Origin of the sequence: Ralstonia edaphi, assembly GCF_958350185.1 — a bacterium.
Taxonomy (GTDB): Bacteria; Pseudomonadota; Gammaproteobacteria; order Burkholderiales; family Burkholderiaceae; genus Ralstonia; species Ralstonia edaphi.
In genome coordinates this window covers 1-112,587 of record NZ_CATWHI010000009.1, presented here as the reverse complement: position 1 = coordinate 112,587, position 112,587 = coordinate 1, and the positions used below count along the sequence as shown (strand labels likewise).

Below are 112,587 nucleotides of genomic sequence, written 5' to 3'. Positions count from 1 at the left end.
CCGGGTCGAGGGCGGCTACCGGTTCCGCTTTACGGAGACCGCTGCAACCGCGTTGGTGCGTATCGATTATCACGACCAAGACGGCCTCTTGCTGCAGACCGCCATCGGTGGCCGGCTGCAGCCTTTTGATGCCGCCCACCTGCGGCGCGCGCTGCTGCGCCAGCCCTTGCTTGCACTGCAGGTCATCGGCCGCATCCATTGGCAAGCCGCGCGCCTGTGGTTCAAGGGCGTGCCGTTCTTTGGCCGTGCCCCGCACGACAGATCTTCTCCGGAGAATTCCCGATGACAGCCTCGCGCTCCCTGACTTGGGTGCCGCCTCATGTTCCTGCGGCCGGCCGGCTGTTCGTCGCCCTGGCCGGTCGGTTGCGGCACGGCTTCCTTCACCTCGTTACGCCCGATGGCGATGTGCGAATCGGCGATGCCGCATCGCCCCTCGTGGCGGATCTGCGCATCACCGACTGGCGCGCCTGCGGACGCATCCTGCGCAGCGGCGACGTGGGCTTCGCCGAGGCGTATCGCGACGGATGGATCGACTCAGCCAACCTCCCGAACCTGCTGCGACTGGCCATCGTGAATGCCGCTACGCTGGATCAGGCGATCTTCGGGAATGCGTTGGCGCGTTCCGTCCTGCGCCTGCGCCACCTGATGCGCCGGAACAGCCGCAAAGGCAGCCGCCGCAATATCCATCTGCATTACGACCTGGGTAACGATTTCTATCGCCTCTGGCTGGACGAGGGCATGGCGTATTCGTCGGCCTGGTTCAACGGCAATCTTCGGCATGGCCTTGCTGAGGCGCAAGCCGCGAAGTACCGGCGCGTGTGCGACCTGCTGAGAGTGGAGCCCGGCATGGAGGTCCTGGAAATCGGCTGCGGATGGGGCGGTCTGATGGAGATGGCCTGTGCACGCGGCGCGCATGTGCACGGCATCACGCTCTCTGAAGAGCAGCGGCGCTACACGGCCGAGCGCCTGGCCGACGAGCCACGGGCCCGTGTGGATCTGCGCGACTATCGGGACCTGGATGGTGCGTACGACGCCATCGCGTCCATCGAGATGTTCGAGGCCGTGGGCGAGGCTTACTGGTCGACCTACTTCCAGACACTGGTGCGCTGCCTGCGGCATGGCGGGCGGGCGCTGGTGCAGAGCATCACCATCGACGAAGCGCACTTCGAGCGCTATCGCGCCGGCACCGATTTCATCCAGCAGTTCATCTTCCCCGGCGGCATGTTGCCGAGCCGCGAACGCTTCATCCGGCTGGCCGAACAGCACGGCTTTCGTGTGGTCGACCGGCTCGACTTCGGCCGCGACTACGCAGAAACACTGCGCCGCTGGAGCCAGCGTTTCGAAGCCCGGCTCGATACCGTGCGCGCACTCGGCTTCGACGAGCCCTTCATCCGCATCTGGCGCCTGTACTTCGCCTACTGCGAGGCCGGCTTTGACGAGGGCCGGATCGGTGTGTCGCAGTTTCTGCTGCAGCGGGGGTGACGATGTCGGCGATCGGCGTTGCACTGGTTGCGCTGGTGTTTCTGGTGGCGGTGTTCAGTGCCGTGTGGGCGTGGCAGCTGCGCAGCAAGAACGCCGGCATGGTCGACCCGGTGTGGGCGTTCTCGCTGGGCGTGGTGGCGTTGCTCTACGCGGCGCTGAGCACCGGTTCATTGCCGGCACGCTTGCTCGTCGGGGCCGGCGGAGCGGTGTGGGGTGCGCGCCTTGGCTGGCACCTGTGGCGTCGCAACGCCGGCAAGCCGGAAGACGCGCGCTACCGCAAGTTGCGTGAGGAGTGGGGGCCGGCCGCATCGCGAAACATGTTTGGTTTCTTCCAGTTGCAGGCGGCGGTGTCGATGTTCCTGTCGATCGCGTTTGCCGTGCCGAGCTACCGGCCGGATTCTCCCAGCGCTTTCGCCATGGCGGTTGCCGTGGCGCTGTGGCTGATTGCGGTGGCGGGCGAGGCCGTGGCAGACGGGCAGTTACGCCGCTTTGCTGCAGACCCGGCCAGCCGGGGCAAGACCTGCCGGGTGGGGCTGTGGCGCTACTCGCGGCATCCCAACTATTTCTTTGAATGCGTGCACTGGCTGGCCTACGTGCCGTTGGCGATCGGCACGCCGTGGGCATGGCTCACGCTGTTGCCGCCGGTGGCCATGGCCTGGCTGCTCGTAAAGGTCTCCGGCGTTCCCATGCTCGAAGCCCATATGCGTGCCACGCGCGACGACTATGCCGAATACGCCCGCACAACGAGCGTGTTGATTCCCTGGCCGCCGCGCCACTGACACCCGACGTACAGATCCAAGGAGCCCACATGACTGCACTGTCTACGCCCACCCTACCGCCGCAGGCTGCGGCCGACGCCAGTGACGGCTGGCTCATCCAGTGCTGCGAGCGCGGATGGCTGCCGGATGCGCTGGTGCGCGCCGGCATGCGCGCCCTCATGCGCCAACGCTTGCGAGACGAAGGTCTGAACGACGGCGAACTGCGTTCGCGGCGTTTCAATGCTCTGCTGGACGAGCTGCACAGCAGCCCCATCGCCATTGAGACAGATGCGGCCAACACGCAGCACTACGAATTGCCGCCCGCCTTTTTCGAGGCCCATCTGGGGCCGCAGTTGAAGTACTCCTGCGCCTTGTACCCGACCGGGAACGAAACGCTGGCCGAGGCCGAAGAGGCAATGTTTGCGTGCTACGCCGAGCGTGCCAGTCTGGCCGACGGGCAGTGCATTCTCGACTTGGGCTGCGGCTGGGGATCGTTGTCGCTGTGGATGGCCAAGCGCTATCCCAACGCACGCATCGTGGCGTTGTCGAATTCGCGGGGCCAGCGCAGCTGGATCGAGGCTCGCGCTGCCGAGCGCGGCCTGACGAACCTGACCGTGCACACCGGAAACATCGTCGATTTCGAGTTTGCCGAGATGCCAAAGGGCGGCCGCTTTGATCGCGTTGTCTCGATCGAAATGTTCGAGCACATGAAGAACTACGGCCTGCTGCTGGGCAAGATCGCGCGGTGGATGCGACCGGACGCGGTGCTGTTCGTGCACATCTTTGCGCACCGCACGCTGGCGTATCACTTTCAGGTGCAGGACGGCACCGACTGGATGTCGAAGTACTTCTTCACCGGCGGCACGATGCCATCGGAGGCGTTGCTGCTGGAGTTCCAGGACGACCTGCGCATGGCGCGGCATTGGTGGGTCAGCGGCACGCACTACGCGCGCACCGCCGACCATTGGCTCGCCAACCTGGACACGGCCCGTGATCGTTTGATGCCGGTGTTCGTCCAGACCTACGGCAAGGCGCAGGCGGCCGTGTGGTTTCAGCGCTGGCGCATGTTCTACCTGGCGGTGTCGACGTTGTTCGGCTATGCAAACGGCAACGAATGGGGCGTGGCGCATTACCGGTTCGTCAAACGGTAATGCGCGCGGCGGCAGTCAGGGCGCGATGCCGGTTCCGTCGCTGTGCTCGCCCATCCGCACCAGCAGCGGCATCCATATCGCCCAACCGACAGCCAGCGCGCCCAGCGTGGCAGCCATCTCCGGAATGTGTGCCGCCCCGAGCGCGGCGCCCGCACGAAACGAGAGCGGGCCGGCAACGGCCCCAAGCGCCATCGCCAGCCACCATCTGCCGCGCAGCCAACGAAAGAGGACATTCACTTGGATCGCGAACAGCACCCACAGCGCCAGCAGCCAGGGCGGTGCGAATCCGGCCCACAACGTGCCGTGCGGATAGGCGATGAGGCCGGCGCGTATCAGGACGGTTTCCCACGGCGCCGCCAGCATCACGACCGACAGTACCAGCCGCAATTCCCGCTGCGGCTGGCGGGCTTGCCGCAGGTGCAGCGCGAGCAATCCGGCGACGAAGACGATGCCGATCCACGCGGCGTCGCGCGCGGCACTCAACACACAGACAAACCAGCCGGCTTGTCCGGCGATTGCATAGAGGAGCGCACGATGAGAACGCATCGAAGAGGCCACCGGTGGCTCACGCTGTCAGGTTGGGCGCGTTGGCTCGCAGTCGTCACGCTGGCATTTGCCAGCGCGGCCTGCTCCGGCCCCCCGCCGAATCCCAACCCGCGGGCGGCTGTGCCGCTGAAGACCGTACCGGTCGACCTGCCGCGCTACATGGGTCGCTGGTATGTCATCGCCAACATTCCGTACTTCGGCGAGCGGGGCAACGTCGGCAGCTATGCCGAATGGTCGCTGCGGCCCGATGGCCGTATCGACGATGCCTACGTCTATCGGCCCGGCAGTTTCGACGCGCCGTTCAAACGCATGCAGTTCGTCGATTCGGTGGTGGACGGCAGTGGCGGCGGCGAATGGCGTGTGCGGTTGTTCTGGCCCATCTATGTGTCGCAGCTGACGCTGTATGTTGACCCCGAATACCGCGTGACGCTGCTCGGCTATCCGGACAAAAGCCTCGGCTGGGTGTTCTCGCGCGACCCCAACATGAGCGACGCCGACTATCGGGCAGCACTGAGCCGTTTCGACGCGATGGGTTACGACATTTCCCGTTTCCGGCGCGTACCGCAGTTCCCCAGCCAGATCGGGCAACCGGGCTTCCAGTCGCCGGGAGACGCCAACTAGCCGTGCGCGCATCAACGTGACTTGCCCAGAAGGTGTCGGCGCAAGGACGGCGCGCGCGTGCCGGGTGCCAGCCAGATATCGAAGAAGGCGCGCGCGAACGCGGGATCGTTCACCTCGGTCGTCAGTTGTCCATTCGCGTAGAAGCGCGCACCGCGTCCGGGCAGATACACGCCGCACAAAGTGTCGCCCGGTTTGACATCGGGGAAGGCGGGCGTCATGGCGCGCTGCCATTGCGCGAGCGTGTCGTCGGGCGGGACGGGGCTCTGGAGCCGCCGGATTTCGTCGATGGCGGTTTCGATAAGGCGGCTTCGCTCCACTGCGCGCCGGTATGTCACTTCCAGTGCAAAAGGCGCGTCATAGCTGGGCGGAAGTTCGGCGCTCCATAGCTGCGCATCGTAGAGGCAGAATCCAAAAAGACACAGCGCACCCTTTCCGGAGAGTTGCGGCGCGGGCACGGTGTCACGGCAATCGGCCCACGCTCCAACGCTGATGAGCGTGCACAGAACGAGGAGGGCGGTTCGAGCGGCGTGAGTGCATTTGGCGGGCATATCGCAAGGTGCGCGCACCGGTGAATTCAGCGATGAACAGACGGCTTGTTGGAGTCTACTGACGGCACGGTGGATCGGGGACTACGGGCACGAAGTTTTCTTGATGCATTTCCTGTTCAGCAGTTGCGCCGCTGTACAACAGCGGCATTGACCGGACGTAGGTGGGCATGTCGACTCAAAGCGTCTTCATTGGCGGAAAGGCGTCATGTGTTCTTCTGCATTGCGTTGACGCGCGGCACTACGCGGCGTCTTATGGCGCAAGCGCGGTATTTATTCGGGAGGACTCAGATGGCAGATACGTTGACACACGCGTCGCGACTCGTGAGGCGCGCGCGGCATGCGTTGAGCTCGTTGAGGGGGATCGGCGTTGCGCAGCATGCCGGCGGTGCGCGCACAGTCCGTGGACGCCTGCACTGGCTGGCCCCGGTGGTTGCATGCGCGGCATTCCTGGCGGCATGCGCACCGACGCGTCCACCCGAAGGCATCAGCGCCGTCACGCCGTTCGACCTACAGCGCTACCAGGGCCGCTGGTATGAGCTGGCCCGGCTGGATCACGGGTTCGAGCGCGGCTTGACCGATGTTTCCGCCACGTATCAGCCGCGGCCCGACGGCAGCGTCCGCGTGGTCAACCGCGGCTTCGACCCGGCCAAGGGCGAGTGGCGCGAGGCGGTTGGCAAAGCGGTGTTCATCGGCGACGACCATACCGGCTCGTTGAAGGTGTCGTTCTTCGGGCCGTTCTATGGCGGGTATCACGTGGCTGCGCTCGACGCCGACTACCGGTGGGCCCTCGTGGTCGGGCCGAACCGCAGTTACTGCTGGGTGTTGGCACGCGATAAACATCTGGGCGCGGCACAGCGCGAGGCCATCGCCGCGCGCGCCCGGTCCCTGGGAATCGATACCGCTGCGCTGATCTGGATCACGCATGAACGGCAGGATCCTGTCGGGCCGACATAAGGGTCCGCCACGCCGGGCAACCTGAGGGCTGGCGGTTTGCCGCCATCCCACCATCCACGCCGGCGTGGCGCGGCTCCTACGAGGCGGCGCTCGCTTCGCGATTGGCGGACTGTTCCGCCAGGCGGGTCAGCTTGGCATCCGTCGCCTTTTCCTCGTCCAATGTGCTGACGATCAGCGGCACCGCTTCATGGAAGCCGATCTCCTTCGCGAGGGCCGCGAGCGTGCCATACGAGGCGATCTCGTAGTGCTCCACCTTCTGGGCAGCGCCGATCAACCCGGCATCGAGAACCGGACCTTTCGGGATCTCTTCGATCAGCTCGTTCGCCTCTTCGATCAGGCCCTCCATGGCAGCGCACTTCATGCGCTTGAGCTTGATGGCGCAAGTCTCGACGATCTGATCGATTCTTTCGATCTGACCTTGTGTTTCTTCCAGATGGCTTTGGAATGCCTCCGAAAGCGCTTCGTTCTGGGCGGTGCGGGCGAGCTTGCCCAGCGCTTTGGCCAGTTGCTTCTCTGCGCTGTAGATGTCGGACAACGAGTGGACGAACAGGTCTTCAAGGGTCTTACGTGTCATTGGTATCTCCGGACGAGGCATCGTGGAAAGGGCGAAATCAGCGCTTGGCTTCCGCGCCCGGGGTCTCGGCGCGGGTCAGGAACGTCGTCGTGACGGACGCGAGATGCTCGGCCAGCCAGGCCGCCATGGCCTGCTCTTGCGGGAGGATGGCGTCGCAAACGCGCACGGTCTCGGCGTCGCCGCAATGCTCGGCGGCCGCGCGCAAGCTGGTGTAGGAGGCGATCTCCATATGCTCGAAGACGTAGCTCGCCATCGAGCCTTTGACGACTTCGTCCGAGACCACCATGCCGCTCAGCCCTTGGCCAAATGCCGCAATACGGGCGGTGATGTCTTTCACGACGGAGGTGCTTCCGCCGAGGCGCCGGATGCACGAATCGACAAGACGCTGCTGCTCCAGCGTCTCTTCAATATGGCGATCGATCCGCTCCTTCAGCTCCGGATAGTGTTCGAGCCGGCCGGATTGTGCGCGCAGCATCTGCTCCGCTTGCTGTTCCATCGCGTGCGCATCGCGCAGCCAGTCGAGTAGGTGCTCCTGGGCAGACGTAGTCATGTTCGCTCCTGATTGGGTGGAGCGAACGGCAACGCAACGAACGGGCCTGGGGGCTGAACGTCTTGCCCTTTCCGCCTGGCCGCCACGCGGCACAACCGTTGCTGAAAGCTGAGGGCGCAGGCGAAGGGCTTGAGCAAAACAACGGAGCAAGCAATGACCAACCAGAACCGCACTGAAGAGAACCGCAGCGAATCCCGCCGCGATGAGCGCCAGGAAAACCGCCGCGATGAAGATCGCCAAGAGGGTGGCTCGGCACAGAACCGCCGTGAAGAGCGCCAGGAGGAGCGCAGCGAGGAACGCCAGGAAAGCCGCCGGGAAGAGGACCGCGAGCGCCGTGAAGAAGACCGTGAGCGCCGCCAACAATAAGCGCGAGTACTGACGCGACCCGGCCCCGCCCCGCTACCGCGCCGGCGGGGCCTTTTCTTGTGCGAGGACGACATGACACGCCCGTTTTCTATCGACGATATCTCGCGCTATGAGCGCATCACAGACGTAGCGGCGTGCCGGGTGTCCGACCGCATTGCCTACTGTGTGGAATCCGTTCATGGCGACACGTACTGTTCGGCAATCTGGATCGCGGGCGATGAAGAAACTCCATGGCAATTGACCGCCGGGACAGCACTGGAGACGGCCCCGCAATGGGCGCCGGACGGAGGCAGCCTGGCGTTTCTTTCCGATCGGCATGGCGGCGCGCCGCAAATTTACAGCGTGCCCTTACGGGGCGGAGAGGCGCGGCAGGTCAGCCGTTTGCCGCATGGCGTACAGAGCTTCATGTGGTCGCCCGACGGCGCGTCGCTGTTGGCGGTTGCGCTGACGGAGGTGGCGCCGCCCGAAGCAACCCGCGGCAAACGCCGCGCGGAGGGCGTCCATGTCGTTACCGAAGTGCCGTACAAGCTTGATGGCGCCGGCTTTACGCTGAACCCCCGAGCGCACCTGTTCGTGGTGGAGGCGGCGACCGGCGAACACCGTCAAGTGACGCACGGCCGGTATGAAGTCCGGCACGCAGCGTGGAGCCCAGACGGGCAGACGGTGTATTACACGCGTACCCGCGAAGGAAGATTGACGCATCGCACCGACATCTGGGCCGTACGGCAAGACGGCAGCGACATGCGGCAACTGACGGAGCAGGTCGCGATCGTGCAGGACCCGCAGCCCTCCCCAGATGGTCGTTGCCTCGTGTTTGCAGGAAGCGAATCCGCTGGCGATTCCCAGACGCGCCTTTGGCGCGTTGACCTGCAAAGCGCGCAAGTCAACGCGTTGGGCGGTGAAGACTTGGAGATCGTCTCAGGAAAATCGTTGAGCTGGGCCGAAGGCTCGGACGCGGTCTATGTAATCGCAGCCCGCAACGGGCTGCAGGAGGTGGCGCGTATCGATGTTGTGTCGGGGGCGTACCAGACGCTGGTGGCGGGGCAGCGGCATGTCTCTGCGATGGCCATGACGCAGGACCGCCTGTACTTTTGCGCGACATCGATCGCAGAGCCCGAGCAGCTCTATGCATGCCTGCACAGCGGCGAACACGAGCAACAGGTGAGCGCGACCAATGGGTGGTGGTACGAGCGAACCCGCCCCGACGTGCGCTACGAGTCGTTTGTGGTGCAAACCGATGAAGGCCGGGAAGACACCGTCTGGGCTTGGGTGATCCGCCCACCCCAACCGTGTCCCGCCGGGCCGCTATTGCTGGACTTTCATGGCGGCCCCGCAAGCTATGTGCTGCTGGCCTATGCCTCGCATCCTTACTGGAACATTCTCTGGTCTCACGGCTGGACGATTGTGGCTGTCAACGCCGTGGGCTCCAGCAGCTTCGGACGCACCTTCTGCGACAGGCTGCGTGGTCGTTGGGGCGAGCTTGATCTTCCGCAGCACTTGGCCGTGGCGGATGCCTTGCATGAGCAGGGCGCGCACAACGGCGCCATCGCGGCGGCCGGCAAGTCCTATGGCGGCTATCTGTCGGCATCGGCAGCGTGTACCACCGACCGGCTGAAAGCGGTGGTGGTGTCGGCTCCTGTAGCTGACCTGCGCAGTCACTTTGGCACGTCTGACTCCGGCCCCTATGCGGACCCGTATGCGCTGGGCGGCAGTCCGTGGGAGGCCGTGCACACCTACGACACCTTGTCGCCCATCTACCATGCCCCGCGCGCCACGACACCGGTGCTGCTGTTGCAGGGGATGGACGACGAACGCTGCCCGCGTGGCCAATCCGAACAGCTCTTTGCGACGCTCGCACGCAGTGACGCGGCCCCGGCCGAGCTGGTCCTGTACCCGGGCGGCGGCCATCATTTCTTTGAATCGGGGCGACCCTCCTATCGCGAAGACGCTGCCGCGAGGGTGGTTGACTGGCTGACCCGCTGGCTCGGGCTTGGAGGGGCCATCGAGTAGGCGCCGCGTGGGCACGCGCAATGCGAGCAAGCCGGCAGCCTTGTAGCCCACGTGCCAACTCATGCCCAACGTCCCTCTGAGTCTCGTCGACTGGTATCGCTTTTTCTTTGGCGATGCATCCGCCGACTTCCTGCCCGAAGTGCTGCTGCGCACGTGCGTGACGTATGTCTTGCTCATCGTGGCAATGCGCCTGCTCGGCAGACGCGTTGCGGGACAATACACGCTGTTCGAAATATCCATTGCGGTGACGCTTGCAGCGGCCATCGGCGTGCCGCTCCAGACTGCAGAGCGCGGACTCCTGCCGCCGCTTGTGATTGCCGCCGTGGCGATCGTACTGCAGCGTGCACTCGCGCGCGCTGGCTCCACGCATCGGCGCTTCGATACGCTGCTCTCTACGGATGTGACGTTGCTCGCCTCCGACGGCCGCCTCGACCACGCCGAGCTTTCCCGCTCGGGCATGCCGCGCGAGAAGGTCTTCCAGGCGATGCGCATCAAGGGCTGGCAGCACCTCGGCCAGATCAGCCGGCTTTACATGGAGCCATCGGGTTCTTTCTCGTTTATTCCTGCCCGGCCCGCGCGCCCGGGGTTGTCTGTCCTCCCTGTCATTGACGAAACCCTGCGCGCCGAAGGTCGCATGCAAGGCTGGTCCGCCTGTATTGCATGCGGCAACACGATCGAGAAGGAAGATCTGCACGGACACCGATGCGACCGCTGCGGCTCACGAGACTGGACCTATGCCGTCACGGAAGTGGAGTGCTGATGGACTTTATCGAGCGCCTGCTGGTCGGCGATGCATCGTGGTCGTTCCTCATGGAGGTGGTGCCGCGCGCGGTGCTGGTCTATGTGCTGTTGCTCGTGTCCATGCGGTTGATGGGCAAGCGGATGGCGGCGCAACTGAGCATTACGGAACTGGCCGTCGTCCTGATGCTGGGCGCGGCGATCGCGGGTCCGATCCAGGTGCCGTCGCAAGGCGTGATGCCGGCGGCCGTGGTGCTCGTGGCGGTGGTGGTCTTGCAGCGGCTGACAGCCAAGGCGGGCCTGCGCTGGCGCCGCTTCGAGGTGCTGGAGCAGGGCGATGTCACCATCCTCGTGAAAGACGGCCGGATGCTCCTGGACGAGCTGAAGCGGTGCGAGATGTCGCGCGAGATGCTGGCGTCCCACCTGCGCGCTGCCGATGTCGGCCACCTGGGCCAGCTACGGCGTGCGTACCTGGAGGCGTCGGGGGCGATCAGCATTGTCTGGCGCAAACACGAACGCCCTGGGCTGACAGTCAGGGCGGACATGGAGCGTTCACTGCTCGATGTGTTGGGTGCAGATGGATATTTTGCTTGCTGGAGCTGCGGCTTCACGGTTGCTGCTCGCGCACGTCCGGCGCAGCCTTGCGAGATGTGCCACGTCACCCGATGGGAATCGGCCGTGCACCTGTCTCAGGAGCCGTTGCATTAGCGGCGATGGGGCACGGGCGATGGGGCACGAACAACACAAGCAGGCAGCCGCGCGAGATGCGTATCGGTCGATCAGTCCTCCACGGCCGTCGATCCGGCTGCCGTGCGTTCATGGCGGTCAACGCGGTTCAACGCTCGCAGCACGGAGCGCCCGGTATCGGTGAGCCGCGCACGGTGGCGGTGTCCTTCGGCAGAGCGTTCGAGCATGACCAATTGGCGCTCCAGCAATGCGTCCAATTCAGCGCGGTTCATGTCGACCTGCTCGGGCGACTGACTGACCAACATCAGCGTGGCAAATTCGTGTGCACTCAGCATCTTTGTCTCCTAGTAACAAACAACCGTAACCAGGGGGCACGGTGCCAAATGCAGGCGCGCAAGGGGCGCGCCCGCTTGCAAGGCAAACAGCGGCCGGTGATGCGCTCAGCCGGCGAGGACTTCGATACGCCGCGGCTTCGCCTCGTCGCGGCGTGGGATGGTCAGCTTGAGAACCCCGTCGCGCAACTGCGCATCGATGCGCGAAGCGTCAAAGTCGGGGCTCAGCACAAAGGTGCGCGAGAAATGCGGGTGCCGAACTTCGCCGTGCTGCAGACGCAGGCCCTGCGGCGTCGGCACCATCAAGTCGGCATCGACCGTGAGCGTGCCGTCCTGCACGCGCACATCGAGCTTGTCGCGCGGCACGCCCGGCAGGTCGGCAAACAGGGTAATGCCCTGGCGGTTTTCAAAGATGTCGACAGGCGGTGCCAGATGCGTCTGGCATGTGGCGGGTTGCTCCGCCGGCTGCTTTGCGACCGTGGCATGGCCCGGCTGGGCGTGGGTCGCCAATTGTGTGGTGTCGTTCATGATGTGCTCCTTCATGCTTGCGCAAGCTGTGGCTCAGCCTTGCACGGTGATCTGACGCGGCTTCGATGCCTCCGACTTGCCGACGCTGATCGTCAGGCAGCCGTTGACGTACCGTGCATTGACCTTCTCGGGGTCGACGTCCTGTGGCAGCTCGATCACGCGCCGGAACGCGCCGGTGAAACGCTCGTCGGCATACACGCGCGTATCGTCGGTCATCTCGAAATCCGGGCGCTTGCGTTCGCCGCTGATCGTCAGCAGCCCCTTGTCGATCGAGACGTCGATCTGCGCGGGGTCGAGCCCCGGCGCGAAGGCGACGATCTCGATGGAGTCATCGGTGCTGCCAATGTTGACGGGAGGAAAGGTGCCGATGCGCGTTGCGCGCAGGCTGGCGGGCACGCCCGCAAAGAGACTGGCCATCTGCCGGTGCAGGCGGTCGAACTCGCCCAGCAGATCGGTGCCAAAAAACAGATCGCTCATGGCTGGCTCCTGGTGGGGCCCGCTCGGAGACTGAACCGAACTACGCGCTCCAGTTCATCCGTCCGTGGCGGGCCACTGACAAACAAATCGAAACACGCAGCGCGAGAACCGCGACTGCTTGACGACACCTAAAATAGGGAGGCAAGCGGAAATTTCAAGAGGCCATTCGATACGTCATTCGGAGGTTTCATGGACCTTTTCAACGCAGTGCACGAACAGATGGATGCGGTACGCCTGCCGTTGGTCGCGGTCACCGTGACGGCGGCCCGCCGACCGAATACGCCGCTCGTGGCGATCCTGCATTGGCACGGATTCCGCCGCGCCAGTCCGCTCGTGTTACCGGGAATCGACATTCCGCCGCGCTCCGTGCCGGGCTCGGCCATTCAACTGACGCACGCCTGGCATTGCGTCGAAGCCGTTGACGAGGCGCTGCTCGATGCCGCCTGGCAGCTCGGCGCATGGGACCTGGAGCGTGTTGAGCGACGCGGTTGCAACGTGGTGGGTGCATCCGCAGGTGAGGCGCTCGCATGCCGTCAGGCATTCGGCGATTACGAAGGCGCTTCGGCGGACGAGGCACTCATCGACGGCGCGCCCGATCGCGCCGAGCTGATGCAGCTCGCCGCTGATGCAGGCTACCTGCGCTGGCTGTTCCGACCCGTCAAGGGCGGCGTGTGGCGGCAGCTTGATGAGCCGGACGACACGCTCGGCCCTGATGGCGGACGGGAACCGCCGTGTCCTGTGCTGCCGATACCGCCGACACCGCGCCAGCGGCCGGCACGCGGCCGTACGGTCTATCGCCTGGGAGCCGTCCGGCGCATCCTTTTGCCTTGAAACATTTTGTTACAAAGTCGCTGTTTTTTCGCCTCTTGAACTCGCGGCGGGGCGCTTCTATTTTGCATTCCGCCAAGTCTTTGGCACGGCTTGCCTGCCCTGCCGGGCGCCCTGCTTGAACGGCGTGCAAGTCGGATTCCCTTTTTTGGTGATCTATCGCTCAGGAGATGGAAATGAAGATTCGTCCCCTCTACGACCGGGTTATCGTCAAGCGAATCGAACAGCAACGGACGACGGCCTCGGGCATTGTGATTCCTGATTCCGCCGCAGAAAAACCCGAGCAGGGTGAAGTCATCGCGGTCGGCACGGGCCGCTTGCTTCAGGACGGCACGCAGCGCGAACTCCAATTGAAAGTCGGTGACCAGGTGCTGTTCGGCAAGTACGCCGGGCAGACCGTCAAGGTCGATGGCGAGGAACTGCTCGTCATGCGTGAAGAAGACGTCATGGGCGTCATCGAAACCCACGCCGAGGCGGTTGCCAAGGCCGCCTGAAGCCTCGAGCCGCTCGCGGACACCGCCGGATACCGCCGGACACGCAAGGAGGCCGGTTGTTCGCGACGTGTTGAGTCAACGACTTATCCGGAGCAACAAACATGAGTGCAAAAGACGTCAAGTTCCACGACAGCGCGCGCGTCCGTATCGTCAAGGGCGTGAATGTTCTTGCCGATGCCGTGAAGGTGACGCTCGGGCCCAAGGGCCGTAACGTGGTCATCGAGCGCAGCTTTGGCGCCCCGACCATCACCAAGGACGGCGTGTCTGTCGCCAAGGAAATCGAACTGAAGGACCGCTTCGAAAACATGGGCGCGCAGATGGTCAAGCAGGTCGCGTCCAAGACCGCGGACATTGCCGGTGACGGCACCACCACGGCCACCGTGCTGGCCCAGGCCATCGTGCAGGAAGGCATGAAGCATGTGGCCGCCGGCATGAACCCGATGGACCTCAAGCGCGGTATCGACAAGGCCGTGGCCGCCGTGCTCGATGAGCTTCGCAATCTGTCGAAGCCGATTTCGACCAACCGCGAGATCGCCCAGGTGGGCTCCATTTCGGCCAACTCGGACGAGGCCATCGGCAAGATCATCGCCGAGGCCATGGAGAAGGTCGGCAAGGAAGGCGTCATTACGGTCGAGGATGGCAAGTCGCTCGATAACGAGCTGGACGTGGTCGAAGGGATGCAGTTCGACCGCGGCTACGTCAGCCCGTACTTCATCAACGACCCGGACAAGCAGGCGGCCTATCTGGACGACGCGCTGATCCTGCTGCACGACAAGAAGATCTCGAACATCCGCGACCTCCTGCCGATCCTGGAAGCCGCATCGAAGGCCGGCAAGCCGCTGCTGATCGTGGCGGAAGATGTGGAGAGCGAAGCGCTGGCCACCCTCGTCGTCAATGCGATGCGCGGCATCCTGAAGGTCGCCGCCGTGAAGGCGCCCGGATTTGGCGACCGCCGCAAGGCCATGCTCGAAGACATTGCCGTGCTCACCGGCGCAACGGTCATCTCCGAAGAAACCGGCAAGCAGCTCCAGAAGGCCACGTTGGAAGACCTCGGCCGGGCCAAGCGTGTGGAGGTTCGCAAGGACGACACCATCATCATCGACGGGGCCGGCGACCAGGCCAGCATCGACGCCCGCGTCAAGTCCATCCGCGTGCAGATCGACGAAGCCACGAGCGACTACGACCGCGAGAAGCTGCAGGAGCGCGTGGCGAAGCTTGCCGGCGGCGTTGCCGTCATCAAGGTGGGCGCGGCAACCGAAGTCGAGATGAAAGAGAAGAAGGACCGTGTCGACGATGCGCTGCACGCCACCCGTGCGGCCGTCGAAGAGGGCATCGTGCCGGGTGGCGGCGTGGCCTTGCTGCGTGCCCGCTCTGCCGTGCTGAACCTCAAGGGCGCCAACAGCGACCAGGATGCCGGTATCCGGATCGTGCAGCACGCGCTGGAGGCTCCGCTGCGCGCCATCGTCGCCAACGCGGGTGAAGAGCCTTCCGTCGTGATTGCGAAGGTTGCCGAAGGCAAGGGCAACTACGGCTACAACGCGGCCACCGGCGAGTACGGCGACCTCGTGGAAGCGGGCGTCGTCGACCCGACCAAGGTCACGCGCACGGCGCTGCAGAATGCCGCGTCTGTCGCCGGGCTGATCCTGACCACGGATGCGACCATCGCGGACGCACCGAAGGAAGACAAGCCCGCGCAAATGCCGGCACCCGAGATGGACTACTGAACCACGCAGTTGCGCTGCCATCGACTGGCCGGTTCGCCGGCCAGTGCAACTGCATTTCGGCGCCGCACGGTTTTGCGGCGGTGCCGCCTTTTTCAGGTTCGATCGCCACGATGAAGCTACAACTCACCATTGACGCGAAGCACCTCGACGTTGAGATCGATGATGTCGTTGCCGGCCTGCTGGCTGCGCGCCTGGGTTTGCCGGAAGGTGCCGACCACCGCGACGCGCTCGCGCGGCACCTCAGCGAGGTCAGCGCTCCGTGGGTGTTGGACGATGAACACATGCGCAAACGCGTGCTGCGTCGCCTCATTCTGGAGATCGCAGATCCGACGCTGTTGATGCGCCATCTCATGATGGACTAGCGGTGCGTGCCGGGATGCTCAGCATTTCGTGCAGACGCCTCAACGATAAATATTTCACGGCACGATCACGATCGGCTCGTCCGGGTGGATGAGCCCGACATTGCGATGCGCGAACTGCGGGTTGATCTGCAGCAACTGCGCAAGCGCTGCCTCCACCTGCTTCTCGTCCGACATGGCCTGGCGCTGCGCATCGGAAACGTGCGCCTCGTGCAACAGCGGTGTGCGATACCGGTCGGCAATGCCGTTGAGCGTGTCGCCCGGCTGCACCACGTATTCGGAATGCGTGGGGGCAGGTTGCGGCGTGGCCGGTGTGCTCGGAGGCTGGCCGGACGGTGGACTGGTCGAGGGCGCAGTCGGGCCGGCCGATGACGAAGGCGATGCGGACGGCGACACCACCGCCGACGGCGAGACCGATGGCGACGGTGACACCGAAGGCGATGCCGATGCACTCGGTGATGCACTCGGCGACGGCGTGACAGCCGGTGTGCCGGGCGGGCGCTTGTTCTTGTCGTCCTGCATGAACAGCGGCTTGATCAGGTTGAATGCATACGCCGAGAGCGGCAGCAGGGCGATGGCGATCTTGTGCTTGCTCACAAACTCCGACGCATTCGGGAAGTGCGAGCTGAAGCGCGAGAGGCCGAGCGCGCCCGACGACAGCAGCATCGGCACGCCCTTGATGTAGTCGCCGCCCATCATCTGCGCGGCGCCGAGCAGCATGCCGCCGGTGGCGGCGAGCGTATCTGCCGAGATATCGAGCCCGCGCACCGTGCGGCTGCGCTGCTCGATGTCGATGTTGCGCCCGCGTCCGAGCAGCACGCCGGTGGTATACGCGATCGACGCCACTGTGCCGCCCGTAGGCAGTACGTACCAAATGGCCGAATCGTGCGCCAGCGTCCACGCCTTGGTCGCCATCGCATGCGCATACGAGGCGAGGCCCATGCTGTAACCCCCGATGGCGATCTGCCGGCCCCAATAGCCGAGCTTGGTGCGCGGGTGGCCCAGGTGCACCTGCTGCAGCCCGGTGCCGCTGAAGATGGCCTGGATCTGCTTGACCAGGTCGGCCGACACGGCCTGCGTAGCCTCGGTGGCCTGCGTGCGCGTGATTTCCCGATTGCCCAGGCGCTGGTAGATGTTGTGCACGCTCCAGTTGGCTTCGGCCACGAACGTGCGCAGGCGCGTCTCGATGTCGGCCAAGTCGGCCGGCACGGTCTTTTCCGACGTGTGGTCCGGCAGTGCCTTGACGAGCCGGTCGACCATCGTCTGCGTGGCTTCACTGAAGACGCGCGGATCGGCCCGCTCGATGGTCGCCATCGTCGCCTGATGCAGCACCTGCGCCGAGCGTCCGACCCGCAGCAGCAGCATGGAGGGGTTGCTCGCCAGCGAAACCGTGTTGGCCCCGGTGCCCGGTATGCCGATCAGCACCGCACCGGCACCCCCTGCCACGGAGGCACCCACGGTCATCACTTCGCGCGCACGCGTGCCGAGCTTGGGCTTGGCGCCTTCCACGCCCAGCGCATTGAGTTCCGCCGATGCCTGTTCCGGCTTGAGCAAGACCTTGCGCGCGGTCTGCGTGGTCTGGACACGCCCCGCGCTCTGCGGCTCGCCGGACGCGTCCACCGACAGGGCCTTCTCGTTTTCCACCATCTGCCTCCAGGTGGGCAGCGGTGTGGCCGGGTTTCGGGCCGACGCCGGCAGCGCCTTGGCGCCCGCGGGGCGCGCAGCCACGCCCATCTCGTCCGTCCATTGCTTGGCAAACTGACTGGCGAGTTCCTCCTTCGGACTCAGGCGCCCCTTGGCGTCCCACAGCGGTTTGGCAAAGGCGATCTCGGTGGCGCGGGCACGATTGACGAGTGCGGTCGTGTTGCCGTTGAAGACGCGGTCGACGATCGCGTTGACCTGGCTGTCCGAGAGGTTGTACTTCTGCCTGCCAAGCCGCGCGATCTCGGCCAGCAGCACCTGGTTCTGCGCGTCGTACTGGCTCTTGGACGGGCGCTCGAACACACGCGTGAGGGCATCGTCGCCATGCAGCCGGCTCTGGGTGGGCGCGCCGTCCTGCTCGAAGCGCAGCACCATGTCGGCGACGGCGGTGTTCAGCCGTTCGTTGGCGATGGCATCGGCACCATTGGTGGCGTACGACACGCCCATGTGCACCCAGGGCAGCGTGGGCCGTTCCAGCACCTGTTCGACGAGCTTGGCGTTGCCGCCGCCCGGCACCGGCTCGAGCACCGTATCCCAGCCATGGAAGCTGACCATCACGTGGGGCGCCGGCGCATCGGCGTGGGTGGCGCCCCACTTCTCCAGCATCGAGAACAGCCGCACGTGGTTGTCATACGCGTCATTGGTGCGTGCGGTGAAGTGGTTGTTGGTGCCGATCAGCGGCCGCGACGGCGCGAACTCCAGGCGGATGACCACGCCGGTCTGCGACGACAGGTCGAGCCATTTGTCGAGATGCGACTGGTGCAGATCGTCGAGGAACAGCTTCTTCTGGTCGGCGCCGCTGCCGGACTTGATCTGCGCGTTGGCATGGTCGATCGTCGCGTTGTTCACGTCGATCTGCTTGGCGGCGCGCACGAAGCTCGGGTCCTGGCGCTTGCCGACAGCGGCACGCAGCGAATACGGGTCGACCACGAGCGAAATCACCGGCATGGCGCCGCCCGTTTTCTTGATGAACGCAAGCGCCTTGGCGGGGTCGTCGCGCAGGCGATATGCCCGGCCCATCGGCGCTAACCGTGCCTGGAGAGGGAATTCCGAACGCAGGAATGTGTTGACCATGTGCCGGTCACCTGTGGCCGCTGCCGAGTACCGCTGTGCGATGCGTTTGCCCGCAAAGGGCACGCGGCGCGACACGGTGTTGGCGGCCACATCGCGGGCCACGCGCAGCTTGAGCTTGATCTTGCGCCAGAGCTGCGCATCGGCCATCACGACCTCGGGCGCGCGGTCCTTGACCGGTTTGAATTCCACATTGCTGGCATAGGGATCGGTCTTCTTTCCGGCCAGCAGTTCGACCTCGTCCAGCGGGCGGGTGAGGTTGCCCAGCTTGGGCGCGTCGGGCGGCAGCGCCACCGTGGTGGTGCTGGAAAGCACCGGCTGGTACACGCCGATCTTCAGTTCGGTGCCGCTGCGCTGCCATGCCTCGAATTGATCCGGGGGCAGGCGCGTGAGCAGGAAGTGGGTGTCCGCGCCAAAGCTGTCGTGACCGATGGCCAGCTCCTTGGCCGGGGTGCCGTTCTGCTGCGCGGCGGCCTTGTTCCAGGTGCCATACCAGGTGAGAGCGTTGCCCTCGGGCTCCAGGCGGCCGATTGGCGTATGGCGGCCCAACTGGCCTGCGTTGTCGGCTGTCTTGTAGACGTAGATGTAGTGCGTGCCGGCTTCGAGCCAGCCTTGCTTGACCAGGTCGCGCAGGTGGACGATGTTCGGTCCGCTGTAGTCGAGCGCGGGGACTTTGGTGTCGGGCAGCATGCGCACTTTGGCGTAGCCCAGAGCCGACGCTTCGAGCGGCGTGCCGGTGGTGACGGGTTCTTCCAGCTTGCGCTGCCGCCATTGCAGAAGCTGGGCGGCCCGCCCGCGCAGGAAGCCGCCGTTGGCCTGCCGGTTCAGTGTGGTGGTGGCCTGTGCGACTTCGCCGGGCTTGAAGGCCGGCATGCCGTATTCGGACCGTTTCCAGAGCGTGCGCGGCTTGAGGAAGCCGCCCAGTTCCTTCACCGTCTCGGGCTGCACCGAGCTGACCACGAAACGTACGCCGCGCGGCGCGCTGCGCAGCGTGCGTGCGCCGTGCGTCTGCTGCTTGGCAAAGGCGGCTTCGAGGCTGCGTTCGGGCACGGTGGCGCCGTCCATCGGCGCATCGACGTGGTATGTCCATGTGCCGTCGGTGCCGCGCTTGGCATGGCCCTTCGGGGCACCGCCTTTCTTGTCGATCACGTAGATGATGTCGCTGTCCTTCGCGGCTTCGGTGGCGTCTTTCACGCTCTTGTAGCGCTTGGCGTGCCCAAGCTGCTGGATGTCGGCCACGACCTTGGCGTCGATCTTGTCGGCCGCCGGTGACAGCACGTGCGAACCGTCATCGCCATTGATGCGCGATGGACCGCCCAGGGCCTGCAACCGCTCGTACGACACGGGGCTGATGTAGAAATCGACGCCCTTGCGTGCGGTGTGCATCGCAGAGTTGTCGCCGCGCACGGCGCGCTTGATGATCTTGGGGACCTTGCTGCCGGCCACGGCCTGGGGCGGCGCGAAGGTGCCGTCGTCGCGCAGCTGCGTGGTCGCGACGATGACGGGCGTGCCGTCTGGCTGGGTGCTGCCTTTGAGCGCGATCAAGACCGTATTGCTGCCAGCCTTGCCGGCCAGCACACGCAGCTTGGGCACCTCGGCGCCCGGCACATGCCGCAGCGTGCGCAGGTCTTTCACGTCGAGCCATTCGGCGGCCTGTGCGGCGGCTTTCTGGGCGTTCGACGCCGCTGCCGACGCCGGAGCCGGCATGTGCGGTGTGCCCGGCGCCGCGCCGTTCCAGCGCGAGGCGTAGTACTGCGCGTAGGTCTGGTCCGGCGCGGTGGACGGCCGCAGGCTGCCCATGGTCTGCGCCAGGCGCAAGTGGGCCTCGGGGTTGTTGGCATCCCACTGCGCATAGGCCTGTTCCAGCGGCTGCGGCATCTGCGCGCGGGCGCCGATGTCCACACCGGTTGCGGCCAGTATTTCGTCGCGTACGTTGAATGCGTTGCCCTGGGCACTGGCCTCGCCGGCGAGCAACGTCTGCACGAAGCTGTCCTCGCTGTGGCGTTGCAGGCCCTGCAGATCGAGCTCCGCCTTCACAGCGTGGTCGGCCTCATGGCTCAGCGTGTAGACGAGCGATCCAGCGTCGGCGGCGTTGGCGTCGAGCGTGATGGTCTTGCGCGCGGCATCCATCGCCGAGCCCTGGTTGCGGTGTCCGAGGCGCACCGTCCAGCCGGCGTCGTGCAGCAGGCGCAATTGGCGCGTGAGCGTGTCGGAGGCGCCAATCAGCGCGCGGGCGCTGGGCGGCAGCGGTGCGCCGCCAAACGACATCGTCACGCGGTCGGCCGGCGTGGTCTGGTAGGTGGCATCCTGCGGGCGGTATTGCGTGCCGGTGCCGCTGTAATCTGGGGCGCCGGCCGGGCGCGCCACCGGACCGCCGAGGTTGCGCGCCGGGTTGGTGGGGTCGATGCCGATCTCGGCAAAGCGCCGGCCGGTGGCTTTCTGCAGCGCGGCGCTGTAGTCAAACGGTAGGCCGTATTGGGCGGCGGCCTGCTGCGCCAGCACGGTGTCGTGCTGGGCCAAGGAGATCGCGTAGGCGCGGATGCTGCCAAAGCTCTGTTCCGCGCCCGGCGTGCGGCCGATGTCGGAGGCGCCAAACTGCGTGTTGCCGGCGGCAAACCTGTCGATGGCGCTGAGCAGCCGGTCAACCATCGCGGGGGTCGGTTCCGCCGCGGTGGACACGCCGCGCAGCTGTGCCTCGGTCATCGACGGCACGGTGTCGTGGAAGTGCTCCGGATGCTGCTGCTGGTAATGCCGCAGCGCCTCCACAACGCGGTCCACGGCAGCGCGATCGGTGGCATACACGACGATGTTGTCGGCGCGCGGGCCGGCAGCGTCGGGGCCGGCCGCCTTGGCTGCATAGACACCGGGGAAGCGGCCGGGCTGGTCCACCACGTCGCGCACCAGGAAGTCGAGCACGTCGAGCACATGCGGCGTCTTTGCGTTGACGTACACGCGCTCGGTGACGGCGTCGGGGTCGACGAGACCGTCCTCGCGCATGAAGTGATAGAACGTGGTGCGCGCGCGGCCTTCCGTCGGCATCGTGCTGTCAACGAAGGCGCCGTCGGCTTGCGACACGGTGTAGGCCCCTTCGGGGCGCTGCTCTGCCAGGGCGATCAGGCGCGGGAAATAGAACTCGCCCGGCATGGTGTCTTCCGGCCCCGTGACGCCGCCCGTGCGGGCGTACAGGCGGTACACGTCCTTGTTGCTCAACGCACCGTGGGCTGCGTCTGCCCCTTCTGCCTGCACGCGGGCCAGCAGCGCCTGCTGCGACTCGAGTGCCGATTCGGCGCCACGCGGCCCCAGCTCGGGCAGCACGCGTTGCGCCGGCGTGCTGCCCGGGGCGGGCGCCACGCCCGGCATGCGCACGCCCGATGCGGCCAGGTCGGCCATCGCGGCCTCGTAGGCGTGCCGCTGCGATGCGCCATGCTGGCGCGCCACGCCCATGCCGGCGCCCATGAGCCCGGCCGAGGTGAAGAACTGCACCCAGTCTTCGCCCGTGGCCTGGCCGTTCGATGTCGCCAGCGATTGCCCCTGGTGCAGCATGGCCGCGAGGTTGGTGTTGAGCGCGCCGGTGCCCATCAACCGATAGGCGAGGGCGCCGCCGCCCAGGAACTGCAGCCCCACCAGCCGGCGCAGGCGCGCGGGCAGCCGGGCGAGCACGTCCGCCCGGTTGAGCAGCGGGATGGCATCGTTCAGCCGCTGCAGGCGCGTCGTGCCCAGCGTGAGATCGGCGACGACACCCGGGTTGCGCGTGACGCCAAACACGGCATTCAGCCGTTGCGCCGCGTTGGCGGTTGCCGCAGGGGATCCATACAGCGCATGGCTGAGCACGGCATTGGTGAGGTTGTTCTGGAACGGGCGCAGCGCCCAGCGGTTGTCATTGAGCAGGCTGATGCGCGCGGCGTCTTCCGCGCTGGCGCCGCGCGTGATGCGCACCGCGTTGATCGCCTCCATGAGATCAGCGTTGTAGGCGCCCACGCGCGCTGCGGCCACGGCCGTGCGGTTGACGAGCCCACCGACGCCGGCCGCGCCGCCCAGCACGTTGGCCCCAAGGCCCACCCAGTTCCACGGGTCTTCACGACCCTTGGCGGTGGAGAGCGCATTGATCGAGTGCGCCGCGCCTGCCACGGCCGTCACCGCAAAATACGCATCGGCCAGGTTCGACAGCACTATGGCCCACAGCGCAGCGGTCTCGGGCTGCACGACGGTGGTGATGATGCCGGCCGCCACCGTCAGGCCGATCTCCAGGTCGGTCTTCAGGTGCTCCCAGTTGTACCAGTGGTCGTCGGGCTTGTAGCTCTTCCAGTAACCGTCGTCGGTCATCAGGTTGCCGTTGGCATCGACCACCCAGTGCGGCTGGGCGATGAGCAGGCCGCGATCCAGCCCGCTGTGCGATTCCCAGTCGCCATAGCCGTTACGCACGGTGGTATCGGCCGGGCCCACGTCGATATAGCGCCCGTCGGTGCCGATGCCCTCCATGATGGCCAGGCGCTTGGCGTCGCCCTTGGCCTCGCGGTTGTCCCACCACTGCATCGACAGCGAGGTGAGCGCCACGGGCGTGGCGCCGCTGGGCGTGTTCACGCCTTCGCCGTGCATGAGCTGGCTGGCCACCTGGGCCAGCGTGGTCTTGTGGCCCTTGTGGTCGTAGACGACTTCGTTGCCGCTGTACTCAGCGAACTGGCCGTCGGCCATGGCCTGCTGCTCGTCCAGAGAGCGCGCCGTGTAAGTCGGGTCCAGCCCGTATGCCTGGCCCACGGCGTTGTACACCTGGGCCTGGCTGGTGACGGTGTGCATGCCGTCCTGCCAGGGCAGCCCGACGGTGTTGCCGCTGGCCGTGACACCGGCGGTGCTGCCTGAGCTCACGCCTGCGGTGTCGGGCGTCCACTTCAGGTCGTTCTGCAGCCGTGGACTCGCGTTGGGCGCATTGGGAGCGGTGCCGACCGGCGCCGGCGGCTTGGGGGAATCCTTGTAGCCGGTCTCGCGCCGGATCTCCTTGCTGACCTCGTCGCCGATGTTGTCGCCGAGGATGTCCTGCGTGAGCTGCATCGGGACGTTGTCGTCCTTCACATCCTCCAGCCCGAAATCCTGCCCGGTGACCACGGCCATGCCACCGCCGCCGACGAAGTACGTCGTGTTCAGCCGCGAATCGACCGATTCGGTGCCCAGCCCGCCCTTGTCGATGGGCTTGAGCATCAGGCCTTCGATCTGCTTGCGCAGGTCGGTCATGTCCTGGTTGCGTGCACCGCCCGCGGCCGCGTAGATGCGCGACATGGCTTTCAGGTCGGTCACGTCCAGCTTGCCCTGGAACTGGCTGTGGTACAGCGCAGCGGCCAGGTCCGGCGCGACGCCGTTCATCTGGTCGGCTGCGGCGTTGGCCTGGTCTGACTTGTCCTTGCCGAAGACCTGCGCGCCGCTCTGCTGAAACAGCGACTGGGTTTGCGGGGCCTGGATCGTGTCGTCCAGCAGTTGCGCGTAGAAGATCGTGCCCTTGTAGACATCCAGCGACGTGCCCATGGCGGTAAGCCGGCCCTGGGGCGAATCCTTGCCGTCGTTGGCGGCCGTGCACATCATCGGCGCATGGTCGAGGATCGATTGCAGCGCGCGCTGCTGCAGGCCCGAGATGCTCGCGTCTCCCATGACCTGGTCGAACAGCGGGTCACCGGATTGCATGCCCGCGAGCAGGCCGGTGAGCCGCTTGGCCGCCGCCGCGTCGCCCTTGCCTGGGCCGCCGTTGGTTTGCAGGGCATGCGCGGTGATGTGCAGCACCTGTTGTGCGCCAAGCCCCGTCTGCCATTGCTGGAAGCTCGTCAGCAGTTGCTTGAACTCGGGCGAGTCCTTGCCGGTGCCGCGCGCCGCTTCCATCTCGGGCGCGATGCCGGCCATGGTGACGGCGTTCTGCGCTTTCCAGAGGGTGTCGACGTTGTCGGGGTTGAGCTGCCAATCGCCGTCTTCGGGCTTGCGGCCGGCGGCGACGTTCAGCGCCTGGTCCAGGTCGTTGTGATACGACTGCAGGGCGCGTGCGGCGGCGGCTTTGAGGTCGGCGTTGTCGGGCGCCTTGTCAGACTTGGCCTTAGCGTCCTGCCACGCCGCGTAATCGGTGCGGGCCTGCTTTACCGCGCCGTCGAGCGCCTTCTGGTCGGGCTTGATGTCCTGCTTCATGATGCCGGCCGTCACGCGCAGCACGTCCGGGTCCAGCACGTTCAGCTTGGCGAGGTCCTTGGCTCCGGCCTCGACGGGGTCCTTGGTCGGGTCCTGGTAGTAGTCCTCCAGATGCTGCTGCGCGGCCACCGTCAATGCGGATTGCGTCAGCATCGCCTCGTTCTGTTCGTTGCCGCCGAGCCAGGCTCGCGTGGCCGCAATCGCCTCGGGCAGTGTCATGCCGCTGGCCACGAGCTGGCCCAGATGGGCGGTGGTGTCGGGCTGGGCGCCGTCGCGCTGGGTGTCGGGCGTCTTGGCATCGGGCGTTGCCGCCAGGGTGCCCTTGCGCAGGGCGTTCACGCCGTCCTGCAGGTCCTGTTCGGTAAACAACTGGGCGCCGTCGACATCCTTGGTGGCCTGGTCGATGGGGTCGCTGGGGGGCTGCGCGGCCTTGTCGCCTGACTTGTCGCCGGTCTTGTCCTGCTGCCGCGCCACGGTCACGGCCTGGGCACGTGCCAGCACCGCTGCCTGGGCCCATGTCCGGTTGCTGATGTCGGCGTAGTCCTTGTCGTTGCGCGCGGCATCGAGCGCCTTCTGCAGGCCGGCCGCGTCGGCCGTGCCGCCGCCCAGCGCCTTGTTCAGCGCCGCCTGGGCCTTGGACAGGTGGGCCGCATCGTCCGGCCCGGTCTGCACCGGGGGCGGCGACGGCTTCAGGCCGGTGTGCTTCTGCAGCGTTTTCGACAGCGCACCGTTCGGGTCTTCATCGATGATCGCTTGGTACGGCGCCATCGACGCATTGTTGGCCTTGGCCAGCCCCAGCGTGTCGAACGGTGTGTTGGGCGGTGTGTAGCCGTTTTCCTTGTAGCGGTCCTGATCGGCCTGTGCGTTGGAGAGGAAGGCCCGCAGACTGCCCATGACGTGCGCTGCGCCGTCGCTCTTCGGGCCGCCCAGCGCGTTGACGATGCGGCTGATGGGGCCGTAGTAGTCGTCGCGCTTGTCCAGCGTCTGCATGCTGGGGGCGTAGACCTCGGGGTCGCCCGCCTTGATCTTGCTGTCGATCTTGCCCTGCAGGTTTTGCGTGTAGAGCGCCTGCGCCAGTTCCGGCGAGGCGCGCTGCACGTCTTCCAGCAGCGCCGCGATGTCGCGCAGGTCGCCGGGCGTGCCTACCTTGGTGATGTTGTCATGCGTGATGCCGGCGTTCAGCACCGCGGGGACCAGGTCCTTGTACAGCACCGTGTCCTTGTAGCGCGATAGCGCGTTGCCTTCGGCCACCAGCGTGTCGTGCGGGTTCTTGCCGCTGGCGTGGGTGATGTCCTGCAGCGCGCCCGACTGGAGGTCCTGCGTGCGTGCGTCGCCCATGACGCTTGCATACAGCGGGTCGGTGCTGGCCACGCCGCGCAGCTGCTGGGTGAGCGTCTGTGCAGCCTTGAGGTTGCCGTCTGCGCCGCCCGACGCGCGCGCGGCCTGGGCAGCGTCGACGATCTCGGCGGCGTGCAGGTCGTTCAGCACGTCGGCCGTCGACGGCACGCTTTGCGTACCTTGCGCGCCACTTGTGGCGCTGTTGCGTTGCGCGACAAGGCGCTCGGCAAGCAGGCGCCGCTCGGTCTGCAGCGGATCGGCACGCCACTGGCTGTCGGGCTGGCCGGCCGCGGCGTTCAGTTCATCGGAAAGGGCGGTGTGGTACGCCTGCTTGTCGCGCGCCAGCGTGGCGGCGTCGGCATTGGCGGCCTTGTCCTTCTGCCAGGTCTCGAAGGCGGTCTGGGTGGCCTTGACGGTGTCGTCCAGGTTGGCGGCCGGCTTGAGCTCGACGTGCAGCGTCTTCACCACGTTGTCGATGGTGGGCTTGGAGAAAATGCCGAGCCAGACCTCCTGCTTGGCGGCATTCGCAATGGGGTCGGCATCGGCCGGGACCTTGCCGTCTGCCACGGCTTTTTCGGCTGCGATGGTCAGGGCGGCTTCGCCCAGTAGCGTCTCGTTCTGCTCGCTGCCGCCAAGCTGGGCACGCGCTGCGTTGACGGCTTCGGCCTCGGTCATGCCGCCGTCGAGCCCCGCCTGAATGGCGGCCCGCGCGTCCTGCAGCGTCACGGCTTGCGTGGGCGGCGCCTGGTCGGTGGCGAGCGGCTTGTCGGACAGCGACTGCGTGGCGCTGTCCAGCGTGGTGTTGTCGAACACGTGCGTGAGGCCGACCTGGCTGGCGGCCTGCTCAAGCGCGTCGACCTTGGGTTGCGCCGTGGTGCGTGCCGGGCCGTTGTGCGCGGCCTGCAGCAGGATGGCAGCCCGCGCAAGCGCCTCTCGGCTGACCGCGGGCTGCGTCTGCTGGATTTTCTCGATGGCAGCCTTCAGCGCCGCCGTATCGTCGGGAGCCTTGCCCTGGAGCGCATTCTTCAGGGCCGTCTCGGCATCAGACACATCGCGCGCGCTGGGCGGCGGCGGTGGCTGGATGGGCTTGGGGGGCGTCGGGACGCCACCACCGCCGTCGATGGCTCTGAGCATAACGATTCTCCTGGGCAGACTACGAGCACTCGCCCATGATTGCCGCGCCTGCCAAGCACGCCTATTCGGAAAATTCGTAGAAAAGCGCGCGAGACGGGCCGCCGCCCACCGCGGACTACGGGATTCAGTGGCGGTTTCCTGGTTGTGCGCGTGGTTGTGGCGTTGCGCTTTCTCTGGGGGGGGGGCGGCTGATGGGTCCCCATGAGGCTGCGGCTCCCATGGTTTTGAGAGCTTCGCGCCACATCGTCATCTGGGCCTGCGCCTGAAGGACAACACCGGGCGGCTGCGGCGCGCGCACAACGCGTGTATCTGGTGAGGATCTGATTCGCGCACGGTTGGCTTGGATCAAAGAACCGATGGCCGTACCGGCGGCATAGTCGGCGCCGTGTCCCACGGTGTCCGTAAGGAGCCCCCCATGAATGCCCCCGACAATGTCCCCGGTGTCACCCGGCATAGCCTGCTTGAGGATGTGCTTGCCATCGTTACCGGCACGCTGTTCGTGTCGCTCGGCATCACGCTGTTCAAGCAGGGCGGTCTGCTGTCAGGCGGGACGGCCGGCGTGGCCTTTCTGATCCACTACGCCACATCGCTGCCCTTTGGCGTGGTGTTCTTCACCATCAATCTGCCGTTCTATTACTTGGCGGTGCGGCACATGGGATGGCGCTTCACGCTCAAGACGTTCTGTGCAGTGGCGCTGGTGTCGTGGCTGAGCGAGGTGCACGCGCATTTCGTACAGCTGGGGTCGCTCAATCCGCTGTATGCGGGCGTCATTGGCGGCACGTTGATGGGCGTGGGCTTCATCGTCCTGTTCCGGCACCAGGCCAGCCTGGGTGGCGTCAACATCGTCGCGCTGTATCTGCAGGACAAGTACGGCATTCGCGCCGGCAAGCTGCAGATGGTGGTGGATGTGGGCATCGTGTTGGCCTCGCTGGTCGTGGTCAGCCCGATGGCGCTGGCGGCGTCGCTGGTGGGGGCGGTGGCGCTGAACCTGAGCATTGCGTTGAACCATCGGCCCGGTCGCTACCTGGCCATGCAAACTGGTAGCACCGCCGTCGCTGGGCGTGTCGGCAGCAACGGCTCGCCGGGCTCCTCAATGGCTTAGCAAGGTGTCGGCAGCGCGCGTGGACGGAGATTGAACGCTCAAGCTGCCCGTCTCGGATGCAGCTTGACCAACGACCGATGCTGCCGGCTCGCTCGCCAATTCCGGTGTCGGGCCAAATTCAATCCGGCTCTTTGTCGATAGCCGCGCCCTGGCTGCGGAATGTGCTGGGGGCCACGCCGTTCCAGCGCTTGAACGCCTGCGAGAAGGTGGACAAGTCGGCGAAGCCGAGGCGCTCCGCGATCTCTCCCAGTGCCAGTTCACCCTCGATGAGCAGCGCCTTGGCCATCGCACAGCGCGATTCGGCCACCAACGCCCTGAAGGTGGTGCCTTCATCATGCAGCCGACGCTTGAGCGTGCGTTCGCTGGTGTTCATCAGGCGCGCCATGCTGCTTAGCGTGGAGAGCGTGGTGCCGGGCGCCGCGCTCAAGTAGTGGCGGATCATCGCCGTCGTGCCCACGCGCAAGCGCCGCGCTTCAATGAGACGGCTGCACATCTGCTCACACATCGAAGCCGTGAGGGGGTTGGCGTGTGGCAGCGGCCGGCTCAGGAATGATCGGTCGAACGCAAGACTGTTGACGTGCGCCGAGTATTCCGGCTCCGCAGCGAACAGCTTCCGGCGTACCGGAGAAGGCCCGCGCGCGGGCAGGGGGCTGGCCCTGAGCGTGAAACGGGACAGTGCAAAATCATCTCCCCCGATTTCCTGCAGCAAGACGGCAGCGGCGACCATGTCCCGCTCGACAACAAACCGCTTCACCTCATCGGCCAGTTCCGGCTCGCCAAAACTCAGCACGGCGAGATGGCCTTCTTCGTGATACGTGATCACGGTAAATGCGTAGGTGAGCGGCAGGAAACGCAACGCCAACGCCATGGCATCGCCCGCCGTGGCGCTGCTGATCAGGCCGTAACCCCACACCCCATACGCCGAAAAGTGGTAGCGCAGGCCAAGCTCCAACCCCAGCCCCGGCGGATGCTTCAACAGACGCAGCAGATTGCTGACCACGCGAAGCTCCTGCGTGGCTGTCACTTCCATATTCGGGTCGGACAGTTGGGCCAGCGACAGCTGCGTGCCGGCCAGCAGCTTTGCCGGCGAAAGCCCGCGCTCCTGGCCAAAGTCGACCAGCAAGCGCGCGCTGGCCGGGCTCCGAGTGAACTCCCAGAAACGCATACGGAGAAACCCTTGGGACGTGCTATTTGGCCCAAATACTAAAACAGTTGTCCCCGCGCGCCATTGGTGTTTTCCCATGACGGAAGCAACATCAACCGCATCCGATAGGTCGCCCCAGCAGTGTTGCGCCATCCGTTCCGAGGAAGCCGCAGATCTTCCCGAGCGCGGGGCGCCGGCCTTGCACGTCGGATCGCCAAGCGGCTGTCGGCTTACAGCACCTGGCTCAAAAAACAGTGTGGAGACAACAACATGGGCAACATCTTCGACTACGTCATTGTGGGCGGCGGGTCCGCCGGCAGCGTCGTGGCAGGACGACTCACCGAAGACCCGCAGGTGACGGTGTGCGTTCTGGAGGCCGGCGGGAGCGGGAGTGAACCCGTCATCAATGTCCCGACCGGCGCCGTGGCGATGCTGCCCACCAAGCTCAACAACTGGGCATTCGAGACCGTGCCCCAGCCCGGACTGGGTGGGCGCAGGGGATACCAACCGCGTGGCAGGGCACTGGGAGGCTCATCGGCAATCAACGCGATGGTCTACATACGCGGGCACCGCAATGACTACGACGACTGGGCCGCGCGCGGCAATGTCGGTTGGTCCTATGACGACGTGCTGCCGTATTTCCGGCTCAGCGAGCACAACGAGCGGCTCGACAACGCATGGCATGGCCGCGACGGCCCGCTCTGGGTCAGCGACCTGCGCTCAGACAACCCCTTTCAAGCGCGCTACCTGGAAGCCGCGCGCCAAGCGGGGCTGCCGCTGACGGATGACTTCAACGGGGCAGAACAGGAAGGCGTCGGCATTTACCAGGTGACGCAAAAGCACGGCGAGCGGTGGAGCGCAGCACGCGCCTACCTGCTGCCGCACATCGGGCGGCGCGACAACCTGAGCGTGAAAACGCATGCCCACGTCCAGCGCATCCTGTTCGAGGGCAACCGCGCCGTGGGCGTTGAAATGCTGCAAGGCGGCCAGCTTCATACGGTGCTGGCACGTCGCGAAGTGGTGATGGCCGCCGGCGCGTTTCAGACGCCCCAGTTGTTGATGCTCTCCGGCATCGGCCCCTCCCATGAACTGGATCGCCTCGGCATCCAGACGCGTGCGCACCTGCCGGGAGTGGGCCAGAACCTGCAAGACCATCCGGACTTCATCTTCGGCTACCGGGCGCGCAGCCTCGACACGATGGGCGTGTCGATCGGTGGCGGCCTGCGCATGCTGAAGGCAATCCGACGATTCCGCCGCGAACGGCGAGGCGCGCTCACGTCAAACTTTGCCGAAGGCGGCGGCTTTCTGAAGACACGCGCCGGGCTCGCGATGCCCGATGTCCAGCTCCATTTTGTTGTCGCGCTGGTGGACGATCATGCGCGGTCGTTTCATCTGGGCCATGGGCTGTCTTGCCATGTCTGCCTGCTCCGTCCGCGCAGCCACGGCTCCGTCACCCTGCAGAGCAACAACGCCCAGGAGGCACCGCTGATCGACCCCGCGTTCTTCCAGGACCCGCAGGATCTCGAAGACATGGTGGCGGGCTTCAAGCTGACGCGCAGGCTGATGCAGGCGCCAGCGCTGGCCGCGTGGATCACGAAGGATGTATTCACCGCCAATGTGAACACCGACGACGAGATTCGCGAGGTCCTGCGGCAGCGCACCGACACCGTCTATCACCCGGTCGGCACATGCCGGATGGGCAACGACGCTCACGCCGTCGTGGACCCTCAACTGCGCGTGCGCGGTCTGCAGGGCCTGCGCATCGTCGATGCCTCCGTCATGCCCACGCTCATCGGCGGCAACACCAATGCGCCGACGATCATGATTGCCGAGAAGGCGGTCGACATGATGCGGGGCCGCAGCCGGGTGCAGCCGGTGCTCCAGGAAGTTCGCTCCATGTCCACGCAATTGAAGGTCGATGCCTTGGAGGAAGCCCGCCATGTATTCAGCTAACCCGGGCCGCGCTTCCGACGCGGCCACTCCGCACGCAGCCATCATCATCGGATCGGGCTTTGCCGGCATTGGCATGGCCGTGGCGTTCAAGCGAGCCGGGCTGCACGACTTCGTCATCCTGGAACGGGCACATGACGTTGGCGGCGTCTGGCGCGACAACAGTTATCCGGGGGCCGCGTGTGACGTGCCCTCACACTTGTATTCCTTCTCTTTCGAGCCCAACCCGAACTGGTCTCGCACGTTCGCTCCCCAAGCGGAAATCCATGCGTACCTGCGGCATTGCGCGCGCAAATACGCCGTCGAGCCGCACATCAGGTTTGGCGCAGACGTCGCGCGTGCGCAGTATGACGAACAGCGTTCGGTCTGGCGGGTCACGCTACAGGACGGGACAACGCTCAGCGCGACGCTGCTCATCAGCGGCACCGGCCAGTTGAGCCGCCCCGCATTCCCGCGACTGCCGGGCATGGAAACCTTCAAGGGGCACACCTTCCACTCCGCGCACTGGGATCACGACTACGCGCTGCCGGGCAAGCGCGTGGCGGTGGTGGGAACGGGCGCTTCGGCCATCCAGTTCGTGCCGGCCATCGCCGATGCGGTGCAGCACCTCACGGTGTTCCAGCGCTCACCGGCCTACATCATGCCGCGCCCGGATCGTGCTTATCGGCCGTGGGAGAAGGCAGTGTTCCGCGCGCTGCCATGGGCGATGAAGCTGCATCGCGCAATGATCTACACGCGCTATGAGTCTCGCGCGCTGGCGTTCACGCGCTTCAAGGGGCTGATGCGGCTCGCGGTGGGCGTGCCGTTCCAACGGCTGCTCTCAAAGCAGGTTCCCGACGCCGCGCTGCGCGCCAAGCTCAAGCCCGACTACCCCATCGGTTGCAAGCGCATTCTGCTCTCAAGCGAATACCTCGCCGCCATGAGCAAGCCGAACGTTCACCTTGTGACCGAAGGCATCCGCAGGGTGACCCCAGGCGGCATCGAAACCGTTGACGGCACGCACCATCAGGTCGACGCCATCATCTGCGGCACAGGCTTTGCCGCCACCGAATTTCTCTCGCCCATGCGCATCACCGGGCGCGCGGGTCTGGACCTGAACGATGCGTGGCGGCGTGGTGCAGAGGCCTACCTTGGCTTGACCGTGCCGGGTTTCCCCAACTTCTTCATGCTGTACGGCCCGAATACGAATCTTGGGCACAACTCCATCGTTTACATGCTGGAGAGCCAGATCGCCCACGTCATCCGCTGCTGCAAGGCGATGGCCGCCACCCATACGGCCAGCATCGAAACGGATGCACGCCGCTATCGGCGTTTCAACGCACACATTCAGCAGCGCCTGGCCAAATCCGTCTGGAGCGGATGCAAGAGCTGGTACGTGGATGCGAGCGGGCACAACAGCACCAATTGGCCTGGCTTCACGTTGACCTACCGCCGGCTGACCCGGTTTTCGAGCCTGCAGGCATACCGCCTGACCAGAGCACTGCCAGGGCAGGTGGGGCCAACCGCCGGCGTTGTCGTGGCCGAACCGCAAGGGTGGTGGGAGGCGGCCAACGCATGGTTCCTGCGCAACTTCCTGCGCATCGGTTTTCGCTCGCTCATCGGGCCGCCTTTCGGTGTTGCCGTTCAGCGCAGCGTCGTGCGCGTGCTGTCTCCGCTCATGCCGGGCGTGAGCGGAGTGATCCGCTACCGGGACTTGGCCGGCAACGTGCCGGTGGACGTCGTTGCTCCCAAGCGCGGCGAGACCGACGGCGCCATGCTGTACCTGCATGGAGGTGCCTTCTGCCTCGGAGGCCCGGGCACGCACCGCAGCATCACGACGCGCCTGGCGGTCGAATCGGGCATGCCGGTGTTCGTTCCCGACTACCGGCTCGCGCCCGAGCACCGGTACCCTGCAGCGCTGCGCGATGCGCTGGCGTGCTACGACGCGCTGCGCAGCCAGGGCTATGCCGCAGAGAAGATCGTCGTCGCAGGCGATTCGGCCGGCGGGGCGCTGGCCCTGGCATTGGCGCTTTCACTCCGGGAGCGCGGCGATACCGCTTCCGCTGGCCTGCTGTTGATCTCACCCGTGACCGACGCCACGTTGAGCGGCGACACGCTCGTGTCTCAGCAGGACCACGATCCGATGATCCGCCGCGGTTGGCTCGAACAAGGACTGCGCTGGTATCAGGCACCCGCCTCAGCGGCCGAGCACATGCCGCTCAAGGTCGACTTACGTGGGCTGCCGCCCATGCTGATCCAAGTTGGCGAAGATGAAGTGCTGCGCTCGGATGCCACCCGGCTGGCCGACCACGCTGCGGCCTGCGGCGTGCCGTGCCGCATCGAGGTGCATGCTGCGCGCTGGCATGTGTTCCACCTTCAGTCGTTTTATCTGCGCTCCGCAGTCGACGCCCTCCGCACGCTTGCCGATTTTGCCCGCGAGCGGATAGCGAGCGGGGCAAGCGCTGTCCGGGCCGACGTGCCGCCGCTTGGATGACCGCACATGAGGCGTATTACACCCAAGCCGAGACATGGCGGTCCGATTTCCTGCGACCAGGCAAGCCAGACGCGCGACCGCATCGTGGCTTACGCGTTGAAGGCCTTCAACGAGGTCGGTGTGGCGAACGTCACAACAACCGGCCTCTGTGCGGGGCTTGATATGAGCCCGGGCCATTTTTACTACTACTTCCGCGGTAAGGAAGCCGTCGTGCAGCACCTCTTCGATCGCTTCGAGCGCGACATGCAGGCACAACTCCGTGGTCGTTTGGGCGGCGCCCTGTCCGGCGAACGCCTGTCCGAACGCCTATCCGAGCGCCTTCTGAACGTGCTCGATTGCGTGTGGGAATACCGTTTTCTTTACCGCGACATGAACAGGCTGATTGCATCAAGCCGGACGCTCGAGCAGGGGTTCAAGGAACTGGTCGACCAGAGCATGCGGGCCCTGAACGCCGTGCTCTGCCCAGACCGATCCGAGCATCAGAGCGGGCAGCACTTGATGCAACGGGAAACCGCTTGCCGCTGCGCGGCCATCGTCGCGACGTATTGGCTGTCATTCCAGTTCTTGCAGAACGCCAGGCAATTCAATGACCGGAACGTCATGGCGCGCTCGGTTCACGCGGCCCGCGACCAGATACTTGCATTGCTACAGCCGTTCCTGAGAGATCGCCAGACGATGCCTGCGGGGCAACGTTCATACATCGACATATTGGAGCAGCAATGACGCAACGAGCGAACGCAGAGTTCCCTTCTGGCCAGCGAGGAGAGCGGTGCCGGGGCTGGCTTTATGAACCCGAGGGGAATGGGCCGTTCCCCGTCATCGTCATGGCCCACGGCCTGGGCGGCGTCAAAGAGATGCGCCTGGATGCCTTTGCCGAACGCTTTTCCGACGCCGGCTATGCATGCCTGGTCTTCGACTACCGCAATTTCGGGGCGAGCGAGGGAGCCCCGCGGCAGTTGCTGGACATCGGCCAACAGCTGGAAGACTGGTCCAGTGCAATCGCTTTTGCACGGCTGCAGCCCAGCCTGATGCGCAGCAAGGTCGTCCTGTGGGGTACGTCCTTCGGCGGCGGCCATGTCATTGCCTCGGCCGCGCGCGACCAGAACGTGGCGGCGGCCATTGCCCAATGTCCTTTCACTGACGGCATCGCCTCGGCTCTTGCGATGGATCTGCGCAGCAGCTTCAAAGTGACGGCGATGGCCATGGTCGACATGCTGCGCGGCCTGGTCGGCATGACGCCTTTGATGGTGGCCACGTCAGGCCCACCACATTCCGCTGCGCTCATGACCGCGCCCGACGCCCATGGCGGCTATCTGGCCCTGGTGCCGAGCGGAGTGTCCTTCCGCAACCACGTCGCAGCACGCTTCGCGCTGAATATCCTGCGCTACCGTTCCGGCCGCCGGGCGGCAAAAGTGTCTTGCCCGATTCTGTTCTGCATCTGCGAGACCGACTCTGTCGCGCCCGCGGGGCCCAACCGACGCTATGCCAAGAAAGCGCCGTGCGGCGAAATCCGCCGGTATCGAGAAGGCCATTTCGACATCTACGTCGGCGAAGCCTTCGAACGGGTGGTGGCTGACCAGCTCGATTTTCTCAAGCGCCATGTCCCCGTGAAAGGACCAGCCATGTCGAAAAAGGAGACCACATGATGACTTACGATTTGAACGACAAGGTGGTGCTGATCACCGGTGCGGCGGGCGGCATCGGCGCCGCGACCGCACGCGAACTCTATGCCCTCGGTGCGAGTTTGGTGCTGACCGATATGCAGCAAACCGCGGTGGACAAACTTGCAGAAGAGTTCACCCCATCCCGGGTGCTACCTGTGGCGCTTGACGTCACCAACGCCGCGGCAACGAAGGCTGTCATCCAGCAGGCGATCCAGCGCTTCGGGCGCCTCGATGTGGTTTTTGCCAACGCTGGCATTTCGTGGCGTAGCGGTGCCTCAACCATTGCCAATTGCGACGAGGCCGAGTTCGAAAAAATCGTGGAAGTGGATTTGCTTGGCGTCTGGCGCACGGTTCGCGCGGCGCTGCCCGAGATCGTTCGCAACAAGGGCCAAGTCCTTGTCACGTCATCCGCATACGCTTTTGTCAATGGCATGGCGAATGCACCTTATGCCGCATCGAAGGCAGGGGTGGAAATGCTCACGCGCTGCCTGAGAGCGGAGTTCGCATATACCGGCGCAACGGCCAGCGTCGTTTACCCCGGTTGGACGGCGACAGCCATCGCCAAGGTTGCCTTCGGCGGAAACGCAACCGTGACAAAGATGAACGAGGTCGGATTTCCAGGGTGGCTGCGTCGTGCCATTCCTCCCGAGCAGGTAGCACGTGCAATCGCGAAAGGTTTGCAATATCGCCGGCCGCGCATCTATGCGCCGTGGCGGTGGGTTCCGTTCTCGCTCTTGCGCGGCGTCTTCGGTGTATTGACCGATGCCATGCTGAGCCGACACAAAGAAATGCACGCCCTGATCCAGGAACTCGAGGCGGAATCAAAGCACGGATAAACCATGCCGAAATATGATTTGACCGATCGAGTCGTGGCCATCACCGGCTCCACTGGGGGCTTGGGATCCGCACTCGCGGCGGCCCTGCGCGCCAAGGGCGCCCGCCTCGCATTGTTCGACCTGGACTTGGCCCAGGTCGAGGCGCAAGCAAAGACCTTGGGCGACGTCTCCCGAGCCCGCGGCTGGGCCACCAACGTGCGCAGCATGGAGAGCCTGGAGGCAGCCATGGCGGAAGCCGCGGCGCATTTCGGCCACATCGACGTGGTGATCGCCAACGCAGGCATCGACACCGTGGCGCCCATGGCTACGCTCAACCCGGAGGCATTCGAACGCGTCATCGACATCAACCTCAACGGCGTCTGGCGCACGTTCCGCGCCGGGTTGCCCTACGTGCAGAAGCGGCAGGGCTACCTCATGGGTATTTCGTCGATGGCTGCCTTCGTCCATTCGCCGCTCCAGGCGTCCTACACCGCCAGCAAGGCAGGCGTTTGGGCCCTGTGCGATAGCGTGCGGCTGGAGTTGCAGCATCTGGGAGTCAGCGTCGGCAGCGTGCACCCGACCTTTTTCCCCACACCGATGATGGACGACGTCGTGGCCGATCCGGCGGGCCGTGCCTTGTGGGGCGGCAATGACAAAGGCCTTTGGAAGATGGTTTCGCGCGAATCCGTCGTGCGCGACATTGTGGCCGGCATCGAACGGCGCGCGGACATGGTGATCGTGCCCAAGCGGAACACCATCGTCGCAAGAGCGCCCGGATTCTTCCGGCGCTTTATCGAGCGCGCGGGGTTCCGCGGCAAAGACATCCAGCAAGCCATCGAGCTGGCATCGTCGACCGGATGGAATTTGCCCGCCGAAGGTCATGGCCATCATTCCGGCAAATGACGACGTATCGCATGACTTCGAAGCGGGCTTGGTCAGGGCGCTGTGTCGCGGGTTTTGGCCATCGTCTTATCACTCGTGCCGGCGTTGAATACGTCAATAACGTTGGGACCACGAAGAGCGGGCTGGTGCGCATGCCGAACCTGACAGGCACCGTGCCGTCGCGGTGGGGCGTGCGCGGCAAAGAAGACCTGGGCGGCGGTCTGCATGCCGTCTTTACGCTTGAATCCGGCTTTGCGCCGGACTCTAGCGTCTCGAATCAGGGCGGACGGCTGTTCGGCCGGCAAGCAAACGTGGGGCTCAGCGGGCCGTGGGGGGAGGTGACGTTTGGTCGGCAGAACACCATGCTGTTCTGGGCGATTCTCGACTCGGACATCCTGGGGCCGAACGTCTATGGCGGTAACGCGTTGGACAGCTATCGCCCGAATGCGCGAGCCGACAATGCCATCGCTTACAAGGGCAAGTTCGGCGGGTTCACCGTGGGCGCCACGTATAGCTTTGGCCGCGACACAGTCAACGCAGGCACGAATCCAGCCGGCACGAACTGCGCCGGCGAACTGGCATCGGACGGCCGCGGGTGCCGCGAATGGTCTGCCTTGCTGATGTACGAAACCGGCAGCTGGGGCATCTCAACCGCGTACGACTCGCTCCGAGGCGGCCCCGGTGCAGCGGCCGGCCTCAGCAGTAGCAAACTCAAGGACGATCGTCTGCTCCTCGGAGCTTACGCCTTATTCGACAAGACAAAGGTGGGCATCGGCGCTTCGTTCCGCAACAACGAAGGTGGCGCGCCATCACACAGCCAGTTGTACTACGCAGGCGCCTCCTACGACATCACACCGGCATTCAACCTTGCAGGGCAGGTCTACTACTTGCACTTCAACAACAGCGCCAACAAGGCATGGCTGGGCGCCATCCGGGGCACCTACGCATTCTCGAAGCGGACGTCGGTGTATCTCACCGGCGGGTACATCGATAACAGCGGACAGTCGAATCTGTCGGTGAGCGCCGGTGGGAGTGGGGGGACGAGCAACCCGGCGCCTGGTGGCAATCAATTCGGCGTTATGGCGGGTGTTAAGCACGCGTTTTAACAGGTCCCTCAAGGCTTTTTTCTCTCTCAGAGTGCGCGCGAAAAACTCCGTTGTGTGAGGAATTGGACGTCCGTAGGCTTGCGGGAACCTATTGCTGACCTTCTGTGACACAAAGTCGGCTCTTTCCCAGCTTTTCCGCCCGAGTCAACTCGATTTGGGCGCTTTTACGGATCAGCCCATCCAGCAAGCCATCCCGGATCCCGCTACAATATCGTTGACACATCAATCGTTGATGTAGCATTTGTATTGTCGCTCCTCCGCCATGGCCGTTCACACCGCGCTTCCGCATTCCCATACCCAGGTTCTGCCGTTCAAGGAATCGCTCTTGGCGATGATCGGCATTTGCTTTGTCGTCGTTCTGGTTGCGTTCGACCAGACCGTGGTCGGTACTGCCTTGCCGACGGTGGTGGCCGAACTCAAAGGCTTTGAGCTGTACGCGTGGGTGGCGACGTCGTACCTGCTGACCTCGGTGGTGACGGTGCCGATCTTCGGGCGCCTGGGCGACTTTTACGGGCGCAAGCCGTTCGTGATTGCCTCCATCGTGGTGTTCACGCTGGCGTCGGTCATGTGCGGCATGGCAGGCAGCATGACGTTCCTCGTGTGGTCGCGGGGGCTGCAGGGCATTGGCGGCGGCATGCTGGTCGGCACGGCTTACGCGTGCATCCCCGATCTCTTTCCCGATGCGCGCGTGCGCTTGCGCTGGCAGGTGATGTTGAGCGCCTCATTTGGTATCGCCAACGCCATCGGCCCGACGCTGGGCGGGTGGATGACGCAGGCATTCGGATGGCGGTCGGTGTTTTACGTGAACATCCCATTCGGCGTGCTGGGGCTGTGGTTTGCCTGGCGCTTTCTGCCGCACCTGCGTCAGACCATGCACACCGGGCGTATCCGGCTGGATTGGCAGGGTGCGGTGCTGATCACCGTGGCGCTGGGGGCGTTGCAGTTGTTCGTCGAATGGCTGCCGCGACATGGGCTGACGCCGGCGTTGTTCGGCTGGCTGGTGCTGTCGGCGGCAGCGTTTGTGGCGCTGTGGTGGTGGGAGCAGCGTGCGGAACAGCCGCTGCTGCCGTTCGACATGCTGCGCAATCCGGCGCTGGCCGCGCTGTTCATGCTGGCCTTGCTGTCGGGTTTTTCGATGTTTGCGGTGCTGTTCTATGCGCCGTTGCTGTTCCAGGGCGGGTTTGGCATGTCGCCGCAGGAAGCCGGCCTGGTGATCACGCCGCTGGTGGTCTGCATCACGCTGGGCAGCATCATCAACGGGCGAATCGTCACGCGTATTCCGAAGCCCAACGCCATGCTGTATGCCGGTTTTGTGCTGCTGACCGTGGCGGTGGCGGGCATGTCGGTGTCGTCCCGGGGCATGCCGCATACGGTGCTGACGTTGCTGATGCTGCTGGCCGGTCTGGGGCTCGGTTTCGTGCTGCCCAATCTGACCGTGTTTGCTCAGCAGACGGCCGGCCGTGCGCATCTGGGCATTGCCACGGCGCTGCTGCAATCGCTGCGCATGGTGGGTGGCATGGTCGGCACGGCGCTGGTCGGCACGCTGGTGAGCGAGCGCTACGCCTCGGGCGTTGCCAATGCGCTCAGCGCGGACAGCGCGACGCAGTGGCTGCACCAGCTTGCCGATCCCGAAATTCTCATCGATCATGACGCGCAAGCCGCCTTGCTTTCGCAGTTGCATGCTGCCGGCCACGACGGTGCGGCGCTGCTCGAAGCTGCGCGCCATGTGCTGGTGAGTGCCATCCATATCGGCCTGATCGTGGCGACGGTGGTGGCGCTGATTGGCCTCTGGTATGTGCGGCGGGTACCGCCCGTGATGCTGCACCATGTCGAGCCCGTGCAACATACGGAATAGGCGAGACACGCCGGAGCGGTTAGGATGCGCGGTTTCCCAGCAATCTCAGCCCTGATCGATGACCTCTGAACGCGAACGCTTCGCCGTCATGCACCAGTTCGGCCGCACCTATCGTGCGTTCATGGCCGCCTTCGAGGCGCATGTGGGCCAGCCGATGCCGCGCTGGCGCATCCTGCTGGCGCTGCACGACAACACCGGCGGCGGCATGGCTCAGAAGCAACTGGCCGAGCGCCTGCAGATGGACCCTGGCGCGCTCACCCGCCAGCTCAAGGTGCTGGAGCAGCTCGGCTGGATCGAACGCGCAACCGATGCGCGCGACAACCGCCTGACCAACGTGTCGCTGTCAGATGCCGGCCTGGCTGTCGTGCTCGACTGCATGCCGCGCCGCATCGCCTTCATCAATGCCACGCTCGATGGGCTGCCGGACGACCTCGTCCACGCGTTGTCCGAAGCGCTCGCGCAAATCGAAACACGTCTGGCCGAAGTGCCGTCGCTGGCCACCGCGGCTTCCACCGCATCCGATAGCAAATCCGCAGATCAGCCCGCAGACCGTTAATGCGCGCTGAATGCGTTCCGGAGACAACCATGTCCATGGTGATCAACAGCGCGCTGTACCGCAACGGCAAGCGTGAGCGTGACTTGTCTGTCGAGGCCATCAGCGACGTGCTGCACACGCCGGGCTCCTTTGTCTGGCTTGGTTTGCATGAGCCCGACAACGCGATGCTCGACCGCGTGCAGGAGGAATTCGGCCTGCACGATCTCGCCATTGAAGACGCCCGCAACGCGCACCAGCGGCCCAAGCTGGAGCTGTACGGCGACGTGCTCTTCATCGTGCTAAACACCGCGCAGATAGAAAACGGCAACGTCGTCTTTGGCGAGACGCACCTGTTTGTCGGCCGGGACTTTCTCGTCTCGGTGCGGCATGGGCCGTCGGCGTCGTATTCGCCGGTGCGCGAGCGTTGCGAGCGCACGCCGCAATTGCTGGCCAAGGGCGCGCCGTTTGCGCTGTACGCGGTGATGGACTTCGTGGTCGACAACTATCAGCCCGTGCTGGAACGCCTGCAGGAAGAATTCGAGCAGATCGAAAGCCAGATCTTTGGCGACACGTTCGATCGCGCGGCCATCGAGCGGCTCTATACGCTCAAGCGCCAGCTTCTGCGCCTGCGCAACGCCGCGCTGCCTGTGGAAGACATCGCCGGTCAGCTCGTGCGCCTGCATGAAGACGTGGTGCCCAAGGAACTGCGCGCGTATTTCCGCGATATTGCCGACCACGCGCATCGCGCGGTGGGCGCACTGGACGTGATTCGCGAAATGCTGACCACGGCCATCTCCGTGAACGTGGCGCTGGTGTCTGTCACGCAGAACGACATCGTGAAGCGGCTGGCGGGGTGGGGCGCTATTCTGGCAATTCCGACCGTGGTGTTCAGCAACTACGGCATGAACTTCAAGGGCATGCCGGAGCTGGAGCATCCGGCGGGATATCCCATCGTGCTGGCGTGCACGGCCACCGCTTGCGTGTGGCTGTATCGCAAGCTGCGCAAATCGGGCTGGATCTAGGAGACAAGAGATGGCGCGTTGCTGCTGGGCGGGCGAAGACCCGCAGATGATCGAGTATCACGACACCGAGTGGGGCGTGCCCTCGCACGATGATCGCCACCTTTACGAGATGCTCATTCTCGAAGGGGCGCAGGCGGGGCTGTCATGGCAGACCATTCTTCGCAAGCGGGCGCGGTACCAGGAAGTGTTCGAGGGGTTTGATGCGGCACGCGTGGCGCGCTTCACGCCGGCGCGCATCGAAAAGCTCCTCGCTGATCCGGGCATCGTGCGCAATCGTGCCAAGGTAGAGGGCGCCGTCATCAATGCGCGGAAGGTGCTGGAGCTTCAGGAAGAAATGGGTTCGCTCGATGCATTCCTGTGGGCATTTGTCGGTGGAAAGACCATCGTCAACCGCTGGGACAGCTACCGCGATGCACCCGCCGCGACCGACGCGTCCAAGGCGATGAGCAAGGCGCTGATCAAGCGCGGTTTCAAGTTTGTCGGCCCGACCATCTGCTACGCCTTCATGCAGGCCACCGGCATGGTCGATGACCATGAGGCCGGATGTTTTCGCGCCGGGAAGGCTTAGCGCGTGAAGCCTCTTCTTGATTGAGCGAATGTCCGTTATTCTCGCCAGTCCCAACATTGACGGAGTCGTTCTTCATGTCGCTGAATTTTCTTGGCATTGCCGGTAGCCTGCGCCGCAAATCCACTAACCAGGGGCTGCTGCGCGCAGCATCCACCCGCCTGCCCGCCGGCGTGGAAATGGACTTGGCCGACCTGATGGATATTCCGTTCTACAACGCCGACATCACGGACAAGCCTGCCTCGGTGGTGAGCGTGCTCGAACAGATCGGCCGCGCCGATGCCCTGGTGCTGGCCTGCCCCGAGTACAACTACTCGCTGGCTCCGGCGCTGAAGAACATTCTGGACTGGGCCTCGCGCGAGCCCAACAACACGTTGCTGGCAGGCAAACCGGTCGCCATTCTTGGTGCGGGTGGTGGCATGGGCACGTCGCGCGCGCAATACCACCTCCGTCAGGTCTGCGTGTATCTGGATCTGCATCCGCTGAACAAGCCGGAAGTGTTCGCCAACGCGTTCGCCGGTGGCTTTAACGCCGATGGCGATCTGACGGACGAGCGCATTGCCGGCCTGATCACCGAACAGATGCAGGCGCTGGCCAACTGGACGTTGAAGCACAAGGCTTGATCGAAGCCTTGCGATAGCGATCTCACTCGCCGGCGTGCAGCGTACGGTTGCGCCCGGCGAGTGAACCGGCCACGAGCGAGGCCAGCGCAATCGCGCTGAACAGCCAGCCCATCGCGGCCCAGCTGCCGGTCAGATCGTGCAGCACGCCCATGAGATACGGCCCTGCAGCGGCCATGGTGTAGCCAATGCCCTGCGTCATGGCCGACAGGCTTGCCGCCACGCGCGCATCGGCCGATCGCAGTACGATCAACGACAGCGCCACGCTGAAATTGCCGCCCTGGCCGAGCCCCAGCAAGACCGCCCACCACCACAGCGTCGACAGCGGCGCGTACAGGCAGCCCATCAGGCCGGCCCAGCACATCAGCATCATCAGGACGACGGCGGGGCGTTGATCGCGCCCGAGCCGCGCCACAAACGGCCCGCCCAGCGCGGTGATGAGCTGCACGAGAATCGACACCGCCACCACCACGCCCGACTGCACGGCAGACAGCCCGCGGTCTTGCAGGATCACGGGCAGCCAGCCGAACACGCAATACGCCAGGGACGATTGCAGCCCCATATGGAGCGTCACCTGCCAGGCAATCGGCTTGTTCCACAGCGACACACGCTGCAGCCGCGTGGCCGCTCCCTTGCCGTGCGCATGCCGCATATGCGGCCACCAGCCGACAAAGGCCAGCAGAGCCGGCAGAGCCCAGAACGCCAGCGCCGGTTGCCATCCGCCCAGCCATGCCGAAAGCGGCGCGCTTGCCCCGGCCGCCACCGCCGCGCCAAAGCAGAGCGCCATGGTGTAGACGCCGGTCATCAGGTCTGCCTGCCGGCCGAAATCACGCTTGACGATGCCCGGCAGCAGAATGCCCGTTACGCCAATGCAGGCACCCGCCGCCAGCGTGCCGATGAAGAGCGGCGCAACGCCGCCCGCGCTGCGCAAGGCAATGCCTGCCGCCAACGCAATCAGCAAGCCGCCCACGGCGCGTTCTGCGCCAAATCGCCGAGCCAGCACCGCTGCGGCCGGCGCAAACAGGCCGAGGCACAGCACCGGCAACGTCGTCAGCAGGCCCGCCGTGGCGCCAGACAGCCCCGTGCCTGCCGTCACCTGCTTGAGCACGGGCGACAGGCTCGACAACGCCGGGCGCAGGTTCACACCCACCAGCACCAGCCCCACCACCAGCAGGATCAGCGCGCCGGATGAACGGGGTGCAGCGGTGTCACGTGCAGCAGGAGGTGGCGGCGAGTGCGGTGTGTGGGACATGGCAGAACAGGCTGGCGGGCAAGCTGCCGATTGTAGGGGGCGCGCCGGATTGGTGCATGGCCGTCGTCCAATCCCAATGATGCCGACCCCGGAATTACGTAGGGTTGAGTCGCGCAGCCAGTTCGCTCAGCACATCTGCGGAGGGTGCGCCGCGTTCGGCAGCCAACGCGAGCGCGCGCCGTGTGAGTGCGGTGTACAGCGCCGCGTGATCGGCGCCAAGGGCATCGAGCGCTTGCAGATGTTTGTCGATCACGCCGCCGTCTCCGCGCGAGACCGGACCTGCGAGCGCTCCAGCGAGGCCGCGTGCGCGCGCTGCGGCCAACGTGCCGTCCACCAGCGGCCACATGGCGGCGACAGCGGCATCCCGGTCGATGCCTGCGGCTTCCCACAGCGTGGCCGCTTCTTGCAGCGCGCACAGCAGGAAGCTGGCCGCGTAGTTGGCGCCGGCGTGATACAGGGCGCGTTGCCCGGCACGCACCTTCAGCGGCGTGCAGCCCAGCCGCAGCGCAAAGCTGGCGAGCGCCGCATCGTGCGGGGCGTCGGCGTCAATGGCGATGGAGGCGCCGCCCAGGCGTTCCGCGTCATCCGGCAAACCAGCAAACAGGAAGAGCGGGTGGAAGCTGGCGGTCTCCGTGCCGGCCTGGCGGGCGGCATCCAGCAGGTCGCGTTCGCCGGCGCCGCTGCAGTGGAGGACGAGCTGGCCCGGTCGCCAGCGCACGTTGCCGACCACGCCCGGGATGGCGTCATCCGGCACGGTCACGAACACCCAATCGGCGGCATCCGCCACGCCTTGCGCATCGACAGCCTTTGCACCCGTAGCTTGTGCGAGCCATGCAGCGGGCGCGGCCGACCGGTTTGCAACCGCCACGGTGCGCACGCCTGCATCGTGTGCCCGTGTGGCCAATGCCCGCGCCAGCCGCCCCGTGCCAATCCAGCCCACGGAAACGGGCGCTTCGATTGCAAAAGACGTCATAGCAAACCTCGAATTTTGATCGTCAGCATCTTATAGCGAAGCATCGTCCGTAGATGGAGATACGGCTATCGCACGATCTGCCACTGCGGCCGGTAAACTGCACGGCTTTACCGGCAGCGTTGGGCCGGGCGCAAGCGAGCGGTTTTCTTCAGGCGGACATGTCAGTGCAAGCAGGTGTTATGCAAAGCAAAAGTCGGGCAACACTCATCGGACTCATCGCCGTGCTGCTGTGGAGTTCGATCGTCGGGTTGATCCGGGGCGTGAGCCAGCATTTGGGGGCCGTGGGCGGCGCCGCCATGATTTATTCCGTCGCGTCGGTGTTGCTGGTATTCACCGTCGGCTTCAATGATTTGAGGACGTTTCCACGGCGCTACCTTGTGTGGGGCAGCCTGCTGTTCGTGTCGTATGAGCTCTGTCTCTCGCTGTCGATCGGCTATGCCAGCAGCGGGCGGCAAGCGATCGAGGTCGGGATGGTCAATTACCTGTGGCCGACGTTCACGATGCTGGCGGCCATCGCCTTCAACAAGCAGCGCGCGAATGCGCTGATCGTGCCGGGTGTCTTGGCTTCCATCCTCGGGATCTGCTTCGTGCTCGGCGGGGAGCAGGGGCTTGATATCGCCGGCATGGCCGGCAACGTCAAGGACAACCCGCTCAGTTACGGATTGGCCTTCACGGGCGCGGTGATCTGGGCGGCGTATTGCACCGTGACCAGCCGCATTGCCAACGGCAAGAATGGCGCAACGCTGTTTTTCATCCTGACGGCGCTGGCGCTTTGGATCAAGTTCTTCGCCACGGGCGGCGGGGCGATGCATTTCAGCGTGTCGGCAGTCATCTACCTTGCGTTGGCCGCATCGGCAATGGGGTTTGGCTACGCAGCGTGGAACGTCGGCATCCTGCATGGCAACGTCACTGTGCTGGCGGGCGCGTCGTATTTCATCCCCGTGTTTTCGGCGGCGCTGGCCGCGGCGCTGTTGCATGCGCCGCTGTCATTTGCGTTCTGGAAGGGCGCGTCGATGGTGGTTGCCGGATCGATCCTGTGTTGGCTGGCTACGCGCGGTGGCCGCGCAAAGACGTTGTCTTCGTCCCAGTCTTCCGCCTGACCTAACAAAGGGCGCACCGGTGGCTTTCAGTGCGTCCGGCGCTCCGCAATTAACTGCCAGGTATTCAAGAAAACCGCAGATAGAGCCAGCACGGGAACGGGGCGTGCTAGATGCCGTGTAAGCCGCAGCGCCACGACGGAACGGCGGCATACCAACACAGAAACAGGAGGCATCATGTTGAGCACCATCCTCATCATCGTTCTCATCTTGCTGCTGATCGGCGCATTGCCGTCGTGGCCGTACAGCCGGAGCTGGGGCTATGGGCCGACGGGCGGCCTTGGGCTGATCGTGGTGATCGTGGTCATTCTTGTGCTGCTGGGCTATATCTGACGCCCCGGGTTGACGTCGATGGGCGCATGGTTCTGAGCAACGCCTGACCGGTTGTCGAGGGTTGGCTGAGTATCGCTGCGGGGCAGATGTCTTGCAGACGCTTGACTGGGCATAATCCCAGCTGCGTTCCCGAAGGACACTTCCCATGACGACAGGTCGACACGCCGGCAGCCACGCGCCCGGCGGTCGCGCCCAGATCGCGCCGCTGGTGCTGGCCCTGCTGCTGGCCGGCTGCGCGGTCGGGCCCGATTACCACACGCCGCCCCTGAGCGGCACCGAAGCGCCACAAGGCTGGCATGCCACGCTGCCGCACCACGGCAGCCGCATGGCATTGGCGCGCTGGTGGGAGCAGTTTCACGATCCCGTGCTCACCCAACTGGTTGAGCAAGCCGATGCGACGAGCCCGACGATTGCGCAGGCCGTAGGTCGCGTGCGCGAGGCGCGGGCGAGCGTCTCGACCAGCCGCGCGGCGCTGTTCCCCCAATTGAAGGGTTCCGGCTCTGCCATGCGGCAGGGCGGGTTCGGCGGCAGCCAGTTTGCCGGCGGCGCGGGCGGGCTTTCCGGTGGCGCACTCAACCCGACGCTGGGGCTGGGCACGATCACCACGCTGGCGGCGCAGGCCGACGCCTCCTGGGAGATCGATCTCTTCGGCGGCAAACGCCGCAGCCAGGAAGGCGCCGATGCGCGGTTGACGGCCAGCGAGGCCGATTGGCACGACGCGCGCGTATCGCTCGCCGCGGAGGTCGCCAACACCTACTTGCAGCAGCGCGAGTGCGAGGCGCTCGTGAATATCGGCGCGGCAACGCTCTCGTCCCGACAGGAAACGCTGCAATTGACCGAACGAAAATTCCGTGCGGGTTTTGTCGCGCCGGCTGACTTTGCACAAGCGCAGGCGACCGTTGGTGATGCGGTGAATGCGCTGGAGGGCCAGCGTGCGCAATGCGCGCAGGGGATCGACAAGCTCGTCACCCTCACCGGCCTTGACCATGAGGCGCTGAACGGGCTGCTGTCCAAGGACAACGCGCAGATTCCGGCGCCGCCCGATGCCGGCGTGCCCGATGTGCCGGCGCAGGTGCTGTCGCAACGGCCGGATGTGTCGTCGGCCGAGCGCGCGGTGGCGGGAGCCAGCGCCGATATCGGTGTGGCGGTGGCAAGCCGCTTGCCGTCGATCACGCTGGCGGGTTCCATCGGCATCAATTCGTACCGCCTTGGCGGTCAATCGTTGACGAGCAAGTCGTGGTCGTTTGGGCCGTCGGTGTCGTTGCCGATCTTTGACGGCGGCTCGGGCGCGGCGCGTGTGGAAACGGCGCGTGCCCGTTACGACCAGGCGCTGGCCAGCTATCGCGGCAAGGTGCGCCAGGCCGTGCAGGAAGTGGAAGACGCGCTGGTGCGCCTCGATGCTTCGGACCGCCGCGTCGATGCTGCCGCGATGGCCGATGCGCAATACGCAAAGGTGCTGGAAGCGTCGAACGCGCGCTACCGGCTGGGCGCCGGCAGCCTGCTCCAATTGGAAGACGTGCGGCGTACGGCGTTGCAGGCTTCGCAATCGCTGGCGGCCATCAAGCTCGAACGCGCACAGGCCTGGGTGGCGCTGTACAAGGCCGTCGGCGGCGGCTGGCGCGACGATGGCGCCAATCCTCATCCCGAAAACAAGACCACTGCGCCGGCCGCACAGGGCGGGGCGCATACCGGAACCGCTTCATGACAGGACAACGAGTTTGGATGGGCGCGCTGGCGGTGTTGCTGGCCGGCGCGCTGGCGGCGTGCGGCAAATCTGCGCCCGAGAACAAGAAGAACGAGCAGACGCCTGCCAAGCCGGCGCTGGCTGTCAACGTTGCGCATCTCGCGCAGCGGGTGTGGCCGCGTGTCGCCACGGCCAGCGGTGCGGTGCAGCCGTGGCAGGAAGCCAGCATCGGCGCCGAGGTGAGCGGGTTGAAGCTGGCGGAAGTGCTCGTCAACGTGGGCGATGTGGTCAAGCAAGGCCAGCTGCTTGCCCGTCTGTCGGATGAAACCGTGCGGGCTGATGTGGCCGCGCAGCGTGCCAGCCTAGCCGAAGCCGAGGCGTCGGCCGCGCAAGCCGCCGGCGAGGCGCACCGCGCGCACGAACTCGACAAGAGCGGTGCGATCAGTCAACAGGATTTGATCCAGTACGACACGCAGGCCAAGACGGCGGCTGCCAAGCTGGCCGCCGCCCGGGCGCAGTTCGAGAGCCAGCAATTGCGCTTGCGCTACACGCGTGTGGTCGCGCCCGACGACGGCGTGATCAGCGCACGCACGGCCACCGTGGGCGCCGTGGTGTCGTCCGGCACCGAACTCTTCAAGCTCATCCGCAAGAATCGCCTGGAATGGCGCGCTGAAATGCACGGCGACGTCCTGCCGCGCATCCAGCCCGGCCAGGCCGCGCGCGTGCGCCGCATGGATGGCGGGGTGGTGAACGGCCGCGTGCGCCAGGTCGCTCCCACGGTCGATGCCAACACGCGCAATGGCCTCGTCTATGTCGATCTGCCGCCGGAAGCTGCAACGTCCGGCGTGAAGGCCGGCATGTATCTCTCGGGCGATGTGCTGCTGGGCGATGCGCCGGCCGCGACCTTGCCGGAGACCGCCGTCTTCTCGCGCGATGGTTACGACTACGTGATGGTGATCGGCCAGCAAGGCCGCGTGCGCCAGACCAAGGTCACGATTGGCCGCCGGCAGGACCGGCAAGTTGAAATCGTGCAGGGCATCGGCGCGAATGACGGCGTGGTCGCCGCGGGCGCTGCCTTCCTGAGCGATGGCGATGTGGTGCGTGTGGCGACCGCCGGTGCAGCGTCCGCACCCGCGGCGCCGGCAGCCGGAGCCAAGCCATGAACTTTTCCGCCTGGGCGATCCGCAAGCCGATCCCGTCGATCCTGCTGTTCATCCTGATCACGGTGGCGGGGTTGGTGTCGTTCAAGATGCTGTCGATCCAGAATTTTCCGGACATCGACTTTCCCGCGGTTTCCGTGACGGCCAGCCTGCCAGGCGCCACGCCCACGCAGATGGAAACCGAGGTCACGCGCAAGATCGAAGACAGCATTGCGAGCATCGGCGCGATCAAGCACATCACTTCCACCATCAACGACGGCAGCTCGACCACGATGGTCGAGTTCCAGCTCGAGAAGGATGTGCAGGAGGCCGTGAACGACGTGCGCGATGCGGTCAGCCGCATCCGCGCGCAGTTGCCGTCCGACGTGCAGGAACCGGTTATCTCGCGCGTGACGTTCGCCAGCCTCCCTGTGCTGACGTACGCCGTGGAAGCGCCTGACATGGATGCGGAGGATCTGTCCTGGTTCGTCGACAACACGGTCAACAAGCGGCTGCTGTCGGTGCATGGCGTGGCCAAGGTGACACGCCAGGGCGGTGTGGACCGCGAAGTGCGCGTGCAGCTTGACCCCGTGCGCCTGCAGGCGTTGAACGTGTCGGCGGCGGATATCAGCGCGCAAGTGCGCGGCATGCAGCAGGAAGCGCCGGGTGGGCGCGGCAACATCGGCGGGCAGGAGCAGGCCGTGCGCACGCTCGGCACGGTGAAGAGCGCGCGCGAACTGGCGCAGATGGACATCCCGTTGTCCGACGGCCGGCGCATTCGCCTGTCGGATGTGGCCGACGTGCGCGATACCGCGGCTGAGCCACGCCAGATGGCGCTGTTCGACGGCAAGGCTGTCGTGAGCTTCCAGGTGTTCCGCTCGCGCGGCGCAAGCGAAATCTCGGTGGCCAAGGGCGTGCGCGAAGCGCTGGCCGCGCTGCAGGCCGAGCGGCCCAACGTGCATGTGACCGAGGTCTACAACATGGTCAAGCCGGTGTCCGATGCGTACACCGCGTCGATGCACGCGCTATACGAGGGCGCCATCCTGGCGGTGATCGTCGTGTGGCTGTTCCTGCGCGATTGGCGGGCCACGTTCGTGTCGGCCGTGGCGTTGCCGTTGTCGATCATCCCGACCTTCGCGGCCATGCAGTTGCTCGACTTCACGCTCAACGGCATCACGCTGCTGGCGCTCACGCTGGTGGTCGGGATTCTCGTTGACGACGCCATCGTCGAGGTAGAGAACATCGTGCGCCACCTGCGCAATGGCAAGAAGCCGCTGGAGGCTGCCATGGAAGCGGCGCAGGAGATTGGCCTGGCCGTGGTGGCGACATCGCTCACGCTGGTGGCGGTGTTTCTGCCGACGGCCTTCATGGGCGGTATCTCGGGCAAGTTCTTCAAGCAGTTCGGATGGACGGCGTCGCTGGCGGTGCTGGCCTCGCTGCTGGTGGCGCGGCTGCTCACGCCCATGATGGCCGCGTACATGCTCAAGCCGCAGGACGAGCCCAACCGCGACAGCTGGATCATGACGCGCTATCTGCAGGCGGCACGCTGGTGTCTCGTCCACCCGTGGAAGACGGGCGGCATGGCGGCGGCGTTCTTCGTTGTGTCGGTCGCCATCATCGGGCTGATTCCCGCGACGTTCCTGCCGCCCGAAGACTGGGCGCAGCTGCAGATGACGGTGGAAAGCCCGCCCGGCAGCACCATCGCGCAGACGCGCGACAACACCGAGCGCGTGCGCAAGATCGTGATGCAGCACAAGGAAGTCCGTCACGTCTATACGGCCATCGGCTCGGGCGTGATGGCCGGCGTGCCGGGCTCCAGCGGCGGCGAGGTGCGCAACGGCACGCTCACGATCTCGCTGACTGACCGGCACGATCGGCACGTCAAGCAGCAGGACGTCCAGCGCCAGTTGCGCGAAATGCTGGAAGGCGTGCCCGGCGTGCGAATCTCGTTTGGTGCGGTGGGCTCCGGCGAGCAACTCCAGGTGGTGCTGACCGGTGACGATCCTGCCACGCTTCAGCAGGCCGCGCGCGATGTGATGCGCGATCTGCGTACCGTGCCGGGGCTCGGTGCGGTCACGTCGTCGGCCAGTCTGCTGCGGCCCGAAATCGTCATCCGCCCGGACTTTGCGCGCGCGGCACAGCAAGGGGTGACCGCCGCAGCGATTGGCCAGGCCGTGCGCGTGGCCACCGCAGGCGACTACGACGTCAACCTGCCGAAGCTGAACCTGCCCGAGCGGCAGGTGTACATCCGCGTTGAACTCGATCCGAAGGCACGCAACCAGATCGACACGATCCGCCAGTTGCGCGTGCCGGGCCGCAACGGCGCGGTGCCGCTGGAGAATATCGCCGATATTTCCATCGGCAGCGGCCCCGCGCAGATCGACCGGTATGACCGCAGCCGCAACGTCACCATCAGCGTCGGGCTGGAAGGGCGCGCGCTGGGCGACACCAACATGGCGGTGGAGGCGCTGCCGTCCATCAAGAACTTGCCGCCGGGCGTGCGCCGCATTGCCTCGGGCGATGTGGAGGGCATGCAGGAGCTGTTCAGCAGTTTCTTCCTCGCCATGTTTGCCGGCGTGCTGTGCGTGTATGCGGTGCTGGTGCTGCTGTTCCACGACTTCACGCAGCCGGTGACGATTCTGGCGGCGCTGCCGCTGTCGGTGGGCGGAGCGTTCGGGCTCTTGGCGCTGTTCGGTTTCAGCTTGTCGTTGCCGGCGTTGATCGGCTTGCTGATGCTGATGGGCATCGTCACCAAGAACTCGATCCTGCTGGTCGAATACGCCATCGTTGCGCGGCGCGATCTCGGCATGTCGCGCACCGAGGCGATCATCGACGCGTGCCACAAGCGCGCCCGCCCCATCGTCATGACCACGGTGGCCATGACGGCCGGCATGGTGCCGATGGCGCTCGGCTTAGAAGGCGATGCCGGCTTCCGCGCACCGATGGCCGTGGCGGTGATCGGCGGTCTGCTGACTTCTACGCTGCTGAGCCTGCTCGTGGTGCCGGTGGTGTTCGAGAAGGTCGACGACTTCAAGGAGTGGGCCCTGCGCAAGTTCCGAGGCGTGCGCCATCACGGGCACCGCGCCGAGGCCGCGTCGGAGCACGGTCCGCGCTAGGTGTAGCATCGGGCGGTCTGCCAACGTACCGCGCTGCGGAGACCGCCCATGCCCGACGCCGTGCTCTTCCAGACCGATGGCCCGGTCTGCACCATCCTGCTCAACCGGCCCGAATGCCGCAACGCGGTGGACGGGCCGACTGCTGCCGCGCTGCTCAATGCGTTCGAGCGTTTCGAAGCCAATGACGCGCTGCGCGTTGCGGTGCTTGGCGGCACCGGCGGCCACTTCTGTGCCGGCGCCGACCTGACGGCCGTCGGCGATCCTTCCAGACGCAATCATCTCGACCCCGATGGCGGCATGCCCGGGCCAATGGGCCCTTCGCGCATGGCGCTGTCCAAGCCGCTCATCGCTGCGGTAAGCGGCTATGCCGTGGCGGGCGGGCTGGAACTTGCGCTGTTGGCCGACCTGCGCGTCATGGAGCGCGACGCCGTATTCGGCGTGTTCTGCCGCCGCTGGGGTGTGCCGCTCATCGACGGCGGTACGGTGCGCTTGCCGCGGATCATCGGCATGGGCCGAGCGTTGGACATGATCCTGACCGGTCGCGCTGTTTCCGCTGACGAGGCGCTCGCCATGGGCCTGGCCAATCGCGTGGTCGGAATCGGCGAGTCGCTTGCCATGGCGCAGAAGCTTGCCCGAGACATCGCCGCCTCCCCGCAGCAATGCATGCTGGCCGATCGGGCGTCGGCGTATGCGCAGTGGGATTTGCCGTTGGCGGCAGCGCTGCAACAGGAAGGCGCGCGCGGCACGCCGATGGTGTTTGCCGAAGGGGTGGAGGGCGCCGCGCGATTTGCAGGTGGTGCTGGCCGGCATGGAGAGGTGGATACCTGAGCTTGAGCGCAAAAAAAAAACGCCAACCGAAACCAGCCGGTTGGCGTTTTTATTTCGTGCTATCGACTTTCAAGCCGTCGCACCTTCGCGCTGCGTAGCCTTGCTGCCCGCATGCAGCGCATTGGCATGCTTGGCGCGCAAGCGGCGCGTGGCTTCCACCATGCCTTGCAGTGCCGCTTCCACTTCCGCCCAGCCGCGCGTCTTCAGGCCGCAATCGGGGTTCACCCACAGGCGTTGCACGGGCACGACCTGGGCGGCCTTGTCCAGCAACGCTTCCATCTCTTCCACACGCGGCACGCGCGGCGAATGGATGTCGTACACGCCCGGCCCAATCTCGTTCGGGTACGCAAACTCCCCAAACGCGTCGAGCAGTTCCATGTTCGAGCGCGAGGTCTCGATCGTGATCACGTCGGCATCCATCGATGCGATGGCCGGCAGGATGTCGTTGAACTCCGAATAGCACATGTGCGTGTGGATCTGCGTGTCGTTACGCACGCCGGAGGCCGACACGCGGAACGCACGCGCCGCCCATTCCAGGTAGCCCGGCACATCGGAGGCGCGCAACGGCAGGCCTTCGCGGAAAGCCGGTTCGTCGATCTGGATGGCAGCAATGCCGGCGGCTTCCAGATCGCACACTTCGTCGCGCAGGGCCAGGGCAATCTGCAGCGCGGTCTGCTCGCGCGGCTGGTCGTCGCGCACGAACGACCACTGCAGCATCGTCACCGGGCCGGTCAGCATGCCCTTCATCGGCTTGGCGGTCAGGCTTTGTGCGTACTTGGACCACTCGACCGTCATCGCTTCCGGGCGGTATACGTCGCCGTAGATCACGGGTGGCTTCACGCAACGCGAGCCGTAGCTCTGCACCCAGCCGTTGGCGGTGAAGGCGTAGCCCCACAGCAGTTCGCCGAAGTATTCGACCATGTCGTTGCGCTCGGCCTCTCCGTGCACGAGCATGTCGAGGCCGAGTGCTTCCTGGCGGCGCACGACGTCGGTAATTTCAGCGCGCATGCGCTGCAGGTAATCCAGCGCGGGCAGTTCACCGCGCTTGTGTTGTGCCCGTGCCTGGCGAATCTCGGCCGTCTGCGGGAACGAGCCGATGGTGGTGGTCGGCAGCAGCGGCAGGTTCAGGCGGGCTTGCTGCGCTTCTGCGCGGTCGGCATAAGGTGCGGCGCGTTCTGCATCTTCTGCGCGGATCTCGGCCACACGCTTCTTGACGCCAGCGTTGTGCACGCGGCGGGATTGGGTGCGCGAGGCGATGGCGGCGCGGTTGTCATCCAGCGCCTTCTGCACGGCGGCGGGGCCCTCGACCAGCGCGAGCTTGAGGATTGCCAGTTCGTCCAGCTTCTGGCGCGCGAAGGCCAGCCAGCCCTTGAGTTCGTCGTCGAGCTTGGTTTCAGCGGACAGGTCGACCGGCACATGCAGCAGCGAGCAGCTCGGCGCGACCCACAGGCGATCGCCAAAGGCTTCGGCCAGCGGCGCTACGCGTTCGAGCACGCGCGCGAGATCGGAGCGCCAGATGTTGCGGCCGTCGACCACGCCAACGGAGAGCACCTTGTCAGCAGGCCACGGTGCGAACGCGCCAAGCTGGTCCGGTGCACGCACCAGATCCAGATGCACGCCATCGACCGGCAGGGTTTTGATCAGGGCAGCATGGTGGGACGCGGCTTCGAAGTACGTCGCCAGCAGCAGCTTCGGGCCCTTGGCAGCGGCCAGCGCCTGGTAAGCGGAGCCGAATGCGTGCACCGAGGCTTGCGGCAGATCCAGCACCAGCGCCGGTTCGTCGATCTGCACCCATTCCACATTCAGCGCGGCCAGGCGCTGCAGCACGGCCGCGTAGGCCTGAAGCACTTGCGGCAGCAGTGCGAGCTTGTCGGTCAAGCCGTTGCGCGCCTTGGCCAGATGCAGGAACGTGACCGGCCCGATGAGCGCCACCTTCACGCGGTGCCCTGCGGCCTGTGCCTCGCGCACTTCGTCGAACAGCCATTCGGTGCCTTGGCCCCATTGCCGATCGAGGAGGTCGGGCGTCAGTTCAGGCACGAGGTAGTGGTAATTCGTGTCGAACCACTTCGTCATTTCCATGGCCGCGTGATCGGCATTGCCGCGGGCGAGCACGAACGATTGCGCCAGCGTCAACTGCGCGGCATCAAAGCCGTAGCGCGTGGGAATGGCGCCGAGCAGGGCGGCCGTCTGCAGCACCTGGTCGTACCAGGCGAAATCGCCCACGGTCACAAAGTCGAGGCCGGCGTCGCGCTGGGCAGTCCAGTGGCGCGCGCGGAGGGCGCGGCCGGTGGCACGCAGGTCGTCTTCGGACGAGGCGCCTTTCCAGAACGATTCGAGCGCGAATTTCAGCTCGCGTTGCGCGCCGATGCGCGGGTAGCCGAGGGTGTGGATGGTCGTCATAGTGGTCGCAGGAGAATCGATTCGGTTTTCAGTCCAGCGATGATCGGCGACCCGTTGTCATGAATCAAATGATATTATTTTCGATAACGTTGAATGAAATTCATATATTGGAAATCGCACGAACATGCTTGAAATCCGCCATCTGCGCACGCTGATCGCCCTGGCCGACGGTGGCTCCGTCTCGCGCGCCGCCGAGCGGCTGCACCTCACGCAATCGGCGCTGTCGCATCAATTGCGCGCGCTGGAGTCGCACTATGGGCTGGCCGTCGTGCGCCGCAAGGGCCAGACGGTGGAGTTGACCGAAGCCGGCGAGCGCATGCTGGAACTCGCGCAAAAGGTCGTCGCCGACATCCAGACCGCCGAGCGCGACCTTGAACGCATCAAGGGCCGCGCGGCCGGCACGCTTCGCATCGCGCTGGAATGCCACACCTGCTTTGACTGGCTGATGCCCGTGATGGACGCCTTCCGCCAGCGCTGGCCGGAAGTGGAGATGGACCTCGTGTCGGGTTTTCACACGGATCCGCTCGCGCTGCTCAAGGACGGCCGCGCCGACGTCATCATCGGCTCGGATGCCAAGATGCGGCGCGGCGTGGTATTTGCGCCGCTGTTCCGCTTCGAGATCCTTGCCGTGCTGCCCGTTGACCACGCGCTGCGCAACAAGAAGTGGCTGGAGGCGAAGGACTTTACGGACCAGACGCTCATCACCTACCCCGTGCCCGAAGAGCGCATCGATCTGATCCGCCAGGTGCTGACACCGGCCGGCATCGCATTCAACCGCCGCACGGCGGAGCTGACCATCGCCGTGCTGCAGCTCGTTGCCAGCCGCCGCGGGCTGGCCGCGCTGCCGAGCTGGGGCATCAAGAATTACGTCGATTACGAATACGTGGTGGCCAAGCGTGTCGGCAAGGAAGGCCTGTGGAGCGATCTCTACGCCGCCATGACGCGCGACTATGCGCAGGCGCCGTTTGCGCAGGACTTTATCGAGACGGCCAAGTCGATCTGCTTTGCGCAGTTGCCGGGCTTGATGCCGCTGGAAGCGTAATCAGGCGTGCCCCTTGCGGGACAGGCGCGGCAACTTGCCTTGCAGACCGTCTTTCAGGAAGTCCAGCAAGTGCCGTGTCGCGAGCGTCCGGTATCGGCTGGGCATTGCCAGCATGTAAAGGCGGCTGCCAAACACGCTGAACCGATACGCGGGCAGCACGCGTTTGACGTGGCCGTCGCGCAGATCATCGGCCGCGGCGTAATAGGGCAGGATGCCGAGCCCATTGCCCGAGCGCACGGCGGCTTGAAGGAACAGGTAATTGTCGGACGAGACGCCCGGGTCCAGCGTCACGAGTGTCCGCTCATCGCCCAGCTGCGCCGACAGCCGCAACGGTTGTCCGACGGCCGGCGCGCTGACGATGGTGTGGGCTGCGAGCGCGTCGAGCGTTTTCGGCACGCCATGCACGGCCAGGTAGTCCGGCGCGGCGCACAGCACCCAGTCGACTTCATCGAGCAGCGTGGCGACCAGCGATTCGGGCGGGTTGGAGACGATGCGCAGTGCCACGTCGACGTCCTCGCTAATCAGGTCGGACACGCGGTTGTCGAACCGCACATCCAGCCGGATATCCGGATACGCCCGCTTGAAGGCCACCAGCAGCGGCGACACCAGCAAATGCCCCAACCCCGTCGGCACCGAGAGCCGCACGCTGCCTTGCAGTGATTTGCCGAGCGACGAGACCAGCGCGTCGGCGGCGGCCATTTCGCGCAGGATGCTGCGGCCGTGTTCGTAGATGCCGGCGCCCACCTCCGTGGGTTCCACGCGGCGCGTGGTCCGGCGCAGCAGTTGCACGCCCAGTGCGCGCTCAAACGCCTTCAGCCGGTGGCTCACGTTCGAGCGCGTGGTCTGCAGCCGGCGTGCCGCCGCCGACAGGTTGCCCGCGTCGACGATTTCCACGAACAGCTTGAGCGCATTGAGATCCATGACGGCCCGCCAGATTGGTGAATGAGACTCGACATTCTGTTGATGTCGGTCCGGATTGTCAAAACGTGCCAACCCGGTAACATCGGCCGGAACATCCCCAGGAATCAGCGACATGGCGCTCGACGACGAATCCTTCGGCCTGCTGCAGCAATCGGTGCAGCGCTTTATCCAGGAACGGCTCATGCCGGCGGAAAACATCCTCGAGGAAGAGGATGACGTGCCCGCCGACATCGTTGCCGACATGAAAGAGATGGGCCTGTTCGGCCTGTCGATTCCAGAGGAATACGGCGGCATTGGCCTGGCGATGGCGCAGGAATGCGAGGTGGTGTACGACCTCGGGCATACGGCGCTGGCCTTCCGCTCGGTGTTCGGCACCAACGTCGGCATCGGCTCGCAGGGCATCCTGATGGACGGCACCGATGCGCAGAAGGCCGATTACCTGCCGCGCATCGCCAGTGGCGAGCTGATCATCTCGTTTGCGCTGACGGAACCGAACGCCGGTTCGGACGCCGCATCGCTGCAGACGCGGGCCACGCTGGACGGCGATCACTACGTCATCAACGGCACCAAGCGTTTCATCACCAACGCGCCGCGCGCCGGGGCGTTCACGCTGATGGCGCGCACAGGCAGCGAGGGCGCGGGCGGCATCTCCGCCTTCATCGTGCCGGCCGATACGCCGGGCATCACGCTCGGCAAGCCCGACAGGAAGATGGGCCAGCGCGGCACCAAGACCTGCGATGTCATGCTCGACAACGTGCGCGTGCCGGCGGCCAACATCATTGGCGGCGTGGCGGGGCAGGGCTTCAAGACGGCGATGAAGGTGCTGGACCGCGGCCGCCTGCACATCTCGGCCCTGGCATGCGGCATGGCGCACCGGCTGCTGACCGACGCGGTGGCCTACGCCAAGGAGCGCAAGCAGTTCGGCCAGCCCATCGCAGACTTTCAGTTGATCCAGGCCATGCTGGCCGACAGCCAGGCGGAGCTGTACGCCGGCATGTCGATGGTGCGCGACTGCGCGCGCCGCTACGACGCCAAGCCCATCGGAAAACAGGACCACGAAATCAGCATGCTGGCGTCCTGCACCAAGATGTTCTGCACCGAGATGGTCGGCCGTGTGGCGGATCGTGCGGTGCAGATTCACGGTGGCGCGGGCTACATTGCCGAATACAAGGCCGAGCGCTTCTATCGCGATGTGCGTCTGCTGCGCCTGTACGAAGGCACCACGCAGATCCAGCAGCTCATCATCGCCAAGAACCTGCTGCGCGACTAGGCTGGCTCTAGTAATTCGCGTGAATCTGGCTCTGTTTCGGAGCCACGTTCTGGTTCAGAATGGGCGCTTTCCTGTTCGATTGCACGATCGTTGCCGGAGTCGCCATGTACATCCCCGCCCACTTTGAAGAATCGCGTCCTGACGCGTTGCACGACCTGATCGCGCAGAACCCGTTCGGGACGCTCGTCACGCATGGCGAGCAGGGGCTGGATGCGAACCACATTCCGTTCTTGCTGCTGCCGGAAGAGGGCCAGCTTGGCGTGCTGCATGCCCACGTGGCGCGCGCCAACCCAGTGTGGAAAGACGTCGCCAACGGCGATGAGGTGCTCGTCATCTTCCGCGCGGGCGATGCGTACATCTCGCCGACGTGGTATCCGAGCAAGCACGAGCACCACAAGGATGTGCCGACCTGGAACTATCGCGTGGTGCATGCGCATGGCCGTATCACCGTGCGTGACGACGCGCGTTTCGCGCGCGGCGTGGTGGCTCGCCTGACGCGCGCGCATGAGGCCGCGCAGCCTAAGCCGTGGAAGATGTCGGACGCGCCTGCCGACTACATCGATGATTTGCTGAAGGTGATTGTTGGTCTCGAGATCGAGATCACGCGCCTTGAGGGCAAGCTCAAGCTCGGCCAGAACCGGGAAGCGCGCGATGCACGCGGCGCTGGCGAGGCGCTCAAGGCCAGCGGCGCGCATGTCGTGGGCGACGCGATGCTTGCTGCGCTGGCGGCAAAGACGGAATGATGCGAGCAGCGGACTGTTAATCCGTAGGTCGAGTGTTCGAGTCACTCACGCCCCACCAGTATTTAAAAGGGTTTTCAGGCAACTGGAAACCCTTTTGCTTTTCCGCAATCTGGAGAGTTTTCCGCAAAACGCCTCGACGGGATCAGTGTTTGGCTACTGTCAGGGCGTCGTAGTCGCGCTCGCAGGCGAGCCCGGCGACCCGGAGTCGGTCGGCGTAGCCAGCCAGCTCTCCCGAAGTTTGGTCAGACCGGCTGAGCACGTTGACGAGCACATCGAGGGGGGCGCCACCAGGCTGACCCGGGCCTGCGCTGGCAGCGGTGGGATGGCCGGATGCGCGGGCGGCCTGCACGTCGGCGAGGCGCTTCTGTTCGGCCGCATCCCTGGCCGCGTCGAACTGCTGCTGCACGTGGGCGGCGCCCGCGTCATAGCCTTGCTTGTAGACGTGGTGGTGCAGCGCCGTCAGACCGAGCAGCACGCCCACGGCAATGGCGGCGATGCCGCCCCATTTCACCCAATCGATGGTCATGCCTTGGCCCTCCCCTCGCACAGCTCACGCTCCGCCTGCGAGCGGCGCACGAGACCGGGCAGCACCTGGCCGCCGGCCCGCACCCACTTCGACAGCTCGGCGCACCCACCGCCCATGTCGCCCGCATTCGCCTTGCGCGCGAGCGTGGTGTTGCACACCGCGCCCACACCCGCGTTGTAGGCCAGATCCACAAACGCGATCTTCTGGCCGGCGGTCAGCGGCGCCTTGATGCATGCCATCACGCCTTCGGCGTGCCGAGCCAAATCGCGATCGAGCTGCGCGCGGCATTCCTCCGGGGTGTACGTCTTGCCCCACGCCGCATCCTCGGTGGCGCCCGGGCAGTAGGTGAGCACGCCGATCGGGTCGCGGTAGGTTGTGAGCTTTGTGCCCTCGAACTTCGGCACGATGGCCAGCAGGCCGGCCGCAGCCGCAGTGCCCACGATGGCCGCCAGCGGCTTACTCGGTCGCTTGATTGCGGGCATGCTTGGGCTCCTGCTTGATGACGCGAACAACGCTGTTCACGATGAACAACACCACCGTCAGCACGGCCAGATGCTTCGCCGGGAAAATGTCGCGCAACTGGTCATAGAACATGACATAGGAAGAGCACACGGCAACGCCGACGGCATTGACTTGTTGCGAGTACAGCTTGTGACAACGCTTCCAATCGTCGATCAGCTTCATTTGCGCGCTCCTGTGTCATGCGCTCCAGAACGGCAACGCGGGTCGCGAGATCGCGAAAGGTTCCGTACTGCGATCCAGCCCAGCCAATCGCGCCAATGCACGCGAGCAGTCCGGCACCAACGAGCTTCCACATCCTGCTGTGCACATGCATCTGCGAATTGAGGTGCTCCACCTGGCTTTTCGTCGCGTCGCTCACGTCAAACAGCCTGTTGGTCTTGCTATCGAGCGTGTTCACGCGCTCCTGCAACGAGGCCATCATCACGATGCTTTGGCTGACCGAGGTCAACTGTCCTTTCATCTCCTTCAGATGATCGATCGCATTGCTCAGGCGCTCGGTGAGTACCTGCACAGCGGCATCGGTTGCCATCTCTTCGCTCACTCGTTACCCCCGGGGTTGATCGAATCTTTTGTTTTGGAAGCAACTAGCGAATTGACCGTATCAATGGAGTTTTCTGGCTTTATCGAGAAATAAGCGCGATTAAATCGGCAATTATTTGTTTCCCGCATTTATTAGACTCCACCTGATTTTAAAATCGATGGACGGATTATAGAAGAGGCTCCATTTAAAGGAATCAAACAGTTTGTTTGATGGAGTCGTTCCGCGTGGTAGATGCACGCGACCGAGGCGTGCGATGGACTGTTGAGGCGCTCGCTCTGGCAGGCGCAGGGAGTGGAAATTCAGTGGCATCACGGTGCGGTTACAATCGTGCCCCAGAAGAGGACTAGAGTGGCGCCGGGGCCACCCTCCATGCCCGACAGAACCCACACCCGAGACAAGCTTGACGCCTCGCTCCACATGAAAAACGAAAATCTAGCCTTCGTGCAGGCACTGCGCGGGATAGCGGCGCTGATGGTGGTGCTGCTGCATATTTTTCAGCAGCAAGCGCTTCCCCTTGAGGACAAAGGCTTATTCCAATGGCTGGTGGGCAGCGGGGGCGCCGGTGTCCCGATGTTCTTCATCATCAGCGGTTTCATCATGGTCTATTCCACCCGCGACATAACACCGAATGCACAAGCCGGGATGTCGTTTGCTGTGAAACGATTTTCACGAATCTGGCCGACTTACGTTGTCCTGACCATCTTGTTTTGGAGCCTGGTCACTCTCGCAGATAAGCTTGTCGGAGCCACTTTCCCTTACTCGATCGGCTCAATCGTCCGGTCTCTTCTGTTCATCCCGTTGACAATGGATTCCTCTCCGGCCCCGATCTTTGGCGGCGCGGTTCTGTATCCGGGATGGTCTCTGAACTACGAGATTTACTTCTATCTCCTGCTTACCATTTGTCTATTTTTTGGGCGGTTCAGGTGGCACACGCTGCTCATGATTCTCACCGTGACGCTGGTTGGGCTACCACTTTTGAACGGGCATCATCCGACCTTAGACATAGCCAACAAAAACGGCTATTCATCGTATCTCGCTCTGGTTTCCTCCCCACTCATCTGGGAGTTCGGAGCTGGCGTAGTGATCGGCTTGGTCTACCTATCGAACGTCAAAATCCAGAGCAAAGGAACCGCAGTCTTCCTGTGTTTTTTCAGTGCGTCACTCGTAATCTGGATTCTGCTGTCGAAGGCGTTTTGGGGCATGGGGATGGAGGGATGGGGATGGTCACTCACCCTCATGTTTCTATGTCTAGCCCTGTCCAGCAAAACCGTTCAGATACCCGCCCCGCGAGCACTGGTGTGGCTGGGAGATATTTCGTACTCCCTTTATCTTGTTCACCCGCTCATTTTGAAGCCGACATTCGACATCGGATGGGAGACTTCGTATAGGGAGTCGATGCGCGATCCAAGCTTCGCGATCGTGATTATTGTCGCCTCCATAGGTGCAGCAGCGCTTTCCCGTCGCTACCTAGAGCTAAGCCTGAGCAACTACCTGCGCGACAAGCTGTTGTCCCTTTTTTCTACGAAATCATCCCAAGGGGGAACCGCCGGTGTGGCATAGCGGTTCCACTGCATCAATGGATCACCACGTGATCGCCTGCACTGCCGACACGCTGGTTGCCGCATTGATTTGAGCGACCAGCCCAACCTTTTTCTCGATGGCGGCCAGAATTGCGCCTTCCCATCCTGGCCGACCCGCTGAATTTGAGCCGCAGTGTGGTCTGCGTACGACCAGTTTCCGTTTGAGTCTGCGCACCAAAATGGCGTTGTCCACCCCGAGGACAGGCCCGGCATCACAGATGCCAGCACGGATGCCGAGAGATTCTGTTGATCGACCAGTTGCGCAGGGTAGGTATGCGCGGAGCCCAGCGCCGACGAGCTGAAGCCTGCCAAGATGGTTGTTTGGCAGGCTGAACTGACTACGTCGGTCTGTTCTGCTTTGGCCTGCTCAAGAGTCGGCTTTTTGAGGGCCGCCACCTGACTATCGGTGAGCTTTACTAGCCCATCGGGCCACCCCGGAAGCCCTAGGGCAGCACCGTCCATGTCGTCGTGAAGTTGGCCGCTTGCGTCTTTCCAGATTGCCATTGCGAGTACCTTCTGAGGTGCGTTTATCGGAGTTCGGTCCAAGCGGAAGCAGAGCCGCCGGTAATGGTCGCTGAGTAGCTTTGGCCCGGAGGAACAACAGCGCAGGCGCTGGGCGAACTGAAGCCGCCAGAGATCGCCGCAACGTTTTGAACCATGACGGTTAGTCCATTGACGGACAAGGTCACGCTGACGGCACTGTTGGTTGCGCCTTGTGCTTGTACGGTAAAGACGATTGGGCGAGCTGGCCGTCGTGGTCGAGCGCATCCGCGCGCGTAAGAAGGGCTACAAGGTGGTGAGCACGGCGCTGGTGGTCAACGAGTCCGGGCAGCGGCTGGGCCGCGATGCGCTGCGCTCGCGCTTCGACAAGGCACGCGAGGCCGCCGGCATTGACAAGGATGCGTTCCAGTTTCGCGACCTGCGTGCCAAGGCCGGCACGGACAAAACCGACATGTCGGGGGACATCCGCCAGGCACAGATGCAGCTCGGCCACTCGTCGCTGGCCATGACCGAGCACTACGTGCGGCAGCGCCGCGGCGACAAGGTGAAACCCACCCGGTAAACCGTTCCGCAAAACGGGCTCGCCATACGGTGGAATGCGGGTCTGCGGACATCTCGCCTGCGTGGTTTGCGGAACGTTCTTTATACCTAAGTGCTTGACGCACCTATAAATTGGGGCGGACTCTTAATCCGCTGCTCCACACCGCATTACTTCACACTGCGCGCCGGCAGAATTTCGCCGCGCACTTCCCCAAAGCCCACGCGATAGCCATTGCCCTGGCACCAGCCGGTCATGGTGACTTCGTCGCCGTCTTCCAGGAAGGCGCGCGTGGTGCCGTTGCCGAGGTCCAGCGGCTGCTTGCCGTTGACAGTCAGCTCCAGCAGGCTGCCATAGGAATCCGGCGTCGTTCCGCTGATGGTGCCGGAGCCCATCAGGTCACCCACGCGCACGTTGCAGCCGGACACGGTGTGGTGCGCAAGCTGCTGCGCCATCGTCCAGTACATCGCGCGGAAGTTCGTGCGCGCGATGGTGGTGCGCTCCCCGCCGTGCGGACGCAGCGCGGTTTCGAGGGCGATGTCGTAGGCGTTCGGCCGGCTCTGCCGCAGGTATTCCAGCGGCTCGGGCGATTGCGCGGGGTTGGCCACGCGGAACGGCTCCAGCGCTTCCATCGTCACGATCCACGGCGAGATCGATGTGCCGAACCCCTTCGAGTTGAACGGGCCGAGCGGCACGTATTCCCATTGCTGGATGTCGCGCGCGCTCCAGTCGTTGAGCAGCACGACGCCGAACATGTAGTCGGGTGCGGCATCCACGGAAACCGGCTCACCCAGCGCACTGGGCTTGCCGACCACAAAGGCCATCTCAAGCTCGTAGTCCAGCTTGCGGCAGGCCGTGAAGATCGGGCGCGGCTGGTCGGGCAGCTTGATCTGGCCCATCGGGCGGTGCAGCGGTGTGCCGCTCACCACCACGGAGCTGGCGCGGCCGTTGTAGCCGATCGGGATTTCCAGCCAGTTGGGCAGCAGCGCGTTCTCGGGATCGCGGAACATGCGGCCGACGTTGGTGGCGTGTTCTTTCGACGAATAGAAATCCGTGTAGCCGGGGATGTCGATCGGCAGATGCATCACCGCATGCGCTTGTGGCACCAGCGCGCGAGCGTGCAGTGTGGCGTTGTCGCGCACGTGCGTGTCGGCCACGCTGAACAGCGCTTGCAGCTTCTTGCGCGTTTCCGCCCAGACGGGCTTGCCAAGGGCGATGAAGGTGTTGAGTTTGCCGGTGCGGAATGTGCCGCGTGTTGCTGCGGGGAGCAGGCCGGCGTCATCCAGCACGCCGAGATCGATGACCTGATCGCCCAGGGCCACGCCTGCGCGTGGCGACGGGTTTTCCTTGGTGGAGAAGATGCCGAAGGGCAGGTTTTCCAGAGGGAAATGGGTGTCGGGGGTGTTGGCGGATTCTAGCCAGCTTGGTTGGCGGGTGGTCATGATGGGGCGATGGTTTGTTTGTTGAGTCGGTTATTGCTTGACGTTGCTGGTGCATCCCTTGTTTCACCCCCTGCCGGGGGCGACTTACTTTCTTTGTCTTGCCAAAGAAAGTAAGCAAAGAAAGGCGCGCCCGAGATGGCGACTTCCCCTTGAATTTATGTCGCAGGGAGGGGAAGGAGCCAAACTCGCTACGCTCAGACAGGGCTCCTTCCTTTTTCCTCCCTGCAACAGAAATTCAAGGCGCCATCTAGGGCAGGGTAGGGCCACACCTTCGCGGCGCTTGCCTTGGCGTCAAGGTCGATTTGGTTAACGCTTGGTCGGGTCGAAGTGCTTTTTCAGGCCTTGCCAGCATTCGAAATATTTGGCTTGCAACTGCGCCGATTCCGCCGCGAAGCGCGTGGGGCGGATCACGGCTGGCGTTTCGAACATGAAGGCCATCGTTGCGTCGACCTTGTGTGGCTTGGTGGTGTCGCCGTTGCTGGCTTTCTCGAACGTGTCGGCGTCGGGGCCGTGGCCGCTCATGCAGTTGTGCAGGCTGGCGCCGCCGGGCACGAAGCCTTCGGCCTTGGCGTCGTACACGCCCTGGATCAGGCCCATGAATTCGCTGGCGACGTTGCGGTGGAACCAGGGCGGGCGGAACGTGTTTTCGGCGGCCAGCCAGCGCGGCGGGAAGATCACGAAGTCGATCGTGTCCACGCCTGGCGTGGCGGACGGGCTTTGCAGCACCAGGAAGATCGACGGGTCCGGGTGGTCGTAGCTGATCGAGCCGATGGTGTTGAACAGGCGCAGGTCGTACTTGTACGGCGCGAGGTTGCCGTGCCAGGCCACGACGTCCAGCGGCGAGTGGCCGATCTTCGCGGTCCACAGGCTGCCCTGGAATTTTGCGACGAGTTCGAAGTTGCCTTCGCGGTCTTCGTACCACGCGTGCGGGGTGAGGAAGTCGCGCGGGTTGGCCAGGCCGTTCGAGCCGATCACGCCGAGGTCGGGCAAACGGAAGAGCGCGCCGAAGTTCTCGCAGATGTAGCCGCGCGCCTCGCCATCCGGCAGTTCGACGCGGAAGCGCACGCCGCGTGGGACGACCACGATCTCCAGCGGCTCGACATCGAGCACGCCCATCTCCGTCAGCAGGCGCAGGCGGCCTTCCTGCGGGACGATCAGCAGTTCGCCGTCGGCGTTGTAGAAGAAGCGGTCGGTCATTGACGCGTTGGCGGCGTACAGGTGGATGCCGCAGCCGGTTTGCGCGTCCGGCCCGCCGTTGCCGGCGAAGGTGACGATGCCGTCGATGAAATCGGTGCCGGCGGCAGGTGCGGGCAGCGGGTCCCAGCGCAATTGGTTGGGCGAGGGCGGCACCTCGTTGAAGTTGCTGTGGAAGCGGCCTTGCGCCATGGCTTCGAACGGCAGATGCACGGCGCCCGGACGGATGCGATACAGCCACGAACGGCGGTTGTGCGCGCGCGGGGCGGTGAACGCCGTGCCGGAAATCTGTTCCGCATACAAGCCATACGGCGCCTTCTGCGGGGAGTTCTGGCCGTGCGGCAGCGCGCCGGGCAGGGCTTCGGTGGCGAACTCGTTGCCGAAGCCGCTCTGGTAGGCGGGCCGGTCCAGCGACGCGGGGGTGAATGCGTTCTTGACCGTCGGGGCGAGCATATTCATGGTGAAGTCCTTGGAGAAAAAGTCAGGAGCGTCTTCAGGGAAAGCGTAGTCGTTACCGGGCCATCAGGCGGGCTTGCTGGTTGCGCGACGTGAGGCAAAGCGTGCGGCGTCCGGGCCACTGGCGGCCAGCGTAAGCGCCAGCACCATGCCGAATGACATCATCGCCGGCACCGCCGCGGCCGAGAACAACGCGGGGCCGCTCCACTGCATGGCAATCAGTTGTCCGCCGATTACCGGGCCGATGACGGAGCCGATGCGGCCCACGCCCAGGCTCCAGCCGATGCCGGTGGCGCGCAGCGTGGTGGGGTAATACGTGGCGGCCAGCGCATTTACCGCAGGCTGTCCGCCGACGATGCAGAAGCCCGCCACGAACACCACCGCCACCAGCACGGGCAGCGCAGCCGCCACATGGCCGATCAGCCCGACGGTGACGCAGGCGATCAGGAAGCACACGGCCAGCACGCGCACAAAGCCCAGGCGATCGATCAGCCGGCCCAGCGTGAGCGTGCCGATCACACCGCCTACCTGCAGCGCGGTGGCGACCAGCACAGCGGTATCCGTCGGGTAACCGGCATCGCGAATCAGCGTCGGCAGCCAGTTCGACAGGAAGTACAGGTCGATCAGGTTCATGAAGTTGATGACCCACAGCACGAGCGTGACCTTGGCGCGGCCTTCCGTGAAGAGCGCCGAGACCGGCATGCCCCGCGCCGGCGCCTCGGGCACCACGAATCGCGTCTGCGCGTTCACCTGCAGTTGCGGGGCGAGCTTGCCCAGCCAGCGAGCCAGACGTTGATGGCGCGTCTGCGAATCACCCTTGAGCACGAGGTATTGGAGGGATTCCGGCAGCCACAGCACCATCATCACGCCAATGGCGAGGGGTACAAGGCCGCCCACCAGAAACACCGACTGCCAGCCGAAGCGTGAAAGCAGCGCTGCGCTCACAAAGCCGCCGAGTGCCGCGCCGACGGTAAAACCGCATGACACGAGCATCATCCAGGTCACGCGCGTGCGTGCGGGGCTGAACTCGCCGGCCAGCGCCATCGCGTTGGGCATGATGCAACCCAGCCCCAGGCCCGTGATAAAGCGCAGCACCAGCAGCGCCTGCACCGTTTCCACCTGCGTGGTGGCCAGCATGCACGCTGCAAAAAAGAAGGTCGCAACGATCAGCACCGGCCGCCGCCCGAAGCGGTCGCCCAGCACGCCAAACACCAGCGAGCCGACCAGCATGCCGAACAGCCCCGCGCCGAACACCGGCCCGAGGCTCGCTTTGGTGATGTTCCAGTCCTTGATGATGGCGGGCGCCACATAGCCCATGGCCTGCACATCAAAGCCGTCGATGATCAGGCACAGACCGCAGATGGCGAGCAGCAGGATCTGGAAGCCGCCGACCTTGCCTTGATCGATCAGGCGGGCGAGGTCGATGGGCGTGGATGGCGCTTCATGAGCAGCGGGGGCAGGGCGCATGGTGGTCTCCGGTGGCGGCGTTGCCGCTCTGTTTTGGATTCTTGGTATGCGCGTATTGTCCGGATCGGATGAAAATTTGGAATATCAATGCGAGAATGAACGCTATTGAAATTGTGAATGTTGGGGCGCTGCCATGCTCAACCTGCGGGATGTCGACCTGAACCTGCTGGTGCTGTTTCAGGAAATCCTGCGCGAAAAGCGCATCTCCGTCGTGGCCGAGCGGCTGGGCCTGTCGCAGCCGGCGGTAAGCAACGCGCTGTCGCGCCTGCGCCAGACTTTCGACGACGAACTCTTCGTGCGCACCCCGCGCGGCATGATGCCGACCGCACTTGCCGAGCAATTGGCCGAACCGGTGGCGATGGCGCTCGACACGCTGCAGCGCGCCTTCGGCCAGCGCACGCATTTTGAGGCGGCCACTTCCACGCGCACCTTCACGATTGCCATGAGCGATGTCGGCGAGGTGTATTTCATGCCGGTGCTCGCGCAGTTGTGTGCCGAGCAGGCACCAGGTGTGCGGCTCGACACGCTGCGTGCGGGCGGGTTCGACATGAAGGCCGAAATGGAGGCTGGCGCCATCGACCTTGCGATCGGCGCGTTCGATGATCTTTCCGGCGAGAGCCTCTTCCAGCGCCGCCTGTTCCGGCAGGATTACGTGACGATGTTCCGCCGCGGCCATGCGCTGTCGGAAGGCAAGCTCACGCTGGAGCGCTTTCGCGCCGCGTCGCACCTCGTGGTGGCGAGTTCGGCCAGCCCATACAACGCCATCGGGCCGCTGCTCGACAAGGCGGGGATCACGCAGTCGGCGCGTTTTTCTGTGCCGCACTTCGTGGCGGTGCCGTACATCGTCAGCACGACCGATCTGGTGGTGACGGTGCCGCGCAAGCTGGCCGAGCGTGCGGCGCCGCCGTTCGGGCTGGCGTTCGTGGCGCCGCCGCTCAAGCTGCCGGCGTTGCAGACGAATGTCTTCTGGCACCGGCGTTTCCATCAGGACGCCGGCAACCAGTGGCTGCGCAACCTCGTTGCGCAGCGCTTTGCCGAACTGGAAGGCTAGGCGTCAGCCGGCCGAGACCGTGCGTTGCAACTGTTCGCCCAAGCCGGCGATGCCCAGGCGCATGGTCTGCCCAGGCTTGAGGTAGACCGGGTTCGGCTTGATGCCCAGGCCCACGCCCGGCGGCGTGCCTGTCGAGATGACATCGCCGGGCTGCAGGCTCATGCAGCGGCTCAGATACGCCACGAGTTGCGCGACGCCAAACACCATCGTCCGCGTATTGCCGTTCTGATAGCGGTGGCCGTCCACCTCCAGCCAGAGGTCCAGCGCCTGCGGGTCGGGCACCTCGTCGCGCGTGACCAGCCACGGCCCCAGCGGGCCGAACGTGTCGAAGCCCTTGCCCTTGTCCCACTGGCCGCCGCGCTCGATCTGCCATTCGCGCTCGGAAACGTCGTTGACGATGCAATAGCCGGCCACGTAGTCGAGCGCGTCGGCTTCGTCGATGTACTTGGCGGGCTTGCCGATGACCACGCCCAGTTCGACTTCCCAGTCGGTCTTGACGGAGCCGCGCGGGATCTCGATGTCGTCATTCGGGCCGCAGATGGCGCTGGTCCATTTGTTGAAGATGACCGGCTCGGACGGTACCGGCAGGCCGGACTCTGCGGCGTGGTCGGCGTAGTTCAACCCGATGCAGATGAACTTGCCGACACGCCCGACGCACGGGCCAATGCGGGGTTGGCCGCTGACGGCCGGCAGCGTGGCAGGGTCCACCTCGCGCAGCCGGGCGAGCGATGCATCCGACAGCACGTTGCCCGCAATGTCGTCGACGATACCCGACAGATCACGGAGCGTGCCGGTGGCATCGAGCAGGCCGGGTTTTTCTTGGCCTTGGGGGCCGAAGCGCAGCAGTTTCATGAAAGGTTCAAATCGGTTGGGGGGAAAGGCATCAAGGTATCAATTTGACCAGCCGCCGTCGATCAGGTGGACTTGCCCCGTCGTAAAGGCGGCCTCGTCGGAAGCCAGATACGCCGCCAGCGCGGCAATCTCTTCCGGCTGCCCGAGGCGCCCCATCGGCTGGCGTGCGACGAACGCCGCTTCGACTTCCGCGCGCGGTTTGCCTTGCGTGCGCGCTTGCTCATCGATGCGCTGGGCGAGCGATGGCGATACCACCGTGCCGGGGCAGATCGCATTGCAGCGGATGCCGCGCGCCACAAAGTCTGCCGCCACGGATTTGGTCAGCCCGATCACCGCCGCCTTCGATGCGCCATACACAAAGCGGTTCGGCACGCCCTTGATGCTGGACGCGGCGGACGACATGTTGATGACACTGCCGCCGCCACGTTCCAGCATGCCCGGCACGAACGCGCGCAGGGTGCGGTACATCGACTTGACGTTGAGGTCGAACGAGAAATCCCATGCATCCTCATCGCACTCCAGCACCGAGCCGGCGTGTACGAAGCCCGCGCAGTTGAAGAGGATGTCGATGCCGCCAAGCTCGGCAGCGAGCGCATTGACCTGCCCGGTATCGCGCACATCGAGGCGGCGGACGTCGAACGGCACATCGTTCAACGCGTCGATGCGCAGGTCGGTGGCGATGACGCGGGCGCCTTCGCGGGCGAAGCGCTCGGCGCAGGCACGGCCGATGCCTTGCGCAGCGGCTGTCACGAGCGCGGTCTTGCCTGCCAGGCGCCCGGGAAAAGCAGCGCCGCTCATTCTTTGGGCAGCAGGTAGGCCTGGCGCGCAAACAGGCGCCAGCCGTCCGGATGCTTCTTCCACACCTGCAGCACGCCGATATGCGCGGTGCTCGTCTTGCCGTCGGGCAGGTTGTTGACGGAGTCGAACACGTGGCGCACCCAGGCGTTGTCGCCGTTGACCTGCACGGTCTGGTTGGTCAGCGCAATAGACTTGAATGAATTCGTGCCGTCCAGCGTCTTGAGAAAGGCTGCGCGGTCTTCCAGCTTGCCCGACGAGTGGCCGTAGGTCAGATCGTTCTCGATCAGCTTGGTGAGCGTGGCGCCATCGCTGGCGACCATGGCAACGCGCAGGCGCTCCACGGCTTGCGCAACCGTGTCGGCATCAGTGGCGGCATGGGCGAAGGCACTACCGGTGGCGAGCGCAGCGGTCATCGCAACGCCCGCAATGCGACGGACAAACGTGTGCAACAGCATGGGCAATCTCCTCTCTGATGGTGTGTGCGCGGCATCGCAGGCGGGTCAGAAATGGGCTTCGCGGTGCGCGGCCTGTGGCGGCAGGCTTGCGGTTTCCGGCTCGGGCAATGGGGCCGCTCGGCCCACACGGCGCACCCACATCGCGGTCAGGATCGGCACGAGAATCGCCGTGACGAGGCACGCCGTGGCCACCAGCGCCGTGGCAGCCGGCACCATGGGTTTGAAGCGGGGAATCATCTCGCCGATGATGGCCGGGTTGGCGACCGCCGCTCCGGCCGTGGACGATGCCGCCAGCCCTGCCGCGCCATTGCCGCCGGCGATGAACTTGTCCGCCAGAATCAGCGGCACGCCTGTGATGACGATCACCGTCAGGCCGAGCAGCAGGCCCGAGAGCCCGCTGTTGGCAATCACGTGCAGGTCGATGCCGTTGCCCAGCGCAAAGCCGAAGAACGGAATGAGCGGATGCACGCAGCGGCCGAACAGTTCGCGCAACTCACGGTCGAGATTGCCCAGCGTAAAGCCGATCAGGAACGGCAGCACCGCCCCCACGAACAACCGAGGCTCGAACACCGCAACGCCCGTGGCCCCCAGGATCAGCATGCTGACCAGCGGGCCCGATTCGACCGACATCAGCACGAATGCGCCGGCTTCTTCCTTGGTGCCGTACTGCTGCATGACCGCGGCGTAGAGCCCGCCGTTGGTCATGTCCATCGACGTGGTGATTGCCAGCACCGACAGCCCGGCAAGGATGCCGGTCTTGATGCCTTCGTCCGGGATGAACTGCGCAGCCACCAGCGTCGCCAGCCACGCCACGGCAATCTTGGTGACGAGCAGCGTGCCCGACTTGCGCAGCACCACGCCGGTGGCATGCAGGTCGATGGTCGCGCCCATGCAGAAGAACCACACCGCCAGGATCGGCACCGTGCCGGTGATCAGGCCGTTGGTGAACGAGCCGAAGTACTTCCCGGCATCGGGTGCGAACGTATGCACGCATGCGCCCAGCAGCAGCGGCACGAGCATCAGCCCGCCCGGAATGCGGTCAATCGCCTTCTTGATCTTCACGTCTCCTCCATGAGCCTCTATGGGCTCGGTTGGTCAAGGTCCAACATCGTGGAGTGACTATAGCGGATGATGTGGAACGATGTTCCATGTTTTTGACTTCGCGGATTTATCGTTTACCCTCGGCCGCAAATGTGTGCGATGCAGCGTGACCCAGCTTGATGCCGACTTCATCTCAAAAATATGGATCGACGTTCCGTATTTTTGTTTTTTGTGCTTCAATCCAACCCAGAACGGCCGGCGGCGCAGGACATGCCGGTGCATCCCAACGGAGAAACGGCATGGAAGTGCGGCAAGGAATCCACAGCGAACACGCAAAAACCCTCGACACGGCGGGGCTGCGCCGGCAATTTCTGGTGGAGCAGGTGTTTGAGCGCGATGCGCTTCAGCTGACGTACAGCCATATCGACCGGATCATCGTTGGCGGCGCATGGCCGGCCACGCGGCCGGTGGAGGTGCCGGCATCGCTGGCCAAGTCGATGGGCGTGAGCCATCTGCTGGAGCGCCGCGAGCTGGGCGCGATCAACATTGGCGGCGCGGGCTGGGTGGAAGTCGATGGCACGCGGCACGCCGTTGGCAATGAAGAGGCGATCTACATCGGCCAGGGCGGCCAGAATGTCGTCTTCGGCAGCGACGATGCAGCGCGGCCGGCCAAGTTCTACATCAACTGCGCGCCGGCCCATACGGCGTATCCCACGCGCACGATCACGCTGGCGCAGGCGTCGCCCGAAACGCTGGGCGATCCGGCCACGAGCAACCGTCGCACGATCTACAAGTTCATCGTGCCGGACGTGCTGCCCACCTGCCAGCTGTCGATGGGCATGACCAAGCTGGAGCCCGGCAGCCTGTGGAACACCATGCCGTGCCACACGCACGAGCGTCGCATGGAGGTCTATTTCTATTTCAACCTGCCGGACAACGCCGCCGTGTTCCACATGCTCGGCGAGCCGCAGGAGACGCGCCACATCCTCGTCCACAACGAGCAGGCGGTGATCTCGCCAAGCTGGTCGATCCACTCCGGCGTGGGCACCCAGGCGTACACCTTCATCTGGGGCATGGTCGGCGAGAACCAGGTGTTCCACGACATGGACCACATCGCCATTGCCGACTTGCGCTGACACCATGCGGCTCGAGAATCCCTATCTGCAGAGCGCAAGCCTGTTCGACCTGACCGGCAAGGTGGCCATCGTCACCGGCAGCAACACGGGGTTGGGCGCGGGCATGGCGACGGCGCTCGCGGCGGCTGGTTGCGACATCGTCGGGGCCAACCGCTCCGACCCGGCGCAGACGGCCGCGCGCGTGGAAGCGGCCGGCCGCCGGTTCGTCGACGTGCGCGCCGATCTGTCTTCGCTGGAGCCGATCGGCAGCATTGTCGAAGCCGCGATGGACACCTTCGGCCGCGTCGACATCCTCGTCAACAACGCCGGCATCATCCGCCGCTGTGACGCGCTGGAATTTTCCGAAGCCGATTGGGATGCGGTCATCGACGTCAACCTCAAGGGCGTGTTCTTTCTCTCGCAGGCGGTGGCGCGGCAGTTCGTGCAGCAAGGCGGGCGCGGCAAGATCATCAACGTGGCGTCGATGCTGTCGTTCCAGGGCGGCATACGCGTGCCGTCGTACACGGCGTCGAAGAGCGGTGTGCTGGGGCTTACCCGGCTGCTGGCAAACGAGTGGGCGGGGCGCGGCATCAACGTCAACGCCATCGCGCCCGGCTACATGGAAACCGACAACACGGCGCAACTGCGCGAAGACCGGCAGCGCAGCGAAGAGATCCTGGCGCGTATCCCGGCCGGGCGCTGGGGCGTGCCGGACGACCTTGCGGGCGCCGTGGTGTTTCTGGCTTCGGCCGCATCGGACTACGTGCACGGCCACACGCTGGCGGTAGATGGCGGGTGGCTGGCGCGATAGACAAATCGGCGGGTGGATTGATGGAACGCGGTATGAGACCGGTTATGCTCTCTCCAGATTTTGAAATCACGGAACCACGAGAGATGAAAGCCACGCCCCGGCAACGCAAGCCGGAAGATCCGTCCGCCAACGAACCCCTTGATACCGGTGCGGATAAAGCCGAATCGGTCTCGGCGGTCGACAAGGTGTTCACCATCCTGGCCGCGATGGGCGAGCTTGGCGCCGTTGGCCCGAGCGAACTGTCGCAGCGGTTGGGCATGTCCAAGACGACCGTGCACCGTTTCCTGCAGTCGCTCAAAGGCCTCGGCTATGTGGCGCAGGAAGGCGACACTGATCGGTATCGGCTGACCATCCGCTTGTTCGAGCTTGGCGCCAAGGCCCTGGAAAACGTCGACCTCGTCCGCGAGGCCGACACCGAAATGCGCCGCATCGGTCAGCTCACGCGCGAGGCCGTCCACCTCGGCGCGTTTGACGAAGACGCCATCATCTACATCCACAAGATCGATGCCGATTACGGCTTGCGCATGCAGTCGCGCATCGGCCGGCGTAATCCGCTGCACAGCACGGCCATCGGCAAGGTGCTGCTGGCCTACATGCCGCCGGAAGAGGCACGCGAGGTGCTGTCGAAGGTCGAGTTCAAGAAGTCCACGCAGAAGACGCTTGCCTCCGCCGAGGCCGTGCTGAGCATCCTGCCGCGCGTGCGCCAGCAAGGTTTTGGCGAAGACAATGAAGAGCAGGAAGACGGGTTGCTGTGCATTGCCGTGCCGGTGTTCGACCGCTTTGGCCGCGTGATTGCAGGGCTGTCGATCTCGTTCCCGACCATGCGTTGCGGCGCCGATACCAAGGCGCATTACGTTGCGCTGCTGCAGCAGGCAGGGACTGCGATCTCGTCGCGCCTTGGGCATCACCCCGCATCCGCATCTGACTGAGCGCTCTGCAGGATCGGCCAGTCCGTCCTATCCTCTGCGTTGTCTCTCGCATCTGAGATCTGAGCCTGTGCGCTCAGCATTCCATTCCCACCGTATTGGAGTCGATCACATGCGTTACAACCAGCTGGGCCGGACCGGCCTGTTCGTATCGGAGCTGTGCTTGGGCACGATGACCTTCGGCGGCAACGACGGCATCTGGCAGCACATTGGCGATTTGCAGCAAGCCGATGCCGAGCGCCTGATCGGGCGGGCGCTCGACGCCGGCATCAACTTCATCGACACGGCCGATGTGTACGCCAACGGCGCTGCTGAACAGATGACGGGGCAGGCGCTCAAGAACCTGAAGGTGTCGCGCGACAGCGTGGTCGTCGCCACCAAGGTGTTCGGCCAGACCGGTGAGAGCGTGAACGCGCGCGGCGCTTCGCGTTTCCACATCATGGATGGCATCAAGGCTAGCCTGAAGCGGCTGCAGCTCGACCATATCGACCTCTATCAGATCCATGGTTTCGACCCGGCCACGCCTATTGAGGAAACGGTGCGTGCGCTCGATACGCTCGTCCAACACGGTCATGTGCGCTATGTGGGCGTATCGAATTGGGCGGCGTGGCAGATCGTCAAGGCGCTGGGGATTGCGGAACGCCTCGGCTGTGCGCGCTTCGAAAGCCTGCAGGCGTATTACACCGTGGCCGGCCGCGACCTCGAGCGCGAACTCGTGCCGATGCTCCACAGCGAAGGCCTCGGCCTGATGGTGTGGAGCCCGCTGGCCGGCGGGCTGCTCAGCGGCAAATACACGCGCGAGCAGCACGGCGAGCAAGACAGCCGCCGCAACAAGTTCGACTTCCCGCCGGTGGACCAGGCGCGCGCCTACACCTGCGTCGATGCCATGCGCGTCATGGCCACTGCGCGCAGCGTGTCGGTCGCGCAGATTGCGCTCGCCTGGTTGCTGCATCAACGCGCGGTCACCACCGTGATCGTCGGTGCGAAGAAGATCGAGCAGCTCGACGACAACATTGCCGCCACCAAGGTGCAGCTGACCGCGGAAGAGCTGTCGCAGCTCGATGAACTGAGCAAGCTGCCGCCCGAATACCCGGGTTGGATGCTGGAGCGGCAAGGCGAGTACCGGCGCGGCCAGCTTGCCGGAACCCGGCACGCTGCGCGCTAGTCTGCCGGCGCAAAACGTTCGCCTTTGAACACGCGGCGCGGGTTGCCGCGCTCCAACTGGTGATGGAGCGCGCGTCGCTGCGCACGCTGTGCCGCATCTGCAGCCGCTTCGTGCTCCGCCAGCTTGTGAGCGAGCAGCAGCACGGCCAGCCGCTTGTTGGCGTGCTGGCTGCGCTCCGACTGCACCTTCACGCTGATGCCCGTGGCGATATGCGTGGCCCGCACGGCCGACTCCGTCTTGTTGACATGCTGGCCGCCCGGGCCCGAAGAACGCGTGGTCTCGAAGCGGATCTCGCCCGGTAGCGTTTCCGATGGCGCCGCACAGCGCGCCACCCCGAAGAACCAATTCTTGCGCGCGTGCCGCAGCCGGTAAGGGCTTGGGCTGGTCCATTGGATCGTGCCTTCCCAGGCTCGCGCCACGGTCTCCTCGGCATCGCCGTCCAGGCTGATCAAGGCGGAACGCAGCGTGCCGGCGTATTCACCGTCTTCCTGTTCCAGCAGTTCGAGTTGGACGCCCGCGTCTGCGGATTCGCGTTGCAGGCGGTCCAGTGCTTTCGCCACGGCCAGCTCGCATTCGGCTGGACCTTGCGCAGAAGAGAGTTGCAGCAACACCATCAGCAGCACTCCCCACGCGTCTTGTACGTCAACACCGGGCGCAGGCGCGCGAGCACCTTGACCAGGCCAGCGTCCACCAGCGGCGCGATCACGCTTTCGATCGGCTTGTAGGCTTCGGGCGCTTCTTCGTAAATCAACTGCTTGTCTTCGCAGATGACGTGGCCGCCGAGCTTGGTGCGATTGAGCTGCGCAGGCGTGAAGCGGCGGATGAGCCGTTCTTTGCACTCGCTGCGCATCCACTTGCGGCCCGCGCCGTGGGCGAGCGAGAACAAGCCGTGCTCGCTCGGGCGTGGCGCGACGAGGTAGCTGTAATCGCCGCGCGAACCGGGAATGACGACCACGCCGGCATCTGACGGCGTCGCGCCCTTGCGATGCAGCCAGCCGCGTTCGCCAAACACCGTGGCCGGTGCGACAAAGTTGTGATGCACGTCGAGCAGCGCCTTGCCCTGCGCGTGCAGGCGCTCAAGCATGCGACGCGCGATCAGTTCGCGGTTGGCCTTCGCAAAGTGCAGCGCCGTGTCGTGGCGCGTCAGATAGGCGGCGCACGCCGCGTCGTCGTGCGCGAGTCCGGCGTGCCCATACGCGCGCACGTGCTCATCGAGGATGGCTTGGCCGAGCCCGCGCGAGCCGCTATGCACGAGCAGCAGAAGCTGGCGCGGGTCCAGCGGCAGTTCCTCTGCATCGTAGATCTCATCGATGCGCTGCAGCTCCGCAAAGTGGTTGCCGCCGCCGATGGTGCCCAGCGCGGCATCGAAGCCCGTATCCGCCGGCGCCAACGCGGCGGCAAGCTCGCGCCAGCTTTCGTCGAGCGGCGTGTCGATGTTGCCGAGACGCTTGTCCAGCTTGTCGAGGCTGACTTTGCTGGCATCGAGGTCGGTCGACCACAGCGTCATGCCGCAGCCGATGTCGTTGCCGATCAGCGCCGGATACAGGCGTCCAACGGAGAAAAATGCGGCGCCAACGGGATAACCGCGACCGGGATGCAGGTCGGGCATGCCGGCCACATGCCGCATGCCGTCGAGCGCTTTGGTGGTTTGAAGTTGCCGGATCGCGTCGCCTTCGATCCAGGTGTCGTCCGAGGCGATCAGGGAGACGCCGTCGAACAAATGCAAGATGCAATTGCCCATGAATGGTCCATATCAGGTCTGAAAAAAAATCTGATGTGGCAGGCCGAAGGCCGGGGCAATGCGAAGACGCTGCGAACTACAGCGCGAGAGATTCGATCAACCCAGGCAAGGGCCTGCAAAGGGGAAAGCAAGGTGACGCATGAATTTTTTCCTCCTGTGCAAAATGGTTGATCGGTAAGCGGGGCGGATACTAGCACCGCGCTTTGCGCACTCGCAAGTACGATCAAACGTAAGTGTTGGATTGTTGAAACGGGGCCGCGCTCAAGTGGTGGTGGCTGGCAATACCAGTCGTGCCGCGGTCAGCGCTTCGCGCAGGACCGCCATGTCGCCGATATGGTTTGCGAGTAGCAGGATGAGCTGCGCGTTGAGCATCGCGCTGTGCTCATCGCTCAGGTTGCGGTGCGCGTCGATCAGCGCCTCGTAGAAATCGTCCGGACGGGGCAGGTTGGGTTGCGTGTTCAGCGGCATGGTGATCGCGGTATTGGCTCAAGCGGAGACGGCCGCGCGCGACGTTGCCGCAGGCGCGGTCTGGCCGGTGGCGCGGAGCAACGCGGCGGCCAGCTTGGCTGGCGCCAGGCCGCGCCAGCGTGCGCAGACGTGCTGATCCGGCCGGATCAGGTAGATCGTGCCGGGGCGCGCGTCATAGCGTTGCGCGACCAGCCCGTCGATGTCTTCCAGCGCCGTCACGTTGGCCGAGACTGTGCCCATGCCGCCGGCCGGGAAGATGGCCAGCGCCGGCAGCGGCAGCGCGTCGACGTGTTCTCCCGCGCCGCAGAAGCGCAACGCGGTGAAGCTGCCGTGCAGATGGCTGAGGAGCCAATCCGCGCGGCCATCGGCCTGGCGTACCGGCGCATCGAGTGCGACAGCGCCGGGCACGAGCGTGCCGGCGAAGGCCGCTTCATCCGCGGTCTGCAACGGAGAACCTTCAAGCACTGTCGGCATCGAGAGCCGCCCGCTGTTGACCAGCGTCCGCGCAAACGGGTAGTGCTTGGCCAGGCGCAGCGTGGCATCGCGAAAGAGCCGGCTGACGGCGCTCTTGGGTGTGATGAAATCGGTCGATCTCGTGGAGTGGCGGATGTTGTCGTCGGCGGCAAACTCGCGCTCGCTCGCGTAGGTGTCGAGCAGCGTGTCGGGCGCATCGCCGGCCAGCACCATGCGCAATTTCCACGCGAGGTTTTCGGCGTCTTGCAAACCGCTGTTGGCGCCACGTGCGCCGAACGGCGAGACACGGTGTGCCGCATCGCCGATAAAGAGCACGCGGCCGTGGCGGAAGCGGTCCATGCGTTCGCACGAAAACGTATAGACGCTGACCCATTCCAGTTCGAAATCGACGCCTTCCCCGAGCAGCGCGCGCACGCGTGGGATGACGCGCTCGGGTTGCTTCTCGGCCACGGGATCGGCGTCCCAGCCGAGCTGGAAATCGATGCGCCAGACGTTGTCGGGCTGATGGTGGAGCAGCACCGATTGATTCGGATGGAACGGCGGATCAAACCAGAACCAGCGCTCGCTCGGGAAGGGCGCATCCATGCGCACGTCGGCGATCAGGAAGCGGTCTTTGAACGTCTGGCCGCGGGCTTCAAGGCCCATCATGTGCCGCACCGGGCTGCGCGAGCCGTCGGCGGCGACCACATATTGCGCGCGCTGCTCGTACGTGCCGTCGGGCGTCTCGATGCTGAGCGTCACGCCGTCGGCATCCTGCGTGAGGGCCGTCACCTTGTTCTTCCAGCGCAGCTCGATGTTCGGCAAGGCTTGCGCGCGTTCAACGAGAAAGCCTTCCACGTAGTACTGCTGCAGATTGATGAACGCTGGTCGGCGGTGGCCGGTTTCTGGCAGCAGGTCAAAGCTGTAGAGCAGTTCGTTCTTCAGGTAGACCTTCCCGACGTTCCAGCTCACGCCCTTGTCGACCATGCAGTCGCCGCAGCCGAGCCGATCGAAAATCTCCAATGAGCGCTTGGAGAAACAGATCGCGCGCGAGCCGGTCGACAGCGTGCAATCGTCGTCCACAACGACCACGGCCACACCTTGCTGCGCCAGATCGATGGCTGTAGCCAACCCCACCGGCCCGGCGCCAACGATGACGACGGGGCGGGCCGCAGGTGCGGCGCCGGGCTGCTGCTCGGCGCACGGCGCATACGCGAAGACGCGATTCTGGAAGTCGGGATTCATGTTCAGCCTTGCAGGGCCGCCCACATTTCCTTGTCGCGCTCGGCTGTCCAGATGCGCGGGTGCTTGATGCCGCTGGCTTCGTCAAAGGCGCGCGTCACGTCAAACGGCAGGCAGTGCTCGTAAATGAAGACGCTGCCGAATTTCGGGTCCATGGCCGCGCGGGTGTGCGCCATGGCGGCCTTCAGGTCCATCTTCTGCGCGACGGCTTCCTTGCCACGTTGCAGCAGCGTGGACACGAAATCCCGCGTATAGGCGAGCCCCTTGTCGACCTCGGCCGGATTGAGCAACGCGGGGCCGCGGCCGGGCACGAGCTTGTCGGCGCCGAGCGCGCGCAGCGCATCGAGTGTGGCGGGCCATTCTTCGAGCTGCGCGTCGCCGCAGTAGCAGGCGGCGTCGTATTCGACGAGGTCTCCGGAGAACAGCACCTTCTGCGACGGAATCCACACCACCGTGTCGCCCTTCGTGTGGCCGGGGCCGAGGTGCAGGATCTTCACTTCCAGCTGGCCAAGGAACAGCGTGAGTTCGCGCTCGAATACCAGCGTCGGCCAGGTCAGGCCGGGCACGGTTTCAACGCCCGCGAACAGGCGCGGAAAGCGTTCGATCTCGGACTTCATATCGGCTTCACCGCGCTCGACGATCATTTCGTACGTGCCGCGGCTGGCAATGATGTTCTGCGCGCCCTCGGTAAAGTACGCCGACGCGCCCAGCACGCGCACCGCGTGATAGTGCGATAGCACCACGTGCTTGATCGGCTTGTCGGTGATGGCGCGGATGCGCGCGATCAGGTCTTGCGCCATCGCTGGCGTGGCGGTGGTGTCGACGATCAGCACCGAGTCGTCGCCGATGATGACGCCCGAGTTCGGGTCGCCCTCGGCGGTATAGGCGTAAGCGTTGGGGGAGAGCTGGGTAAAGGTGACTTGTTTGGCCTCGAGGTCGGCTTGCGAGGCGAAGGCTTTGGCCATTCTGTCACTCCTGGTGTAGTGAATTACGGTTGGGGGAATTATTCGTCTACGTGTATGGGCGGAAACGCCAGGGTTGGGATGCGCTGATACCCGGCCATACCAAACGCAGGCAATCATAGACCGCAGGGTCGGGAGATGCGCCTAGGGTATACGTGAATTATGATTAGAAGCATTGTTTCTACAATGCATAAAAATTAAAAACTGGCCGTCAGCGCGGAGCTGCGTGCTACGCTCGCAGCACTTTGTCGGCCCAGCCTGGGCCAGCCCCGCCGAGCCAATCCAATCCGCCCCCGAGACATGGAGACCACGGAAGTCGAAGACGACCTGCCCCCCGATGGCGATGCAGAAGACGCGCGCACAAGCCGTGACCGCTCGGGCATTCAATCCATCGAAGTCGGCACGCAATTGCTGGTGGCGCTCACACGTGCCATGCGGGCGATGGCGCTCGGCGATCTGGCGCGCGCGGCGGGCATGCATCCGTCCAAGGCGCACCGCTACCTGGTCAGCCTGCAGCGGGTGGGCGCGGTGTCGCAGGACCCGCTGACTGGCCGCTACGAACTTGGCCCGTTTGCGCTGCGCCTAGGTCTCGCCAGCCTCAACCGCTCCGATGCCATCGTCCGCACGCGGCCGTTGTTGGCCGGTCTGCGAGACCAGACCGGTCACACCATCGGCATTGCAGTGTGGAGCGATCGTGGCCCGACCGTCGTGCATTGGGAAAAAGCCGGTGGTGCGCCCGGCGTCAACCTGCGCATTGGCGACGTCCTGCCGATGCTCAATTCCGCCACCGGCCGCCTGTTCGGCGCCTATCAGCCGATGGAGCAGACGCTGCCGCTTGTTGAACGAGAGCTGCACGAGCGTGCCGGTGACGATCTCCCCGGCCTGCCGCGCTCTCTGACGGATTACTACCGCCTGTGCGAAGACGTCCGCACCGAAGGCGCATCGTGGGTGACGGGCAGTCTGCTGCCGGGCGTGAATGCGCTGTCGCTGCCCGTGTTTGGCGCGCGCGGTCAGCTTGTGCTGGTGTTGATCGCGCTGAATCTGCAACCGCTGTTTCACGCGCAGCGCGGCGGCGAGCTGGAGCACACGCTGCGCACGTTCGTGATGCGCTTGTCTGCCATGCTGCAGGCGCCCGCGGAAAGTCCTCCGAAGGCCGGCGGCCGACGGAGCAAGGCGGCGCGTTAGGGTTGTCGCCAATTTCATCCTGTCGTAAGAAATTTACTATCTCGTAACTCGTGGCGCCCCCTTGCCCGGCCTACATCCGGTGCGAACTCCACGACTACAAGAACGAGGAGCTTCATGGACTTGTCGATTGCCGCCATCCTGGCGCAAGACGGCGTGACATCGGGCGCGATCTACGCGCTGCTGGCGCTGGCGCTCGTACTGGTGTTTTCCGTCACGCGCGTGATCTTCATCCCGCAGGGCGAATTCGTTGCGTATGGCGCGCTCACGCTGGCGGCCATCCAGGCCAACAAGGCGCCGCTCTCGGCCAGCATGCTCGTCGCGCTGGGTGTGCTGACGTTCCTCGTCGAGATGGGCCGCACGCTGCTGCAACCTGAACTGCGCCTGCATGCGCTGCGCACGGGTGCCATCTATGCGGGCAAATACCTTGTCTTTCCGATTGCCGTGTACGTCGCTGCCCGCATGCTCGCCCCGATGACGTTGCCCATGATTGCGCAGGTCGCGTTGACGCTGCTGATCGTCATTCCCATGGGCCCGATGATCTACCGCCTGGCCTATGAGCCGTTGGCCGAAGCCAGCACGCTGGTGCTGCTGATCGTTTCGGTGGGCGTGCACTTTGCAATGGTCGGCCTCGGTCTTGTGATGTTCGGCGCGGAAGGCTCGCGCACGGATGCGTTTTCCGATGCGCGCTTTGATCTGGGCGCGCTCAGCGTGTCAGGCCAGAGCCTGTGGGTGGTGGCCGTGTCGGTGCTGATGATCGTGGGGCTGTACTTCTACTTTGGCCGCACGGTGTCGGGCAAGGCGCTGCGCGCGACGGCGGTGAACCGGCTGGGTGCGAGGCTGGTCGGCATCGGCACTACGCAAGCGGGGCGCCTGGCGTTCACGCTGGCGGCGGCGTTGGGCGCCCTGTGCGGCATCCTGATTGCGCCGCTCACCACGGTCTACTACGAGTCCGGTTTCCTGATCGGCCTGAAGGGCTTCGTTGGGGCGATCGTGGGCGGGCTCGTGAGCTATCCGGTGGCGGCACTGGGCGCGCTGCTGGTGGGGCTGCTGGAGTCGTATTCATCGTTCTGGGCGTCGGCGTTCAAGGAGGTGATCGTGTTCACGCTCATCATTCCGGTGCTGCTGTGGCGATCGCTCACCACCAAGCATGTCGAGGAAGAGGAATAAGCCGATGAACACGCTGACTAAATCTTCCGAAGGCACGGCGCAGCGCGGCTGGCTTTCGCGCAACCGCGTGCTGACCGCGTTGTTCGTCGTCGTGCTGGTGTTGATTCCGATCGTGCCCACGCCCGAGTTCTGGATCACGCTGCTGAACTACATCGGGCTCTATAGCCTCGTGGCGCTGGGGCTGGTGCTGCTCACGGGGGTGGGCGGGCTGACGTCGTTCGGGCAAGCGGCGTTCGTCGGGCTTGGTGCATACAGCACCGCGTATCTGACAACGCAGTACGGTGTTTCGCCGTGGATCGGCCTGTTGGCCGGGCTGGCGATTACGGTGGTCAGCGCCTACGTGATCGGCCTGATCACGATGCGCATGTCGGGTCACTACCTGCCGCTGGCGACGATTGCGTGGGGCCTGTCGCTCTTCTTCCTGTTCGGCAACCTGGAATTCCTCGGCAAGTACGACGGGCTGAACGGTATTCCGGTGCTGAACGTGCTGGGTAAATCGTTGCAGACCGGCCGTGAGATGTTCTACCTGATCTGGGCTGTCGTTGTCGTGGCGGTGCTGGCGGTGCAGAACCTGCTGAATTCGCGCCCGGGCCGCGCCATCCGCGCGCTCAAGGGCGGCGGCACCATGGCCGAGGCGATGGGCGTGAACACCGCGTGGATGAAGGTGGTGATCTTCGTGTTTGCGGCGGTGCTGGCGTGCATTTCGGGCTTTCTCTATGCGCATCTGCAGCGCGCGGTGAACCCCACGCCGTTCGGTCTGAACTACGGCATCGAATACCTGTTCATGGCGGTGGTCGGCGGCGTGGGCCACGTGTGGGGCGCGGTGCTTGGCGCCGGTTTGCTGACCATCCTGAAAGACAGCCTGCAGAGCGTCCTGCCGAAGTTGCTGGGCTCCAACGGCAACTTCGAGATCATCGTGTTCGGCGTGCTGCTGGTGTTGTTGCTGCAGTACGCGCGTGACGGCGTCTGGCCGTTCATCCGCAAGCTGTTTCCGTCTGCGCCGACGGCCCACGCACCCGACGACGCGCCGGCACTCAAGCAGCGGGAGAAGCCGCAAGCCGGTGAACTGATCCTCGACGTACGTGCCGCGCGCAAGGAGTTTGGCGGCCTGGTCGCCGTGAACGACGTCAGCTTCCAGGTGAAGGCCGGCGAGATCATCGGCCTGATCGGCCCCAATGGCGCGGGCAAGTCGACCACCTTCAACCTGGTGACCGGCGTGCTGCCTGTCACGCGTGGCGAGGTGCTCTACCGTGGCGAGCGCATCAGCGGCAAGCCTTCGCGCGAGATCGTCAAACGCGGTATCGGCCGCACCTTCCAGCATGTGCAATTGCTGTCGGGCATGACGGTGCTGGAAAACGTAGCGCTCGGCGCCCATCTGCGTGGCGATTTTGCAGCGCAGGGCGGCGTGCTCGCCAGCGTGGTGCGCATGAACCAGGCCGAAGAGCAGAAGCTGCTGTTTGAAGCACGCCGCCAGCTGGAGCGCGTGGGCCTGGCCGATTGCATGTACCAGGAGGCCGGCAGCCTCGCGCTGGGTCAGCAACGCATTCTGGAGATTGCTCGCGCGCTGTGTTGCGACCCGGCGCTGCTGCTGCTCGATGAGCCGGCCGCCGGCCTGCGCTACAAGGAAAAGCAGGCGCTGGCTGCGCTGCTCACCAAGCTCAAGGCCGAAGGCATGAGCGTGCTGCTGGTCGAGCACGACATGGACTTCGTCATGAACCTCACCGACCGGCTGGTCGTCATGGAATTCGGTACCAAGATCGCCGAAGGGCTGCCGCAGGAAGTGCAGCAGAACCCCGCGGTGCTGGAAGCCTACCTGGGCGGCGTGGAATAAGGAGAACGCGCATGTCAGTCATCCTGGAAGTGAAGGACCTGCACGTCCGCTATGGCAAGGTGGAAGCGCTGCACGGCGCCAATCTGAAGGTAGGTGCGGGCCAGATTGTGACCGTCATCGGCCCGAACGGCGCGGGCAAATCGACCATGCTCGGCGCCGTCATGGGCGCGCTACCGACCAACGGTTCGGCCAGCGGCGTGGTCTCGTATCTCGGCCATAACCTGACCGGTCTGCCGGTGGAAAAGCGTGTGGCACGCGGCATGTGCCTCGTTCCGGAAAAGCGCGAGCTGTTTGCCACCATGAGCGTGGAAGACAACTTGGTGCTGGGCGCCTACCGCCGCAAGCGTGCGGGCGAGCGCAACTATCTGGACCAGATGGAGGTGGTGTACGACTTGTTCCCGCGCCTGAAAGAGCGCCGCGCGCAGGAAGCCGGCACGCTGTCCGGCGGCGAGCGTCAGATGCTGGCCGTGGGCCGCGCGTTGATGGCCAAGCCGCAGTTGCTGATGCTGGATGAGCCCAGCCTCGGCCTCGCGCCGCTCATCGTCAAAGAGATCTTCCACATCATCAGCGACCTGCGCAAAACCGGCGTGGCAACGCTGCTGATCGAACAGAATGCGCGTGCTGCCCTGCAGGTGGCCGATTACGGTTATGTGCTGGAAACGGGCGACATGACGCTCGAAGGCCCGGCGCAGGAATTGGCCGTGAATCCGCGCGTGATCGAAACCTACCTGGGTCTGGCCAAGAAGGCCGCTTGAGCGCGGCCCGGTGCGTGATCAATCGTCGTAGTCGCGACGATGATGCCGGCGCCATTCACGCTCGCGCCAGCGTTGTTCGCGCCATTGGCGTTCCTGCCATTCGCGGCCGCGCCCATCGTCGTAGTAGCCCGGTGCAACGATGACCGGCTGCGGCGCGACATAGACGGGCGGCGGCGCGTAGTAAGCCGGCGGCGGGGGCGGGGCGTATACCGGCGCCGGAGCATAGACCGGCGCGGGCTCGACATAAACCGGTGCAACAGGCACGCCGATTCCAATATCGACATTGACGCGGGCCAGGGCCGCCGTCGACGACAGCGCGGCGGCGGCTGCCAGCACGTACAACGCGAAGTTCTTATGCATGTAGGAATTCCTCAAGACGTCGCACTGTAGTTCAACGGGGTGCGGGCGGTCTTACAGAAGATATACGGATGTTGCAAATTGTAACGGAGTGACGCGGCGGCCGCTCAAGGCATTCGCCGCTCCATCATTTCAGCATTCGCTCCGTACACGGTGCGCAGCGCTGCCAATGCGGCGCTGTCCATGTCGACGGATTGGTAACCAAGGCGCCGCCAGAACACATCCGCGCCTTGCACCGCCACCAGCCGCGATTGGCGCAGGCCCTGTGCCCGGGCGCAGGCGGATGCCATGGCGTAAAGTCGCTCGCCCAAACGCTGGCCACGGCCGGTTGGCGCGATGGCCATGTCATGCACGAACCACAGCACGTCGGCCGCATTCGCGGCGGGGAGCGGCACGTGCAATTTGGGCGGCATCCATGCGTGCCACGCATGCGAAAGCAGGTAGCCGACCACCTCGCCGCCGCGCAGCGCGACCAAGCACATGGCCGGGCTGCGAGCCCAGCGGCTGGCGAGCGCATCGCCCGGTTCCAGAAACCCGTCGCCATAGCACGCCCGCTGCACGGCCAGGATGCCGTGCAGGTCGTCTGCAGCGATCGGGCGGATGGTGAGTTCGGGCATAGGATGCGTTTGCCAAAAACGGGAAAGTCTACCGGAGGGGCCGTCTGCATCATGCCGTTTTCGCATAACGTGGGCACACATCGGTATTCGCGGCATGGCGCACGTATCCTGTAGATTCGTTGGCAGGGCAGTCCCGCCCACACTTGAATCCTCTCTCCCAGCATGTCGCGAATCATCTTCCTGAATGGCCAATACGTGCCGGCCGCCGAAGCCACCGTCTCTGTCATGGACCGTGGCTTTACCTTTGCCGATGGCATCTATGAAGTCACCGCCGTGGCGCGCGGCAAGCTCGTCGACAACGACGCGCACCTCGCCCGCCTGACGCGTTCGCTGTCCGAGATCGGCATCGACAACCCGTACACCGCTGCCGAATGGACGCGTGTGTGCGAAGAGCTGGTGGCGCGCAACGGGCTGGACGAGGGCGTGGTGTACATGCAGGTCACGCGCGGCGTGGCCGAGCGCGATTTCGGCATCCCGGCCGACATCACGCCGACGGCCGTGGCGTTCACGCAGGTCAAGTCCATCGTCGACAGCCCGCTGGCCAAGAAGGGCGCAACCGTGGTGACGGTGCCCGACCTGCGCTGGAAGCGTTGCGACATCAAGAGCGTCGGCTTGCTGCCGCAGGTGATGGCCAAGCAGATCGCCGCGCGCGCCGGCGCGCACGAAGCCTGGATGACCGACGGCGACCGCGTGACCGAAGGCGCGTCGTCGACCGCGTTCATCATCACCGCAGATAAGCGCTTGATTACGCGGCCGCTGTCGAACGCCGTGCTGCCGGGCATCACGCGGGTGTCGATCCTCGCGCTGGCGCGCGAACATGGCCTGACGATGGAGGAGCGCACCTTCACCGTGGCCGAAGCGCAGCAAGCCGCCGAAGCGTTCTATACGAGCGCGTCGACGTTTGTGATGCCGGTGGTGTCCATCGACGGTGTGCAGATCGCTAACGGTCAACCCGGCCCGCTTACGCAGGCCTTGCGTACGCTGTATCTGCGTTTTGCCGGCGTGGACGTTGCCGAGCCCGCCGAGATGTGACGTAGGCGGTTGCGCCAGCACGGTAGAATCGCCCGCTAAGTTTTTGTAGCAAGGCGAGACATCCCATGAAAACAGGAGGCTGGCGCTGGCAAAGCGCCATCGCGGCGACCGCTCTGGTTGCCGCGCAGTGGGCAGCGATGCCCGTATCCGCACAAACCATTTCTGCGTCGGCCGCTGTGCCGACGGGGGCCGCGCAAGCCGTTTCGGGCGATGCGGCACCCGCCCTGGAATCAGCCAGCGCCGATTCCCGGTGGCGCCGCTTCGAGAGCATCAACGGCATCGTTTCGTACATCGACCGGCAATCGGTCAAGCCGCAGCCCGGCGCCGCGGCGGATGCCAATTCGCCCACCGTGCACTTCCGGCTGCTGCGCAACGTGTTGCCGGACTTCACGATCAAGACAGCCGATGGGCAGCCCATCCGCTCGTCGGTCAAACAGGTCGTGCTCGATTGCGCGCGACACAGCTATACGGTGATTGCGCAAACGCTCTATCGCGCGCGCAATGCCACCGGCAAGCCGCTTTACCAGATCCACTACGGCGACGAAGCGCAAAGCCGCTCGCTGCGCGAAGGCAGCGTGTTCGAATGGATCGCCGGCCGCTTCTGCGGGGCGGGCCGCTAACGTCGTGACAAACCTGGGCGGCGTCAATGCCGCCCGGCGTGGTCAGATCGACGCGGCTTCCCGGCTGTCGCTTCCGTCCTCACTTTCTTCGCGGCCTCGCGCGTAAGGTTGGCGTTCCTGCTCCAGCTCCGGATACCGGCGTGACGCGAAGCCCATGGCGGCTTCGTACGAGCCGAACTGGTTGGATTCGGCGGCCACGCCGTCGTTGACCAGGATTGCGTACCACTTCCCGTAGAGCGGGCCGTACACCACGACCTTGCTTTTCATTGTCTTGTCCCTGTTTCTTGTATCGATGGCCGACAACGCGGTTTGCGCGAAGCGGCGGCTCGAGCCGTCCGGGCGCCAGGTCATGGCGCGCCGTCAGCGTTGTGGCGGACGATGATTACAGTGTGTTACACGCGCGTCAACGTTTGCGTTGGGCGCAATCCTCTAGTGGCTCCAGTGGCGTCAGGCCGATGCCAGCGTGCCGGCCACGCGGGCCTGCTGCAGTTCAGCTGGCTCGTGGCCTGATTCGACGTAGTCGGCAAAGCAGCGGATGCAGTCCGCCACCCAGTCGGGGCGACGCAGAGGCAGCCAGTGGCCGGCGTCGACGTCGTGGCGCCAGTAGTGCGATACCCAGGCTTCCACAGCGCGCGTCACGGCGGGGCTCACGTAGCGATCGCGCGTGGGCACGATCAACTGCACGGGGGCATGCGGCGCACGTGGCTGGGGGCGGGCGAGGCGCTCCCGAAAATTCGCGCGATACATCCGCACGCCGTTGCAGGCATCCCGCACAAGCGTCGGTCGCTGGGCCTCGATGCGGATGCCTTCCGTCTTGTGCAGCCACCACGGCCAGGCGCGCGCGACCCACAGCCGCCACGACCATTCCGGCAACAGCGGCAAGTGGAAATACCCCGCATACCAGGATTGCAGCCGCTGCTTCCACACCGCACGTTTGGCGGCCCATGTGCCGGCATCGAGCTGCGCGCGCATCCAGTGGCCGACGTGGTCCAGGCACGGGCCCGAGATCGACGTGTACGACGCGATGCGCCCGCGCAGCCGATCGGTCGTCACCGATTCCCAGCTGTGAATGGAGCCCCAGTCGTGTCCGACCAGATGAAAGCGCTCGCCGGGCAGCAGCGCGTCGGCCACGGCGGTAAGGTCGTCGACAAATCGGGGGATGCGATAACCGGTGGTATCTGCGGGCGCATCTGACAGGCCGGCACCGCGCACGTCGAAGGTGAGCACGCGGCGATCATGCGCCAAGGTATCGCGCACGCCGTGCCAGACGGAACTGTCATCCGGATAACCATGCACGAGAACGATGGCGGGACGCTGCCGTGCAGACGCGTCGGCAGGCAGGGTCATTCGGGCATGCAGGCGAAGGTCGCCGGAGCGCACCACGTGGCTGCTGTGCATCGGGTCTCCAGTGAAATTGGCGCGGGAGTCTCCAGCCTACGGGGCGATCGGCTGATGCGGCAACGCGTGTTTTTACCCGTTTCAAGCAGTGCCTGAGGCACTCCGGGCGGGTTCGGCCTGCAGCAGTGGTGTCGCTGCCGTGAAGGCCGCCAGATGCTCCAGCAACGTCCGGACCTTGCGTGGCAATTGTTGTTGCGGCCACACCGCGTAGATGGGCCGCTGTGGTGTCCGCCATTCCGACAGCAGCCGAACCAGCCTGCCTGACTCCAGCGCCTGGTGGCAAAGCGTGTGCGGGCAGTACAGCAGGCCGAGCCCTGTTTCGGCCAATGTCACGCCCAGTTCGATGTCGTTCAGGTCGCAGCGTCCGCGAGGCTGCAGTTCGATGGTTTGCTCGCCATCGGGTGAGGTGAAGCGCCATGTCGACAGCGGCGACGACACCAACAAGCGATGCGCTTGCAGGTCATGCGGATGGCTCGGCGTGCCATGCGCGGCCACATACGCCGGCGACCCCACCAGCACCATCCCGATCACGCCGAGCCGCCGCTGCCGCAGCTTCGGGTCGTCCTGCTGGCCGACGCGGATGGCCAGATCGGCGCCATGCCGCCACACGTCTTCATTGCGGTTGCTGAGCGACAGCTCCAGGCGGATCTCCGGCCACGTCGCCATGAAGCTCGCATAGGCGGGTGCGAGCAGCCCGCGCGACAGGTTCAGCGGCGCGAGCACCCGCAGCGTGCCCTTGACCTGGTTGAGATCGTCGTCGAGCGTGGCCGTGGTTTGCGCAAGCGCGGTCAGCAGTGGGCGGCACTGCTCGTAGTAGAGCTGCCCCTCCGGCGTCGGCTTGAGGCTGCGGGCGCTGCGCAGCAGAAGCTGGCAGCCCAGCGAAGCCTCCAGCTTCTGCAGGCGTCGTGTCAGCGTGGCGGGCGGCAGGTTGGCGTGACGCGCTGCGGCCTGCAGGCTGCCGTGGTCCACGATGGAAACAAAAAGGGCCAGATCGTCTAGCATGATTCCAATTTTGGAATTTAAGTTTCAATAAACGTCTATAGTTTCTTGAAACGCGGTTGTCTAGCATACCGTCAATCACATTTGATGGCTTGCAAGGAGAACCGCCATGTCGACACCCGTTTCCACTGCCACACGTCTGCGCGTCATTTTTGCCTGGCTGATGTCGGGTCTGATGTCGCTGTTGATGACGGGCTGGATCGGCTGGATCAACGCCGGTATCAGCCCCGACTTTCTTGCCCGCTGGGCGCATGCCTTCGTGCTCGCCTGGCCGGCGGCCTTCACCATCGTGCTGGTTGCCGCGCCGGTGGTGCAGCGGCTGACACAGCGCCTCGTGGTGCCCAATCCGGTGCAGCCTTGAAAAGAAAACAGCCCACCGGGAGGACGGTGGGCCGCAAGGTTGACAGCAGGAAAGACCGATGGAAACGGACGCCGGACTGACATCCCGTAGAGTCCGGCGATGCGGCCGGTACAACACCCGACCCTTATCGTAGTGACGCCGATGTGCGTGGAGATCGCACTGCCCGATACCGGGTCGTGACCGGGCCATGGAGCGCACTGTAGAGGGTCGATGCTTTCAGCAAACTTTCTTCCGGCGACTGGCCTTCTACGGACAATCCCTAGGTTCCGGGCATGGCGCGCACGCTGCATGGCTGCCGCCGGGCGAAGAGACACGAGTAGACGTAGTCAACATCAGCGCGTAGTGCCGTTAGGCTGGTCCGATTCTCAACGCTAAGGAAACAGCATGACGATGATGATCGACGGCCATGGCCCTGGGTATCGCGAAGTGCAAACGCGGCCCAGCATTCAGGATTGCCTGGCGACACTGAAGAAGTTTGTGAATGAGGCCGCCTCGCCAACGGTGACTGTGCAGGATCTGCTCGTGGCCAGCCGGGCCACCAAAGACGACAACGCGCAATGGTGGGATCAGCATCGCCTGAATCTGCCGGCTGATCCGAGCGACGCGGATATTGACGCGGCGCGCACGCGAGTGGGCCACGCAATGGTCGACGAGCAGGGCGCCACGGTCGCGCTACGCAACCTTGACTCGTATCTGGAAGACGGTGTGTTGGGTGACGTTGGCAAGAGCGGCATCAAAGCCCTCGTGGATGACGTCACCAAGAAGATCGGTGCTACCAGCCGCACGGTACAGGACGCCAACATTGAGGTGTACTCGGGCGACTCTTCTCGGACCGACTGGGGCCAGTACCTGGAGTACCACCAGAGCGAGGCGGCTGCGGCTGAGAAAATTGCCGACCCCGTTAAGCAGGCGTTTGACCGGGGCGGCAACCCCGGACCGGACGCTGACTGTGCTGCCCAGACAATCAGCGTCGTGACCGGGCAGTTCATCGATGCCGCCGCCGCGGCACAGGCGCTGCGCGAGGCTGGCTTACCGGTCAATGCGCCGCCGCGGCAGGCAAATGCGCAACAACTGCAGACAGAGCTGGTGGGCGGCATGAACCGCGTGAGCGACGCCGCACGCGTTCTGGACGCCGCCAACGACACGTCGACGGCACTGCTCAACGCCGACCGTGATTTCTCTTACCTGTACAAGACGAGCGCGCTGGATGCAGCGGACCAGCACACACAGGCATTTGTGCAGCAGCACATACCGCCGGGGCTGCATACCATCTTCGGGTACGGCTCCCCGAACGACGCGGCCCGGCACAAGGTTCAGGACGAGTTGTTGCAGGACGGCGTCGACATTTCGGCGCTCGGCGTTCGTTAAGCCATCAGCAGGAAAGCCGGCTGCACGTGCGACAGCCGGCTGGCAGAATGCCGGAGCGTTGCCACCCGTCCAGCTCACCATGCCAGCATCTGCCGACCTCCACATCCGCCCCATCCGCCAAGACGACTTTGCCGCGTGGAAACCGCTCTGGGATGGCTACAACGCCTTCTACGGCCGTGCGGGCGAGACAGCGTTGCCCGACATCGTCACGCAGACGACTTGGCAGCGCTTCTTCGACGAAGCGGAGCCCGTCTACGCGCTGGTGGCCGAGCGTGGCGGTGAGCTGTTCGGCATCGTGCATTTCCTCTACCACCGCAGCACCACGCAAATCGGCATGAGCTGCTATTTGCAGGATCTGTTTACGGCGCAGGCCGCGCGCGGGCAGGGCGTGGGCCGGGCCTTGATCGAAGCGGTCTACCGTCGCGCGCAGGCCGATGGTTTGCCGCGCGTCTATTGGCAGACGCACGAAACCAACACGACCGCCATGCGGCTGTATGACACGTTGGCGGACAAGTCGGGCTTCGTGGTTTATCGCAAATTGTTCTGAGCCGTTCCGGCATCAACAATCGAATTTCGGCACGTCGAAGCGGTTCCAATCGCTACCGCCTTCGGCGCCGTAGCGGATGTGCTCATCGTTCCGACCTTTGAGCTCGACGGTGGTGGTGCCGCGCGCGACACGAAGGCCTAGGCCCATTGCGCGATCCGGCGGATCGGCCGCCCCCTGCCGACCCATTTTTTCGCAAACCATAGGGTAATCCCGCATCTGCGATTTCGAAGACGCGGTCTATAGTTGCACCTGTGTTCCAGATATTAACAGACGTTTCATAGGTAAAACAAGCGAAACGTGATGGAGTCGACAGAAATGCAATCGCAATACAACCCCGACCTCGCTCCGTGGGAGCCCATTTCTCCGAACAACGTCGCTGGCAAGGGCCGTGTCGAGCGCCCCGGCCACGTCGCCAATCTGGTGTGGCAAACACGCGCCGCCGAGCCGACCGCCTATGAGAACCAACTGGCCGATTCGCTGGAAGCGGCATTCCTGGGCGGCGCGCAAACGCCGGCCGACATCGTCGCCGTGCTGAACGAGCGCGGCCCGCGCAATGCGGCCGGTGGCGAGACCTGGACGGAAGACACCTTCCTGGCCGAGATGCGCCGCCTGGGCGCCTGAGTCGAGGCCGGTTCCAACACGATTCGACGCCGCATTGCCCGCAGAGGCGCACGGCTCAACCCATCAGAAGAGGCAAGCAATGGAAGGCAACAAGGAAGCGCAGAAGGAAGCGCGCATCAACACCGGTCTGCGCAACTACTGGTACCCGGTGGCGGCGTCGTGGAATGTGAAAAACGCGCCGGTGGGCATCACGCGTTTGAGCCAGAACATCGTGTTGTGGCGTGACACCGCCGGCCAGGTGCATGCGCTGGAAGACCGCTGCCCGCACCGTGGTGCGCGCCTGTCGATGGGTTGGAACCTGGGCGACCACGTGGCTTGCTGGTACCACGGCGTTGAAGTGAACGGCCAGGGTACGGTGACCAGCGTACCGGCTGTCGACGCTTGCCCCATGGAGGGCAAGACCTGCGTGCGCAGCTACGCGGTGCAGGAACGTGCCGGCGCCATCTTCCTGTGGTTTGGCGACAAGGCCCCGTCGGAGTTTGACGACGCTGTCGGCACGCTGCGCTTGCCCGAAGAGCTGACCAGCGACGAGCACAGCCACTTCCTCTGCTTCGCGCACTGGAACGTCAACTACCGCTATGCCATCGACAACGTCATGGACCCGATGCACGGCGCCTACCTGCATGCCGTGTCGCACTCGATGGCCAGCGGCGAGAAAAAGGCCGTGATGGAAGTGGTTGAAACCGACCACGGGATCATGTTCCAGAAGACCGGCCAGCGCGGCGTGAACTTCGATTGGACCGAGTTTGGCGAGACCGGCACGATGTGGCTGCGCCTGTCGATTCCGTATCAACCGAAGGTCGGCCCGGGCGGGCCGTTCACCATCATCGGCATCGTGACGCCGGTCGATGAGGAGCACTGCATCGTCTACTTCTGGCGCACGCGCCACGTGCAGGGTTGGCAGCGCGACGTGTGGCGCTTCCTGTATCGCAATCGCCTCGAAGGCCTGCACTGGGATGTGCTGGAGCAGGACCGTGTGGTGCTGGAGTCGATGGCACCCGAAGCGCGCGACCACGAGACGCTGTATCAGCACGACATCGGCATCACGCGTATCCGCCGTGTGCTCGCACGCCGTGCCGCCGCTGAATTGGCCGACGCGCCTGTCGCCATGCTCAAGCCTGTTCCCACGGAAGCTCAACATGCCTGAGCGCAATTCAACTGCCGGATTGCTGGCCGGCCGCAAGGTGCTCGTGACGGGCGCTGCGCGCGGACTGGGTCTGGCCTTTGCCAAGGCGATTGCCGAAGCCGGTGGCGCGGTTGCGCTGGCCGACATTCTTGGCGAGTGCGTGCAGGAAGAGGCCGCGGCGCTGCGTGCGGCAGGCTTTGATGCGCATGGCTTCACGCTCGATCTTGGCGATCCGGCTTCCATTCAGGCATGCGCTGCTGCGGCCGCACAGGCACTGGGTGGGCTCGACGGGCTCGTCAACAACGCGGCCATCACGAACTCGGGCGGGCGCGATGCATCGTCGATCGACATCGAGACCTGGGACCGCGTGATGAACGTCAACGTGCGCGGCACATGGTTGATGACGACGGCTTGCCTGCCGGCGCTCAAGGCTTCGGGCCGCGGCGCCATCGTCAATCTGTCGTCCGACACCCCGCTGTGGGGCGCACCGAACCTGCTGGCGTATGTGGCGAGCAAGAGCGCCGTCATCGGCATGACCAAGTCTCTGGCGCGCGAATGCGGCGCAGACGGCATCACCGTCAACGCCATTGCGCCCGGCCTGACGCTGGTGGAAGCCACCGAATACGTGCCGGCGCACCGCCACGCGCTGTACCGCGACCAGCGCGCCATCTCGCGCGACCAACTGCCGGACGACGTGTGCGGCGCCGTGCTGTTCGCGCTGTCCGACCTTTCCCGATTCGTGACGGGCCAGACGCTGGCCGTCAACGGCGGTTTCGTCATGCAGTAATGCATCCACACACCATTCAGAAGAGGTATTCGATGAGCGATCTCTCCGAACAACAGCAAGTGCAACGCACGTGGGACCGCCCGGAAGGCGCGTCGTTTGAAGACTGGATGAACAGCCGCGTCGCGCGTTTTTCCACCCGCCGCTACGACTGGGACGCCCTCAAGTTCCAGGCCGACTTCGACCCGAAATACCGCCGTGCGCAAATGCGCTACCTCGGCACGGGCGGCACGGGCGTGGCCGCTGACACCAACACGGTGCCGGCGGAGCACTTCACGTTTTCGACGATGGTCATTCCGGCCGGCCACGAAGGCCCGTCGCATCTGCACACCGATGTGGAAGAGGTGTTCTTCATCATTCGCGGCAAGCTCAAGCTGGTGCTGGAGAAGGACGGCGAGCGCTTTGAGACCATCCTGACCGATCGCGACCTCGTCTCGGTGCCGCCCGGCGTGTACCGCGAAGAAATCAACATCGGCGACGAAGACGCGCTGATGTGCGTGATGCTCGGCGCCAAGAAGCCGATCACGCCGACGTATCCGCCCGAGCATCCGCTCGCCAAGATCAAGCGTTGATGCCATGAGCGCGCAGGCTGTCATGTCTTCCCATCCGTTCCGAGTTGCCGACGCGCTTGCCGTGCTCGGCGCCGGGTTTGCCGAACGCACCGTCGCCATCAACGTGCACGGCGACCGCATCGGCTATCGGCAATGGGGCGAGCGCGGGCCGGTGGTGGTGCTGTTGCACGGCATCAGTTCCAGCGCTGCGTCATGGCTGCCGTGCGCGCAGGTTCTTTCGCACAACATGCGCGTGCTGGCATGGGATGCGCCGGGCTACGGCAACTCCACGCCGCTTGCAGACGTTGCACCGCGCGCTGCCGACTACGCTGGGCGGTTGCAGGCGTGGCTTGCCGCGCTGGATGTGACGCCCGATGCGATCGTCGGTCATTCGCTGGGCGCGCTGATGGCATCGGCGTATGTGGCCGCCGCGCCAGTGGCGATGCAGCCGAAGTGCCTGTTGCTTTTGAACCCCGCGCAGGGCTACGGCCAACCGGGGCAGGAAGAGAAGTCCCGCAGCGTGCAGGCGCAGCGTCTTGCAACGCTCGACCAGCTTGGCATCGACGGCATGGCGGAGTCGCGCCACGCGCATCTGCTGCGCCCGAATGCCACCGATGAAGAGCGCGCCTGGGTGCGCTGGAACATGAAGCGCCTCAACGACGGTGGTTATCGCCAGGCTGTGGCGATGCTGAGCGGCGACGACATCGGCGCCTATCTGAGCAAACGCCCCGCATCCACACCCGCGCAGATCGCATGCGGCGATGGCGACGGCATTACGCCGCCGCAGGGCTGCGAAGCGCTGGCGAAGACGTTCGATCTGCCATTTGCGCTTGTGCCGTCAGCCGGGCATGCCTCCTATATCGATGCGCCTGACGCTGTTGCAGGCTGGATCGAACACGCTGTTCTCTCCCAATCCCAAAACGCCTAAGCGCCAAGACGTATGAGCAACGACCTCATCCCAGAAGACGTGCAGGAAAAGTACATCGTGCCGGGGCTCGAACGCGGCCTGCGCCTGCTGTGCGAGTTCAGCCACAAAGACCGTGTGCTGTCTGCGCCGGAACTGGCGCGCCGCCTGAAGGTGCCGCGCTCCACGGTGTTCCGCCTGCTGACCACACTTGAAGTGATGGGCTTCATCGAACGCGTTGACGGCGGCCGCGATTTTCGTCTCGGCATGGCGGTGCTGCGCCTGGGCTTTGAATATCTCGCGTCGCTGGAATTGACCGAGTTGGGTCGCCCGCTGCTCGATCGTCTGCGCGACGAGATTCACTACCCGTGCAACCTCGTCGTGCGCGATGGCCGCTCGATCGTCTACGTAGCGAAATCGGTGGCGCCCACGCCGTTCACCAGTTCGGTCAATGTCGGCACGCGCCTGCCGGCTCACGCCACCGTGCTGGGCCGTGTGCTGCTGGCTGATCTGTCGCTGGCCGAGCTGCGCCAGCTTTATCCGGAGCCGCAGCTGGAAGTGTTTTCCGCCAACACGCCGCGCACGGTGGAAGAGCTGTTCGAGATGGTGCAGCGCGACCGCGAACACGGCTACGTGCTGCAGGAAGGCTTCTTCGAAGCCAACATCTCGACGATTGCTGCACCGGTGCTCGACCGCGCCGGCAAGGTGGTGGCCGCGCTCGGCACGACGATTCCGTCGCCGCGCATTGAACCTGCACAGCTCGATCTGATGATCGACAAGGTGCGTGCCGCTGCCGGCGAGCTGTCTTATCTGCTGGACTACCGCCCCGCAGGCGGCAAGGTCGTCAACCTGTTCCGCGAATGACCATGCCGATGATCGACCTGACTGGCAAGACCGCTGTCGTGACGGGCGGCTCCTCCGGCATCGGCCTGGCCACCGTTGAACTGCTGCTGGAAGCCGGTGCCGCCGTGGCGCTGTGCGGCCGCAATGCCGAACGCCTCGCGCAAGCCGAACAAAGTTTGCGCAGCCGCTTCCCCAACGCCCGGCTGTTTGCTGCAACGTGCGACGTGCTCGACGCCGCGCAGATGGCAGCGTTTGCCGACGCCGTGGAGCAAGCGCTGGGTCCCGTCGACATGCTCGTCAACAACGCCGGCCAAGGCCGTGTCTCGACGTTTGCCGATACCGACGATGCCGCGTGGACGCAGGAGCTGCATCTCAAGTTCTTCTCGGTGATCCATCCCACGCGCGCTTTTCTGCCGCAACTCGAGCGCTCGGCGCACGGCGCGATCGTCTGCGTGAATTCGCTGCTCGCGCAGCAGCCCGAGCCGCACATGGTGGCCACCTCTGCCGCGCGTGCGGGTGTGCTCAATCTTGTGCGTTCGATGGCGACCGAATTTGCACCGAAGGGCGTGCGCGTCAACGGCATCCTGATCGGCCTGGTGGAGTCCGGCCAATGGCGCCGCCGCTTCGAGGCTCGACCCGACGAAGATCGCCATCTCGACTGGGCCGCGTGGACGCGTCGCCTGGCCGCACAAAAACACATTCCCCTTGGACGCCTGGGCCTGCCCGAAGAGGCTGCTCGCGCCATTCTGTTCCTTGCCTCGCCGTTGTCTTCGTACACCACGGGCAGCCACATCGATATCTCCGGAGGACACTCCCGTCATGCTTAAACGACAACAACAGGAACAACAGCTGGTCACGGTGGGCCACGCGATTGCAGCCTTCCTGGAGGCCTGCGAGGTCAAGGCCGCTTTCGGTGTCATCTCGATCCACAACATGCCCATCCTCGATGCGATGGGTGAGCGCGGCAAGATCCGCTTCATCATGGCGCGCGGTGAAGCCGGCGGCGCCAACATGGCCGACGCCTATGCCCGGACCACGGGCGGCCTGGGCGTCTGCCTGACCAGCACCGGCACCGCTGCCGGCAACGCGGCGGGCGCCATGGTCGAAGCCCTGACCGCCGGCACGCCGCTCCTGCATATCACGGGCCAGATCGAAACGCCGTACCTGGACCAGAGCCTCGCGTACATCCACGAAGCGCCGGACCAGCTCACGATGCTCAAGGCCGTCTCCAAGGCAGCCTTCCGCGTGCGCAGTGCCGATACGGCCATCAGCACGATGAAGCTGGCCGTGCAGACCGCGCTGACGGCGCCGGCCGGCCCGGTGAGCGTGGAGATCCCGATCGATATTCAAGCCGCGCTGATCCCGATGCCGGACGACCTGCGCCCGCTGCTGGTGCCGCAGCATGTGCCGTCGGCCCACGCGCTGGACGAACTGGCTGAACGTCTGTCGCGCGCGCGCCGTCCGATGCTGTGGCTCGGCGGTGGTGCCCGCCACGCTGCGAAGCAGGTCAAGCGTCTGATGGACCTCGGCTTTGGTGTGGTCACCAGCACGCAGGGCCGCGGCATCGTGCCGGAAGATGACCCCCGCTCGCTGGGCGCATTCAACCTGCACAAGCCGGTCGAAGCGTTCTACCAGACGTGCGATGCCATGGTCGTGGTCGGCTCGCGCCTGCGCGGTAACGAAACGCTCAAGTACGAACTGAAGCTGCCGCGGCCGCTGTACCGCATCGATGCGGATGCATCGGCGGAAGGCCGTTGCTACGCCAGCGACTACTTCGTATGCGGCGATTCAGCGCTTGCGCTGGATGGCCTGGCGGATCGGCTGGAAAAGAAGATGCAGATCGACGCGACATTCGCGGCAGACCTGCGGGCGGCACACGATGCAGCCGTAGGCGGGCTGATCGACGGCCTCGGTCCGTACGCCAAGCTGGTGGAGGCACTGCAAGCCGCCGTGGGGCGCGAATTTAACTGGGTGCGCGACGTGACCGTGTCGAACAGCACGTGGGGCAATCGGCAACTCCGCATCTTTGACTCGCGCGCCGGCGTGCATGCGCTGGGCGGCGGCATCGGCCAAGGTTTGGCAATGGGCATTGGCGCGGCCATTGGTGCCGCTGCAACCGGATCAGGCAAGACCACGTTCTGCCTGGCCGGCGATGGCGGATTCATCCTGAACCTTGGCGAACTGGCGACCGCGGTGCAGGAGCGCGCCAACCTCGTCATCGTGCTGATGAACGACAAGGGCTACGGCGTCATCAAGAACATTCAAGACGCGCAGTACGGCGGCCGCCGCCATTACGTGGATCTGCACACGCCGGACTACGCGGCGCTCGCGCAGTCGCTGCAACTGCGTCATCGCCGCGTGTCGGATCTGGCAGACGTGAGCAGCGCGCTGAAGGAAGCCACCACCGGCGAAGGCCCGTTTCTGATGGAGATCGACATGCTCTCCATCGGCAGCTTCAAGACGATCTTTGCAGGCCCGCCGGTCAACCAGCAGGCCAAGGACGGCCAGGGCGAGCGCGCAGCCGAGCGCACGACGGTGGTGGCGTGAACCCGCAACCGAGCCAATTGAAGGAGCCGTACATGCTGCATGTATCGATGGTCGGGTGCGGAGCGATCGGGCAGGGCGTACTGGAATTGCTCAAGAGCGATCCGGATGTGTGCTTTGACGCCGTGATCGTGCCTGAGCACGCGATGGACAAGGCGCGCGAGGCCATCGCCCCGTTTGCGCCGAATGCGCGTGTCACGACGCATCTGTCGGCCGATGCGCATCCTGATCTGCTGGTCGAATGCGCTGGCCATGATGCGCTTGAAGAGCATGTGTTGCCGGCGTTGGAGCAGGGCATCGATTGCCTGGTCGTATCGGTGGGTGCGTTGTCGGAACCCGGCGTGGCCGAACGGCTGGAGGCTGCGGCCCGCCGTGGCAACGCGCAGGTGCAACTGCTGTCCGGCGCCATCGGCGCCATCGACGCACTGGCCGCTGCGCGCGTCGGCGGGTTGGACGCCGTGGTCTACACCGGCCGCAAGCCGCCGCGCGCCTGGAAGGACACGCCGGCCGAGCAGCAGTTCGACCTCGATGCGCTGCGCGAGCCGACGGTGATCTTCGAAGGCAATGCCCGTGAAGCTGCGCGTCTGTTTCCGAAGAATGCCAACGTGGCGGCCACGCTGTCATTGGCGGGCCTCGGTCTTGAGCACACGCATGTCAAGCTGCTGGCCGACCCAACGGTGGACGAGAACATCCATCACGTCGAAGCGCGCGGTGCCTTTGGCGGCTTCGAGCTGACGATGCGCGGCAAGCCGCTGGCGGCCAATCCCAAGACTTCTGCGCTGACGGTATTCAGCGTGGTGCGTGCGCTGGGCAACCGCGCGCACGCTGTTTCGATTTAAGCGAGGCCATAGCGCCATGACTGTTTCCAACCCGAACGCAACCGCAACGTCCGTGTTGCCCATCTGCATTGCCGGCGATTGGCGCCTCGGCACGGGCGAGCGCTATGCCACGCGCTACCCGGCCACCGGTGAAGTCGTTGCAGAACTCAATGCCGCCAGCGTCGCCGATGTGGAAGAGGCGGTGGCGGGCGCCTACCGCGCCTTCCTGTCCAGCGGCTGGGCGCAGCGCAAGCCGCATGAGCGCGCGGCCGTTCTGTACCGCGTAGCTGAGCTGATCCGTTTGCGCAGTGAAGCGTTGGCACAACGCCAGCGGCTGGATAACGGCAAGCCGATCAACGAGACGCGCGCGCTGGTGGCAAGCGCTGCGGCCACGTTCCAGTTCTTCGGCGCCGCATGCGAGACGCTGGAAGAGTCGCTCACGCCCATGCGTGGCGATTGCCTGACGATGAGCGTGCATGAACCCATGGGCGTGGTGGCCGCCATCACGCCGTGGAATTCGCCGATTGCCAGCGAAGCGCAAAAGATGGCGCCCGCGCTGGCCGCGGGCAACGCCGTCGTCGTCAAACCGGCGGAGGTTACGCCGCTGATGGCGCTGGAACTTGCTGCCATTTGCGAAGAGGCGGGCGTGCCCAAGGGCATGATCAGCGTGCTGCCCGGCAAGGGCTCCGTGATTGGCGATGCGATTACGAAGCATCCGCTGGTGCGCCGTGTGTCGTTCACGGGTGGCACGACCACGGGCAAACACATTGCCCACATTGCCGCCGACAAGATGATGCCGGTGTCGCTGGAACTCGGCGGCAAGTCGCCGACGATGGTGTTTGAAGATGCCGACCTCGACCACGCCGTGAATGGCGTGCTGTACGGCATCTTCAGCTCGTCGGGCGAGTCGTGCATCGCCGGTTCGCGCCTGTTCGTGGCGCGTTCGCTGTACGAGCCGTTCATGGATCGCCTGGCCGCTGCCGCAGCACGTCTGCGTGTCGGCAATCCGGCCGATGAATCGACGCAGATGGGCCCGCTGATTACTGACCGCCACCGCGAGACCATCGAGTCGTACGTCGCGATGGGCGTGGAAGAGGGCGGCCACCTGCGCACGGGAGGTTTGCGCCCCGCAATTGCCGGCTGCGAGTCGGGCTATTTCTATACGCCGACCATCATCGAAGGGCTCACCAACAGCGCCCGCATCTGCCAGGAAGAAATCTTCGGCCCGGTGCTCGTCGCCATGCCGTTCGACGATGAAGACGAATTGATCGAACAGGCCAACGACAGCGTCTACGCATTGGCCGCCGGGATCTGGACGCGCGACTACAAGCGCGCATGGCGCATCGGCCGCGCGGTGCAGGCCGGCAACGTGTGGATCAACACATACAAGCAGTTCTCGATTTCGACGCCGTTTGGCGGCTGGCGCGACAGCGGCCTCGGCCGCGAGAAGGGCCGCCTCGGCATCCTGCAATACATGGAGCAGAAGAGCCTCTACTGGGGCTTGAATGAACAACCGCTGGCCTGGGCCAACGCCAACTAAGCGCCGCTAACAGAACCCTCCTAGCGTCGTTGTGCCGCCTTGCCGTACTCAAATACTGTCTGCGGCGGCACGCCTTGCCAGGACCGCTTCGCTGGGTCTTGTTACCGGCTCTAACGCCGAAGCAAACACCCAGACCACAGGAGATCAAGATGAACACGATTCGAGGCATCGACGAAATCGTCTACGGTGCCGACGACCTCGCCGCCTGCAAGCAGTTCTTCCTGGATTGGGGCCTCGCCCTGCAATCGGAAGACGCCAGCGGCCTGCTGTTCGAGACGCTCAACGGCTGCCGCGTGCGCGTGAAGCGCAGCGACGATGCCGCGCTGCCGCCGGCCATGGAAGCCGGCCCGACGCTGCGCGAAGTGATCTGGGGCACCGATTCGCACGTTGTGCTCGATCGCCTAGTCGACACGCTGGCTGACCAGCCCGGCTACGTGCACGCCGACGGCCGCGTCGGTTGCACCGACCCGAACGGTCTGGCCGTGCGCGTGCAGATGACCACGAAGCGCGACGTCGACGTGCAATGCGCTGCCATGAACACGTGGACGGACAAGCCACGCCGCAACCAACCCAGCCCGATCTACGAGCGCGCCACGCCCATCGAAGTCGGCCACGTGGTCTTTTTCGTCAAGGACGTGGCGGGCACGGAGCGCTTCTATGTCGAGAAGCTCGGCTTTGTGCCGTCCGACCACTACCCGGGGCGCGGGGCGTTCCTGCGCTGCGAGCCCGAAGGCGGCCATCACGACCTGTTCCTGCTGCAGACGCCGCAGGCCAAGAGCGGCCTCAACCACGTCGCTTTCACGGTGCGCGACATCCATGAGGTGTTCGGTGGCGGCATGCACGTGTCGCGCTGTGGCTGGGATACGCAGCTGGGCCCCGGCCGTCACCCGATCTCGTCGGCGTACTTCTGGTACTTCAAAAACCCGGCTGGCGGATTGATCGAGTACTACGCCGATGAAGACCAGCTCGACGCCGACTGGCAGCCGCGCGATTTCGAGCCCGGCCCGACCGTGTTTGCCGAATGGGCCATCGACGGCGGCATTGACGGCAACACACGCCGGCAGAAGAACGTCGCCGGCCCGGAAGGCAAGTTCTTGACGGAAAAGCGCTGAAACGTTGCAGAGAGACGTGCTATGAATTCCCCCCTCAACCTGCGCGTGCATGCCATGCGCTACGAAGCCCAAGGCATCGTGAGCGTGGAGCTGCGCGATGTCGACGGCAAGCCTTTGCCCGAATACGCACCGGGCGCGCATATCGAACTGCATCTCGGCAACGGGCTGGTGCGCAGTTATTCGCTGTGCGGCGCGCCAGAGGTGCGTGACCGCTACGTGGTCGGCGTGCTGCTTGACCGCAACAGCCGCGGCGGCTCGCGCTATGTGCACGAGCAGTTGCGCGTCGGTTCGACGCTCAAGATCGGCGGCCCGCGCAATCACTTCGAGCTGGACGAAACCGCGCCGCGCACCGTGCTGGTTGCAGGTGGCATCGGCGTGACGCCCATCGTTTGCATGGCGCGTCGCCTGGCCGAGCAAGGCAAGACGTTCTCGATGCTGTACTGCGCCCGCTCGCGTGCCGAAGCGGCCTTTGCCGATGAGCTGGCCGCCCATGGCGAAGCGGTGCGTTTTCACCTGGACGCAGAAGCCGGTGGCCCCCCCGATCTGAAAGCGCTGCTTGCAGGGCATCCGGCCGATACGCATTTCTATTGCTGCGGCCCCGGTCCGATGCTGCGGGCATTCGAGGCGGCCTGTGAGGCGCTGGGCTACACCAACGTCCATATCGAACGCTTTGCAGCCGACCCCGGTGTGGAGTCGGTGCAGGAGGGCGAATACCAGGTCAAGCTCGCGCGCAACGGTGCCGAGTTGTGTGTACCTGCTGGCAAGTCGCTGCTCGACGCGCTGCTGGAGATTGGCGTCGAGGTGGAACACAGCTGCAAGGAAGGCGTGTGCGGCTCGTGCGAAACGCGCGTGCTCGAAGGCGAGCCCGACCACCGTGACAGCGTGCTGTCCAAGAGCGAGCGCGCATCCAACCAAACGATGATGGTTTGCGTATCCGGCTGTAAGGGCAAGCGCCTGGTGATCGATCTGTAAGCGCAGGATGGTTTAGGCGCCGGCCCGACCAGCCGCGCCGTCTTTTTTTGCGCCCTGTTTTTCTTTTAAACGACGTTTCGCATACGAAACAAAGCAAGAACCACAACCAGCTCGTCCACCAAGACGGCGATAACAACTGGCGGGGCGGACACCTTGTCCAGTGGAGGAAACTGCAAATGAAGACAACCTTGTTCGCCCTTGCGGCGATGAGCCTGGCCGGTACGGCGGCGGCCCAGAGCAACGTGACGCTGTACGGCAGCATTGATGAGGGCGTCGCCTACATCAATAGCCTCAAAAGTGGCGCGTCCAGCGGTTCGGCGCTGCGCATGGACCCCGGCACGATGCAGCCGGACCGTTTCGGCCTGCGCGGCTCGGAAGATCTCGGCGGCGGTACGCAAGCCATCTTCCAGTTGGAATCGGGGTTTCTGGGCGACACCGGCGGCAGCGTGGTTGCGGGCAAGCTGTTCAACCGCACGGCGTGGGTCGGCCTGACGAACGATCGCCTGGGCAACATCCAACTCGGCCATCAGGCGGACTTCATGTTCGATTACCTCGGCCGCTTGAGCAACGGCTTCCAGCTCACCAACTTCTACCTGTTCCACCCCGGCAACTTCGACAACCTGGCCAACCAGTTCCAGATCGACAACGCTGTGCGTTACGTCTCGCCCATCTTCGGCGGGCTGCAACTGGGCGGCATGTACGGCTTTGGCGAGGTACCCGGTTCGCCGTCGAAGAGCCGCAGTTACAGCCTCGGTGCGTACTACACCAATGGCGGTTTTCGAGCCGCCGCGGCCTATACCGCGTCCAACGACCGCGCGCTGGACATCGCGGGTCGGTTGGGTATCACGAACACGCTCGGCACGACGCTCGTGCCCGGCGTGATGACGCCGATGAGTTCGGTCAAGTCGTTCGGTGCCGGCGCGCTGTATCAGTTCAGCGGCCTGCCGGTGCAGATTAACGCGGTCTATACGCAAACGCGCATCACGCTGGGCGGGGCCAACGCCCGCGCGCAGAACGTCGATCTGGGCACCGCGTGGCACTACAGCGCCGCCAATACGCTCAACGTGGGCTATACCTTCAGCAAGTACGAGGGCGCCCGCTGGAATCAGTTCAGCCTCGGCAACGTGTATGCGTTTTCCAAGCGCACACAGGTCTACCTGCAAGGTACGTATCAGCGTGCGTCCGGCGATGCGCAGTCTGCTGCCATCAACGGCGTAGGTGTAGCGGCGCAGCGCAACCAGGTCGTTGTCAGCACCGGGGTGCACCACTCGTTCTGACGTCCTGACCCATCGCGCGCCGCTGGGCAGCGACCCGGTGGCGCATCAACTTCCTCCGGAAGGAGCTTCACATGAAGCCAGGTGTTTTGATTGATAGCGGAATTGACCACGATGCGTCGCGGAGTGCGATGAGCCTTGGCAAGATCGTTGCCCGCATCGAGCGGCTCAAGAGCAACGGCATGCACGTGCGCGCGCGTCTGCTGATCGGGTTGGCGACATTCTTCGACGGCTTTGACGTCATCGTCATCGCGGCAACGCTGCCGCTGCTGATTGCGCAGTGGCATCTGACACCGGCGCAGATCGCTTTTGTGATCGGTGCCCCCGGCATCGGTCAGTTGATCGGCGCGTTGGTGTTTCCCATGCTGGCCGAGCGATTCGGTCGCGTGCGCATGATCGGCTATAGCGCGGGCATCATCGGCTTGATGAGCCTGCTGTGTGGCGTGGCGCCCAGTTTTGCCGTGTTTGCAGCGCTGCGTATCGTGCAAGGCGTTGGCTTGGGCGGCGAGCTGCCCGTGGCGGCAACGTACATCAACGAAGTCACGCGCGCGCATGGTCGCGGGCGCTTCGTGCTGCTCTACGAGGTGGTGTTCCCGATCGGCCTGCTGGTGTCCAACGCACTCGGCGCGTGGTTGGTACCGCATTTCGGCTGGGAGGTGATGTACTTTCTCGGTGGCATTCCGCTGGTGCTGTTCTTCACGCTGCCCAAGGCGGTGCCGGAGTCCCCGCGCTGGCTGGCAACCAATGGCCGCATGGCCGAGGCTGATGCCGCACAGGCACGCTTTGAAGCCAAGGCCACGGAGCCGCTACCCCCGCTGGGCGATACCTCGGCCTTCGAGCAGATGTCGCATCGCCACCCGAAGCGCGGCATGCGTGATCTGTTCGGGCCCGTGTATATCAAGCGAACAGTGGTCGTGGCCATGCTGTGGGCGACGTGCGGTTTCATCCAGTACGGTCTGTCGACATGGCTGCCGACGGTCTACAAGACGATCTATCACGCGCCGCTGCAACTGGCGCTGAACCTGGCGGCGCTGGCTTCGGTGCTGGGTGTGGTCGGCTCGTTGGTCTGCGCGATGATCGTCGACAAGGTGGGTCGCAAGCCCGTGATGGTCGTGTCGTTCGTACTGTGCGGCGTCTCGCTGGCGCTGGCGGGGCTGCTGCACGAGCAGTCGCTCTATGTGGTGGCAGGGTTGTGCTCGTTGGCGCTGGGGTTGATGGCGTGCGGCTTTATCACCGCTTATGTCTATACGCCGGAGCTGTACCCGACCAACATCCGCGCGATCGGCTGCGGCATGGGCGGCGCGTGGCTGAAAATTGCGGCGATCTTTTCGCCAATGCTGATCGGTTCGACCATCGGCTCGGGCAACGTCAGCAATGCGTTCCTGCTGCTGGCCTTGGTGCCCATCCTGGCGGCAATTACCATCTACTTCCTCGGCATCGAGACCAAGGGGAAAGTGCTGGAGCAGCTCGAGCTGTAAGCCGGAAGCACTTGAAGGCCGTAAAACGGGGAGGGCGGCACTCAGTTGGCACGACGCCCTCCCTTTTTTGTTTCAGACGATGGTGTGATCTGCCATCAGTTCCAGCGTTCCAGCGCGCACCATGACTGAGTGGTGCCGCGCCTTATGCGCCGTTGGCAGGGCACACTTGAAAGCGGCTGCGTACTGGCGGTGTCCGGCAGCGTGACGGTCGGCGCCGTACTGTGCGCTCCAGGATCCATTCGGGCTGTGCTGCGCGGGCCGTTTGCGACGGGTGATGCCCATACGGAGTCGTGGTCCTGAAATAGGGGCCGAGAAGCGTCATTGCTCTTGCAATGGCTTTTGGGCCCCCTCTCATAGACTGAAAACGTGCCGATAAGACAACTATCGGGCAGGCAAAGATGGGAGGGGATATGTCCACCACAGCCACGGCAGCAGCCAACTGGATCGTCATCCTGACCTGTGCGTACATGGAGTACAGCACGTGGCGGGGTATCAGCGTCTACCGGCGCACGGTCGGCTATGAGAGCGTGGTGTGGTGCTGACTAACGCGCCGCAGGGTGGGGCAGCAATCTCCGGATGAGATCACCATGTGCCGAATACTCCGTGAGCAGCGCACTACCGTCGGCGAGTTCGAACTCGCTGAACTCGAACCCCGGCGCAACGGTGCAGCCGACAAGCGCATACCCATGTTCACCCGGCACGCGCTCGGCTGCAAACCAGCGGCCCGCCGGCACCACCGCCTGGTACACCGCCATCGCATCGTCGGCCGCGTGGCCCAGGCGATGCGTGCTCACCGTACCGTCAGTCTCCAACACATGCACATTGAGTGAGTCCCCCGCATGGAAGTGCCACAACTCGTCCGACTGGATCCGATGCCAGGCGGAATATGCATCATCCGCCAACAGGTAATAGATGGCGGTGGCAGCCGCACGTTCGATGGGCGGGATGCCTCGCTGGACGCGTTCCTCGCTGCGATAGGTCTCGCGATAGAAGCCGCCTTCCGGGTGCGGTTCGAGACCGAGGCGGTCGATGAGGTTCTGGGCGGCGAGGGCGAGCGGCATGATGGGAAACCTTCGACTCAGTTTTGCTGACGGCGGAACGGAAAGCGCTGCTGGTTGACGAACCCGTCGGGCATGTAGTCGCCCACCACGCCGTACTTCTCCGGGAAGGCCTTTTTCGATTTCACCGCGGTACCGAACAGGTAATCGATGAAGGCGAAATGCGCGGCGTAGTTCTTGTCGATCGCTTCGTCTTCCGATGAATGGTGCCAGTGGTGGAAATCCGGCGTCACGAAGATGTACTTCAGCGGGCCCCACGGCAAGTGCACGTTGGCGTGATTGAACACCGCCTGGAAGCCCACGATGATGATGTAGACATCGACCACGGCCTTGTCGAAGCCCAGCACGAACAGCGGCCCCAGCACTGCCACACGCGTGACGATCAATTCAAGAATGTGCTGGCGCGAGCCGGCCAGCCAGTCCATCGTCTTCACGCTGTGATGCACGGCGTGGAAGCGCCAGAGGAACGGCACCTCGTGATACGCGCGGTGCGTGACGTACTCCATCAGATCGGCCACCAGCATGCACAGCAGCAACTGCGGAATGAACCAGATGTGCTGCACCATCTGCTGGAAGTCCGCATGCACCATCCAACCGAACACGCGGTGGATCAGGAAGTTCACCACCAGCAGCACTAGCCCCACGATGAAGTGGTTCACCGCAAAGTGCACCATGTCGGTTTGCCATTCGGCGCGGAACACCGGCTGCTTCTTGTAGAGCGGGAACAGCTTCTCAAGCAGCACGAAGATTGCCGTTGATCCGAGCAGGTCGAGAATGAACCAGTCCATGCCGATATACGGCGTGTGATCTGGAAAATCGCCCACCGGCACGCGGGAGCCGCCCAGCGCCACGGCAATCACCACAAAAAGGAACGCCAGGCCGTTTAGGCGACGGCGGTTATCCAGCACGATATTTGCCAGCGATAACCCGCCGGAAATCAACAGCGAGACAAACAGGATCTGCCGAATCACATCCACCGAATACGCACGGCGTAATTCCGGCGTCGTCAGATACTGCGGAAAGTGAAAGGCCAGCACGCCCAGCAAACACAGAAAGCCCAGCACCAGCGCCAGGATCGTGCCGATCATGCCTCGGCCGAACTTCAGGCCGCCATTGGCATGGAGCAGCGCATTGGCATCGCGGAGCGTCGCGTCGGCCACGCGGACGATGGCGGGTTGGTGTTCCTCTTCGGGCATTGGCGCCAAAGGCTTTCGGGACGCATCCATGGGTCTGACTCGCAGTATTGTTTTGTTTTATTAACAATGCGATTGCCAATCAAATATTGGCGCTCGTTCGCATTGCTGCGCGATTATACGGACCCGTTTCGCGTATTCAACGACGCCATTCTTCTGCGTAAAAATGATTTGCAATTGCGGTGCTTTACCTGTGCGTGCGGGTGTCGGCAGTCTGCATCTGCGACGTTGGATGGGCATCGCAAGGCGTTGCCTTTCCGTGCAAGGCCATGCACATTGTGAGGTCGGTGCCTGACAGGCGCACGACGATACAAGGTCAGCAAGACCAATAGGGGAGCAACCATGTCAGAGGGATTTCACGTGCACGGCGCGCACGATCACGCGCTCGAGCACGCAGCGGAAAGCGGCCACGCCGACAGCTTTGCAGGGCGTATCGCCGTCATGACGGCAATTCTGTCGACGGCCGGCGCCATCTTCGGTTACCAAGGTGGCGCCACGCAAAACGCTGCGCTACTCGCCAAGAACGAAGCCGCCATCCACAAAACCGAGGCTGCCAACCGCTGGGCCTACTACCAGGCCAAAGGCCAGAAACAGGCGATTGCCGAGTTGACTGCCCAATTGCCCGGCACCGATCAGGCGGCCGCCAAGCGTGACGCCCAACGCTACGCCGCCGAGAAGGAAGACATCCGCCGCCAGGCCGAAGACCAGGAGCGTCTTGCCAAAGAAGCCGACGAGGCGAGCGAGCTTGCCGTCCACCATCACCACCGATGGGCGCAAGCGGTGGCCGCCATCCAGGTGTCGATCGCCCTGGCGGCCATCACGTTGCTTTCTCGTCGGCGCTGGATGCAGGTGCTTTCGTACGGCGTTGGCGCTGTCGGCGGTGTCGTCGCCGTGCTGGCGCTGCTTCACATCTGACCGGTTGGTGCGCTGCTCACTGGCGGTTGCGAGGCAACATACCCAGCCGCCAGAATGGCGCGCTTGAAGGAGGCATCCCGCCTCCATGAATCAGGAATGAACAGATGACGCGTGGAATGTGGATGCGGCGCACATTGACGATCGCAGGCTTGTTGGCCAGCGCATGGGCCATGGCGGCCGGCCCGGCCGTCGAGCCGGGCGAGTACGTCTACATCCTGGGCGGCAGCGCGAGCGGCACGATGACGGTCAAGGGCAGCAGCTTCAACATCACGACGATTGGCGGCAACTGCCACACGTGCGCGATCGAAGGCACATTCCGTGGCCGCGTTGGCGTCGACAAGGATGAAGGCAGGTGCCGCATCGCCGTGTCAGGTAATAAGGATGCGCTCAAGCTGGATTCCTCCGCCACCGCCGAAGCCTGCCGAGAATTCTGCGGCATGCGCGCCATGTTTGATGGCGACTACCGCCGCGCGCCCGCCGCCTGCACCGACCGCCAGCGCCAAGCCCGCATCGGCCAGGCGCACAAGCAATATGTCGCCAAGGATTACGACGCCGCCCGCACAACGCTGCGTTCGCTGCTTTCCGAGTGCGACCCTTTCATGGACTGGATCGAGCGCGACAAGGCCCGCAGCGACTTGGCCGTGACTGAATACCATCGTGGCGACAACGCCCAGTGCCTTGCTGTGCTGTCCGAGACGACTGCAGTCAAGGTACAGAAGGACTCAACACTGATCCTGCCGCCGTGCGACGCCGACAATTACGCGTCAACCAGCAAGGCGATTCTCTACAACCAGAAGCTGTGCCAAGCGCCGGGCAAGCATTGATGCCGAGCGCATCTCTATAAGTAACGGGGCGATCGCCCGGCCCGATCCGTGTCGCAGGTTGGCCGACGCGGCGTTTATCGGCCCCTCAACCTGCCATGACGCAAGCGGCCCATGGCGGTGCGGGCCGGTGATCAAGAAGATTTTTGTGAGTGACTCACAAAAGTGCTTGCCAGCTGCGCTTCCGCACATTAGTATTCGCCCCTCGCTGCAAAACACAGCGCCGAAACGCAAGTGGCGGTGGTGGTGTTGGGTGGTGGAGAAGCAGGAGTGGAGCGGGTTTGCGGT

106 protein-coding genes (1 of these 106 only partly in view) are annotated in these 112,587 nt (G+C 64.7%); 70 read left to right on the top strand and 36 right to left on the bottom strand.

Annotation, left to right across the window (positions count from 1 at the left end):
* The 4 genes in view from R2669_RS23670 to R2669_RS23655 are tightly spaced (at most 29 nt apart) and all read left to right on the top strand, a layout consistent with a single transcriptional unit that may run on beyond the window.
* Positions 1-286, top strand: the final stretch of a protein-coding gene (locus R2669_RS23670; RefSeq protein WP_316902295.1) for a DUF1365 domain-containing protein. Its footprint begins 482 nt before the window's first position; 286 of the gene's 768 nt are visible here — the last part of the coding sequence; its start codon lies beyond the left edge, outside the window; it ends in the stop codon at positions 284-286.
* Positions 283-1,482 carry a class I SAM-dependent methyltransferase gene (locus R2669_RS23665; RefSeq protein WP_316902294.1) on the top strand — a complete coding sequence of 400 codons (1,200 nt, stop codon included), beginning with the start codon at positions 283-285 and terminating at the stop codon, positions 1,480-1,482. The genes R2669_RS23670 and R2669_RS23665 overlap by 4 nt, the downstream gene beginning before the upstream one ends.
* A gap of 2 nt (positions 1,483-1,484) precedes the next feature.
* Positions 1,485-2,261, top strand: coding sequence for a DUF1295 domain-containing protein (locus R2669_RS23660; protein ID WP_316902293.1), 777 nt, complete (start codon positions 1,485-1,487; stop codon positions 2,259-2,261).
* Between the two features lie 29 nt (positions 2,262-2,290).
* Positions 2,291-3,391, top strand: a complete 1,101-nt coding sequence (locus R2669_RS23655) for an SAM-dependent methyltransferase (RefSeq protein ID WP_316902292.1) — start codon at positions 2,291-2,293, stop codon at positions 3,389-3,391.
* Positions 3,392-3,406: 15 nt separating this feature from the next.
* Here the strand turns inward: R2669_RS23655 and R2669_RS23650 are convergent, their stop codons facing one another.
* On the bottom strand, positions 3,407-3,949 hold the full coding sequence (locus R2669_RS23650; RefSeq protein ID WP_316902291.1) for a DUF2878 domain-containing protein: 543 nt from the start codon (positions 3,947-3,949) through the stop codon (positions 3,407-3,409).
* Here R2669_RS23650 and R2669_RS23645 point away from each other — a divergent pair.
* A complete protein-coding gene (locus R2669_RS23645) occupies positions 3,926-4,558 on the top strand; it encodes a lipocalin family protein (protein WP_316902290.1) in 633 nt (210 codons plus the stop codon). The two genes, R2669_RS23650 and R2669_RS23645, sit on opposite strands and share 24 nt — an antisense overlap.
* 11 nt (positions 4,559-4,569) lie before the next feature.
* Here the strand turns inward: R2669_RS23645 and R2669_RS23640 are convergent, their stop codons facing one another.
* On the bottom strand, positions 4,570-5,106 hold the full coding sequence (locus tag R2669_RS23640) for a chalcone isomerase family protein (protein ID WP_428984283.1): 537 nt from the start codon (positions 5,104-5,106) through the stop codon (positions 4,570-4,572).
* Positions 5,107-5,448: 342 nt separating this feature from the next.
* Between R2669_RS23640 and R2669_RS23635 the strand changes: the two genes are divergently transcribed.
* Complete coding sequence (locus R2669_RS23635) at positions 5,449-6,060, top strand: lipocalin family protein (RefSeq protein WP_430708838.1); 612 nt, start codon at positions 5,449-5,451, stop codon at positions 6,058-6,060.
* Between the two features lie 76 nt (positions 6,061-6,136).
* Here the strand turns inward: R2669_RS23635 and R2669_RS23630 are convergent, their stop codons facing one another.
* Both R2669_RS23630 and R2669_RS23625 read right to left on the bottom strand, forming a co-directional pair.
* Positions 6,137-6,634 (bottom strand): YciE/YciF ferroxidase family protein, encoded by a 498-nt coding sequence (locus R2669_RS23630; RefSeq protein ID WP_147213943.1) that lies wholly within the window; start codon positions 6,632-6,634, stop codon positions 6,137-6,139.
* Positions 6,635-6,671: 37 nt separating this feature from the next.
* Positions 6,672-7,184, bottom strand: coding sequence for a ferritin-like domain-containing protein (locus tag R2669_RS23625; protein ID WP_316902288.1), 513 nt, complete (start codon positions 7,182-7,184; stop codon positions 6,672-6,674).
* A gap of 153 nt (positions 7,185-7,337) precedes the next feature.
* Here R2669_RS23625 and R2669_RS23620 point away from each other — a divergent pair, with 153 nt between their 5' ends.
* The 4 genes from R2669_RS23620 (at position 7,338) to R2669_RS23605 (ending at position 11,006) form a co-directional block, all read left to right on the top strand.
* Complete coding sequence (locus R2669_RS23620; protein WP_316902287.1) at positions 7,338-7,550, top strand: hypothetical protein; 213 nt, start codon at positions 7,338-7,340, stop codon at positions 7,548-7,550.
* A 72-nt stretch (positions 7,551-7,622) separates the two neighbouring features.
* Positions 7,623-9,560, top strand: coding sequence for a S9 family peptidase (locus R2669_RS23615; protein ID WP_316902285.1), 1,938 nt, complete (start codon positions 7,623-7,625; stop codon positions 9,558-9,560).
* Between the two features lie 61 nt (positions 9,561-9,621).
* Positions 9,622-10,320: a DUF421 domain-containing protein gene (locus R2669_RS23610; RefSeq protein WP_316902283.1), complete on the top strand. Its 699-nt coding sequence runs from the start codon at positions 9,622-9,624 to the stop codon at positions 10,318-10,320.
* Positions 10,320-11,006: a DUF421 domain-containing protein gene (locus R2669_RS23605; protein WP_316890880.1), complete on the top strand. Its 687-nt coding sequence runs from the start codon at positions 10,320-10,322 to the stop codon at positions 11,004-11,006. The genes R2669_RS23610 and R2669_RS23605 overlap by 1 nt, the downstream gene beginning before the upstream one ends.
* A 71-nt stretch (positions 11,007-11,077) precedes the next feature.
* On the opposite strand, the gene R2669_RS23600 is transcribed toward R2669_RS23605, so the two are convergent.
* The 3 genes from R2669_RS23600 to R2669_RS23590 form a co-directional block, all read right to left on the bottom strand.
* Positions 11,078-11,320 (bottom strand): hypothetical protein, encoded by a 243-nt coding sequence (locus tag R2669_RS23600; RefSeq protein WP_316902281.1) that lies wholly within the window; start codon positions 11,318-11,320, stop codon positions 11,078-11,080.
* 105 nt (positions 11,321-11,425) lie between these two features.
* On the bottom strand, positions 11,426-11,845 hold the full coding sequence (locus tag R2669_RS23595; RefSeq protein ID WP_316902279.1) for an Hsp20/alpha crystallin family protein: 420 nt from the start codon (positions 11,843-11,845) through the stop codon (positions 11,426-11,428).
* A 33-nt stretch (positions 11,846-11,878) separates the two neighbouring features.
* Positions 11,879-12,322, bottom strand: a complete 444-nt coding sequence (locus tag R2669_RS23590; RefSeq protein ID WP_147213952.1) for an Hsp20/alpha crystallin family protein — start codon at positions 12,320-12,322, stop codon at positions 11,879-11,881.
* A gap of 189 nt (positions 12,323-12,511) precedes the next feature.
* On the opposite strand from R2669_RS23590, the gene R2669_RS23585 reads away from it, so the two are divergent.
* The 4 genes from R2669_RS23585 (at position 12,512) to R2669_RS23570 (ending at position 15,730) form a co-directional block, all read left to right on the top strand.
* Positions 12,512-13,153, top strand: a complete 642-nt coding sequence (locus R2669_RS23585; protein WP_316902277.1) for a diguanylate cyclase — start codon at positions 12,512-12,514, stop codon at positions 13,151-13,153.
* Positions 13,154-13,326: 173 nt separating this feature from the next.
* On the top strand, positions 13,327-13,644 hold the full coding sequence (locus tag R2669_RS23580; RefSeq protein WP_004628765.1) for a co-chaperone GroES: 318 nt from the start codon (positions 13,327-13,329) through the stop codon (positions 13,642-13,644).
* Between the two features lie 101 nt (positions 13,645-13,745).
* Positions 13,746-15,368, top strand: a complete 1,623-nt coding sequence (gene groL / locus R2669_RS23575; RefSeq protein ID WP_147213954.1) for a chaperonin GroEL — start codon at positions 13,746-13,748, stop codon at positions 15,366-15,368.
* A 110-nt stretch (positions 15,369-15,478) separates the two neighbouring features.
* Entirely contained in the window at positions 15,479-15,730 is a 252-nt protein-coding gene (locus tag R2669_RS23570; RefSeq protein ID WP_147213955.1) for a hypothetical protein, read from the top strand.
* Positions 15,731-15,784: 54 nt separating this feature from the next.
* Here R2669_RS23570 and R2669_RS23565 read toward each other — a convergent pair whose 3' ends face one another.
* Complete coding sequence (locus R2669_RS23565) at positions 15,785-27,130, bottom strand: LWXIA domain-containing protein (RefSeq protein ID WP_316902275.1); 11,346 nt, start codon at positions 27,128-27,130, stop codon at positions 15,785-15,787.
* 415 nt (positions 27,131-27,545) lie between these two features.
* Here R2669_RS23565 and R2669_RS23560 point away from each other — a divergent pair, with 415 nt between their 5' ends.
* Positions 27,546-28,232, top strand: a complete 687-nt coding sequence (locus tag R2669_RS23560) for a YitT family protein (RefSeq protein WP_316902273.1) — start codon at positions 27,546-27,548, stop codon at positions 28,230-28,232.
* A 118-nt stretch (positions 28,233-28,350) separates the two neighbouring features.
* Here the strand turns inward: R2669_RS23560 and R2669_RS23555 are convergent, their stop codons facing one another.
* A complete protein-coding gene (locus R2669_RS23555; protein WP_316902349.1) occupies positions 28,351-29,397 on the bottom strand; it encodes an AraC family transcriptional regulator in 1,047 nt (348 codons plus the stop codon).
* 249 nt (positions 29,398-29,646) lie between these two features.
* Between R2669_RS23555 and R2669_RS23550 the strand changes: the two genes are divergently transcribed.
* The 12 genes from R2669_RS23550 (at position 29,647) to R2669_RS23495 (ending at position 42,866) form a co-directional block, all read left to right on the top strand.
* The gene (locus R2669_RS23550) at positions 29,647-31,329 is read left to right on the top strand and encodes a GMC family oxidoreductase (RefSeq protein ID WP_316902347.1); all 1,683 of its coding nucleotides are present in this window, start codon (positions 29,647-29,649) and stop codon (positions 31,327-31,329) included.
* Complete coding sequence (locus tag R2669_RS23545) at positions 31,316-33,799, top strand: flavin-containing monooxygenase (RefSeq protein ID WP_316902271.1); 2,484 nt, start codon at positions 31,316-31,318, stop codon at positions 33,797-33,799. The genes R2669_RS23550 and R2669_RS23545 overlap by 14 nt, the downstream gene beginning before the upstream one ends.
* Positions 33,800-33,805: 6 nt before the next feature.
* Entirely contained in the window at positions 33,806-34,522 is a 717-nt protein-coding gene (locus tag R2669_RS23540) for a TetR/AcrR family transcriptional regulator (protein WP_316902270.1), read from the top strand.
* Positions 34,519-35,445 carry an alpha/beta hydrolase gene (locus R2669_RS23535; RefSeq protein ID WP_316902269.1) on the top strand — a complete coding sequence of 309 codons (927 nt, stop codon included), beginning with the start codon at positions 34,519-34,521 and terminating at the stop codon, positions 35,443-35,445. The genes R2669_RS23540 and R2669_RS23535 overlap by 4 nt, the downstream gene beginning before the upstream one ends.
* On the top strand, positions 35,442-36,299 hold the full coding sequence (locus R2669_RS23530) for an SDR family NAD(P)-dependent oxidoreductase (protein WP_316902267.1): 858 nt from the start codon (positions 35,442-35,444) through the stop codon (positions 36,297-36,299). Before R2669_RS23535 ends, R2669_RS23530 begins: the two co-directional genes overlap by 4 nt.
* 33 nt (positions 36,300-36,332) lie before the next feature.
* Complete coding sequence (locus R2669_RS23525; protein WP_316902264.1) at positions 36,333-37,181, top strand: SDR family NAD(P)-dependent oxidoreductase; 849 nt, start codon at positions 36,333-36,335, stop codon at positions 37,179-37,181.
* 11 nt (positions 37,182-37,192) lie between these two features.
* Entirely contained in the window at positions 37,193-38,266 is a 1,074-nt protein-coding gene (locus R2669_RS23520; protein WP_316902263.1) for a porin, read from the top strand.
* Between the two features lie 262 nt (positions 38,267-38,528).
* On the top strand, positions 38,529-40,121 hold the full coding sequence (locus tag R2669_RS23515; RefSeq protein WP_316902262.1) for an MFS transporter: 1,593 nt from the start codon (positions 38,529-38,531) through the stop codon (positions 40,119-40,121).
* A 58-nt stretch (positions 40,122-40,179) separates the two neighbouring features.
* Positions 40,180-40,677: a MarR family winged helix-turn-helix transcriptional regulator gene (locus R2669_RS23510; protein ID WP_316902260.1), complete on the top strand. Its 498-nt coding sequence runs from the start codon at positions 40,180-40,182 to the stop codon at positions 40,675-40,677.
* 29 nt (positions 40,678-40,706) lie between these two features.
* A complete protein-coding gene (locus R2669_RS23505) occupies positions 40,707-41,678 on the top strand; it encodes a magnesium and cobalt transport protein CorA (RefSeq protein WP_147215245.1) in 972 nt (323 codons plus the stop codon).
* Positions 41,679-41,688: 10 nt separating this feature from the next.
* Complete coding sequence (locus tag R2669_RS23500; protein ID WP_316902258.1) at positions 41,689-42,246, top strand: DNA-3-methyladenine glycosylase I; 558 nt, start codon at positions 41,689-41,691, stop codon at positions 42,244-42,246.
* Between the two features lie 74 nt (positions 42,247-42,320).
* Positions 42,321-42,866, top strand: a complete 546-nt coding sequence (locus tag R2669_RS23495; protein ID WP_316902256.1) for an NADPH-dependent FMN reductase — start codon at positions 42,321-42,323, stop codon at positions 42,864-42,866.
* 22 nt (positions 42,867-42,888) lie between these two features.
* On the opposite strand, the gene R2669_RS23490 is transcribed toward R2669_RS23495, so the two are convergent.
* Both R2669_RS23490 and R2669_RS23485 read right to left on the bottom strand, forming a co-directional pair.
* On the bottom strand, positions 42,889-44,115 hold the full coding sequence (locus R2669_RS23490) for a CynX/NimT family MFS transporter (protein ID WP_316902255.1): 1,227 nt from the start codon (positions 44,113-44,115) through the stop codon (positions 42,889-42,891).
* 94 nt (positions 44,116-44,209) lie between these two features.
* Positions 44,210-45,088, bottom strand: a complete 879-nt coding sequence (locus R2669_RS23485) for a Rossmann-like and DUF2520 domain-containing protein (RefSeq protein WP_316902253.1) — start codon at positions 45,086-45,088, stop codon at positions 44,210-44,212.
* Positions 45,089-45,267: 179 nt separating this feature from the next.
* Between R2669_RS23485 and yddG the strand changes: the two genes are divergently transcribed.
* From yddG to R2669_RS23455, 6 genes are all read left to right on the top strand, one after another.
* Entirely contained in the window at positions 45,268-46,188 is a 921-nt protein-coding gene (yddG, locus tag R2669_RS23480; RefSeq protein ID WP_316902252.1) for an aromatic amino acid DMT transporter YddG, read from the top strand.
* Between the two features lie 174 nt (positions 46,189-46,362).
* The gene (locus tag R2669_RS23475; RefSeq protein WP_012430511.1) at positions 46,363-46,518 is read left to right on the top strand and encodes a DUF3309 family protein; all 156 of its coding nucleotides are present in this window, start codon (positions 46,363-46,365) and stop codon (positions 46,516-46,518) included.
* 145 nt (positions 46,519-46,663) lie between these two features.
* Complete coding sequence (locus R2669_RS23470) at positions 46,664-48,223, top strand: efflux transporter outer membrane subunit (RefSeq protein ID WP_316902250.1); 1,560 nt, start codon at positions 46,664-46,666, stop codon at positions 48,221-48,223.
* A complete protein-coding gene (locus tag R2669_RS23465) occupies positions 48,220-49,365 on the top strand; it encodes an efflux RND transporter periplasmic adaptor subunit (RefSeq protein ID WP_316890902.1) in 1,146 nt (381 codons plus the stop codon). Before R2669_RS23470 ends, R2669_RS23465 begins: the two co-directional genes overlap by 4 nt.
* Positions 49,362-52,457 carry an efflux RND transporter permease subunit gene (locus tag R2669_RS23460; RefSeq protein ID WP_147215258.1) on the top strand — a complete coding sequence of 1,032 codons (3,096 nt, stop codon included), beginning with the start codon at positions 49,362-49,364 and terminating at the stop codon, positions 52,455-52,457. The genes R2669_RS23465 and R2669_RS23460 overlap by 4 nt, the downstream gene beginning before the upstream one ends.
* Before the next feature lie 48 nt (positions 52,458-52,505).
* Positions 52,506-53,285, top strand: a complete 780-nt coding sequence (locus R2669_RS23455; protein WP_316890903.1) for a crotonase/enoyl-CoA hydratase family protein — start codon at positions 52,506-52,508, stop codon at positions 53,283-53,285.
* A gap of 69 nt (positions 53,286-53,354) precedes the next feature.
* On the opposite strand, the gene metE is transcribed toward R2669_RS23455, so the two are convergent.
* Positions 53,355-55,685: a 5-methyltetrahydropteroyltriglutamate--homocysteine S-methyltransferase gene (gene metE / locus R2669_RS23450; protein WP_316902247.1), complete on the bottom strand. Its 2,331-nt coding sequence runs from the start codon at positions 55,683-55,685 to the stop codon at positions 53,355-53,357.
* 124 nt (positions 55,686-55,809) lie between these two features.
* On the opposite strand from metE, the gene R2669_RS23445 reads away from it, so the two are divergent.
* Entirely contained in the window at positions 55,810-56,727 is a 918-nt protein-coding gene (locus R2669_RS23445) for a LysR family transcriptional regulator (protein WP_027680114.1), read from the top strand.
* Here the strand turns inward: R2669_RS23445 and R2669_RS23440 are convergent, their stop codons facing one another.
* Positions 56,728-57,648 carry a LysR family transcriptional regulator gene (locus tag R2669_RS23440; protein ID WP_316902245.1) on the bottom strand — a complete coding sequence of 307 codons (921 nt, stop codon included), beginning with the start codon at positions 57,646-57,648 and terminating at the stop codon, positions 56,728-56,730.
* Between the two features lie 112 nt (positions 57,649-57,760).
* Between R2669_RS23440 and R2669_RS23435 the strand changes: the two genes are divergently transcribed.
* A complete protein-coding gene (locus R2669_RS23435) occupies positions 57,761-58,918 on the top strand; it encodes an acyl-CoA dehydrogenase family protein (protein ID WP_316902243.1) in 1,158 nt (385 codons plus the stop codon).
* A gap of 104 nt (positions 58,919-59,022) precedes the next feature.
* Positions 59,023-59,661 (top strand): FMN-binding negative transcriptional regulator, encoded by a 639-nt coding sequence (locus R2669_RS23430; RefSeq protein WP_316902241.1) that lies wholly within the window; start codon positions 59,023-59,025, stop codon positions 59,659-59,661.
* 142 nt (positions 59,662-59,803) lie between these two features.
* Here the strand turns inward: R2669_RS23430 and R2669_RS23425 are convergent, their stop codons facing one another.
* Genes R2669_RS23425 through R2669_RS23415 form a run of 3 tightly spaced genes read right to left on the bottom strand, consistent with a single transcriptional unit; the run spans position 59,804 to position 60,871 of the window.
* Positions 59,804-60,187 (bottom strand): DUF2514 family protein, encoded by a 384-nt coding sequence (locus tag R2669_RS23425; RefSeq protein WP_316890911.1) that lies wholly within the window; start codon positions 60,185-60,187, stop codon positions 59,804-59,806.
* Positions 60,184-60,669 carry a lysozyme gene (locus R2669_RS23420; protein WP_316902239.1) on the bottom strand — a complete coding sequence of 162 codons (486 nt, stop codon included), beginning with the start codon at positions 60,667-60,669 and terminating at the stop codon, positions 60,184-60,186. The genes R2669_RS23425 and R2669_RS23420 overlap by 4 nt, the downstream gene beginning before the upstream one ends.
* On the bottom strand, positions 60,644-60,871 hold the full coding sequence (locus tag R2669_RS23415) for a DUF7940 domain-containing protein (protein ID WP_316890915.1): 228 nt from the start codon (positions 60,869-60,871) through the stop codon (positions 60,644-60,646). Before R2669_RS23415 ends, R2669_RS23420 begins: the two co-directional genes overlap by 26 nt.
* Before the next feature lie 145 nt (positions 60,872-61,016).
* On the opposite strand from R2669_RS23415, the gene R2669_RS23410 reads away from it, so the two are divergent.
* From R2669_RS23410 to R2669_RS23400, 3 genes are all read left to right on the top strand, one after another.
* Entirely contained in the window at positions 61,017-61,343 is a 327-nt protein-coding gene (locus R2669_RS23410; protein ID WP_316902237.1) for a hypothetical protein, read from the top strand.
* A gap of 276 nt (positions 61,344-61,619) precedes the next feature.
* Positions 61,620-62,810, top strand: a complete 1,191-nt coding sequence (locus R2669_RS23405) for an acyltransferase family protein (protein WP_316890918.1) — start codon at positions 61,620-61,622, stop codon at positions 62,808-62,810.
* A gap of 756 nt (positions 62,811-63,566) precedes the next feature.
* Positions 63,567-63,893 (top strand): tyrosine-type recombinase/integrase, encoded by a 327-nt coding sequence (locus tag R2669_RS23400; RefSeq protein WP_316890921.1) that lies wholly within the window; start codon positions 63,567-63,569, stop codon positions 63,891-63,893.
* 146 nt (positions 63,894-64,039) lie between these two features.
* Here R2669_RS23400 and fahA read toward each other — a convergent pair whose 3' ends face one another.
* From fahA to R2669_RS23385, 3 genes are all read right to left on the bottom strand, one after another.
* Positions 64,040-65,311, bottom strand: coding sequence for a fumarylacetoacetase (fahA, locus tag R2669_RS23395; protein WP_316902236.1), 1,272 nt, complete (start codon positions 65,309-65,311; stop codon positions 64,040-64,042).
* Between the two features lie 306 nt (positions 65,312-65,617).
* Positions 65,618-66,964, bottom strand: a complete 1,347-nt coding sequence (gene hmgA / locus R2669_RS23390) for a homogentisate 1,2-dioxygenase (protein WP_316902234.1) — start codon at positions 66,962-66,964, stop codon at positions 65,618-65,620.
* Between the two features lie 63 nt (positions 66,965-67,027).
* Positions 67,028-68,428 (bottom strand): MFS transporter, encoded by a 1,401-nt coding sequence (locus R2669_RS23385; protein ID WP_316902233.1) that lies wholly within the window; start codon positions 68,426-68,428, stop codon positions 67,028-67,030.
* 133 nt (positions 68,429-68,561) lie between these two features.
* Here R2669_RS23385 and R2669_RS23380 point away from each other — a divergent pair, with 133 nt between their 5' ends.
* A complete protein-coding gene (locus tag R2669_RS23380; protein WP_316902232.1) occupies positions 68,562-69,479 on the top strand; it encodes a LysR family transcriptional regulator in 918 nt (305 codons plus the stop codon).
* A gap of 3 nt (positions 69,480-69,482) precedes the next feature.
* On the opposite strand, the gene R2669_RS23375 is transcribed toward R2669_RS23380, so the two are convergent.
* The 4 genes from R2669_RS23375 to kdgT are packed head-to-tail and all read right to left on the bottom strand — an operon-like array spanning position 69,483 to position 72,646.
* Positions 69,483-70,331: an ureidoglycolate lyase gene (locus R2669_RS23375; RefSeq protein ID WP_316902231.1), complete on the bottom strand. Its 849-nt coding sequence runs from the start codon at positions 70,329-70,331 to the stop codon at positions 69,483-69,485.
* A 39-nt stretch (positions 70,332-70,370) separates the two neighbouring features.
* Positions 70,371-71,129 (bottom strand): SDR family oxidoreductase, encoded by a 759-nt coding sequence (locus tag R2669_RS23370; protein ID WP_316902229.1) that lies wholly within the window; start codon positions 71,127-71,129, stop codon positions 70,371-70,373.
* Positions 71,126-71,584, bottom strand: a complete 459-nt coding sequence (locus tag R2669_RS23365) for a nuclear transport factor 2 family protein (protein ID WP_316874348.1) — start codon at positions 71,582-71,584, stop codon at positions 71,126-71,128. The genes R2669_RS23370 and R2669_RS23365 overlap by 4 nt, the downstream gene beginning before the upstream one ends.
* Before the next feature lie 45 nt (positions 71,585-71,629).
* Positions 71,630-72,646 (bottom strand): 2-keto-3-deoxygluconate transporter, encoded by a 1,017-nt coding sequence (kdgT, locus tag R2669_RS23360; protein ID WP_316902228.1) that lies wholly within the window; start codon positions 72,644-72,646, stop codon positions 71,630-71,632.
* Positions 72,647-72,924: 278 nt separating this feature from the next.
* Here kdgT and kduI point away from each other — a divergent pair, with 278 nt between their 5' ends.
* The 4 genes from kduI (at position 72,925) to R2669_RS23340 (ending at position 76,642) form a co-directional block, all read left to right on the top strand.
* The gene (gene kduI / locus R2669_RS23355; RefSeq protein ID WP_316902227.1) at positions 72,925-73,761 is read left to right on the top strand and encodes a 5-dehydro-4-deoxy-D-glucuronate isomerase; all 837 of its coding nucleotides are present in this window, start codon (positions 72,925-72,927) and stop codon (positions 73,759-73,761) included.
* Between the two features lie 4 nt (positions 73,762-73,765).
* Positions 73,766-74,551 (top strand): 2-dehydro-3-deoxy-D-gluconate 5-dehydrogenase KduD, encoded by a 786-nt coding sequence (gene kduD, locus R2669_RS23350; RefSeq protein ID WP_147216520.1) that lies wholly within the window; start codon positions 73,766-73,768, stop codon positions 74,549-74,551.
* Positions 74,552-74,634: 83 nt separating this feature from the next.
* Positions 74,635-75,480, top strand: a complete 846-nt coding sequence (kdgR, locus tag R2669_RS23345) for a DNA-binding transcriptional regulator KdgR (RefSeq protein WP_316902225.1) — start codon at positions 74,635-74,637, stop codon at positions 75,478-75,480.
* 109 nt (positions 75,481-75,589) lie between these two features.
* Entirely contained in the window at positions 75,590-76,642 is a 1,053-nt protein-coding gene (locus R2669_RS23340; RefSeq protein ID WP_316902224.1) for an aldo/keto reductase, read from the top strand.
* On the opposite strand, the gene prfH is transcribed toward R2669_RS23340, so the two are convergent.
* The 5 genes from prfH to R2669_RS23315 all read right to left on the bottom strand — a co-directional run bounded on the left by prfH (position 76,639) and on the right by R2669_RS23315 (position 81,511).
* Complete coding sequence (gene prfH / locus R2669_RS23335) at positions 76,639-77,256, bottom strand: peptide chain release factor H (RefSeq protein WP_316902223.1); 618 nt, start codon at positions 77,254-77,256, stop codon at positions 76,639-76,641. The two genes, R2669_RS23340 and prfH, sit on opposite strands and share 4 nt — an antisense overlap.
* Positions 77,256-78,383, bottom strand: a complete 1,128-nt coding sequence (locus tag R2669_RS23330) for an RNA ligase RtcB family protein (RefSeq protein ID WP_316902222.1) — start codon at positions 78,381-78,383, stop codon at positions 77,256-77,258. The genes prfH and R2669_RS23330 overlap by 1 nt, the downstream gene beginning before the upstream one ends.
* A 261-nt stretch (positions 78,384-78,644) precedes the next feature.
* The gene (locus tag R2669_RS23325; RefSeq protein WP_316902221.1) at positions 78,645-78,851 is read right to left on the bottom strand and encodes a DUF2783 domain-containing protein; all 207 of its coding nucleotides are present in this window, start codon (positions 78,849-78,851) and stop codon (positions 78,645-78,647) included.
* Between the two features lie 18 nt (positions 78,852-78,869).
* Complete coding sequence (locus R2669_RS23320; protein ID WP_316902219.1) at positions 78,870-80,549, bottom strand: FAD-dependent oxidoreductase; 1,680 nt, start codon at positions 80,547-80,549, stop codon at positions 78,870-78,872.
* A 2-nt stretch (positions 80,550-80,551) separates the two neighbouring features.
* Positions 80,552-81,511, bottom strand: a complete 960-nt coding sequence (locus tag R2669_RS23315) for an MBL fold metallo-hydrolase (protein ID WP_316890940.1) — start codon at positions 81,509-81,511, stop codon at positions 80,552-80,554.
* A gap of 297 nt (positions 81,512-81,808) precedes the next feature.
* Here R2669_RS23315 and R2669_RS23310 point away from each other — a divergent pair, with 297 nt between their 5' ends.
* The 4 genes from R2669_RS23310 to R2669_RS23295 all read left to right on the top strand — a co-directional run bounded on the left by R2669_RS23310 (position 81,809) and on the right by R2669_RS23295 (position 86,446).
* Positions 81,809-82,693: an IclR family transcriptional regulator gene (locus tag R2669_RS23310; protein WP_316890942.1), complete on the top strand. Its 885-nt coding sequence runs from the start codon at positions 81,809-81,811 to the stop codon at positions 82,691-82,693.
* A gap of 114 nt (positions 82,694-82,807) precedes the next feature.
* Positions 82,808-83,860: a branched-chain amino acid ABC transporter permease gene (locus R2669_RS23305; RefSeq protein ID WP_147216502.1), complete on the top strand. Its 1,053-nt coding sequence runs from the start codon at positions 82,808-82,810 to the stop codon at positions 83,858-83,860.
* 4 nt (positions 83,861-83,864) lie between these two features.
* Entirely contained in the window at positions 83,865-85,691 is a 1,827-nt protein-coding gene (locus R2669_RS23300) for a branched-chain amino acid ABC transporter ATP-binding protein/permease (protein ID WP_027680136.1), read from the top strand.
* An 11-nt stretch (positions 85,692-85,702) separates the two neighbouring features.
* The gene (locus tag R2669_RS23295) at positions 85,703-86,446 is read left to right on the top strand and encodes an ABC transporter ATP-binding protein (RefSeq protein ID WP_316902217.1); all 744 of its coding nucleotides are present in this window, start codon (positions 85,703-85,705) and stop codon (positions 86,444-86,446) included.
* Between the two features lie 18 nt (positions 86,447-86,464).
* Here the strand turns inward: R2669_RS23295 and R2669_RS23290 are convergent, their stop codons facing one another.
* Complete coding sequence (locus R2669_RS23290) at positions 86,465-86,806, bottom strand: hypothetical protein (protein WP_147216496.1); 342 nt, start codon at positions 86,804-86,806, stop codon at positions 86,465-86,467.
* Positions 86,807-86,910: 104 nt separating this feature from the next.
* Positions 86,911-87,420, bottom strand: coding sequence for a GNAT family N-acetyltransferase (locus tag R2669_RS23285; protein ID WP_316902215.1), 510 nt, complete (start codon positions 87,418-87,420; stop codon positions 86,911-86,913).
* A gap of 162 nt (positions 87,421-87,582) precedes the next feature.
* On the opposite strand from R2669_RS23285, the gene R2669_RS23280 reads away from it, so the two are divergent.
* Positions 87,583-88,452, top strand: coding sequence for a D-amino-acid transaminase (locus R2669_RS23280; protein WP_316902213.1), 870 nt, complete (start codon positions 87,583-87,585; stop codon positions 88,450-88,452).
* A gap of 65 nt (positions 88,453-88,517) precedes the next feature.
* Positions 88,518-89,072: a surface-adhesin E family protein gene (locus tag R2669_RS23275; RefSeq protein ID WP_316874332.1), complete on the top strand. Its 555-nt coding sequence runs from the start codon at positions 88,518-88,520 to the stop codon at positions 89,070-89,072.
* 42 nt (positions 89,073-89,114) lie between these two features.
* Here R2669_RS23275 and R2669_RS23270 read toward each other — a convergent pair whose 3' ends face one another.
* The 3 genes from R2669_RS23270 to R2669_RS23260 form a co-directional block, all read right to left on the bottom strand.
* Entirely contained in the window at positions 89,115-89,339 is a 225-nt protein-coding gene (locus R2669_RS23270) for a hypothetical protein (protein ID WP_316902212.1), read from the bottom strand.
* A gap of 180 nt (positions 89,340-89,519) precedes the next feature.
* On the bottom strand, positions 89,520-90,470 hold the full coding sequence (locus tag R2669_RS23265) for an alpha/beta fold hydrolase (protein WP_316902210.1): 951 nt from the start codon (positions 90,468-90,470) through the stop codon (positions 89,520-89,522).
* 81 nt (positions 90,471-90,551) lie between these two features.
* Positions 90,552-91,472 carry a LysR family transcriptional regulator gene (locus R2669_RS23260; RefSeq protein WP_316890948.1) on the bottom strand — a complete coding sequence of 307 codons (921 nt, stop codon included), beginning with the start codon at positions 91,470-91,472 and terminating at the stop codon, positions 90,552-90,554.
* Between the two features lie 106 nt (positions 91,473-91,578).
* Between R2669_RS23260 and R2669_RS23255 the strand changes: the two genes are divergently transcribed.
* The 3 genes from R2669_RS23255 (at position 91,579) to R2669_RS23245 (ending at position 93,745) form a co-directional block, all read left to right on the top strand.
* Positions 91,579-91,830: a DUF2798 domain-containing protein gene (locus tag R2669_RS23255; protein ID WP_027680144.1), complete on the top strand. Its 252-nt coding sequence runs from the start codon at positions 91,579-91,581 to the stop codon at positions 91,828-91,830.
* A 384-nt stretch (positions 91,831-92,214) separates the two neighbouring features.
* Entirely contained in the window at positions 92,215-93,198 is a 984-nt protein-coding gene (locus R2669_RS23250) for a hypothetical protein (RefSeq protein WP_316902209.1), read from the top strand.
* 79 nt (positions 93,199-93,277) lie between these two features.
* Positions 93,278-93,745, top strand: coding sequence for a GNAT family N-acetyltransferase (locus R2669_RS23245; protein WP_316902207.1), 468 nt, complete (start codon positions 93,278-93,280; stop codon positions 93,743-93,745).
* A 12-nt stretch (positions 93,746-93,757) separates the two neighbouring features.
* Here R2669_RS23245 and R2669_RS23240 read toward each other — a convergent pair whose 3' ends face one another.
* Positions 93,758-93,961, bottom strand: a complete 204-nt coding sequence (locus tag R2669_RS23240; protein WP_147216479.1) for a hypothetical protein — start codon at positions 93,959-93,961, stop codon at positions 93,758-93,760.
* 99 nt (positions 93,962-94,060) lie between these two features.
* On the opposite strand from R2669_RS23240, the gene R2669_RS23235 reads away from it, so the two are divergent.
* The 15 genes from R2669_RS23235 to R2669_RS23165 all read left to right on the top strand — a co-directional run bounded on the left by R2669_RS23235 (position 94,061) and on the right by R2669_RS23165 (position 108,854).
* Positions 94,061-94,366, top strand: a complete 306-nt coding sequence (locus tag R2669_RS23235; RefSeq protein ID WP_102065178.1) for a recombinase-like helix-turn-helix domain-containing protein — start codon at positions 94,061-94,063, stop codon at positions 94,364-94,366.
* Between the two features lie 79 nt (positions 94,367-94,445).
* Positions 94,446-95,513 carry a Rieske 2Fe-2S domain-containing protein gene (locus R2669_RS23230; RefSeq protein ID WP_316902204.1) on the top strand — a complete coding sequence of 356 codons (1,068 nt, stop codon included), beginning with the start codon at positions 94,446-94,448 and terminating at the stop codon, positions 95,511-95,513.
* Positions 95,506-96,279 (top strand): SDR family oxidoreductase, encoded by a 774-nt coding sequence (locus R2669_RS23225; RefSeq protein WP_316902201.1) that lies wholly within the window; start codon positions 95,506-95,508, stop codon positions 96,277-96,279. Before R2669_RS23230 ends, R2669_RS23225 begins: the two co-directional genes overlap by 8 nt.
* A 32-nt stretch (positions 96,280-96,311) precedes the next feature.
* Positions 96,312-96,848 (top strand): cupin domain-containing protein, encoded by a 537-nt coding sequence (locus R2669_RS23220; protein WP_102065176.1) that lies wholly within the window; start codon positions 96,312-96,314, stop codon positions 96,846-96,848.
* Between the two features lie 4 nt (positions 96,849-96,852).
* On the top strand, positions 96,853-97,755 hold the full coding sequence (locus R2669_RS23215; RefSeq protein ID WP_316902198.1) for an alpha/beta fold hydrolase: 903 nt from the start codon (positions 96,853-96,855) through the stop codon (positions 97,753-97,755).
* Between the two features lie 12 nt (positions 97,756-97,767).
* Positions 97,768-98,595 (top strand): IclR family transcriptional regulator, encoded by an 828-nt coding sequence (locus R2669_RS23210; protein ID WP_024974095.1) that lies wholly within the window; start codon positions 97,768-97,770, stop codon positions 98,593-98,595.
* A 2-nt stretch (positions 98,596-98,597) separates the two neighbouring features.
* On the top strand, positions 98,598-99,401 hold the full coding sequence (locus R2669_RS23205; protein WP_316902197.1) for an SDR family oxidoreductase: 804 nt from the start codon (positions 98,598-98,600) through the stop codon (positions 99,399-99,401).
* Positions 99,394-101,121: a thiamine pyrophosphate-binding protein gene (locus tag R2669_RS23200; RefSeq protein WP_316902195.1), complete on the top strand. Its 1,728-nt coding sequence runs from the start codon at positions 99,394-99,396 to the stop codon at positions 101,119-101,121. The genes R2669_RS23205 and R2669_RS23200 overlap by 8 nt, the downstream gene beginning before the upstream one ends.
* A gap of 32 nt (positions 101,122-101,153) precedes the next feature.
* Positions 101,154-101,957, top strand: coding sequence for an aspartate dehydrogenase (locus tag R2669_RS23195; RefSeq protein ID WP_027680155.1), 804 nt, complete (start codon positions 101,154-101,156; stop codon positions 101,955-101,957).
* Positions 101,958-101,973: 16 nt separating this feature from the next.
* On the top strand, positions 101,974-103,476 hold the full coding sequence (locus R2669_RS23190; protein ID WP_316902193.1) for an aldehyde dehydrogenase: 1,503 nt from the start codon (positions 101,974-101,976) through the stop codon (positions 103,474-103,476).
* A 149-nt stretch (positions 103,477-103,625) separates the two neighbouring features.
* Positions 103,626-104,588 (top strand): VOC family protein, encoded by a 963-nt coding sequence (locus R2669_RS23185; protein ID WP_316902191.1) that lies wholly within the window; start codon positions 103,626-103,628, stop codon positions 104,586-104,588.
* A 21-nt stretch (positions 104,589-104,609) separates the two neighbouring features.
* Complete coding sequence (locus R2669_RS23180; protein ID WP_316902190.1) at positions 104,610-105,560, top strand: PDR/VanB family oxidoreductase; 951 nt, start codon at positions 104,610-104,612, stop codon at positions 105,558-105,560.
* 176 nt (positions 105,561-105,736) lie between these two features.
* Complete coding sequence (locus R2669_RS23175; RefSeq protein WP_316902188.1) at positions 105,737-106,837, top strand: porin; 1,101 nt, start codon at positions 105,737-105,739, stop codon at positions 106,835-106,837.
* A 71-nt stretch (positions 106,838-106,908) separates the two neighbouring features.
* Positions 106,909-108,312, top strand: a complete 1,404-nt coding sequence (locus tag R2669_RS23170; protein WP_316902186.1) for an MFS transporter — start codon at positions 106,909-106,911, stop codon at positions 108,310-108,312.
* Positions 108,313-108,722: 410 nt separating this feature from the next.
* Positions 108,723-108,854, top strand: a complete 132-nt coding sequence (locus R2669_RS23165; protein ID WP_316891901.1) for a hypothetical protein — start codon at positions 108,723-108,725, stop codon at positions 108,852-108,854.
* Here the strand turns inward: R2669_RS23165 and R2669_RS23160 are convergent, their stop codons facing one another.
* Positions 108,855-109,373, bottom strand: a complete 519-nt coding sequence (locus R2669_RS23160; protein WP_316891903.1) for a cupin domain-containing protein — start codon at positions 109,371-109,373, stop codon at positions 108,855-108,857.
* 17 nt (positions 109,374-109,390) lie between these two features.
* Complete coding sequence (locus R2669_RS23155) at positions 109,391-110,596, bottom strand: sterol desaturase family protein (protein ID WP_316902185.1); 1,206 nt, start codon at positions 110,594-110,596, stop codon at positions 109,391-109,393.
* A 309-nt stretch (positions 110,597-110,905) separates the two neighbouring features.
* Between R2669_RS23155 and R2669_RS23150 the strand changes: the two genes are divergently transcribed.
* Both R2669_RS23150 and R2669_RS23145 read left to right on the top strand, forming a co-directional pair.
* Complete coding sequence (locus tag R2669_RS23150) at positions 110,906-111,478, top strand: DUF4337 domain-containing protein (protein WP_027680163.1); 573 nt, start codon at positions 110,906-110,908, stop codon at positions 111,476-111,478.
* Between the two features lie 122 nt (positions 111,479-111,600).
* Positions 111,601-112,302, top strand: a complete 702-nt coding sequence (locus tag R2669_RS23145) for a hypothetical protein (protein ID WP_430708840.1) — start codon at positions 111,601-111,603, stop codon at positions 112,300-112,302.
* The last annotated feature ends 285 nt before the right edge of the window (positions 112,303-112,587 follow it).

Bases quoted from the DNA above. Each gene is read 5' to 3' on its own strand.
- R2669_RS23430 (WP_316902241.1), top strand. From the start codon at position 59,023: ATGTACATCCCCGCCCACTTTGAAGAATCGCGTCCTGACGCGTTGCAC.
- R2669_RS23435 (WP_316902243.1), top strand. From the start codon at position 57,761: ATGGCGCTCGACGACGAATCCTTCGGCCTGCTGCAGCAATCGGTGCAG.
- R2669_RS23225 (WP_316902201.1), top strand. From the start codon at position 95,506: ATGCCTGAGCGCAATTCAACTGCCGGATTGCTGGCCGGCCGCAAGGTG.
- R2669_RS23585 (WP_316902277.1), top strand. From the start codon at position 12,512: ATGGACCTTTTCAACGCAGTGCACGAACAGATGGATGCGGTACGCCTG.
- R2669_RS23535 (WP_316902269.1), top strand. From the start codon at position 34,519: ATGACGCAACGAGCGAACGCAGAGTTCCCTTCTGGCCAGCGAGGAGAG.
- R2669_RS23250 (WP_316902209.1), top strand. From the start codon at position 92,215: ATGACGATGATGATCGACGGCCATGGCCCTGGGTATCGCGAAGTGCAA.
- R2669_RS23410 (WP_316902237.1), top strand. From the start codon at position 61,017: ATGCATCTGCGAATTGAGGTGCTCCACCTGGCTTTTCGTCGCGTCGCT.
- R2669_RS23305 (WP_147216502.1), top strand. From the start codon at position 82,808: ATGGACTTGTCGATTGCCGCCATCCTGGCGCAAGACGGCGTGACATCG.
- R2669_RS23385 (WP_316902233.1), bottom strand. From the start codon at position 68,428: ATGCGCCCTGCCCCCGCTGCTCATGAAGCGCCATCCACGCCCATCGAC.
- R2669_RS23540 (WP_316902270.1), top strand. From the start codon at position 33,806: ATGAGGCGTATTACACCCAAGCCGAGACATGGCGGTCCGATTTCCTGC.
- R2669_RS23580 (WP_004628765.1), top strand. From the start codon at position 13,327: ATGAAGATTCGTCCCCTCTACGACCGGGTTATCGTCAAGCGAATCGAA.
- R2669_RS23505 (WP_147215245.1), top strand. From the start codon at position 40,707: ATGTCCATGGTGATCAACAGCGCGCTGTACCGCAACGGCAAGCGTGAG.
- R2669_RS23240 (WP_147216479.1), bottom strand. From the start codon at position 93,961: ATGCGGGATTACCCTATGGTTTGCGAAAAAATGGGTCGGCAGGGGGCG.
- R2669_RS23605 (WP_316890880.1), top strand. From the start codon at position 10,320: ATGGACTTTATCGAGCGCCTGCTGGTCGGCGATGCATCGTGGTCGTTC.
- R2669_RS23630 (WP_147213943.1), bottom strand. From the start codon at position 6,634: ATGACACGTAAGACCCTTGAAGACCTGTTCGTCCACTCGTTGTCCGAC.
- R2669_RS23185 (WP_316902191.1), top strand. From the start codon at position 103,626: ATGAACACGATTCGAGGCATCGACGAAATCGTCTACGGTGCCGACGAC.
- R2669_RS23245 (WP_316902207.1), top strand. From the start codon at position 93,278: ATGCCAGCATCTGCCGACCTCCACATCCGCCCCATCCGCCAAGACGAC.
- R2669_RS23315 (WP_316890940.1), bottom strand. From the start codon at position 81,511: ATGGCCAAAGCCTTCGCCTCGCAAGCCGACCTCGAGGCCAAACAAGTC.
- R2669_RS23290 (WP_147216496.1), bottom strand. From the start codon at position 86,806: ATGCATAAGAACTTCGCGTTGTACGTGCTGGCAGCCGCCGCCGCGCTG.
- R2669_RS23180 (WP_316902190.1), top strand. From the start codon at position 104,610: ATGAATTCCCCCCTCAACCTGCGCGTGCATGCCATGCGCTACGAAGCC.
- kduD (WP_147216520.1), top strand. From the start codon at position 73,766: ATGCGGCTCGAGAATCCCTATCTGCAGAGCGCAAGCCTGTTCGACCTG.
- R2669_RS23420 (WP_316902239.1), bottom strand. From the start codon at position 60,669: ATGCCCGCAATCAAGCGACCGAGTAAGCCGCTGGCGGCCATCGTGGGC.
- R2669_RS23200 (WP_316902195.1), top strand. From the start codon at position 99,394: ATGCTTAAACGACAACAACAGGAACAACAGCTGGTCACGGTGGGCCAC.
- R2669_RS23465 (WP_316890902.1), top strand. From the start codon at position 48,220: ATGACAGGACAACGAGTTTGGATGGGCGCGCTGGCGGTGTTGCTGGCC.
- R2669_RS23380 (WP_316902232.1), top strand. From the start codon at position 68,562: ATGCTCAACCTGCGGGATGTCGACCTGAACCTGCTGGTGCTGTTTCAG.
- R2669_RS23295 (WP_316902217.1), top strand. From the start codon at position 85,703: ATGTCAGTCATCCTGGAAGTGAAGGACCTGCACGTCCGCTATGGCAAG.
- R2669_RS23300 (WP_027680136.1), top strand. From the start codon at position 83,865: ATGAACACGCTGACTAAATCTTCCGAAGGCACGGCGCAGCGCGGCTGG.
- R2669_RS23555 (WP_316902349.1), bottom strand. From the start codon at position 29,397: ATGCGTTTCTGGGAGTTCACTCGGAGCCCGGCCAGCGCGCGCTTGCTG.
- R2669_RS23150 (WP_027680163.1), top strand. From the start codon at position 110,906: ATGTCAGAGGGATTTCACGTGCACGGCGCGCACGATCACGCGCTCGAG.
- R2669_RS23665 (WP_316902294.1), top strand. From the start codon at position 283: ATGACAGCCTCGCGCTCCCTGACTTGGGTGCCGCCTCATGTTCCTGCG.
- R2669_RS23425 (WP_316890911.1), bottom strand. From the start codon at position 60,187: ATGACCATCGATTGGGTGAAATGGGGCGGCATCGCCGCCATTGCCGTG.
- R2669_RS23490 (WP_316902255.1), bottom strand. From the start codon at position 44,115: ATGTCCCACACACCGCACTCGCCGCCACCTCCTGCTGCACGTGACACC.
- R2669_RS23265 (WP_316902210.1), bottom strand. From the start codon at position 90,470: ATGCACAGCAGCCACGTGGTGCGCTCCGGCGACCTTCGCCTGCATGCC.
- R2669_RS23660 (WP_316902293.1), top strand. From the start codon at position 1,485: ATGTCGGCGATCGGCGTTGCACTGGTTGCGCTGGTGTTTCTGGTGGCG.
- R2669_RS23155 (WP_316902185.1), bottom strand. From the start codon at position 110,596: ATGGATGCGTCCCGAAAGCCTTTGGCGCCAATGCCCGAAGAGGAACAC.
- yddG (WP_316902252.1), top strand. From the start codon at position 45,268: ATGCAAAGCAAAAGTCGGGCAACACTCATCGGACTCATCGCCGTGCTG.
- R2669_RS23590 (WP_147213952.1), bottom strand. From the start codon at position 12,322: ATGAGCGATCTGTTTTTTGGCACCGATCTGCTGGGCGAGTTCGACCGC.
- R2669_RS23530 (WP_316902267.1), top strand. From the start codon at position 35,442: ATGATGACTTACGATTTGAACGACAAGGTGGTGCTGATCACCGGTGCG.
- R2669_RS23610 (WP_316902283.1), top strand. From the start codon at position 9,622: ATGCCCAACGTCCCTCTGAGTCTCGTCGACTGGTATCGCTTTTTCTTT.
- groL (WP_147213954.1), top strand. From the start codon at position 13,746: ATGAGTGCAAAAGACGTCAAGTTCCACGACAGCGCGCGCGTCCGTATC.
- R2669_RS23645 (WP_316902290.1), top strand. From the start codon at position 3,926: ATGAGAACGCATCGAAGAGGCCACCGGTGGCTCACGCTGTCAGGTTGG.
- R2669_RS23255 (WP_027680144.1), top strand. From the start codon at position 91,579: ATGTCGACACCCGTTTCCACTGCCACACGTCTGCGCGTCATTTTTGCC.
- R2669_RS23415 (WP_316890915.1), bottom strand. From the start codon at position 60,871: ATGAAGCTGATCGACGATTGGAAGCGTTGTCACAAGCTGTACTCGCAA.
- R2669_RS23440 (WP_316902245.1), bottom strand. From the start codon at position 57,648: ATGGATCTCAATGCGCTCAAGCTGTTCGTGGAAATCGTCGACGCGGGC.
- R2669_RS23145 (WP_430708840.1), top strand. From the start codon at position 111,601: ATGCGGCGCACATTGACGATCGCAGGCTTGTTGGCCAGCGCATGGGCC.
- R2669_RS23515 (WP_316902262.1), top strand. From the start codon at position 38,529: ATGGCCGTTCACACCGCGCTTCCGCATTCCCATACCCAGGTTCTGCCG.
- R2669_RS23545 (WP_316902271.1), top strand. From the start codon at position 31,316: ATGTATTCAGCTAACCCGGGCCGCGCTTCCGACGCGGCCACTCCGCAC.
- R2669_RS23325 (WP_316902221.1), bottom strand. From the start codon at position 78,851: ATGCCGCTGAACACGCAACCCAACCTGCCCCGTCCGGACGATTTCTAC.
- kdgR (WP_316902225.1), top strand. From the start codon at position 74,635: ATGAAAGCCACGCCCCGGCAACGCAAGCCGGAAGATCCGTCCGCCAAC.
- R2669_RS23570 (WP_147213955.1), top strand. From the start codon at position 15,479: ATGAAGCTACAACTCACCATTGACGCGAAGCACCTCGACGTTGAGATC.
- metE (WP_316902247.1), bottom strand. From the start codon at position 55,685: ATGACGACCATCCACACCCTCGGCTACCCGCGCATCGGCGCGCAACGC.
- fahA (WP_316902236.1), bottom strand. From the start codon at position 65,311: ATGACCACCCGCCAACCAAGCTGGCTAGAATCCGCCAACACCCCCGAC.
- R2669_RS23205 (WP_316902197.1), top strand. From the start codon at position 98,598: ATGCCGATGATCGACCTGACTGGCAAGACCGCTGTCGTGACGGGCGGC.
- R2669_RS23195 (WP_027680155.1), top strand. From the start codon at position 101,154: ATGCTGCATGTATCGATGGTCGGGTGCGGAGCGATCGGGCAGGGCGTA.
- R2669_RS23160 (WP_316891903.1), bottom strand. From the start codon at position 109,373: ATGCCGCTCGCCCTCGCCGCCCAGAACCTCATCGACCGCCTCGGTCTC.
- R2669_RS23625 (WP_316902288.1), bottom strand. From the start codon at position 7,184: ATGACTACGTCTGCCCAGGAGCACCTACTCGACTGGCTGCGCGATGCG.
- R2669_RS23340 (WP_316902224.1), top strand. From the start codon at position 75,590: ATGCGTTACAACCAGCTGGGCCGGACCGGCCTGTTCGTATCGGAGCTG.
- R2669_RS23405 (WP_316890918.1), top strand. From the start codon at position 61,620: ATGCCCGACAGAACCCACACCCGAGACAAGCTTGACGCCTCGCTCCAC.
- R2669_RS23210 (WP_024974095.1), top strand. From the start codon at position 97,768: ATGAGCAACGACCTCATCCCAGAAGACGTGCAGGAAAAGTACATCGTG.
- R2669_RS23510 (WP_316902260.1), top strand. From the start codon at position 40,180: ATGACCTCTGAACGCGAACGCTTCGCCGTCATGCACCAGTTCGGCCGC.
- R2669_RS23640 (WP_428984283.1), bottom strand. From the start codon at position 5,106: ATGCCCGCCAAATGCACTCACGCCGCTCGAACCGCCCTCCTCGTTCTG.
- R2669_RS23260 (WP_316890948.1), bottom strand. From the start codon at position 91,472: ATGCTAGACGATCTGGCCCTTTTTGTTTCCATCGTGGACCACGGCAGC.
- prfH (WP_316902223.1), bottom strand. From the start codon at position 77,256: ATGGTGTTGCTGCAACTCTCTTCTGCGCAAGGTCCAGCCGAATGCGAG.
- R2669_RS23560 (WP_316902273.1), top strand. From the start codon at position 27,546: ATGAATGCCCCCGACAATGTCCCCGGTGTCACCCGGCATAGCCTGCTT.
- R2669_RS23565 (WP_316902275.1), bottom strand. From the start codon at position 27,130: ATGCTCAGAGCCATCGACGGCGGTGGTGGCGTCCCGACGCCCCCCAAG.
- R2669_RS23280 (WP_316902213.1), top strand. From the start codon at position 87,583: ATGTCGCGAATCATCTTCCTGAATGGCCAATACGTGCCGGCCGCCGAA.
- R2669_RS23495 (WP_316902256.1), top strand. From the start codon at position 42,321: ATGTCGCTGAATTTTCTTGGCATTGCCGGTAGCCTGCGCCGCAAATCC.
- R2669_RS23220 (WP_102065176.1), top strand. From the start codon at position 96,312: ATGAGCGATCTCTCCGAACAACAGCAAGTGCAACGCACGTGGGACCGC.
- R2669_RS23615 (WP_316902285.1), top strand. From the start codon at position 7,623: ATGACACGCCCGTTTTCTATCGACGATATCTCGCGCTATGAGCGCATC.
- R2669_RS23270 (WP_316902212.1), bottom strand. From the start codon at position 89,339: ATGAAAAGCAAGGTCGTGGTGTACGGCCCGCTCTACGGGAAGTGGTAC.
- R2669_RS23190 (WP_316902193.1), top strand. From the start codon at position 101,974: ATGACTGTTTCCAACCCGAACGCAACCGCAACGTCCGTGTTGCCCATC.
- R2669_RS23620 (WP_316902287.1), top strand. From the start codon at position 7,338: ATGACCAACCAGAACCGCACTGAAGAGAACCGCAGCGAATCCCGCCGC.
- R2669_RS23170 (WP_316902186.1), top strand. From the start codon at position 106,909: ATGAAGCCAGGTGTTTTGATTGATAGCGGAATTGACCACGATGCGTCG.
- hmgA (WP_316902234.1), bottom strand. From the start codon at position 66,964: ATGAATATGCTCGCCCCGACGGTCAAGAACGCATTCACCCCCGCGTCG.
- R2669_RS23235 (WP_102065178.1), top strand. From the start codon at position 94,061: ATGCAATCGCAATACAACCCCGACCTCGCTCCGTGGGAGCCCATTTCT.
- R2669_RS23445 (WP_027680114.1), top strand. From the start codon at position 55,810: ATGCTTGAAATCCGCCATCTGCGCACGCTGATCGCCCTGGCCGACGGT.
- R2669_RS23275 (WP_316874332.1), top strand. From the start codon at position 88,518: ATGAAAACAGGAGGCTGGCGCTGGCAAAGCGCCATCGCGGCGACCGCT.
- R2669_RS23600 (WP_316902281.1), bottom strand. From the start codon at position 11,320: ATGCTGAGTGCACACGAATTTGCCACGCTGATGTTGGTCAGTCAGTCG.
- R2669_RS23655 (WP_316902292.1), top strand. From the start codon at position 2,291: ATGACTGCACTGTCTACGCCCACCCTACCGCCGCAGGCTGCGGCCGAC.
- R2669_RS23500 (WP_316902258.1), top strand. From the start codon at position 41,689: ATGGCGCGTTGCTGCTGGGCGGGCGAAGACCCGCAGATGATCGAGTAT.
- R2669_RS23375 (WP_316902231.1), bottom strand. From the start codon at position 70,331: ATGAAACTGCTGCGCTTCGGCCCCCAAGGCCAAGAAAAACCCGGCCTG.
- R2669_RS23370 (WP_316902229.1), bottom strand. From the start codon at position 71,129: ATGAGCGGCGCTGCTTTTCCCGGGCGCCTGGCAGGCAAGACCGCGCTC.
- R2669_RS23520 (WP_316902263.1), top strand. From the start codon at position 37,193: ATGACTTCGAAGCGGGCTTGGTCAGGGCGCTGTGTCGCGGGTTTTGGC.
- R2669_RS23320 (WP_316902219.1), bottom strand. From the start codon at position 80,549: ATGAATCCCGACTTCCAGAATCGCGTCTTCGCGTATGCGCCGTGCGCC.
- R2669_RS23470 (WP_316902250.1), top strand. From the start codon at position 46,664: ATGACGACAGGTCGACACGCCGGCAGCCACGCGCCCGGCGGTCGCGCC.
- R2669_RS23230 (WP_316902204.1), top strand. From the start codon at position 94,446: ATGGAAGGCAACAAGGAAGCGCAGAAGGAAGCGCGCATCAACACCGGT.
- R2669_RS23550 (WP_316902347.1), top strand. From the start codon at position 29,647: ATGGGCAACATCTTCGACTACGTCATTGTGGGCGGCGGGTCCGCCGGC.
- R2669_RS23175 (WP_316902188.1), top strand. From the start codon at position 105,737: ATGAAGACAACCTTGTTCGCCCTTGCGGCGATGAGCCTGGCCGGTACG.
- R2669_RS23460 (WP_147215258.1), top strand. From the start codon at position 49,362: ATGAACTTTTCCGCCTGGGCGATCCGCAAGCCGATCCCGTCGATCCTG.
- R2669_RS23595 (WP_316902279.1), bottom strand. From the start codon at position 11,845: ATGAACGACACCACACAATTGGCGACCCACGCCCAGCCGGGCCATGCC.
- R2669_RS23485 (WP_316902253.1), bottom strand. From the start codon at position 45,088: ATGACGTCTTTTGCAATCGAAGCGCCCGTTTCCGTGGGCTGGATTGGC.
- R2669_RS23310 (WP_316890942.1), top strand. From the start codon at position 81,809: ATGGAGACCACGGAAGTCGAAGACGACCTGCCCCCCGATGGCGATGCA.
- kduI (WP_316902227.1), top strand. From the start codon at position 72,925: ATGGAAGTGCGGCAAGGAATCCACAGCGAACACGCAAAAACCCTCGAC.
- R2669_RS23165 (WP_316891901.1), top strand. From the start codon at position 108,723: ATGTCCACCACAGCCACGGCAGCAGCCAACTGGATCGTCATCCTGACC.
- R2669_RS23215 (WP_316902198.1), top strand. From the start codon at position 96,853: ATGAGCGCGCAGGCTGTCATGTCTTCCCATCCGTTCCGAGTTGCCGAC.
- R2669_RS23330 (WP_316902222.1), bottom strand. From the start codon at position 78,383: ATGGGCAATTGCATCTTGCATTTGTTCGACGGCGTCTCCCTGATCGCC.
- R2669_RS23365 (WP_316874348.1), bottom strand. From the start codon at position 71,584: ATGCTGTTGCACACGTTTGTCCGTCGCATTGCGGGCGTTGCGATGACC.
- R2669_RS23285 (WP_316902215.1), bottom strand. From the start codon at position 87,420: ATGCCCGAACTCACCATCCGCCCGATCGCTGCAGACGACCTGCACGGC.
- R2669_RS23455 (WP_316890903.1), top strand. From the start codon at position 52,506: ATGCCCGACGCCGTGCTCTTCCAGACCGATGGCCCGGTCTGCACCATC.
- R2669_RS23475 (WP_012430511.1), top strand. From the start codon at position 46,363: ATGTTGAGCACCATCCTCATCATCGTTCTCATCTTGCTGCTGATCGGC.